Genomic DNA, 111,817 nt, shown 5'->3' with positions numbered 1-111,817 from the left:
ACACGGGTTGTTTCGCTGAGGTCCAGGCGTTTGAAGCGGTTGTTGGAGATGCCGTGGGCGATCAGGTGTTTCACACCTTCGGTTTCTACCGAGCGTTGCAGCAATTGCACGGCATCCCGCGGACTGAGCCAGGCGCTGAGGTCGCGGGCGTTGTTCAGGTCGGGGGCTTCCGGGAATTCGAATGCACCAATACGCAGGGCGATGGTGGAGAGCGGGGTTTTGGCAGCGTAAAAACCGCACAGGGCTTCGCCGTAGCATTTGCTCACGCCGTACAGGTTGGCGGGCATGACCTGCATGCCGGGGGTGATTTGCCGGTCGACCGGGTAGCCTTCGATGGTCTGGGCGCTGCTGGCGAACACCAGGCGCTTCACGCCCGCAGCCACGGCGGCTTCGAACAGGTAGGTGGTGGCCAGGATGTTGTTGGGCAGCAACTCGTCGAAGGTGGCGCTAGCGTGAGGGATGCCGGACAGGTGCACGATCACGTCAATGCCGTCGAGCAGGGCGGCGAGGGCGGTTTTGTCGCCCAGGTCTGCGCGGATGAAACGGTGTTCGCCGAGGGCGAAATCCGGCTCGATGCGATCGGTGAGGGTGAAGCGGTAGCGGTCTTTCGACGCTTCGAAAAACGTCTTGCCAATGCGGCCGCAGGCGCCGGTGAGTAGTACGTTGAGTCCGTTCATTGTGTAGTCCTTGTTTTTAGTTATGGCCATCGAGGGCGAAGGTTTTGAAGCCGGGGCGCTGGCTGAGGGTTTCGTAGTAAGCGCTGACGGCCGGGTAGGACGGATGCTCCATGGGCGTCATCCACCAGCGGTGCACCGACAGGCCGATGAGGATGTCGGCGAGTGTGAAGTCATTACCGGCGACGTAGGCGCCGGTTTTGATCAGTTGCTGTTCCAGTAGGCCCATCTTGTCGTTCCAGCTTTTTACCCCGGCTTTGATGCGTTGCGGATCCTGGTAGTCCGGGTTCTTGCGCACCAGGGCGTGGAAGGCGTAGCCCCACGACGGGTTGAGTTCGGTGGCTTGCCAGTCCATCCATTGCTCGACCCTGGCACGGGCGGCCGGCTCGGTGGGCAACAGGTCGTGGCGTTGGTGCAGGCTCACGAGGTAGCGGCAGATGGTGTTGGATTCCCACAGCACGCCGTTGTCGTCGATGATCACCGGGACTTGGGCGTTTGGGTTCAGGGCCAGGAATTCGGCGGACTGGGTGGAGGCGAAGCCGATGCCCCAGTCTTCGCGGTCGTAGGGGATATCCAGTTCCTGGCAGGTCCACAGGACTTTTCGCACGTTGATGGAAGAAGTGCGACCGAGGATTTTCAGCGAATGGCCCATGGTGCTTTCCTGACGAGGGTGAGAAGGCAGGGGGCAATTTAGCAGGGGCCAGAAGGCACGGCGAGGTGTTAAGTGGGCAGGATCAAAAATGTGGGAGCGGGCTTGCTCGCGAATGCGGTGTATCAGTGATGGAACGGTCCGCTGACACACCGCATTCGCGAGCAAGCCCGCTCACAGTTTGACCGCGTGCGGTCTGTTAGATAAGTGGTGATTCCTGGTCCATCAGCTTGCCCATCAGCAATACGCCCAACTCACTCAACTGGTGAATCGCCAATGCGGTGTCGCGGTCTTTGCCGGTGAGTTCATCAGACAGGTCGAGCAATAATGTGCTGACCGAGGAAAACGTCTCGTAGCTGTTGGCGATCAGGCTTTCGCTGCTGGCGTTGGTGCTGACGGTGAATAAGGCGGGAGGATTGGGAGTAACTTTGAACATAAGCGTGACCTCTATCTGGGCCATCACCTGATCGCTACTAAACGAAAGGGTGGCGGCTGCACGCAGGTTAGTAGACCGGCAAAGTCACACAAAAATCCGGCGCGCCACAAGGGCGCCCTGCGCACAGCCACCATCAAGCACAGACACGTAAGTCTGATAGATGAAGCTCATGCTCATTCTGTATGACTGCCCAGGCTACTAAACCCGATCACTGAGAAATTCAGCGACCGGGCAACCTTAGAGAGCCCTACCCAGGCGCACAAGCCGGCGGATTCTGACGTACCTGTAGGTAACGGAGCAAGGCGCTGCCATCAACACCAGCAACTTCCTACAGCTACCGCCTGTATGCGTTCGCGCAGTCTACTCAAGCTGTTTTGGCTTTTACGCTTAAGGGGCCAGTCTGAATATCGAAAGTACCCTTAAATTCCTGTTTCTCCGAGCCTGGCCAAGAACCCTGAAAGTGGAACTCTCCGTCCAGATCTCCAGCTCCTTTAATAAAGGTGGCTTTGTAATGGCCGGACACTGAATGCCAATATTGTGGCCTGTCATTGGTTTCGCGGTTGTAATAGCCGGCGGCGTCGGGGTTGAAACCGCCGGAAAATGCACCTGCCTTGTCAGGCAGGACCAGTGTAATAAGCCGAGTTTTTCCTAATCCATCAACGTACTCACCCTGAAACCAGAGGTCGTGCCGGCTATAATCAAACCTGATGCTGGTAGCTTCGAAAGGCCCATCTACGGATTGTTCAACCTTAAGTGTGCCTGTTACGGGTATTGCGTTAATTCTGTAATGGTCCATGGTCGAGATGCTCCATCTAACTTGCAGTTGCTATCTCTTATTGCTGGTTGCTGGATAGTTGCTTGATTAAATGAGCCTTTCACAGATTCGTATACTGTCAGAAGTCACAGTGGATTTTCATACTCGCAAGGGCTAGCGTAGAGCGTTTTACCGATGGCCCGTATGAGTCTCTTCTTATAGGACCGGGCTAGGTACTCTCGCGCACCTTCAACTCAAACCCCATGTCCACCACCGGCCGAGCGATCTTGTTGCCGGCCATCACCGTCAGCAGATGTTCAGCGGCGCGTCGGCCAATGGCTTCCCGTGGCGTACTGATGCTGCTCAAGCGCGGCACCATGAACGAGGACGAGGGCAAGTCGTTAAAGCCCAGCACCGAGATCTGCTCCGGCACCTTGATGCCATGGCGCAACGCTTCCAGCAACGCGCCCTGGGCCAGGTCGTCGTTACCAAAGAAGATCGCGTCCACATCCGGATGGCTGGCCAGCAGTTGCAGGAACAACTCACCACCCAGGCCCACCGACGACGGGCGTGGCGTCAGCACTTCCAGCGCCGGGTCATACAAGCCCGCCTGTTGCAACGCTCGCCGAAAACCCTCGCCGCGCAACAACGTGCGCTGGTCCAGTTGCGCACCGATATAGGCCAAGCGCTTGCGCCCCCGTGAGATCAAATGCGCCGCCGCCGTTTCCCCGGCGTTCATCTGCGAGAAGCCTACACAGTTAAGGCCTGCGCCCGGGTCCAGGTCCATCATGTACACACACGGCACATTGCTCGATTCCACCATGCGCCGGGCACTCTCCGTACGGTCAAACCCGGTCAGCAGCAAACCCCGTGGCTGGTAGGCCATGTAGTTGCGCAGCAGGTCTTCTTCTTCGTCGCGGGAATAGTGGGTGTTGCCGATCAACACTTCAAAGCCCTTGGGCCGCAGCACTTGGTGGATGGCTTCGAGGGTTTCGATAAACAGTAGGTTGGACAGCGACGGCACCAACACCACCACCGACTGGCTCTGGGCGGAAGCCAGGGCACGGGCGGCCGGGTTGACCACGTAGCTCAGTTCAGCCGCAGCTTTTTGCACTTTTTCCACCAGTTCGGTGGCCACGGTGCTGATGCCGCGCAAGGCCCGGGAGGCGGTAATCGGGCTGACGCCAGCCAGGCGGGCAACTTCATTCAGGGTAGGGCGGCCCGTGGTGCGGGTATTTTTATCGTTCTTGGGAGTCATCAGGCGGCTTGCCAAACAAAAATCGAGGCACTAAGGTAGCGCTGTCTCCAAGACCCTGCAAATTCTTGAACGTCGGGATGCCTGTTCCCGTTCAAACCTTTGGAGCAGATGCACGCGTCACTCCATAAAAATGACAAGACGGCGCGGGAAAAGCCTGTTTTTGCACTAGCCTTACAGCGTGCAAAGGTAGCGCTATCTGCGTCTTGAGGTGTTTCATGAGTCAACCTGTTACTGCCCTCGTGATCATGGGTGTTTCCGGCTGTGGCAAGTCCAGCGTCAGCGAGGCCCTGTGCCTGCTGAACGGCGCCACCGCCATCGAAGGCGACAGCTTTCACCCCGCCGCGAACATCGAGAAGATGAGCGCCGGCCATCCCCTTAACGACGAAGACCGCGCCGGCTGGCTCGACATCCTGTGCGATGAATTGCGCCGCTCACTCAAAGCCGGCGAGCATCCCGTGCTCACCTGTTCGGCGTTGAAAAAGAAATACCGCGACCACCTGCGCGAAGCCGCGCCGGGCTTGGGGTTTGTGTTTCTGGAACTGACCCGCGAAGTCGCCGCCGATCGTGTGTCTCACCGCCCCGGCCATTTCATGCCGGCAAGCCTGATCGACAGTCAGTTCGCTACCCTGGAATCGCCGGTGGGCGAGCCGTTGACCCTGGCGCTGAACGCCAGTGAAGACAGCGTTGAAGAACTGGCCGAGCAAACCAATGCCTGGTGGCTGAAACACGGCTTTGAACCAAACAAATAATTTTTTGCCGGACAAGATAGCGCTGTCCGCCTGCACTGAATTTTTTACCGGCTTTAATAACAACAACAAACAGGAGAGACCCCCATGTTTGGCTTGTCCCACGATACCTATCTGCTGCTCGATGCAGTGGTGACCATCATCGGCCTGATCGTGTTGATCACCCGGTTCAAAGTCCACCCGTTCATTGCGCTGATCATCGCCGCAGGCTTTCTCGGCCTGACCTCGGGCATGCCCGTGGACAAGATCATCAAGGCGTTCCAGGACGGCTTCGGTGGGGTGCTCGGCTTTGTCGGGATTATCCTCGCGCTGGGTACGATGCTCGGCAAGATGATGGCCGATTCCGGCGGTGCCGATCAGATCGCGCAAACCCTGGTGCGGGCCTTCGGCAAGGAGAAGGTGCAGTGGGCAATGATGTTCGCCGCGTTTTTGGTGGGCATTCCGCTGTTCTTCGAGATCGGTTTTGTATTGCTGATCCCGCTGGTGTTTATCGTTGCGCGCCGCACGGGCGTGTCGCTGATCAAGATCGGCATCCCGCTGCTGGCCGGCCTGTCGGCAGTGCACGGCCTGGTGCCTCCGCACCCGGGCCCGTTGCTGGCAATTGGCGTGTTTGGGGCTGACATCGGCAAGACTATTCTCTACGGCCTGATAGTCGCGCTGCCTACAGCCATCATCGCCGGCCCGCTCTATGGTTCGTTTATCGCCAAGTACATCCCGGGCAACCCGTCCCAGGAACTGGTGGACCAATTGGCCAGTGAGCAACCGGAATCCAAGACCCTGCCGAGCTTCAGCATCACCCTGATCACCGTGCTGCTGCCGGTGTTCCTGATGTTGCTGAAAACCTTCGCCGACGTCGCCCTGCCGGACGGCCACGTGATCCGCAACTGGATGGACATGATCGGTCACCCGATCACCGCGTTGCTGCTGGCCTTGCTGCTGTCGCTGTACACCTTCGGCCATCGCCAGGGCATCGGTTCCAAGCAAATCCTCAAGCTGCTCGACGCGAGCCTTGCGCCGACTGCCGCGATCATCCTGATCATCGGTGCCGGCGGTGGCTTCAAGCAGATGCTGGTGACCAGCGGCGTGGGTGATGTAATCGGCCAGATGGCGGTGACCGCGCAGATCAACCCGATCCTGCTGGCCTGGCTGGTGGCGGCGGTGATTCGTGTGGCTACCGGTTCTGCGACGGTGGCGACCATTACCGGTGCGGGCATTGTGGTGCCGGTGGTGGGGATGATTCCAGGGGTGAACCGCGAGTTGCTGGTGTTGGCGACGGGGGCGGGCTCGCTGGTGTTGTCTCACGTCAACGATGCGGGGTTCTGGCTGGTGAAGCAGTACTTCAATATGACTGTGGCCGAGACGTTCAAGACCTGGACAGCGATGGAGACCATTCTGTCGGTGGTGGCGTTGGGCTTTATCATGTTGCTGTCGCTGGTGGTGTAACAGGCACACCACAAAAAAAATGTGGGAGCTGGCTTGCCTGCGATAGCGATGGTGAATTCAACACCGCTATCGCAGGCAAGCCCGCTCCCACATTGATTGGGTTCCTGCCGTTGGATCGGGTCAGGCCTCAGCTTTCTTGACCAACCCATCCGCCCGGAACATCGCCCGGATGCCCCGCACCGCCTGGCGAATCCGGTCCTGGTTTTCGATCAGCGCAAAGCGCACGTGATCGTCGCCATACTCACCAAAACCAATCCCCGGCGACACACACACCTTCGCCTCAAGCAGCAGCTTCTTGGCAAACTCCAGCGACCCCATCGCGGCGTACGCCTCGGGAATCTTCGCCCAGACGTACATCGACGCCTTCGGGTTCTCGACCATCCAGCCCAGCTCATGCAGGCCTTTAACCAGCACGTTGCGACGCTGGCGGTACTGCTCGGCAATGTCTTTCACACACTGTTGATCGCCTTCCAGCGCCGCAATCGCCGCCACTTGCAGCGGGGTGAAGGTGCCGTAGTCGTGGTAGCTCTTGATCCGCGCCAGGGCGTTGACCAGTTCCGGGTTGCCCACCATGAAACCAATGCGCCAGCCGGCCATGTTGTAGCTTTTGGACAGGGTGAAAAACTCCACCGCGATGTCCTTGGCGCCCGGCACTTGCATGATCGACGGAGCTTTCCAGCCGTCGTAGACGATGTCGGCGTAGGCCAGGTCATGCACCACCAGCACGTCGTACTGTTTGGCCAGGGCGATCACCCGTTCGAAGAAGTCCAGCTCCACGCACTGCGCGGTGGGGTTGGACGGGAAGCCGAGGATCATCATCTTCGGCTTGGGAATCGAGCCGCGAATGGCGCGTTCCAGTTCTGCGAAGAAATCCACGCCTGGAATCAGCGGCACCGAACGCACCTGGGCGCCGGCAATCACGGCACCGTAGATGTGAATCGGGTAGCTGGGGTTCGGCACCAGCACCGTGTCGCCTTGGTCCAGGGTGGCCAGCATCAAATGCGCCAGGCCTTCCTTGGAACCGATGGTCACGATGGCTTCGGTTTCCGGGTCGATGTCCACTTCATAGCGGTCTTTGTACCAGCGCGAAATCGCCCGGCGCAGCCGCGGAATGCCTTTGGAAGTGGAGTAGCCGTGGGTGTCTTCGCGTTGGGCGACGGTGACCATTTTTTCCACGATGTGCGGTGGAGTGGCGCCGTCCGGGTTACCCATGCTCAAGTCGATGATGTCTTCGCCGCGCCGACGCGCAGCCATCTTCAGCTCGGCAGTGATATTGAACACGTAAGGGGGGAGTCGATCTATGCGCGCAAAGCGGCGCGGCGAACGGGGTTCGGCCATTGTTGCCTCGAAATACGTAAGCGCCCGGAACCGTCCGAGCGACGTCGGCCACTGCGGTGGCCTGCGGGGCAGACAATACGGTCGATGATGGCCAATTGTCCAGATACTGTGGGAAAAATTTCTGCTTGGAGTGCGACGGGGATATGCCCCTATACTCGACGCGGGTTTGTTCCCTCATAAGAAGGAGACTGTTCAGATGGATCAACAGACAAAACTGCCGTTACAGCCGCGCATGGAAGAGGGCAACGCCCTGGTGATCGCGGGTGTGCAGGGGCGTTATTCGAAGGCCACGATTGGCGATATTCCCAAGTTGTGGGAGTTGTTCGACAGCTGCTTCAAAGAGATCAAAAAGCGCGTCGGCGGCGTGACCTACGGCGTGTGCTACAACGCCAAACACGATGAATTCGACTACCTGGCCGGCATTGAAGTGCCGGCCAAGGGCGATGTACCGAGCAACTTCCAGTCGATTGAAATCCAGGCCCATCGCTATGCCGTGTTCCCGCATTTCGGCCCGGTGCAGGCACTGGCGCAGACCTATGAACGCATCATGTTCGAATGGCTGCCGGCCTCCGGGTACAAGGTGGTCGGGGCCGATTTTGAGCGCTACAGCGCCGACTTCGACGTGGGTAAAGGCACGGGCTCCGTGGAAATCTGGATCCCGATCAACGCCGAATCCGCCTGACCGCACCATTGGCAGGAGCGAGCATGTTCGCTCCTGCCACCGCCTCTCAATACAACGTGGCCTTGACCCGCTCCGGCATCTCTCGGTCATAGGCTTCGGCGTCGAACGCCCCATCATTCAAGCGCTTGTGAAATGCCCCGGCGCTGGGCAATGCCGAGCGATCCAGGTGCTTTTCCGGGTTCCAGCAATCGGAACGCACAAAGGCTTTGGAGCAATGGAAATACGCCGCCTCCACCTGCACCAGAATCACCGAGCGGGCCGCTTTGCCATTCACCGCAAAGCTCTCCAGCAACTCGGGCTCGATGGAAATCTGTGCACTGCCATTGACCCGCAACGTCTCGCCAATGCCCGGGATGATGAACAGCAACGCTATACGCGGGTCCACCACCAGATTGCGCAGGGTGTCGAGGCGGTTGTTCCCTGGCCGATCCGGAATCGCCAACGTGCGCTCGTCGATGATTCGCACAAACCCCGGCACATCGCCACGGGGTGAGCCGTCGATGCCGTCCGGGCCGGATGAACTCACCACCACCAAGGGCGACGCGCGGACCATCGCCTGGTAGTCCTCGTTGAGAAACGGGATTTCCTTGCGCACGGCCCGTTCGTGGGGGAGGCCGTAGAGGGTTTCGAGTTGTTCCAGGGTTGTTAGCATCTTCACCAGCTCCTTATTGTTTAAAACACCCACGCCAACCGGCGCTCATACCCAATCCGCCCCTTATACGCCTCCCCGCTGTCCACCCAGCCCTGCTGCAAATACAGCCCCATCGCCGCCACATTATCCGTGTCCACCGACAGCTCCAGCGCTTTGATCTGCGGCCAGACCAGGCGCGCGGCGGCGGGGAGGGCTTGCAGGCAGGCTTTGCCAAACCCCAGGCCTTGCTGATGGCGATCGACTTGCAACGCATGCAGGGTGGCGCTGTGTTCATCCGCCCAATGGGGCAGGCACGGCGGGCGTTTGAGCAGCAGGAAGGCGACGGGAATCTCGTCGGCGAGTAGCGCAAAGCCTGCGATACCGGGATTCGGATTGACCAGCAGGGTGTTCAGCGCACAGTAGATATCGCCGGAAAACCCCAGCTGTTCGGGATGCACTTCCAGGGCGTTGAGTTGCTGTTGTTGCAGGGCAGTCAACGTCTGATAGGCGACGAGGCGGGTTTCCATCGGCGTAGCATCCGAAATCCTACAAAGAAGCGCGGATTCTAGCGGGTTTGCGGTCGTCGCAATTATTTTTCGCGGGATTGTCGATTGGCCGATATCTCAGTCGACTAAGGGTGGCTTCAGTGATTTTTCCCGCGAGGAGTATCGCCATGAGCACCGCCATCAGCAGCTTGATCGAACAATGGAAACAGGCCGTCACCGCCAAGGATGTCGAGAAGATTGTCAGCTTTTACGCCGACGATATCGTCGCGTTCGACGCCGTTAGCGCCCTGCAGTTCAAGGGCAAGGCCGCCTATGAGGCGCACTGGAAGGCATGCATGGAGTTCTGCCCGGGGCCCGGGGTTTTTGACTTCCATGAGATGCATATCGTCGCCGGCGATAACAGCGCCTTTGCCCACTGGCTCGCACACTGTGGCGGCACCGGGCCCGACGGCGTGCTCAAGACCTGCTGGATGCGCGTCAGCGCCGGCTACCAGCGCGTTGGCGGCGAGTGGAAAGTGGTACATGAGCATTGGTCGGCACCCTTCGACATGGAAACCGGCGCCGGTCTGTTCGACCTGAAACCTTGACCGCCGCGAACTATAGTCAGTTGTCCGAAAACGGAGAATCCCATGAAATACCTCTGCCTGATCTATAGCAACGAGCAGGTGCTGCACGAGTCGCCCGACAGCCCCAAGGACCCGGAATGTTTTGCCTATGGCCAGTCCGTGCAGGCCAGCGGGCGGATGCTCGCTGCCGAACCGCTGGAGTCGGTAACCACCGCCACCACGGTACGCATGCGCAACGGCAAGCTGTCGATCACCGACGGACCGTTTGCCGAAACCAAGGAGCAGCTCGCCGGGTTTTACCTGATCGAGGCCAAGGACCTGAATGAAGCGATCCAGGTGGCCGGTGGCATTCCGGCCGCCCGGGTCGGCAGTGTGGAAGTGCGCCCCGTGCGTGAATTGAATCTCTGATCACAACAATAAAACTCAGGAGGTTTCCCATGAGCAATCAACCCAAGCCCGCCGAATTTGAACTGTCCATCAGTCGCTTGATCGACGCACCTCGCAGTCGCGTATTCCGTGCCTGGACCGAGCCTGCCTTGTTGCAGCAGTGGTGGGGCCCACACGGCATGACCACCCCGGAGTGCGAAATGGACCTGTGGGTTGGTGGGCAATTTCGCACCCTGATGCGCGCGCCCGACGGCAGCGAATACCCGACCCAGGGCGTATTCCTCGAAATCACCGCGCCCAGTCGGCTGGTGTTTACCGATGCGTTCACCCCCGGCTGGATCCCCTCGGGCCAGCCGTTCATGACCGCCGAAGTCACCTTTGAAGATGTCGACGGCAAGACCCTGTACACCGCCCGCGCCATGCACTGGAGCGCCGAAACCAAGCAGGCCCACGAAGCCATGGGCTTTCACGTGGGCTGGGGCCAGAGCCTTGACCGGCTGGTGACGCTGGTGACCGAAGGCCTGCGCGATTGACGGTGCAGGCCCGGGTCGAAGCGGTTTATCGCAGCGAATCGCGGCGCATCCTCGCGACCCTGATTCGCCTGCTCGGTGATTTCGACCTCGCTGAAGAAGCCTTGCACGAGGCATTCTTCGTCGCGGTCGAGCGTTGGGAGCAAGACGGTGTGCCCGACAATCCCCGGGCCTGGCTGGTCTCCACCGGGCGCTTCAAGGCCATCGACCGTTTGCGCCGCCAGGCCCGGTTTGCCGCGCACCAGAACCAGTTGCTGGCTCAGGCTGATGAATTGGAAGAAGCCGACTGGAGCGCTGAAGACGTGGAAGACGACCGCCTGCGCCTGATCTTCACCTGTTGCCACCCGGCGCTGGCGGCGGATGCCCAGGCGGCGCTGACCTTGCGTGAGATCTGCGACCTCACCACCGAGGAAATCGCCAGGGCGTTTCTCGCCACACCGGCCACCATCGCCCAGCGTATCGTGCGGGCCAAGGGCAAGATCCGCGAAGCGAAGATTCCCTATCAAGTGCCGTCCCTGGCGGAGTTGCCCGAGCGCCTGGACAGTGTGCTGCGAGTGATTTACCTGGTGTTCAACGAAGGCTATTCGGCGTCCATGGGCGCTGATCTGACCCGAGAGGACCTGACCCGCGAATCGATTCGCCTGGGTCGATTGCTGATGGAATTGTTGCCGGAGCCGGAAGTGATGGGCTTGCTGGCGCTGATGTTGCTCCACGAATCCCGGCGCCCGGCACGCACCTCGGCGGGCGGTGAATTGGTGTTGCTGGATGAGCAGGACCGTTCGCTGTGGGATGCGTCGTTGATTGCTGAAGGATGCGCCCTGGTGGAGAAATCCCTGACCACACGCCGCTTCGGGCCCTACAGCCTGCAGGCGGCGATTGCGGCGGTACATGCCGAGGCGACGAGCGCTGACGAGACCGACTGGCCGCAGATTGTTGGGCTGTACGAGGTGTTGCTCGGGCTGGTGCCGTCGCCGGTGATCGAACTGAATCGCGCAGTGGCCGTTGCGATGCGCGATGGGGCGTTGGCGGGGTTGGAATTGGTGGACGGGATTCTGGCGCGGGGGGAGTTAGTCGACTATCACCTGGCGCACTCGGCGCGGGGCGAATTTTGTCGGCGATTGGGGCGAGCGGAAGACGCGCGGCGAGCGTTTGAGCGGGCGCTGGTATTGACCCAGCAAGAACCGGAAAAGCGCTTTATCGAACGGCGTCTGGCCGAACTCAAATAGTCCGTGAGACTGGAATGCGTTCCACTGTGGGAGCTGGCTTGCCTGCGATAGCGGTGTATCAGCAACAGATGCATGGCTGACCCAGCGCCATCGCAGGCAAGCCAGCTCCCACAGTGGATTTGTGTTGTCTGCCTTGGATTCTTACGGCTGCTGACGCGTCGCCGCCAACACAATCTCGCGAATGCACACATGCTGCGGCTGCTGGTAGGCATAGGCAATCGCCGAAGCCACGTCATCCGCACTCAATACAGTGCCGCCCATGTCCTGTTTCCACGCCTGGTAGCCGCTCTTGATGGCCTCATCGGTGGTGTGGCCCAGCAGTTCGGTTTCCACCGCACCCGGCGCAATGGTGATCACCCGCACATTGTGCGGCGACATTTCTTCCCGCAGGTTTTCCGAAATCCCATGCACGGCAAACTTGGTGCCTACATAGGCGACATGGTTAGGGAAGGTCTTGCGCCCGGCTACGGAGCTGACGTTGATGATGGTGCCGCCCTTGCGCTTGACCATGCTGGCGGCCACCGCGTGAATGCCGTTCAGCAGGCCTTTCACGTTGACGTCGAGCATCTGCTCCCACTGTGCCGGGTCCTGTTCGCTGACGCTGCCCAGCAGCATCACGCCGGCATTGTTGATCAGTGCATCGGCCGGGCCGAATTGCGCTTCGGCTTCTTTCACCGCCGCCACCAATGCGGCGCGGTCGGTGATGTCGACACCGCGACTCAAGGTGTTCGGCAGCGCCAGGGCGTTGAGCCGGTCGAGGCGGCGGGCCAACAGCAACAGCGGGTGGCCGGCGGCCGACAGCAAGCGCGCAGTCGCTTCGCCAATGCCCGAACTGGCGCCGGTGATGATGATCAATGGCTTGCTCATGGTTAAACTCCTGAAATAAGAAAAACAAATAACTAAACGTGGGTCGCAGTATATTTAGCCCTTGAGTGGCTGAAAAATGCCTTATTCCTCTGTCTGTCATCGGTATTAACTATGGATGTGCGTCATCTCAAGGCGTTTCTCGCGGCGTTCGAGGAGCGCAATATCACCGCGGCTGCGCAGCGCCTGTTCATCAGCCAGCCGACGCTGTCGGTGACCATCAAGCAACTGGAAGAAGAGTTGGGCGTGGCGCTGTTTCTGCGCCAGCCTCGCGGGGTTGAAGTCAGCGATGAAGCGCGGGTGCTGTACCCGCAAGCTCGGCGCATGGTGGCCGAGGCCGACGCGTTGAGCCGGTTGTTTCGCGGGCGCGAAAACCGCATCGCCCTGGAACTGGGTGTGGAAGGCGATATTGCCGACAGCCAGATCGAAACCTTCCTGCGCATGGCGCACCAGGGCCTGCCCGGTTTGCTGCTGACCTTGCAGGAAGGCTGCGAAGGAGAAGGGCGCTTGGCGGTGGAGGAAATGTGCTGCGAGGACGAATTATTCCTGCCGCTTTGGGAAGAGTCCTACGTCATGGCACTGCCGGCTGCGCACCCGATGGCGGCCGGGGGGAAAGAACAGGCGTGGGCGCCGATCGAAGACTGGATCACCTGCCCGCAACATGATTCCCATCAGCGGCTGATGGCCCTGTACGGCCGCTCGCCCCAGGCGGTGGCCGGGCATGCCGGTTCGTTGACCCAGGCCTTGCATATGGTGGCGGCCGGTGTGGGCGTGGCGATGTTGCCGCAGTCGCTGGCGGCGGAGCGGGCCGGGGTGGTGATTCGCCCCTGGCACTTGCCGGCACCGACGCGCCGGGTGGGGTTGTGCTTTGCCGCCCAGGCCCTGGAGTTGCCGGCGTTGCGGGCGCTGCATGAGTATTTCCAGAACAACCGCCCGCCGCAGATTGAAGCGGCCTGACTGCGTCTTTGAATGCACCGCAAATTCAATGTGGGAGCTGGCTTGCCTGCGATAGCGGTGTTTCAGTCACTACCGCTATTGCAGGCAAGCCAGCTCCCACATTTGATCTTCATTGTTCCGAATTTATGTTCCGGCATTACTCCAGCATCTTGCCCAGCAACCAACTGCCTGCCGGGCCGGGCGGATGCTGGCGTGACCACAGCGCATCCACCGCCACCGAGCGCGGCCAGCTGCGGGCCTTGATTTCACACAGGTGGCCGCCGCCAAAGCGCTCCACCAACCAGCGTGGTAACGGTGCCCAGCCGAAACCCAACTGCGCCATTTCCATCAGCATCAGGTAACTGGGCGCCGACCACACACGCCCCAGGCCCCGGGTTTCGTTCGGGTTGATGATGCTCGCCAGGCGCAGTTCGCGGTGTTGTTCCAGGGTTTGCTGATCGATGTCCTTAAGGTTCGCCAGCGGATGTTTGGGGGCGACAAACAGTGCGATTTCCGTGCGTTCTTCCACGGCGGTGCTGGTGAGGTCCGGCGGATAAACCTCCTGCTTCTCGATAAACGCAATCTGCGCCCGGCCGCTTTGCACCAGGGCGATCAAGTCCTCGCATTCGGCGATCAGGCATTCCAGCTCCAGGTCCGGGTAGCGCTGTTCGAAGGCGCTGAGGGCGGTTTCGAAACGGTCCGACTGGTACGTATCGGACATGGCGATACTCAGCTTCGGCTCCAACCCTTGGGACAACTGGCTGGCCGCCAACTCCAGGCGGCTGCTGGCTTCCAGCACCTGCTCGGCGCGTTGCAGCAGCACATGCCCGGCCGGGGTCAGCGTGGGCTTGCGGCTGCTGCGATCAAACAGCACCACGTCCAGGTCAATCTCCAGGCTGGCCACCGCCGCGCTGACGGTGGACTGGCTCTTGCCCAGTTTGCGCGCCGCCGCTGAAAACGAACCCTGGGTTGCCGCCTGCACAAACGCTTGAAGCACTTCATGGGAGGCCATGACTATCGCCTTGATCGATGGTTATTGGTTATGAAGTATCGAGTCAAAGGGTAATGATGGCAACCATCGTCACTCACGGAGAACGGGTCATGACACCCACCAAGTCGATTACTGAACGCGTTTGGCAGGCCATTGGTTTTGAAGGCCTGGCCTTGTTGATCTGTACGCCGCTGCTGGCGTGGATCATGGATAAACCGGCGCTGGAGATGGGCATGGTGACCTTGGCCATCAGCCTTATGGCACTGGCCTGGAACGTGATTTTCAATGGCCTGTTCGATCACCTCAAGGCGCGCCTGCAACTGTCTGGCGGGGTGTGGACCCGCGTGCTGCATGCGTTGATGTTTGAAGGCGGGCTGGTGGCGATCTGCGTACCGTTGATTGCCTGGTGGCTGAACATCAGCCTGATGCAGGCGTTTATCCTCGACATCGGCGTGCTGCTGTTTTTCCTGCCGTACACCTATGTGTATCACTGGGGTTATGACGCAGTGCGCGAAAAAATCATGCAAAAACGCGTGCTCAGCCAAGTTTGAGGGACGCCACAAACTCAAGGAACGCCCGCACCTTGGCCGCCGGCAAATGCCGCGACGGGTAGAAGGCATACAACGGAAAGCGCTCATCGGGCCAGTCGGGAAACAGCTCGACCAACGCGCCCGATTCGAGCGCTGGGGCAAGCCCGAGGTCGAGCATCTGCGCCACTGCATGGCCGTGTTCGCAGACGCTGTACAAGGTCCCGGCATCGTTGACCACCAGCCGTCCGCTGGTGGCGACGTTGACGTGCTCGCCGGGCCGGTGGAATTCCCAGCCAAACGGCCGGCCGGTCTGGGAGTCGCGAAAGTCGATGCACACGTGCTGGCCGTCTTCCAGATCCTTCGGGTGGGTCGGGCGGCCATGGCGCTCAAGATAGTCTGGCGACGCCAACGTCAGCACCCGCACTTCCATCAACTTGCGGGCAATCAGTGAGGACGATTGCGGAATCCCAAAACGGATGGCCAGGTCAAAGCCATCCGCCACCAGGTCCCCGAGTTGGTCCCGGGTGTGCAGGTCCAACTGCAACTGCGGGTATTGGCTCATGAATTCACCGAGCACCGGCCCCAGCACCAGCCGCGAGAAGTACGGGTCGATGTTCACCCGCAACCGCCCGCGTACGGTCAGGGCGCTGTCTGCGGCCGAGCTGGCGGCTTCTTCCAGGCCCGCCAGCAGCGGGGCGATTTCCTGGTAGAAACGCCGGCCCTCGTCGGTTAATTGCACCGAGCGAGTGGTGCGGTCGAACAGGCGAATCCCCAAGCGTTTTTCCAGCCGTGAAATGGCCCGGCTGACCCCCGAAGGCGTCATCTCCAAGCTGTCGGCGGCGCGGGCAAAACTGCCGCTGTCGACCACGGCAGCCAGTACGCCCATGCCGCCGGCCAGTCCTGGGTCAAAACTCATGGGTGATTGCCTGTCAGTTATCCGAAAGCATTGATGCTAGCGGAGAATCTGAGCGCGTTACAGAAACATCCCGCCCGAGGCCTCGACGCGCTGCCCGGTGATCCAGTTGCTGCCATCCGCCAGCAGGGTAGAAATCGCCCCGCCAATGTCATCCGGCAAGCCCGCGCGACCGAGTGCGGTGTTGTTGGCGACCATCGCGTTCACGTCCGGGTTGTCCCGCACCGCGCCGCCGCTGAAGTCGGTGGCGATTGCGCCGGGGGCCAGGGTGTTGACGGTAATCCCGCGCGCGCCCAATTCCTTGGCCTGGTAGCGTGTCAGCACCTCCACCGCGCCTTTCATTGAAGCGTACGCTGAGTAACCCGGCAGGCTGAAGCGCGCCAGGCCGCTGGAGATATTGATGATGCGGCCACCGTCGCTGATCAGCGGCAGCAGTTTCTGGGTCAGGAAAAACGGACCCTTGAAGTGGATTGCCACCAGTTGGTCAAACTGCGCTTCGGTGGTTTCGGCGAAGCTGGCGTGGGCGCCAATCCCGGCGTTGTTGATCAGGAAGTTGAAGTGCGCCTGGCCGAACACGTCCTTCAATACCGAGCCGACCTGGGCGGTGAATGCATCGAAGGTGGAGCTTTGGCTGACGTCCAGTTGCAGCATCGCCGCTTTGCCGCCCAGCGCTTCGACTTGGGCGACCACGGCTTGGGCTTCGTCGGCTGCGCTGTGGTAGGTGCCGATGATGTCGACGCCTTGTGCCGCCAGGTGTAGCGCAGCGCTTTTGCCCAGGCCGCGGCTGGCGCCGGTGATCAGTGCGATTTTACGGGTCATGGTGGAGTCCTCGGAGCGTGTGAGTGTTCGTGGGACCGAGTGTATTTGTCCGGCCATAACGTGATAAACAGAGCAATACCGGAATCACTGGCCGGATAAGGCGAACAATCCCATGAACAAACTGGAGTTGCTGCGCACCTTCGTGCGCGTCACCGAACTGTCGAGTTTCACCCAGGCGGGCGAGAGCCTGGGCTTGCCGCGCTCGACCGTGTCCGAGCATGTGCAGGCCCTGGAAGAGTTGCTCGGTGCGCGCCTGTTGCAGCGCACCACGCGCAAGGTTCAGGCGACCCAGGATGGCCGCGTGCTGTACGAACGCAGCAAGGATTTGCTGTCGCATATGGAAGAGCTGGAAGGCTTGTTTCGCCAGGATGAGGCGCAACTGGCGGGGCGGATTCGCGTGGACATGCCCAACGTCATGGCCCGGGAACTGATCCTGCCACGCCTGCCGGAATTCATGGACCTGCACCCGCTGATCGAACTGGAGATCAGCAGCACCGACCGTCAGGTCGACCTGCTGGCCGAAGGTTTCGACTGCGTATTGCGGATTGGCGCGCAGCCGGACCAGTCGGTAGTGGCGCGGTTGCTGGGTAGCATGACGATGATCAATTGCGCCAGCGCGACTTACCTGCAACGTTACGGCGTTCCCAAGACGCTCGCCGATTTGGCCCACCATCAACTGGTGCATTACGTACGCCCATTGGGCTCACGTTCGCCCGGGTTTGAATACGTACAGGGCAACAAGGTACACCGGATTCCCATGGCCGGGCGGGTGACCGTCAACAGCACGGATGCGTATCGGGCAGCGTGCATCGGCGGGTTCGGCCTGACTCAGGTGCCGGTCCTGGGCATTGTCGATCTATTGGCCAGTGGCGAGTTGGTGGCGGTGCTGCCGGACTATCCGGCACCTGCGCTGAACGTGTCCCTGCTGTACGCCGGCCAACGGCATTTGCCGCAGCGGGTGCGGGTGTTCATGGATTGGCTGGCGGCGATCCTGCAATCCCGGCTTTAACGCCGGGCCGACAACTGCTGCGGCGCCAGGAATGCATCGTGGAAGTAATCCCTAAACGCCTGCATCGCCGGGGTGAAGTCGCGCTCGCGGTGCCAGGCCAGGCCGACACTCATGGGCGTGACCTTGTCGGTGACGCTCACGGTTTCGATGCGCTTGCCTTCCAGCGACCACGGGCGATGCACCAGGTCCGACAAAATCGCCACGCCGCTGCCGTTGGCAACCATGCTGCGTACCGCCTCCACCGAACTGGTGCGCAGCCGCACCTTGGGCGTTTGCCCGGCCTGTTCCCAGTAGCGCATGGCGCTTTGTTCGGCCTCGTCGACGGTGAGGAAAATGTACGGCTCCCTGGCCACATCCGCGAGGCTCACGGCCGGGCGTTCGCACAACGGGTGATGGCTGGGCAGCCACAGGCGGCGTTCGGAGTTGAAGAGGATTTCCGAGACGATGTCCGGGTGGGTGAGATTGGCGGTGAGCACCACGGCCATGTCGAACTGGCCGTCGAGCAGGCCGTGTTCGATGGACTGGCGTTCCTGTTCGAAGACCTCGATGGTCACGTCCGGGTGCCAGTGTTCCATGCGTTGCAAATGGTGCGGCAGGAAGTAACCGAGCACGGTGTAGCTGGCGGCCACCCGCAGTACGCCGCTGGCGCGGTAGTCCGGCAACGGGCTGTTCAGGGCGTCATCGACGCTGCGCACAATCACGTAGGCCCGGTTGAGAAAATGCCGCCCGGCATCGGTCAGGCTCATGCCCTGGGCCGAGCGCACGAATAGCTGCGCACCGAGCATCGCTTCCAGCTCCTTGATCGCGGTGGTTACCGCAGACTGGGAGATGTTCAGGTGAATCGCCGCCTGGGAGATCTGGCCGATTTCGGCGGTGGCGACGAAGTAGCGGATTTGGCGCAGGGTCAGGGACATTGGTTTCTCCGCTCGTTCCCACGCTTTGCGTGGGAACGCATCCTGTGACGCTCTGCGTCACGATTTTAAAAGGCGGACGCAGAGCGTCCAGGACGGCGTTCCCACGCGGAGCGTGGGAACGATCAGTATTAGGTATCTGATTTTCAGAAGATGGGCCATCTGATAATAGATCTTCCCAAGGGGTCAAGGGGCAGCCTAATTTCCATGGCATGAACTTCAACGGAGCGACCCCGATGCAGGCAGTGGATTTCAATTCGGACATGGGCGAAGGCTTCGGCCCCTGGACCATCGGCGACGGCGTCGACAGCGAACTGATGGCCTATATCAGCTCGGCCAACATCGCCACCGGCTTTCATGCCGGCGACCCGGGCACCATGCGCCGCACCGTCGAGCGCGCCAAGCAACTGGGTGTGGCGATTGGCGCGCACCCGGGCTTTCGTGACCTGGTGGGGTTCGGCCGGCGCCATATCAACGCCCCGGCCCAGGAGCTGGTGGACGACATGCTCTATCAACTCGGCGCCCTGCGGGAGATCGCCCGGGCCCAGGGCCTGACGCTGCAACACATCAAGCCCCACGGTGCGCTGTACATGCATCTGGCGCGGGACGAAGAAGCGGCGCGGCTGTTGGTGGAAAACCTGCAACGCCTGGAGCCCACGCTGTTGCTGTACTGCATGCCCAACTCGGTGATCTGGCGCATTGCCAAGGAACTGGGCCAGCCGGTGGTGCGGGAGTTTTATGCCGACCGTGAGTACGATCTCACTGGCTCCATCGTGTTTACCCGCAATGTGCGGGCGCTGGATCCGGCAACGGTTGCGGCGCGAGTCCTGCGTGCCTGCCAGACCGGCCTGGTGCGCACGGTTGAAGGCGAAGACTTGTTTATCGAGTTCGATTCCATCTGCTTGCACAGCGACACTCCCGGCGCCCTTGAGTTGGTGGAAGCCACCCGTGAAGCGCTGGATCAGGCGGGGATTGAAGTGCGCACACCTCGCTGACCGACACCGGTGCCAAGACACCGGGTCCTGCTGATTTTTTGCCTGCCTTTCTACAATGATTCCAAGAGGAACAGACATGGCCGAATCTTCCCCGATCCGCTACAGCTTTGGCGGTGATGAACACCTGTTTGCCGAGGTCAGCGAGAGCATGTCCCTGGAGGCTTTCTTCAAGGGCATGGCCGTCACCCGCGCGGTGGAGCGCCTGGCCCTGGACGGTGTGCTGGACGTCTGCCTGGCAAATGCCTCGTTCCAGATTCGCTTCGACCCGGACCGCATCGCGCCCCACGTGCTGCTGGACGCGGTGCAAAGCGCCGAAGCCCAAGCCGTGGCCGAACGCACCTTGCACACTCGCATCATCGAAATCCCGGTGCTGTACAACGACCCCTGGACCCATGAAACCCTGATGCGCTTTCGCGACCGTCATCAGGACCCGACCGGCACCGACCTGGAATATGCCGCGCGGATCAATGGCCTGGCAGACGTGGAGGCATTTATCGCGGCCCACAGTGGCGCGCCGTGGTTTGTCTCGATGGTGGGGTTTGTGGCGGGCTTGCCGTTCATGTTCCAGATGGTGGAGCGGGAGCGGCAGTTGCAGGTGCCCAAGTATTTGCGTCCACGCACCGACACGCCGAAATTGACCCTCGGCCACGGCGGCTGCTTCGGCTGTATTTATTCGGTGCGCGGCGCCGGCGGCTACCAGATGTTCGGAGTCACCCCGGCGCCGATCTATGACCCGCTACAGCAGTTGGCGTACCTCAAGGAACACATGGTGTTCTTCCGTCCCGGCGACATCGTCCAGTTCAAACCCATGGACCGCGATGCCTATGACCTGGCGGTGGCTGAAGTGGACGCAGGGCGGTTCGACCTGCGCATCCGCCCGGTGGAATTTTCCCTCGACGCCTTTCTCGCCGACCCCATTGGCTACCCAAAAACCCTGCAGGAGGCGCTGGCATGATCAAGGTACTCAAACCCGGCCTTGCCACCTCCGTGCAGGACCTGGGCCGCGAAGGTTATTACCACCTCGGCATCCCGCCGTCCGGCGCGCTGGACCAATACGCGTTGAGCGCGGCCAACCATCTGGTGGGCAACCCCATCGGTGCTGCCGGGCTGGAATGCACGCTGATCGGGCCGGAACTGGAGTTTCAGCAGGACGCCTTGGTGGCGTTGTGCGGTGCGCTGATGTCGCCGCGCCTGGACGGCGTGGTGGTGCATCAGGACACCGCGTTTGAAGTACGTGCCGGGCAGGTGCTGCGCTTTGAATTTCCCAAGGCCGGCGCACGGACTTACCTGGCGGTGGCCGGTGGTATCGACGTGCCGCTGGTATTGGGCAGCCGGTCCACTTACACCCTGGGTGCGTTGGGCGGGTTTCACGGGCGGCGGCTGGTGGAGGGTGATGAATTGCCTGTGGGCGAGCCCAGCGGCAAAGGCCGGGCGGGGAATAGTTTGCCCATGGCGTTGCGCCAATCGGTGGGCGGGGACGTGACGTTGCGGGTAGTGCCGGGGCTGTATTACGAGCGACTGGCGCCCGGCGCCAAAATCAGCTTTTTTGCCGAGCCCTGGACGGTCGGTTCGGAGGCTGATCGCATCGGCTATCGCTTCAAAGGCGGCAGCGTGTTGAGCTTTCAGCCACGAGAGCAGCCGTTTGGTGCCGGGTCTGATCCGTCGAACATCGTCGACAGTTGCTACCCCATCGGCTCGATCCAGGTGCCGGCCGGGTTGGAGCCGATCGTGTTGCACCGGGACGCGGTGTCGGGCGGTGGCTACGCGATGATTGGCACGGTGATCAGTGCCGACCTGGATTTGATCGGGCAGATGCAACCGAACCAGCGGGCGGGGTTTGTGGCGGTGACGCTGGAGGAGGCACTGGAGGCGCGGCGGGTGTACAAGAAGCGGTTGAAGGTGATGGGTGGGTTGTTTGATACCTGAGAACGCCGCCGAACCCCTGTGGGAGCGGGCTTGCCTGCGATAGCGGTGTATCAGTCACCACCGCTATCGCAGGCAAGCCCGCTCCCACATTTTGATCCGGGTTGTGTCAGAACAACTTGGTGAATAGCCAGTACAGGCTACCCGACAACAGAATCGCCGCCGGCAATGTCAGCACCCAGGCCATCAGCAAGTTGCGGATGGTCTTCATCTGCAACCCACCCCCGTTCGCGACCATGGTCCCGGCCACACCGGACGACAGCACATGGGTGGTGGACACCGGCAAACCATACATGTCCGCCGCGCCAATGGTCAGCATCGCCACCATCTCGGCCGATGCACCCTGGGCGTAGGTCAGGTGGGTCTTGCCGATCTTCTCGCCCACGGTCACCACGATGCGCTTCCAGCCGACCATGGTTCCCAGGCCGAGGGCGATGGCCACGGCGATCTTGACCCACAGCGGGATAAACCGTGTGGCGTTGTCGATCTGCTGCTTGAACAGTTGCAGTTTGTTCTGGGTGTCGGCGTCGAAGTTGCCGACCTTGCCTTTGTCCATCAGGCGGATGGTTTCGCTGGTCAGGTACATGTCGTTACGCACGTTGCCCACGGCCTCGGCCGGTACGGCGGCGAGGGAGCCGTAGCTCTTCACTTCTTCACCGATATGCCCGGTGATGGAGGCGAGGGCGGGCACCAGTTCCGGCGTGGCTTCCTTGGTGCGTACGTAGGTCGACAAGGTGGCGCGCGAGTCGGCAGGCGCCAGTTGCGGCGCCGCTTTTACCAGGGCTGCCTGGGTCACTTCGGCCACGGCGGCAAACTGCAACGACTCACCGGCCGGCATGGTGCGGTTCAGCGCGTAGGCCATCGGCAGGGTGCCTACCAGGATCAACATGATCAGGCCCATGCCCTTTTGGCCGTCGTTGGACCCGTGGGCAAACGACACACCGGTGCAGGTGGCGATCAGCATGCCGCGAATCCACCAAGGCGGCGGGGTGTCGCCTTTTGGTGCCTTGTAGAGCGAGCGGTTTTTCACGAAGGCCCGCAGCGCCAGCAACAGTAGGGCGGCGAAGGCGAAGCCGATCAGCGGCGACAACAACAGTGCGTAACCGATCTTGATCGCCTGGCCCCAGTCCACACCGCTGGTGCCGTCACGGCCATGCATCAGAGCGTTGGCCACGCCCACGCCGATGATCGAGCCGATCAAGGTGTGGGACGACGACGCCGGCAAACCCAGCCACCAGGTGCCGAGGTTCCACAGGATCGCGGCGATCAACAGCGCGAAGATCATTGCAAAGCCGGCCGAGGAGCCGACCTGCAGAATCAGCTCCACCGGCAGCAGGGCGATGATGCCGAACGCCACCGCGCCGCTGGACAGCAGCACGCCGAGGAAGTTGAAAAAGCCCGACCACACCACCGCGAAATGCGGGGGCAATGAGTTGGTGTAGATCACCGTGGCCACCGCGTTGGCGGTGTCGTGGAAACCGTTGACGAACTCGAAGCCCAGGGCGATCAACAGCGCCACACCCAGCAGCAGGAACGGCGTCCAGGTGGTGACCACCGTGCCGAGCTCGTGCATGTCGTGCATCAGGCTGTAGGCGGTGAACAACAGGCCCATGGCGAGTACGGCGAAGAAAACGATCACCGTCACCAGGCCGGGTTTCTTGTCCAGGCGCGGTTTGGGGTCGTTGGTGACGGAGGCGGTGGAGGCGGTCAGCGAAGGGGTTGCCATGCCGGAACATCCAGTGTTGAGGGAGGATATCCGTCATGATCGTTGCAGAATGTTACAGAGATGCTGCGGTAAATCAGTGTTTCGAGATTTGGGATGGCCGCTGGTCTACAAAACACTGCCGATCAAATGTGGGAGCTGGCTTGCCTGCGATAGCGGTGTATCAGTCACCACCGCTATCGCAGGCAAGCCAGCTCCCACATTGATCGCATTTCAAATTCAATAATCCTTGCGCTTGCGAAACGCCCAACGCCCGGCAATCAGGGTAAACGTCGCCACCAGTGCCACCAGAATCCAGAAGCCTTCAGGGTCAGTGGAAAGCGGCACGCCACCGACGTTCATGCCAAAAAAACCGGCAATGATGTTGATCGGCAACGCCAGCACCGTGACCACGGTCAGGGTGAACAACGTGCGGTTGCTCTGCTCGTTGAGGTTGGCAGCGATCTCTTCCTGCAACAGCTTGATGCGCTCGCCCAACGCCATCAGGTCGTTGATGATCAGCGCAAACTCCTCGGTGGATTTGCGCAACTCCTTTACGTCTTCCTTCTGCAGCCATTGCGGCGGGCGGTTGAGCAGCCGCAGCAACGAGCCCGGCTCCAGCGCCAGCAGCCGTTGCAGGCGCACCAGCACCCGGCGTGCGGCGCCCAGTTCAGCGCGGTTGGTGGACAGGCGCGACGACAGCAACTGGTCCTCGATCTGGTCGACGCTGAGGCTGGTCTTGCGCACGATCTGCGTCAGCACCTCGCCCTGGTCCCGCAGCAAATGCACCAGCAGTTCCAGCGGCGAGCGAAAGTGTTCACCGGCCTTCACCGACGAGCGCAGCTTGTCCACCGAGTGCAGCGGTTGCAGGCGAGCGCTGATCAGCAGCCGGCTGCGGGCGCACACCCACAAGGTGGAAATGTCTGAAGAGACCATGCTGCTGAAGTTGAAGACCACGTCGTTGACCACCGCCAGCAAGGCCGAGTCCACGTGTTCGATGCGGGTGGAACGCGAGCCTTCGTGCAAGGCTTCGAAGAATTCTTCCGGCAGGTTCAGGTGCGCCTGCATCCAGCGCTCGCAGGCGGCGTGGGCCAGGTTCAGGTGCAGCCAGAGAAATTCGTCGGGATCACCGGGTTGCTGCAAGGCCGCCAGGGCGGTGGCTGAGTCAATCTGTTCGCCCTTTTCACCGGGGCGAAAACGAAAACCGTAAAGCAAGCCAAACAGGTCGGAGTCCTGGTGGCTGTGGTCGATGCTGTGGTTCATGGAGGCTCGCAGGGAAAGTGCCTGTAGGAGATTTCACAGGTTCACTTGAGCGCATCATGGCAACTGAATTTGACGCTTTTGTGACGGTTTGAGGTGGCCGTCAATCGCCTGCGGGCAAACTGAAGCTAAACACCGTGCCGTCCTGCTCGCTGGAAGACACTTCCAGCCGCCCGCCATGGGCGTCGGCAATCTGTTTGACGATGTACAAACCCAGGCCCAGTCCGGCCTGGGGCAGGGCGCCCGTCGGTCGGGAGTAGGGCTGGAACAGCAGCGGCATGGCCTCATCACTGATCAGCCCAAGGTTTTTCACTGTTAACTCAAACGTGCCGGCGTTGACCTGCGCATTGACTTCAACCGGCCCTTCGGGACTGCCGTGGCTGATGGCGTTGGCCACCAGGTTGGAGAGCAATTGCGCCAGCCGCTCGCGGTCGCCTTTCACGCCGTTGAGATTGCCGATGCGGGCGTGGATCAGCCGCTTGGGGTGCACGTGCTGCACCTCTTCCACCACATGCTGCAAAGTGTCTTCAAGCCCAGTGCATTCACTGATGTTCACCGGGATGCCGCTGCCCATTCGCCCGCGGGCAAAGTCCAGTACGTCTTCCACCAGTTGCGAGGCCCGGCGGCCGCTGGCCAGCATGTGCCGTACCAGGGTGTCGGTGGCTGGGTCCGGGTGTTTGCGCAGCAGACGTTCGGCGCCGACGTTGATGGCAAACAGCGGGTTGCGCAGGTCGTGGCCGAGTACGGCGATGAATTGTTCCCGCAGTTCGGCGGTTTCCCGCTCCTGCTGCAAGTCGGCCTCGGTCTGCTGGAGGCTTTCTTCGGCTTCGATCTGCAGCGACAGCACCCGGGCAAACGACTCCATGGTCGACTGGATGGTGCTGCTGCGCAGTTGCGCCGGATTCGGGTCCAGGGCACAGATGGTGCCGAAGAAACGCCCGTCGGTGCGAAACACCGGCACCGAGATATAGCTTTCAAAGTGGTAGATGCGTGGCGTGTGGTGGTCGCGGTACAGCGGGTCTTCGCTGGCTTTGTCGATCACGATCGAGACGTGGGAGCCGCGGATTTCGTGGCACAGGGTGGTGGTCAGGTCCAGCTCGCCACCCACGGGCAGGCCGAAGTCCAACTGGTCGCGCACGGCGCAGGCGGTCCATGAATCATCGGTGACCCGTGCCACGGCCGCAAAACGCAAGCCGGTCATTTCGCTGATCACCTGGAGAATCGCCGGGACGGCGCTGATTCGGCCAATGGTGGCAATGTCGACGGCTTTTTGCCCCATGGCGAACGGTTCCGGTCCTGATGCTGCTGGCGTTGTGCCTTGGCTGATGGTTGGGATTCTAGCGAGCTTGGCGGCGGAAGGTACAAATTCGTTCACGCTAATTAGACTAATTGCTCTTCTGGGCGACGAGCGCGCATAAAAAAGCCGCGCGGCCCGAAGGCGGCGCGGCGTTTTTGCGGTTCAACTCAAGTGTCTTGCTTGTTTTCCAGGACTTCGCCGGTCTTCGCATCCAGCTTCACGTCCCACTTCACGTTGCTGGTGTCACGCAGTTCGGTCTCGTAGACTAGGCGGCCGGCTTTGTCTTCCAGCTCGGTGTCAACGATGGTGGCGCCTTTGTGCTGGGCCACTGCCTTGGCGTTGAGTTTTTCGAAGTCCATGATGGCGCCGGACTTGAGCAGGCTCGGAATGTGGTCCGGGCGAACATCGGCCTGGGCCAAGCCAGCGGTAAGGGTCAAGGCGGCAGCGGCGAACAGAGCAGTCAGGTTTTTCATGGTGTGATCCTTTGGGGTGAGCTGTTTAAGTGGGATCAGGTTAACCAGCGCAACTTAACTCACCCTTAAAATTGCGCCGTTTGTTCAATCGGCGGCGAGTGCGGGGTTTCATGCTGGCGTCTCAATCATGGGAGGCACAGATGAAACAGTTATTGGCCTGGGTGTACGCGCCCTTGTTCTGGGTGGGATTTATCGGGTGGGCGCTCTGGCTGGTGCAGGTGGATGAGCCGCAGTGGCTGGGGCTGGTAGTTGTCTGTGCGGTGGTGGTGTCGTTTATTGCGGAGTGGTGGTTGCCCTATGAGCCGCAGTGGAATCGCAACCAGGGTGACCGTCGTCGCGACCTGATTCATGCGGTGGTCAACGAAGGTCTCAATGCAGCGGGCTTGTTGATCTTGCCGGTATTGACCGCGCTGCTGGCCGTTGATGGTGTATGGCCGCGGGCGTGGCCGCTCTGGGAGCAATTGCTGCTGGCGATCTTCATCGCCGATGCGGGCATCACCCTGATGCACTACGCCAGTCACCGATTCGCGGCCTTGTGGCGTCTGCATGCGGTGCATCACAGCGTGCAGCGGTTGTACGGTTTCAATGGCTTGATGAAGCATCCGTTGCACCAGATGCTCGAAGCCACGGCGGGCTTGTTGCCGCTGATCCTGCTGGGCATTCCCACGGACGTTGCGCTGCTGCTGGCCCTGGCGATTGCCGTTCAGTTGCTGTTGCAGCATTCCAATGTCGACATGCGCCTGGGGCCGCTGCGCTGGGTATTCGCCTGGGCGCCGGTGCATCGTTTTCATCACATGAAATATGGCCGGGCGGGGGATGTGAATTTCGGCTTGTTTTTCAATCTATGGGATCGGCTGCTGGGCACCGCATTTTATAGCCATGACTATCGAATGGGCCAGGGCGACTTGGGGATTGGCAGCCGGCCGGATTTTCCGCAGGAGTATGTGACGCAGTTGTGCGATCCGTTCAGGACGGTGCGCTTGAGCAGGGAGCCGCCGGTTCCCGTCGGTCTAATCCAGGATTCGTACGTGCAGGTTGCGCAACGACGCCCCGGCCGTGACGCCAAATAGTTGCTTCATGGTCCGTGAAAAATGCGCCGAATCAGCGAACCCGGCGCCATGGGCTGCCTCGGTCAAGGTGCTGCCGCCGAGCGCCAGTCCGAGCGCCACCCGCAAGCGCCGCCACAGCACCAGGCGGCGCACGGGCAAACCCAGTTGGTTGGCGAACAAACGTTCCAGTTGGCTTAACGAAACGTGCGCTGCCTGCGCCAGGGCGTGGGCTGAGACCTTGCCGCTCAGTTGCTGATCCAGCGCCAACAGCGCGCGCTCCACCCGGGCGTCGTCCAGTGCGCGTCTCGGCAACTGGCGCAGCGTGTGCTCGAGTGCTTCCAGGGACAGTTCACTGTCGGCCAGGGCGGCCTGCAAAGAGTCGAGGTCAAATGCGCCGGGTTCGGCATACACCATCAACACCTCACCATGGGCGTGGAGGAGGGCGTGGGGCATTCGTGAGGGGATGAACAGGCGATGGGCCGTGGTGACACGGCCATCGAGGCTGGCCGTGACCGGCCCGCCCGGGGAGAACATCAACTGGTGGGCATAGTGTGCATGAGGCGCGGTGCGCCCCGGGATGCCCAGGATCAGCCCGTAGTCAGGCCCCAGCCACAGGCGACCTGACCATTCGGAACTCACTCAGTAACCGTTGTCCTGCAGCAGGTCGGCCACACTCGAGGACGGCCAGCGTTTGTAGTACTTCAGTAGTTCGGCGGCGCGGTTGGTGAAGATGCCGTCGACGCCGGCTTTCATCACCTTATCGAAGTCCACCGGCTCATCCACGGTGTACACGTGCACCAGCATGCCTTTGTCGTGGGTCAACTGGTTCATCTCGGGTTTGACCAGGTCGGAATAGCTCTGGTCGCCCAGGTTGGTCAGTTGTGCCGAAGGGCCAGTACCGATGGCGCCCAGGCTCTTGGCCTCGTCGACCCATTTTTCGAACTCGGCGGCGTCCTTCGGTTCTTGCTTGGCGTAGTAGGCGGCTTTGCTCGGCTCGCCGGACTCGGCGAAGGTCACCTTGGATTTCGGCTCGATGCTGCCTTCACCGACCCACAACAGCAGGATTTTCGGGGTGTTGGGCATCTCTTTTTGCAGTTCTTTCAGGCTGTCCTTTTCAAAGGTTTGCAGCACTACGCGGCCCTTGCCCTGGCCGACGCCGATGTTTTTCTGGGCCTGGTTGGAGCCGGTGGAGCTCAACCAGCCTTTGTCCAACAGCTTGTTCTTCAGGTCGGCTTCGATACCCGGGAATTGCTTCGGCTCTTTGGTTTCGATGTACAGGCCGGGTTTGTGCTGCGGGTTGCCTTCGGCGATCTTGATGATTTCGTCCAGGCTGAGGATTTTCAAGCCGACGAAGCCTGGGCGGGCGCGATCCGGGTAGGCGGCGTTGAACCAACTGCCGGCATCCAGGGTTTTAAGCTCGGCCCAGGTGAATTCGTTGGCCGGGCTGTCCTTGCGCTCGGGGAACTTGGTGGCGACGTCGGTGGTGCGTTGCAGGTTGTTGTCATGCAGGGCAAACAGCACGCCGTCCTTGCTGCGTTGCAGGTCCATTTCCAGGTAGTCGGCACCCAGGTCGCGCGCGACTTTGTAGGCGGCGGCGGTGGATTCCGGTGCATCGAAGGACGCGCCACGGTGGGCAATGACGGCAGGGTTTGGAATGCCTTCGTTGGCCGCGAGTTCGGTAGGGCTGATCGGGCTTGCCGCCTGTGCGTGGCCAAGGCCCAGCATCAGGGCCAGCAGCAGGGCACTCTTGGTAAACGTGACAGGCATAAGCGAAGTCCTTTCGTGGAGGTAACTTTGAGAAGGGCTCCTTTTTAACAATTGCTTGCGAATGGCGCTATCACCAAACCGACATTAACGTGTTCACAGGCCATTTTTCTGCACTTTTGTGCGGTGCCATGCAGTACTCTTGCCCTCAGCTGCCCCATCAGAGGGCAGATTATCTGCCATGCGTGTAAACCATCTTTCCAGTCCAAACAGGACTTTTCAGTGAGGTTTACCATGCGCATCACCTCCGAGCTTATCTGCCAGGCCGCCGACCAACTCCACGGTTTTGTCGGCCTGAACCGCAAGACCCACCAGTACATCGTCCGTTTCAGCGAAGACGCCTTCGGCATGGACGTGGCCGACGATGGCATCATCCCGACCGCCGAGTTTGTCTGGCAGCCGGTTGACGAGCAGGCCATGACCCTGTCCCGCGAGCGGATCCAACTGCTGCTGGACCAGAACATCGACGATCGCATCAACATCACGGAACCGCTGCGGGTGTACATGCGCCGGGTGGAGATTCCGCAGATCAGTGCGGTGCGCAGTCTGGTGGGTTGAACGCCACATTGTCCCTGCGGCTGGAGCGCTTTTTGTGGCGAGGGAGCTCCCTTGTCCACATTGAGTGTTTTACATAGGCTGATGTTTCAGCGCTCGAACGCGTAAGACCGCTCCACCTTGCACACCCGCGTATGGCACGCCGAGTACCAGGTGGAGCGCCCCTGTTCGCGCACTTCGGTGTGTTCGGCGTGCTGCTTCCAGGCCAGGATCGCGGCTTCGCTGCTCCAGTAGGACACGGTGATGCCCAGGCCATCTTCCCCTCGCGCCGATTCCACGCCGAGAAAACCAGGTTGTTGCCGGGCCAGTTCCAGCATGCGGTCAGCGGCTTGTCCGTAGCCGTTGTCGCCTTCAGTACGCAGGGAACTGAACACCACCGCGTAGTACGGCGGCTTGGGCGTCTTGGCGATCATACGCAGGCCTTCAGCAGTGCAATTGCCAGCGGCGGTGTGATGCCTGTGAGGGCCGCACGTTCCGGCTGGAACAGGGTGGCGACAAAAAACGGATGGTCCAGCAGCTCCACCGCCCGCAGGTCGCCCGCCGAGTCATGGCCGCTGGCAATCAGGTCGGCTTCCAGCAGTGCGCTTTCGAAGTCGGGATTGATGCCATAGCGGCAACGGTAGCCTTCATGGATATCCAGAGTGGCGTAGGCCTCGGCGATGCGGGTAAAGGCCATCAAGCGGATGGTGTCAGTCGCTTCCACCAGCGCACAGGTCAGGGGCGTGAGTACTGCACGGGGCGAATCGGGAGCCAGTTCGCCGTGTTCTGCGTCGGCCCAGCCCAACACGTTGCGGGCATATTCCAGCACCGCGTGTTGAAAACCGCCGCAGGTGCCGAGGAAAGGGCGCCGCTGTTCTCGGGCATAACGGATGGCCCGCAGCGCGCCGTCGAGGTCACGGTAAGGGCTGGCGGGAACGCACCAGAAGCCATCGTAGTGCTGCAAGTGTTCGGTGGATTTGATCGTGTCAGTGGCCAGCCAGTCGAACCGCACCGTCAGGCCCAAAGTCGCGCCGGCCTGTTGCAACGCCAAGGGAATGGCCTGGTGGGCGGTGACTTGTGCATCGTAGTCGCCGATCAGGGCCAGGTGCAGGGTGGTTTTATTCATCAAGGGTATCCGTGGCTTGTTGAGTCCTGACGCTCACTATAGATTGGCGTTCACGCAATCAATATTGGCGTTAGTCCATATGTTCAATGCAGCGACGCACTATCAGATCGATTACTCCGACCTTTCCCTGATCCTCGCGCTGGTGCGAGGCGGCACGCTCGCCCGTGCAGCGGCGTTGCTGCGTGTGGACGTGTCGACGGTGTTTCGCGCGGTGCGGCGGCTGGAGGCGGCGCTGGGCCAGACACTGTTCGAAAAGAGCCGTGCCGGCTACCTGCCCACCACCCTGGCCACGACGCTGGCCGAGCAGGCCGAACGTGCCGAACAAGCACTGTAGGCGGCGCGCGTGGGGGTGGAGCAGGGCGGTGAAGTGATCAGCGGCACGGTACGCCTGACCTGTACGGATTCGGTGTTGCAGTCACTGTTGTTGCCGGCCCTGGCGCAGTTTATGCCCGGCTACCCCGCGCTGACCCTGGAGCTGAGCACCTCCAATGACTTTGCCAATCTCAGCCGCCGCGATGCGGATATCGCCCTGCGCCTGACTAAGACTCCGCCCGAGCATCTGGTAGGACGTTGCCTGGGCACGGTGTCGTATCGGGTGTGTGCCAGTGCCGACTATGCCCGCCAGCATGCAGGCAAGGAGCTGGCCGCCCTCAACTGGATCGCGCCGGATGACTTTCTGCCAGACCATCCCACCGTCACCTGGCGGCGCCAGCACTTGCCCGGGGTGATGCCGGCCTATCGCTGCAACAGCATGGTTTCGGTGACCGAACTGGTGCGCGCGGGGCTCGGTGTGGCGGCGTTACCGGATTACTTGCTGGGCGCAGGCCTGCAACCGTTGAGCCCACCGCTGACGGGGCACGACACGACCCTGTGGCTGCTGACACGCCCCGATTGCCGGGCGCTGCGCTCGGTGGTGACGTTATTTGATCAGTTGGGCCAGCATGTGCACTTGCCGGAGCACTGACTGTGCGAGCTGGCTTGCCTGCGATACAGGCGCTGCGGTGCATCAGGCATACCGCGGTGATGCAATCGCAGGCAAGCCAGCTCCCACATTGGATGTGTGGCAGGGTCAGGTTTTGCGCACGAAGTGCTCGTGCATCTCAGTGGTCAACCCTTCGATGCGCTCGGTCAGTTGCTTGGTCATCTCGGTGAGTTTTGTGTTCTGTTCCAGCAGCTCCAGCAATTGCTTGGTGGTCTGCGCTGCCTGGGCCTGGCGTTCCGTGTTGGCCACGGCCAGGGCTTCGCGGTGCTGGGCGTCGGCGTCGGACTGGGCCTTGTCCCGTGCGGCCTGGCGGGTCTGGGCCAGCAGGATCAGCGGTGCGGCATAGGCCGATTGCAGGCTGAACGCCAGGTTCAAGAGAATGAACGGATACACGTCAAAGTGCGTGATGCCGGTCACGTTGAGCACGACCCACAGAATCACGATTGCCGTTTGCGCCCCCAGGAAGGTCGGGGTGCCAAAGAAGCGCGCGAAGGCTTCGGCTTTCAGCGCAAAGGTGTCATTACCGAAGGTCGGTTCGAGATGGGCGTGTTTACGATGAAAGCGCAGGTGGTCAACTTTGGCGTCAGGTTTATCCGGGGTCATGGCGGGCTCGAATCCGTGGTGTAAGACAAGCCACCACTATAGACCGAGCCCTCCACCAGGCACATGAAGAAGCCTGTCGCTTACCTGTTGCCCCGCTCATTGGCAAACGCACTCACCGCCTGCACCGCTTCGCTGGCGCCTTCGCGAATCTGCAGGATCACGGTGCCGGCCTGGTTCGCCAGGTCCACGCCCTGGGCGGCGCGGTCGCGGGTGCCGTCCATGCTGTCGATGGCCTGGCGGGTTTCGCTCTGGATCATCTCGATCATCGACGAAATCTCCGCCGTTGAGCCGCTGGTGCGCGCCGCCAACTGGCGCACTTCATCGGCCACCACCGCAAACCCGCGGCCTTGCTCGCCGGCGCGGGCGGCTTCGATGGCGGCGTTCAAGGCCAGCAAGTTGGTCTGGTCGGCGATCCCGCGAATGGTGTTGACGATGGCGGTGATCTGCTGCGAACGCTCGCCCAGCTTGGCGATCAGCGCGGAAGAACCGTCGATGTTGGCGGCAATCTCGCGCATGCCCGTGGCGGTCTGCTGGATCACCTCGGCGCCTTTTTCGGCGAAGTCCCGGGTTTGCAGCGAGATGTGATAAGCCTGGGTGGCGCTTTGGGCGTCGGCGGCGTGTTTCTCCACCATGGCCGTGACGTCGGAAGCGTACTTCACCACCTTGCACAGGCGCCCGCTGGCGTCATACACCGGGTTGTAGTTGGCTTCCAGCCACACCACATGGCCGTTTTTGTCGATGCGTTCGAACTGGCCGTTGAACAGCTCGCCCTGATTCAGCCGTTGCCAGAAATCGCTGTAGGCGCTGCTGTTGGCCAGCTCCGGTGTGCAGAACATGCGGTGATGCTTGCCCTGGACCTGCGCCAGGCTGTAGCCCATGCGATGCAGGAAATTCTGATTGGCGCTGATGATGGTGCCGTCGAGGTTGAACTCGATCACCGCCATGGCGCGATCGATGGCCTGCAACTTGGCGTTGGCTTCGCTCTCCGCCTGCATTTTCGAGGTGACGTCCATGGCGTACTTCACCACTTTCACCACGTTGCCGGATTCGTCGCGCACCGGGTTGTAACTGGCTTCCAGCCAGATCGGCTGGCCGCTGCTGGTCACCCGTTCGAAGGTGCCGGACTGGAATTGGCCGTTGCGCAGTTGTGTCCACAATTGGCCGTACTCGGCGCTGCGGGCAAAGGCCGGGGTACAGAATAGCCGGTGGGACTGGCCCACCACTTGATCGGCGTTGTAACCCATGGCCTTGAGAAAGTTCTCATTGGCTCGCAGGACCATGCCTTGCAGGTCGAATTCGATCACTGCCATGGAGCAGTCGATGGCGTCGAGAAGGCTGGCTTGCTGGGCAAGGGTGGCTTGCAAGGTACTGATGGTTTTTTTATGGGCGTTGAATAGCATGGTCGTGTGCTCGGGGGAAGCAAGCGTCAGGGGTATCCATGGGGGCGCCTGCCACCGTATGGCTCAAGCCTACGGCGAACGTGCTCATTGCCAGCTTCCTTGTGCTGACAGAGGGTGGAACAGCGGGTTCTGAGTCGTATGGTCAGCAAGAAGTTCTACGGCGACCGACCAATGGCGGCATTATGCTATCGGTCGGTGGTAGCTGCGTTTAATTCAGACGAGGTGTAGTTCGCGGGATTCAAGCGCTATGAGCGACCACATAGTCGCTGATATTCACGCGGTTACGGCCAGTGTCCTTGGCCGCATACAGCGCGCGGTCCGCTGCGTTGAGCCACGTGGCCGCGTCGGTGAAGGTGCTTTGAAAAGACGCCAGGCCAATGCTCAGGCTGACCCGCAACTCCGGGATTTCCGGGTTACGGTAATTACTGAACACCTCGCGCATGCGTTCCATGACTTGCGCCGCCTGTTCCATGGGCATGTCCGGAAGAATCACGCAGAATTCGTCGCCGCCGTAACGCCCGGCCAGGTCGTTTTCCCGCAGGTTGCGGCGCAGCTCCAGGCTCAGTTGGCGCAGAACCTGGTCACCGATGATGTGCCCGTAGGTGTCGTTGATCTGCTTGAAATGATCGATGTCGATCAGTGCAATGGTGGCGTGGACCTGTTGTTGCTGGCACTTGTGAAACTTCAGGTGCAGCAGGTCTTTCCACGAGCCGTGATTGAGCAGGCCGGTAAGGCTGTCGGTGCGAGTCAGGGCGCTCAGGGCACGTTTGTGTTCCGACAGTTTGATCGCCAGGCGGTAGCAGACCATGCCCAGCGCCATGGGATACAGCGTCAGCATGGGCAGGCAGGCGTAGACCTGGACCAGGCTGACGTCGGGGTTGAACTTGATACCGAATAACAGCCATGACACGCCGATGCCCACCAGCTGCGCGACTATCCCGTGGAGGAACAGGCGTTTGCCTCCGGCGGCGACGTTGTTCATGGCCATCATGGACAGGATGGTCACGGTAGTGAGGGGCGTGAATTGGGTGGTGGCCGCCCAGAATCCGCCGAGCAGCGAGTCGTACAGCAGGTTTCGCCGTTCCGCCTTGTAGGGGAAATCGGAGCGAGTGGACAGTTGATACGCCAGGTGCGCCCAGCCAAAACCATTGAACAGCAGCAACGCCCAGACCCAGCCAGGCATGTGCAGTGGGTAAAGTGCAGCGATGACGCTGATGCAGCCGATGCCCAGGCCGATGATCCTTGGCCTGTAGATACGTCTGGCAAATGACAGCCCTTTGCCTCGTTGGTTTTCCATAAATTCCTGGGTCGATTCTTTTTTTGCAGGTACGACGGCACACGTGATCGGAAAAACCACTGGTCGGATAATACGTGTGAATATTGTCAGTTATTCGCGTGGGAATAATCAGTGTCCTTCCAAGCCATTTGCAAAGGACACAGGGCGAATCAGACAAAAAACGACCTTGGATGTCGTTCCTGTAACAGGTCAGTGCTGCGGCACGACCTCATAGCCCGCCAGGAACAGGTCGATGGCCGACTCGATGACGTTCGCTTGGGCGTCGGCGTCCAGGGTTGGCTGGCCGAGGGTGATCTGTGGCCAGAAGGCAAAAGCCTTGAGCAGGCTTTGCACTTGGTGGGCCGCGAAGCACGGGTCGGTGCAACTCAGCCGGCCGTCTTCCTGGGCGGCGCGCACCCATTGGGTGAACCCTTCTTCGCGCTTGCTCAGGCGGTTGACCATGTCCTGGGCGCGTTCCGGCGAGTGAATAGTGGCGGCAATCGCCACGCGGGCCAGGTCGAGGAAGTTGGCGTCCGACATCATCGCCATCTTGGCCTGCAGCAACCCGCGCAGTTGCTCACGCAGCGGGCGGTCGCTGGCGTAGCTGACGTCCAGTTGCGCCACGCTGCTGGCCCACAGTTGATGCAGGATCTCGGCGAACAGTTCTTCCTTGCTGGGGAAGTGGTTGTACACCGTGCGTTTGGAAACCCCTGCGGTGGCGGCAATCTTGTCCATGCTGGTGACCTCGAAACCGTTGTCGCGAAACTCGGCGATGGCGGCTGCCACGATGGCTTCGCGTTTACGGTCGGTGAGGCGCTGAGGTGCAGTCATGGGGGAATTTCGGCTCTGAAGGGAAAATTACACTCGGTAGTTTACTTGCTCCGGGTTTTGTTGCAATCTAGAAACTACACTGTGCAGTGTAATTTCAAGAGCAGTCTGCAGGAGTTCCTCGGTAATGGCCACGATCTCAACCCGTCTCGACAGTTCTTCTTCAGCGCCCAAGTCTTCCGAACAACAGCAAGGTCACTTCACCAATCAGAAGCCCATCCAGCATGGCGGCTTGGGCAAGACCTTGGGCATCATGTGGAAGATGCTTTTCCAGAAGCCCCGCAGCACGCGGCCGGTGGGTGAGATCCCGGTGCAGCCGCTGACCCGTGAGCAACTGTTCGCCGCTCCCGACCACAGCGTGTTCCGCCTTGGGCACTCCACTGTACTGCTGAAAATGCGCGGCAAGTTCTGGCTGACCGACCCGGTGTTCGCCGAGCGCGCATCGCCGTTCAGTTGGGCCGGCCCCAAGCGTTTCCACCAACCGCCGATCAGCCTTGAAGACCTGCCGCCGATCGAGGCGGTAATCCTTTCCCACAATCACTACGACCACCTGGACCACAAGGCCGTGGTGCAACTGGCGGACAAGACCCGCTATTTCCTCGCGCCCCTGGGCGTGGGCGATACGTTGATCAAGTGGGGTGTGGATGCCAGCAAGGTGCGGCAACTGGATTGGTGGCAGGGCACTGAAGTGGACGGGATTCGCTTTGTTTCCACGCCGGCCCAGCACTTTTCCGGGCGTGGCCTGTTCGATGGCAACCAGACGCTGTGGTGTTCGTGGGTGATGATTGACGGCCCGCGGCGGATTTTCTTCAGCGGCGATACCGGCTATTTCGAAGGCTTCAAGCGCATCGGCGAGCAGTACGGTCCGTTTGATCTGACCCTGATGGAAACCGGCGCTTACAACGTCGACTGGCCCCACGTTCACATGCAACCGGAAGAAACCCTGCAGGCGCACATCGACCTTAAGGGCCGCTGGTTGCTGCCGATCCACAACGGCACCTTCGACCTCGCGTTTCATGCGTGGCACGAACCGTTCGACCGGATCATGGCGCTGGCGTGGGAGCGTAATGTGTCGATCACCACGCCGGCGATGGGGCAGGCGTTCATGCTCAATCAGCCGGAGCGCGGGCAGGCCTGGTGGCTGGAAGTCGAGCACGCGGGTAACGAGCAACACGTCGGCGGGTGATAGCGATTTAGATGCAATCCCGCCGCTGAGTTGCAGGTTGTTTCCGACCTACAGCCGTCCCGATAAAAGGATGCAATCATCCCTCGAAAATCAGTTTCGAGGCGTGGGCGTATATGGACGACAACGGTAGGAAGGTCACAGCGTCGGGCGCGTTGTGTCTGTTCAAACAGACAGTCTCGGGGGACAGCTCTGTTCCCCCGGCTTGCGCTGCGACCGTCAGCAAGGGCGTCGTGTTTGGCGCTGATACTGGCGGTGTAATCGTCAGCTCCGGCGATCACCCGAGCGGCCTGGAGTTTGGCTCCGCGAGCGGCTACGGCCCCAGGTTCGATATCCCTGGCCCCATGATGCGCGCCGTGCGCGACCCTTCGTTATCACTGATCGCCCTCGGCGGCGTCGACCCTGAGGGGCCGGTGATGGTGGAGATCCCGCCGGTCGCCGATACGGGTCATCAGATCAACACACGCCCGTTGGCGGGCAGCCGCATTGGTTTTGCCAGTGAATATGTTGCAGGTGATGTTCGGGAAACGATCAAACACAGCGCGCACTTTGCTCAAGTACTGAACGTACTGCGTACAGCCGGTGCGGAGTTGGTGCCTGTGTTTGCGCGGGTGATGGATGACGCGCGCCATTTCACCCTGGACCCTGGCAACGAGATTAACGATCGGGTCACGGAAAATCGGCTCGATGGGTTGGTGTCCGATGCGCAAAGTGCCGCCTTTCATCATGCAGCCACTGCGGGTAACCCGAGGATACGTATACCCATTGGTACTGGCCCGGATGGGGTTTCAACGTTTGTGTGGTTCTATGGCGCTTATTGGGCCGGTGATGGTCTGGCAGCGCTGGCGCAACGCTGTCGGTTGGTATTGTCGGCGCAGACGCCCCAATGATGAACAGGCTTCCCAGGCAATCAGGAAGCCTGCGTTTACCTCCGGCCTGCGCCAGCCCGGCTTACTTCAACCCATAACGAGCGGCGGGTTCACGGTGTGACAGGTTCGGGCCCAGGGCCAACCGGGCGCTTTCGTAGGTGTCCCAATCTGCGCTGTCCGGCAGGGACGGAATCGTCACGGCTTCGCCTTGAGCCAGGCCGGCGAGGGCTGCGTCCACCAGGTTTTCCGTGGTCATTACCATGGTTTCCGGCAGGTTGTTTACCGGCAGGCCGGCGATGTCCCAGAACTCCGTGGCGGTGGCGCCCGGCAGTACCACTTGAACCACCACGCCCTTGTCGCTCAGCTCATGCTGCAACGATTCGCTGAAGGCCTGCACAAACGCCTTGGTGCCGCCATACACCCCGTTCAGCACTTTGGGCGCGAGGGCGACAATCGAGCCAATGTTGATAATCGTCCCACGGCCCTGGGCGACAAAGTTGGTTGCCGCCGCTTTGGCCAGGCGGGTCAGCGCCAGTACGTTAAGCAGAATCATCGCGTCCATTTTGTCGGCGTCAGACTCCAGCAGCGAAGCTGTGGCGCCCACACCGGCGTTGTTCACCAGCAGGCTGATACGGCTGTCGTCCTGCGCAAGCCGAGCAATACGCGCCAAGTCGGCCGGCAGATTGAGATCGGCCGCTATCACTTCAACGTCGCGTTGGGTGCTGGCTTTCAAGCGTATTGCCAATTGCTCCAGGCGTTGCTGGTTGCGGGCTACCAGAATCAGATCGTAGCCGGCACGGGCCAGGCGGTCGGCATACACCGCGCCAATTCCTGACGAAGCACCGGTAATCAGGGCATAACCTTTATGTTGCGACATGGCAGTTGCTCCAAAGGGGCCGGGGAGGGGATCGGCCTTGTTGGAACCAAGATTATGGGTGTAATGTGGTGGCCGCAATGTCATATATCCCTCCTTTAGAGACATGAGGTTTGGCCATGGTGTCCGTCGGTATCGTGCTGTTTCCCGGTTTCCAGGTGCTGAGCCTGTCCACCAGCAGCGTGTTCGAATTTGCCAACTTCGTGGTAGGACGACCGTTCTACCGCGTGGATTTGTTGTCGGAGCACGGCGGGCCGATCAGAAGCTCCATGGGCTTTGCCATTGATAGCTTGGCGTTCGGGCAGCAGGACTACGACACGATCGTGGTGCTGGGGGATAACGAATTACTCGAGCCCACCCCAGGCATGGTGGCGTATCTACAGGCGTCGTTGACGGCGTCGCGCCGGGTTACGTCGGCCTGCACCGGTTCGTTCCACCTGGCAGCGGCAGGGCTATTGGAAGGGCGCAAGGCAACTACCCACTGGTACCACGCCATGACGTTTCGCCAGCGCTACCCCAACGTAAAGCTGGAGGAAGACCGGATCTTCACCGTCGACGGTCCGCTCTGGACGTCGGCCGGGATGACCGCCTGCATCGACCTGGCCCTGGCCTTGGTCGAGCACGACCTGGGCGTGGAAGTGGCCCGCGACGTGGCGAAAAAACTGGTGGTCTACCATCGCCGTGCCGGTGGCCAGTCGCAGTTCTCGGCGCTGCTGGAACTGGACCCCAAGTCCGACCGCGTACAAACCGCCCTGGCCTGGGCCAAAGGGCATCTGCGTGAGGACCTCTCGGTAGAGCAACTAGCCGAAGCGGCACACCTCAGCCCGCGTCAATTCAGCCGACTGTTCCGCACCGAAACCGGCCAATCCCCGGCCAAGGCGGTGGAACACCTGCGCATTGAAGCCGCGCGCTTGATGCTCGAATCCGGCAGCCACTCCATCGACGTCGTCGCCCGAGAGACGGGCTTCGGTGACCCGGAGCGCATGCGTCGAGCCTTCCTGCGAGCGTTTGGCCAACCGCCACAAATGATCCGTCGGGCGTTGCAGTTGCAGGCGTAAGTTGATGGCCTTGCGCGCTACGCACCATTGGGCTGAGGTGTTGTTGGGTCAATGGATGCCGCTGTTGAATCCAGAAACCGGGAGATGATCCCTTTGGCGGCAGGTTGTGCCGGAGTGCTGGCGCGGCCCCGCACATTCATCCCCCAACCCGGAGCAAACCCCGGGAAAAACACCAACCCTTCAGCTTCCAGACGAAACGCCACACTCAGGCGGACTTCATCGTCCACATCGGCATGGCTTTCAAAACGTTGAAGGGCGTCCACTTCCACATCCGCTTCCCGGGCCAGGTCTTCCCGGCTCCAGCCCAGCATCAGGCGGGCCTGAACACTGTGCCGTGGGGTGAATTGATGAAGGACGATCTGCTGTTCTACGGTGTTGCTCATTGCCAGAGAGGACATGGGCTTTCTCCAGGTTCGACGGGGGAAGGCAAACTATACTGTGTTTTTGTACAGTTGTTTCTACCGCTCATCAACTGGATGGTTTCGATAGGGCTGCCGCCGGTCTATTTCGCCCCATCCAGGTAGGTGCTCGGCGACTGGCCAAGCACTCGCCGAAACATGCTGGAAAACGCCGCCGGGTTTTCGTAGCCCAGGTCCAGGGCGATCCGGGTGATGGTTTCGCCGCTGGCCAGGCGTGCCAGGGCCTGCACCACACAGGCTCGTTGGCGCCATTGCACGAAACTCAAGCCGGTGTGTTGGCGAAAATGCCGGCTGAAGGTGCGCAGGCTCAGGTGCGATTGTTCAGCCCATTGAGTCGGTGACTGGTGCACGTCCGGCCGCTGCAGAAACGCCAGGCACAGGGCAAGCAGGCGTGGGTCCTCCGGCAGCGGGATATGCAGGGGCAAGTGCGTGGCGCGAGCCAGTTCATGCAACAGCAGGCTGACCAGCGTACCGTCGCGGCCGGTCTCGTCGTATTCCAGCGGCATTTCCACCGACTCCATCAGCAACTGTCGCATCAGGGGTGAAACGTTGATGACGTGGCAGCTGGCGCCCAAGTCGGTGACGGCGTGCGGTTCGATATACAGGCTGCGCGTCGACACACCGATCATCAGCACCTCATGGGGCACCTGGGCGGGAATCCACACCGCACGCTGGGGCGGCACAACCCAGTTGCCTTGCTGGGTGCTGACTTGCATCACCCCGGTGGCGCCATACAACAGCTGGCCGCGCCGATGGCTGTGGCGCTTGAGCAGATAGCCGTGGGGATAGTCGGTGCCGATTGCCACGACCGTTCGGAGCGTCAGGTCCAGTTGAGCGATGGAGACGTTGCGCATGGAGCTGATTCCGGAAGTGGCAATATCTCGCACATTATTGGCCGACTTGCGCAAGCGGGCCAAGCCTTGAATCGCTATCGTCGACAGCTCTCCCTGATGCTGAAGGCGATTCTCGATGTTCTATCTATTACTGGCACTGTTCGGCTGCATGACCGGCGTGACGGCGGTGCTGTTCGGCTTCGGCGGCGGGTTCGTGGTGGTGCCGTTGCTGTACGGCATGCTCAAGCTCAGCCACGACGCGGGCGTGAGTGCATCGGCGATGCATATCGCGGTCGCCACCTCCACTTGCGTGATGATCGTCAACGCGCTGATCGCCACTGGAAAACACCGTCGCAAAGGTAATCTGATTCGCCATTACCTGTGGCCGTTGGGCGGGTACATCGGGATCGGCGCCGTGCTGGGCGCAGGGGCTGCGATGTTCGCCAGCGGCGATTTCATGCGGTACGCCTTTATCGCCTACCTGGCCGTCACCATCGTCGATTGCCTGTTGCGCAGGGGCTTTCTCAGCCAGGACGACAGGCTCCAGCCACGACGCCTGAGCGGCGCGGAAGTGACGGGTGGTGGCATCGCCATTGGCGTGATCGCCACCTTCCTGGGCGTGGGCGGCAGCGTGATGACCGTGCCACTGTTGCGCCGTTGCGGCTTGAGCATGTCCCAGTCCACGTCCATGGCTAACCCGTTGAGCGTGCCGGTGGCGCTGGCCGGTACGTTTACCTACATGCTCATGGCAGGATTCGCCAAGGTGGAATTGGGCGCGTGGTTTGTCGGCTATGTCGACTTGCTGGCGTTTGCCATCCTCACCCTGGGTTCGCTGCTGGGCATTCGCCTGGCCACACCGTGGATCGGCCGCATCCCGGATGCACTGCATGCGCGGGTGTATATCGGGTTGTTGGGCGTGGTGATGGTGAGCATGTTGCTCTAGGTTTCCAACCCCGGCGCCTCGCGAATAATCAGGTGATCCAGGTTCTCGATATTGGCACTGAACACCCCGAACGTCTGCTCGGGGTTCTTCTTGCTCGGTACCTGTTTCAACTCCGGCGTCACCCCGTAGAAGAAGCAATACAACGTTCGATCACTGTCCACCGCCGCCTTGATCTGCTCCAGGAACGCTTTACGCTTGCGGTAGTTCTCGATCAGTTTTTTGCTCAGGTAAACATTGATGGAGTAGGGCTTCTTGTCGAGCCAGGCTTTCTTTTCGAAGTCGATGCGAAAGCTGCTGGTGTAGTCCTTGATCTCCTTGATCTTGCCCCAGTAGATCAGGCCTTTGTTGTCTTGCAGGTATTCGATCTTCTTGAAAAACGTCCAGTAGGTCGCGATGTGATCACCGATCTTCAAGGGCATGCTTTTCAGCTTTTCCTTGTCGTCGATATTCGACACGTAGCATTCCACTGGGTGGGCAAAGACGCTGGTCTTGTCCGGGGTGGTGTCGCTTGAGCTGTGAGACAAGGCGTTGCGGGTTGCCGGCGTTTTCGGTGGTTCTTGTGGGGTGCCAGCCTCAGCACCGATGACCGGTGTTTTGCGTTCGTACTGGCGTCGCGTCAGGACAAATTCCGACGGGAAATTTTCCTCCGGCCCATCCTCAGCTTCGCCTTTTCCGGCAGGGCGACTGGCGTAACGGCAACCTTCGATATGCCGGGTACTGGGAATGTTCTTGAAGTGCGGCGTGCGCAGGTAATTGACGTTTTTTGCGTTGAAGGTGCCCAACACATTGCCCACTGCAAACGCCGCCCGGCACTCGTCGTTGGGGCACAGGAAACTGTCCTTGTCGGAATTGAAGGCGGCGGTTTCGTCGAAATTCAGGTCGCGCACGTCATAGATCGACAGCTTGTCGTCGAGACTCAGGCTGTAGGCCGTGTCGAATTTCATGGGGCTCGGGTCCGTGAGAGGTTTCGCTATTAATAGCGGGATATTGCGCAAATATCAGCAGAAATCACGTACGCACCGTCACCCGCCGGCCACTCAAGAAACACAGGGTACCGCCCACTGCCGTCAGCCCGCTCAATACATAGAACATCGAGGCGGGCGATGCATTGATCAGCAGGTAGCCGCAGATCACCGGGCTCAGTGCGCCGCCGAATGCCGCCAGGTTTTGTGCTCCGTAGTAACTGCCGCGCAGGGCGTCCGGGGCGATGGTGTCGATAAACAGGAACTCGGAGGGGTAGATGATCATCTCCCCGAGGGTGAACACAAACATCGCGACACACCACGACACCAGGCCGTCCGCCATACTGAAGCCGATCAACCCGGCAATAAACAACGACGTGCCGAGCACGATCCAGTAGCGCAGTTGTTCGCGCTTGAGGAAGCGGCCGATCTGGTACTGCATCAGGATCACCGTGATGGCGTTGCACGCCAGCACCGCAGAAAGAATTTTCAGCGCGCTCTCCGGCTTGTAGGCCACCAGCAGAAACTGCGACAGATACAAGGTGTAGCGCCCGTGGACAATGGTGCTCAACAGGCTGCCGCTGGTAAACAGGATCAAGGTGCGATCGCTGCGCAGGGTCCGCAGGGTGCTGAGAAAACTTAAGGGTTTGTTGCTGTCGTCGCGTTGGGTCGGCGGGATGCCGATCATCAGGAACAGGCTGCCAAAGGCAATCGCGCTGGCGATCAGGAACGGTGCCAGGGGCATCTGCCCGGCAATCACCACGCCGAGCATCGGGCCGGTGGCGTAGCCGACATTGGTCAGGGTGTAGCGCAGGGAAAACACCTTGGCCCGCTGGCCCACCGGCAGGTTCTCGCTGATGATCGCCTTGGAGCCGATCAGGAACAGCGCCGAAGCAGCTTCGGTGATCACCAGGGTCAGGGTGGTCAGGTAGAGGTTGCTGGCAAAGGTCAGCAACAGAAAACCGATGGAGCTGGAGAGCATCGCCAGGATCAGCAGCTTGCGTTTTTCCAGACGGTCGATGATGTAGCCACCGTAGAGGCCCAGCAGCGTGGCGATGAACACGGCGATGCCCATCAGCAAGCCGATATCTTGCTGGTTGAGGCCCAGGCGGGTGCTCAGCAACAGCGCGAGCAATGGGCTGGTCATGGCGCGGCTGACGACGATGGTCACCGAGCAGATCATCAGGCGGCGGATTACCAGGGAGTACGTGGCCACGGTGGGGCGGATGTCCTTATTCTTGGGGCTGACGATGATCTTTCATACACAGTTGATCCCTGTGGGAGCCGGGCTTGCCCGCGATTGCGGTGTGTCAGCCACGGGAAATATCGACTGACACGCCCTCATCGCGGGCAAGCCCGGCTCCCACAGGGTTATAGGGTGTTACTGGCCGGCGTTGATGCTGATTTTTTCCACCGCACCCTGCTCCAGATCCCACTTCTGCAGAATCTTGCCGTACGTCCCATCATCAATCATGCCCTGCAGCGCCTCACTGATGGCCGTGACCAACTCGGTATTGCTCTTCTCAATCCCAAGCCCCGTGAACTGCTTGGAAATCGCCAGGCCCACCGGCTTGTACTTACCCTTGTCCAGCGACATCAGGTAAGGAATGGTTTCACTGCCCTGCATCGCCGCATCCAGACGGTTCTGCTGCAACTGCGCCCGCGCATCCGCCGAGCCCTCGGTGCCAATCACCACGATGGCTGGCTTACCGGCCTTTTCGCAGTTTTCCTTGCTCCACGCGGCAATTTCCGACGGCCAGGTGGTACGTCGGCTGGTGCCGACTTTTTTACCGCACAGGTCAGTCAATTCCTTGAGGTCTTCACGCTTGGCCAGGGTGTACAACTGCGGGCCGCTGGTGAAGTAATCAATGAAGGTCACCGACTTCTGGCGCTCGGCGGTGTCGGTCATGCCCGACAGCACAATGTCCACACGCTTGGTGGTCAGGCCGCTGAGCATCTGTTCGAATCCGGTTTCCTGCCACTTGATCTTCACCCCCAGGCGCTCGGCCAGAGCGTTGCCCAGGTCAAAGTCCAGGCCGGTGAGTTTGTTGGTGGCGGTGTCCTTGAAATCCATCGGCGGGTAGTTCGGCACGATGGCCGCGCTGATCTCACCCTTGTCCTTGATCGCTGCCGGCAATGCCGCCAAAACCGAAGTGGAGGCCATCAGGCCTACGAGCAAACTTGGAAGAAACAGATTTTTCATGGGGGCGTTCTCGTTAGTTTTTTAGTTAAGTGCGAACGGCAGAAATAAAGCTTTGGGTACGCGGATTTTGTGGGCTTATTAGAATTTCTTCAGGGCTGCCGGCTTCCACAATCTGGCCGGCATCCATAAACACCATGCGGTTGGACACTTCGCGGGCGAAGCCCAATTCATGGGTGACCACAATCATGGTCATGCCGGTGGTGGCCAAATCACGCATCACCGACAGCACTTCTCCTACCAGCTCCGGGTCGAGGGCTGACGTGGGTTCATCGAACAACATCAGCTTGGGACGCATCGCCAACGCACGGGCAATCGCCACACGCTGTTGCTGGCCGCCGGACAATTCCACCGGGTAGGCATTGCGCTTGTCCGCCAGGCCAACCCGGGCCAGCAACTCCAGGGCGTCCTCGGTGGCTTCCTTGGGCGAGCGCTTGAGCACCTGGCACGGGCCTTCGATGATGTTCTGCAACACGGTCATGTGCGGGAACAGATTGAAGCGCTGAAACACCATGCCGGTGGCCAGGCGCTGACGAGCAATCTGTGATTCATTCAACTCATGCAGCTTGTTGCCGACGACCCGGTAACCCACCAGTTCGCCGTCGACCCACAGGCCGCCCTTGTCGATTTTTTCCAGCTGATTGACGCAGCGCAGCAGGGTACTTTTGCCGGAACCGGACGGGCCGATAATGCACAGCACTTCGCCTTGTTCGACTTCCAGGTTGATGTCCTGCAGCGCGTGATACTGGTCGTAATACTTGTTCAGGTTCACGGCCTTGACGATGCTTCTCATGGGCAAATCTCCTCAGTCAGGGCTTACGAACGCTTGCCGGCGCCGCGGGCAAAACGACGCTCAAGGCGGCTCTGACCGAATGAAAGAACAGTCACCACCGCCAGGTACCAGATGCCGGCAACAATCAGCAGCTCCATGACCCGGGCGTTGGCGTAGTAGATGTTTTGCGCGTTGTGCAGCAGCTCCGAGTACTGGATCACACTTGCCAGGCTGGTCATTTTCACCATGCTGATGAACTCGTTGCCTACAGGCGGAATGATCACCCGCATCGCCTGGGGCAGAATCACCCTACGCAGCGCCTGAAGGCTCGGCATGCCGATAGACTTGGCGGCTTCGTACTGGCCGGTGTCCACCGACAACAGGCCGGCGCGCACCACTTCAGCGGTGTAGGCACCCTGGTTGATGCTCAGGCCGAGGAGGGCGGCCACGAACGGCGTCATCAGGTCCACGGTGTCGATGCTGAACAGCCCGGGAATCGCGATCACCGGGAAAATCAGCGCCAGGTTGAACCACAACAGCAGTTGCAGAATCAGCGGCGTACCCCGGAACAGCCAGGTGTAGGTGATGGCCACGTAGCGCAGGATCGGGTTGGCCGACATGCGCATGATTGCTGTGATCACCCCGATCACCACACCCAGCGCCATGGCCAGGATCGACATGATGATGGTGTTCACCAGGCCCCAGATGATCGCCTCGGACGTGAGGAACTGACCGATGTAGGACCATTCGATCTGGCCGTTGGCGAATGCACGCAACAAGGCGGCCAGTGCGATCACGATCAAAGTGGCGAACACCATCCGACCGTAATAGCGACGGGGCACATGCTCGTACTTCGTGATATCGAACTGGTTCTCGGTCTGCTGGCGCTCGGCTTGCAAGCGCTCTGCCGGGGTTTGTTTCATGGTGACTCTCCAAAACAACTGAATACACTGATCGTTCCCACGCTCTGCGTGGGAATGCATCCCGTGACGCTCCGCGTCACCACCTGCATTGGCGGCAGGACGCGGAGCGTCCAAGGCTGCATTCCCACGCAGAGCGTGGGAACGATCTTTACGATCTTTAAATTCGAAAGCCGGTGTAGTTTTCTGCCCACTTCTGTTGCGCAGCCAACGCCACCTTCAACCGCCCAATCTGCTCCCTGACCCGCTCCGGCGCCGTACCACCCCAACCACTGCGCGCCGCAATCGCCGCTTCCAGGGTCAGGCACTCACGCACTTCCGGCGTCAGCCGCGTATCCACCTCCGCCAACAACGCCGGCGAGGCTTCCCACAATTCAATCTCATGCTTCTCACAGGCCTGCACCAACGCGCCGGTAATCTCGTGGGCCTCCTTGAACGGCACACCGCGAGTGGCCAACCAATCCGCCACCTCCGTCGCCAGGGTGAAACCCATCGGCGCCTGACGCCGCAGCTCTTCCACCTGCACCTTCATCGTCGCGACCATCCCGGCCATCGCTGGCAGCACCAGCAGCAAGGTATCCACGCTGTCCAACACGCTGTGCTTGTCTTCACTCAAATCGCGGTTGTACGACAGCGGCAAGGACTTGAGCGTCGACATCAACCCGGTCAGGTTGCCAATCAACCGCCCGGCTTTACCCCGCGCCAATTCGGCGATGTCCGGGTTCTTCTTCTGCGGCATGATCGAGCTACCGGTGGCGTAGGCATCGTCCAGCTGCACCCAGCGAAATTGCCGCGACGACCACAGGCAAAACTCCTCCGACAGCCGCGAAATATTCACCCCGAGCATGCCCGCCACAAACAGAAACTCCGCCACGTGGTCACGACTGGCTACAGCATCGATAGAGTTTTCGCACGGCCCGGTGTAACCCATCTCCTTGGCCGAATGCTCCGGCTGGCGAGCAATTGCCGAGCCCGCCATCGCCGCAGCACCCAACGGCGACAACGCCGTACGCGCGTCCCAATCCACCAGGCGCTGCACATCCCGCAGCATCGATTGCGCATGCGCCAGCAAGTGATGGGCGAACACAATCGGCTGCGCCTGCTGCAAGTGGGTGAAACCCGGGCAGATGCTCTCGATATGCTGCTCGGCCTGGTCCACCAGCGCCTGCTGCAACCCCAACACCTCGGTGGTGATGGTGCGCGCGTGATCCCGCAGGAACAGGCGCAAATCGTTGGCCGTCTGGTCATTACGCGAACGCCCGGCGCGCAACTTGCCGCCCAGGGCGCCCAAGCGCTCGGTCAACACCCGCTCGATGAAGGTGTGCACATCCTCGTCATCCAGCGTCGGGTGCAGGCGGTCGGCGGCAAAGTCCTCACCGATGCGGTCCAGCGCTTCCAGGGTGCGCAAGGTTTCCGACTCATCCAGCAACCCGGCGCGCTGCAACTCACGGGCATGGGCCCGGGAGCCGGCCAGGTCGTAGGGCGTCAGGCGAAAATAGCGCTCGGGGCAACGGGACAGCGCCGCCAAAGCAGCGGACGGGCCGGACTTGAAACGAGCACCCCAGAGGCGATCGGTGGGCTGAGACATGGTGTTCCTCACGCTTGTTTTTAGAAGTGACAAGCCCGGTGGACGTGGCTTGGCCTTATGGATTCGGAGGGCAGTAGCAAAACGAAAAATCCTGATCGAAGTGTCAGGTTTTTATGGGCGTTAAAGCAGCCGGTAAAAGCTGTTCAACCCGCTATATTCAAGGTTGCCAAGGGCGGTTAAGTATGTTCATTATTGCCGCCCGGCGATGTTCATGGAGTAGGTCAAAGCCTGTTGAAGATGGCACTTGAGGTCAACACGTATTATGGAAACCCCACTTTCCAATTCTGGAAACATACCGCCAAAACCCGGCACAAGACCTGCGCTGCAACTCAGCGGCCTGGACTTCAAATTGCTGCGGGTGTTCAAGGCTGTGGTCGAAGCGGGCGGCTTCAGCGCGGCGCAGAATGAGCTGAATGTGGGCCTGGCGGCAATCAGCAAGCAGATTTCTGACCTCGAAATTCGCATCGGTATGCGCTTGTGTACACGAGGGCGAGAAGGGTTTGGCCTGACCGAAGAAGGCAAATTAGTCTATCAAGCGTCCATTGAATTATTTGCCTCGGTAGACAGTTTCAGAGACAGGCTTAGTTCGGCACAGAACGAACTGATCGGCGACCTTAGTGTGGGTGTTATTGATAACACCGTATCGGACGTTAATTCGCCGCTTATTAAGGCGCTGGGGAAATTACATACAGAATCGCCAAAAATAAGATTACGCCTGCATGCCTCGCAACTGGACGAAGTTGAGAGGGGCGTGGTGGAAGGGCGGCTGATTGTCGGCATCGTCCCGGTGTACCAGCGGCGGGAAGAATTCGATTATTTCCCGCTGTACGAAGAAAAGTCCCACGCGTACTGCGCCCTCGGCCATCCGCTGTTTGAAGCGAGTGACATCAACGCAGATGTGTTGCGCCAGTATGAAGTGGTCAACCATCGTTACGCGATCCACAGCGACAAGGCCAACTTCGTCAGCTACGACAGCCAGTCCGCCTCGGCCTCTCAGGTAGAAGCCGTCGCCATCCTCATCCTCACGGGCCGCTTCCTGGGCTTCCTCCCCGAACACTACGCCGCGCCGCTGGTGAGGGAAGGGCGCCTGCGCGTGTTATGCCCGGAGCAGATCCACCTGAGCACACCGTTCAACCTCATCCTGCGCCACAACGCCCCACGAAGCCCGCTGGTCAAAGCCTTCGCAACGGCACTAGGCGTGGATCTCAAAGCGCCAATCTAACCCTAAGGATGTACAGAGATAACCTGTGGGAGCTGTCGAGCCCCAGCGAGGCTGCGATGGCATCAACTCGGTCTACCTTCCTGCCCCATCCACCCGCATCACCGCTGCAACCTGGCCCGCTTCTTCTTCCCATGAAAATGCCGAAAATGCGCATCCTGCGCCGCCGCCAACAATTCCCGATCCCCGCGCGTATCACCCCAGGCCCTGAGCCGATACTCCCCCAGATCCCCATAAACCGCCTCAAGCCGAAGCACCTTATTCTCACACCGGCAATTATTCCCCGTGAGCTTGCCCGTCAACACCCCGTCCACCACCTCAAGCTCAGTACCAATCAACCGGATCCCAAGCCGATCCGCAAACGGCTGCAACACCAACGCTGGCGACGCCGAACACAGCGTCACCACCGCCCCGGACTTCACCTCATCGGCCACCGATTGCAGCCCTGTTGGCCGCATCAACTTGTTCCAATACGCCTGGCAATACGCTTCAGCCTTCTGCTGAACCCACGCCTTGTCCACGCCGGTCATAAAGGTGCGGATCAACTGCGCCTTGAGCTCATCACGGCTAATGACCCGCAACAGGAACTGCGCGCCAGGCACCGCCAGCTTCACTATCCTGCGTATGAACTCGCCTTTACCAAAGGCGAACTTCAGGAACGGTACGAAGCTGTCGTGGTGGGTCAGGGTGCCGTCGAAGTCAAAGACGGAGAGTACTTTGGCATCCAGGGGGCCGGATTCGAGCATGTCTGGGTTCACGGGCGGGTCTCGGTCCTATCTAGTAATTTTGGTAACGCATGAGCTGTGACCGCAGAATTCTACTCCTCTCTCAATCTTTTGATTTTCGAGTAAAGCCCTTTGGTGAATTCACCACGGTCATTTGAGCGGTGACAACGCTGATGGCAATTGGGGCACAAGGCTACAGCATTGGTAACGCGATCCGAACCCTTCTGGGCGAGGTGCTTGACGTGATGTACTTCAAGAAATGGCTCGCCATCATCACCTGTGAACGGTGCCGGCTTATCGCAACCCTCGCAAATACCACTTGCTAGCCGTCGAACCTGCTTTCGTACATGGAGCGCGCGCGCAAAGGAAATGCTGACAGTAAATAGTTGCCGTGGATTAAGAATGCCCTGAGGCTCTATTTGAAGTAAGGGCTTCGAGACAGTGGGGGGGCTTCTAGGTAGCGGTTTATCTGCCGTAGCGATATCAATCTCTGGATAGAGGCATATTTTCGAAACCAATACTTTGCGAATACGCTCATTCACTCTGGCTCCGACATTTTTTGCAGGCCTGTATCCGGTGATACACCGCAGGCCCATTAGCTCGATTACGGCTGATATGTTTTGCATGCGGTACTCGACAGACGAAGCGCTACGCAGCCTCAGTGGCCCCTCGCGTAACAGTCGATTTTCGACCGATTTGTTGAAGGCTTTTCCGTTCTGTTCAAGCGCCCACATTCTCAAATAAGCGTCGACTGAGGCTTCAAGCTCGTCGTCACTCCAGCCAGTCTTAGCTTTTTTCGTATCCATACAGCCGCCGAAGGTAGAAAACCCTCGGACGATACTGAGTGGCCACTAGCACGTCCACGAAATTTCCTACGAGCCTGTAGGAATTGGCACTCTGCAAATACAAAAAAGCCCTGAACAAGTCAGGGCTTTTTAGTTGGCTCAGGAATCAATCCCAGCTCAACGCACCGCCGGTCTGGTACTCGATAACCCGAGTCTCAAAGAAATTTTTCTCTTTCTTCAAGTCCATGATCTCGCTCATCCACGGGAACGGGTTAGTCGTCCCTGGATACTCTTCCTTCAAACCAATCTGCGACAGACGACGGTTGGCGATGAACTTGAGGTAATCCTCCATCATCGCCGCATTCATCCCCAGCACCCCACGCGGCATAGTGTCACGCGCGTATTCGATCTCCAGCTGAGTCCCTTGCAGGATCATCTGGGTTGCTTCTTCCTTCATCTCGGCATCCCACAAGTGCGGGTTTTCGATTTTGATCTGGTTGATCACATCGATACCGAAGTTCAGGTGCATCGACTCATCCCGCAGGATGTATTGGAACTGCTCGGCCACGCCGGTCATTTTGTTGCGACGGCCCATGGACAGGATCTGGGTGAAGCCGCAGTAGAAGAAGATGCCTTCCAGGACGCAGTAGTACGCGACCAGGTTGCGCAGCAGCTCTTTGTCGGTCTCGACGGTGCCGGTTTCGAACTTCGGATCGGAGATCGAACGGGTGTACTTCAAGCCCCAGGCAGCCTTTTTGGCGACCGATGGAATCTCGTGGTACATGTTGAAGATCTCGCCTTCATCCATGGCCAACGATTCGATGCAGTACTGGTAGGCGTGGGTGTGGATCGCTTCTTCGAAGGCCTGGCGCAGGATGTACTGGCGGCACTCCGGGTTGGTGATCAGGCGGTAAACAGCCAGTACCAGGTTGTTGGCAACCAGGGAGTCGGCGGTGGAGAAGAAGCCGAGGTTGCGCATCACGATGCGACGCTCGTCGTCGGTCAGGCCTTCAGGGTTTTTCCACAGGGCGATGTCGGCGGTCATGTTGACCTCTTGCGGCATCCAGTGGTTGGCGCAGCCGTCAAGGTATTTCTGCCAGGCCCAGTCGTATTTGAAAGGTACAAGTTGGTTGAGGTCGGCGCGGCAGTTGATCATGCGTTTTTCGTCAACGGCGACGCGGGCGGCGGAGCCTTCGAGCTCGGCGAGGCCTTCGGCGACGTCGAGTTTGTCGAGGGCGGCCTTGGCGCGCACGATGGCGGCGGAGTCAGCGGCGGTGACGGCGCGGGCTTCGATGGCGGCAGCAGCGCCGGCACCGTCGAGGCGGTCCATGTTGGCTTCGGTGGCGTGGCCGGCGTTGGCGCCTTTGGCAACTACTTCGCCGTCTTCTTCTTTGTCGAATTCGTCCCAGCTCAGCATGACGTGTCGTCTCCTGCGTGAGGGCTCTAAGGTGCCCGTGTGAAACCGGATGGTTGGGTGTTCACACGGCCCAAAGGCCGCGGTGGATCTTAAGGAATCGTTTGTTGCAGCTAACGCACGCATTAAACGGAATCAGGGTTACGGGTGTTCTGCTTGAGGCTTGAGGGGCGGAGCAATGCTTGCTGGCTCCAGCGGGGGCCTCAGGTCTGGCTCTTCATCCCAGTGTAAAGGGATATTGCAGGCCCGATTTACCCGCGCATTATAGGGAAAAATTCGACTTTGTGTTGCGGCGGATGGTCTCGGTGAGCGGCCAAAATGGTGGTGTTTGCAGCCAAGGTCCGGGTTTACAAGGCTTTGCCTGGCTTGGATTTTTTTGACGGGCGGTAGGCGTTTGTTTCAGTGCGCCGAACTGGGGCGGATTCGGTCTGGAAGTTCTTGCGCCGTTTGGCGCAAGAACGGGTCGCGGGGGGTTACTGGGCTGCGGCTTTGATGCTGGCAAACATCTGCTTGCCAGCCTTGGCGGGGTCCGCGTCTTTATTGCTCATGAAGTTGCTGACCACATCAAACACCGCCCCTTGCACCGCCTGGGACGTGGACATGTTGAAGGCCATGCTCGGCTCCAGCGTGCCGGCGTTCTCGGCTTCGGCGAAGTCTTTGGCGGAAGCCTGGGCACAGCTGTCGAACTGGCTCATGTCCAGGCCCTTGATCACCGGGATGGAGCCTTTGTTCTGGTTGAACACCGTCTGGAACTGCGGCTCCAGGGCGATCTTGGCCAAGTCGTCGCGAGCCGCGTTGTTGCCCGGCGTATCATTTTTACTGGACGGTTTGAACATGGCCAGTGAGTCGATGGTGTAGCTATAAATGCCTTGTGAGCCGGGGAAGGGCACGCATTCATAATCGGCCCCGGCTTTTTTACCGGCCGCACTCCACTCACTTTTGGCCCAGTCCCCCATGATTTGCATGCCGGCCTGGCCATTGATGACTTTGGCGGTTTCCATATTCCAGTCCTGGCCTGCGCCATTGGGGTCCATGTAGGTCTTCAGCTTGCGCAGCGCGACAAAGACTTCGGTCATTTTGGGGCCGGTGAAGGTGGCTTCGTCGTTATCGATAAAGGCTTTCTGGAAGCCTTCTGCGCCCAGGATGCTGAGCACCAGACCTTCAAATACGGTGGTGTCCTGCCAGGGTTGGCCGCCGTGGGCGATGGCGATGAAGCCGGCGGCCTTGAGTTTGTCGCCGGCGGCGTAGAGTTCTTCCAGGGTTGCCGGGGCTTTGGACACGCCGGCTTTCTTGAGTACCTCGGGGTTGATCCATAACCAGTTGATGCGGTGGATGTTGAGCGGCACGGCGACGTAGTGACCGTCGAATTTCATCAGTTGCGCAATGCTTTCGGGCAGCAGGCTGTCCCAGTGGTTGGCCTTGGCGACGTTGTCGACGCTGGTCAGCAGGCCCAGCTTGCCCCACTCCTGAATGTCTGGTGCCTTGATCTGCGCAGCAGAGGGCGGGTTGCCAGAGACGGCGCGGCTCTTGAGGACGGTCATGGCAGCAGCGCCACCGCCGCCGGCGACGGCGCTGTTTTGCCAGGTGAAACCGTCTTTCTCGATCAGTTGTTGCAGCACCTGCACAGACTTGGCTTCCCCGCCTGAGGTCCAGTAGTGGACGACTTCAACAGTGCCTTTGCTGTCGGCTGCGTGGGCGGCGAACGTGCAAAGGCTGGCGAGGGAGATGGCAACGGCAAGGCGATGGGGGATTTTCATGGGGGATAACCCTTTTTGTTGTTTTGGGGGGGCGGTGCTTATTCCAGCCCCAGCCCTTTGCGGCCGAGGGTGTTCAGTTGCGGCGTCATGAAGCGGTCTTTCCACTCTTTCTCGTAGTCCTCCCGGGCGAAATCATCCGGTGAGGCACCTTGCTCGAAAGCCCTGAGCACATCCTTGGCGTACCGCAGGTTTTTCGGGCACATGGGCGCGGCGGGCACGTACATCACGTTGCCCCAGCCCTGTTGGTTTTCGACGGGGGCGACGCTGTGGATCACGTCGCAGTGCCACCACACCGAATCGCCGGCCTGCACGTCCGGAATCGGGGTCATGCCCTGGACCAGCAGCGGGTGCCATTTCTCTGAAACTGGCAGCACCTTGCCCGGCGCAACGCCGCACAACTCATCTTCGGGGACGTCGTCCAGCAGCGGGCGCAGCAGCATATAGGCCATGGCTTTGGGGATCGGCAAGGTATGCAGCACGCCCTGGTCGGCCTGCATGTCGCACAGTGCGGTCCAGCCCTGGAAGGTGCGGAAGGCGGAGCATTTCACCGTGTCCTTGTAGGCGTATTCATCGACTTCTGTGCGATATGCAGCGTCCCAGGGGTCGTAGGACTTGAAGTCGTTGCGGTAGATCTTGTCGAACACCTTGAGGTAGGCCGGGTGCAGCCAGCGTTCCAGGGCGCCCGAGTCGGTGTGCGGGCCAAGCCCTTTGGAGGTGGTGCCGGGTGGGCGGCGGCGGACGCGGTCGGGGTACAGCGCATTGATGTCCGGGTCGAACCATTGCCGGCCTTGGGAATCGATGGTCCACAGGCGGTTCAGGAACGACTGTGCAGCGCCCATGCGTTCGTGTTGGCGCAGTTGCATCTGGGCTTGCGACCAATAGATCGGGAATATCTCCGGGCGCGAGGCTTCGAGGTTACCGAAGAAATTGTCGGCCGGGCCGCGATACACCTCGTCAAAATGGTTGTGGTCGAGGTAGTCCAGCAGGCTCTTGTCCCACCCCAGCACCTGTTCCCTGGGGAAGTGGTTGCGGATCACCAGGCAGCCCCGGCGCTTGATGAGTGCCCGTTGTGCTTCGGTGACCTGGCCGTTGGCGATGGTTTCAAAGTCGAGCTCGGGCCAGGCGCACTGCTCGGCCTTGATCGAGGCGATTTCAGCCCTGATGAACTCGCTGACCTCGTCAAACAGCCCAGGCACATCGCCGATCTGCGCGCGCAGGGCCTTTTTCATCGCGACGATGCTGCGCTTGTAGTCGTCCGGCAGCTCGGCGCATTCGAAGGCGTGGTAGTTGCTCATGAGGTGACCTGTCTTGTTGTTGTGCGTACAGGTATGGAATCACCCCGGCCCGCCTGGGCGGCAGCCTGATTTGGAGCGTTTAGCAGTACGATTATGGCGTTTGTTGCGAAGCGAATAGAAGAATCGGCTTATTGGAAGTGATGCCCGTGCTGAAGCCGAAACTGTGACGGCGTCATGCCCTTGTGCGCCTTGAACTGCCGATTGAACAACGCCTGGGAGGCATAGCCGACCTGTTCGGAAATCGCGCTGACCGCCAGATTGCCCTGCATCAATAAAGCGCAGGCATGTCCGATGCGTAGCCGGACGATGTAGTCCAGCGCCGTGCAGCGTGTGTGTTTGCGGAACATGCGATGGAAGGCTGAAACGCTGACGCAGGCCATCTGCGCCAGCTCGGGAATGCCGACAGGTTGCGCATAGTGGCCGTGCAGGTAGTCCAGAACGCGGCGGATGCGAGCGTCTTCAACGATATGAGGGGCGGCGTTTTCCGTCGCGATGCGCTGCGCGGCGATATCCCGGGACAATGTGTTGAGTACGGTGAGCAACGAGATCAAGCGCTGGGAAGCGTCTTGCTCGACCATGGCTTCGATCACCGGGCGCAGCGCCTGGGACGTAGCGTCACTGAAACTCAGCGCCTGTCGCGCTGCAGCCAATAGCGCGCGCGTCGACCCCATCTCCGGAAACAGTTGCACTAGCGAGTCCGCCCAGGCCTCGGAAAACCAGATGACCAAGGCAATGTGCGGTTTGGCGGGGTCGATCAGCTCGGCGGAAGACCAGCTATGGGGCACGTTCGGGCCCACCAGCACCAGGTCGCCATCATCGTAGAGCGCCACATCGTTGCTGATATAGCGGTGCCCGCGGCTGTTGAGGGTGAGGGTCAGTTCGTATTCGGGATGGTGATGCCATTCAAACGGAATCGCCTCCGGTAGACGCCTGTTCAGCAGGGTCCAGGAGGTGTTCGCCTCGGTGGGGATTTTTTCGAAACTGGCTCGCATGAATGCATCCTGCCTTGCAGGTGAGGTGGCGGCGCCACAATCGTAGCATTCGATTCGAGGGGGAGGGCTCTTTGCCGCAAGAACGATTTCTTGCGGCGAATAAGATCAGGTTCAGTTCAAACTAACGAAGTTATTATCCGTTAGAGCAACCGTTACCCATGACCTGATATTGAAGAATATGACGCTGGCCTTGGGAGTCTTCATATTCCATTTTTACCGGTACAACTTTGCATACATCCGGGACTTCACTCATGGACACTACTTTGGCGACGTCCAGATGGGTGCTGTAAGTGTAATCTTCAACAATCGGGGTGCTCTGGCTGGCTACGTCAGTCGGGGCTTCGTCGGCCAGGGCGGCGGTGGCGCACAAGCTGCTAAGGGCCATAACTAATAACGCTTTCATTTGACTATTTACCTTTTGGCGGTCGAAAGGGGTCACGGGGCCCTTGTGAGGCCACGTGTGTAACTTGATTGGGAAGTTCGGATTAACGTTGCCTTCGTGGGGGCTGTTACGTTGTTAATCACAGTGCCTTGATGGCGAGGTTGATTTTAGGCGTGCGAGTTATATTCATATACCCGTGCTTTTGATAAACACTATTGGTGGTTTTTGTAACAATCCCGAGATGAAGGTTTTTTCAGAAACCTGCAAAGCGCCACAGGCCACGGGCCAGAGCGCTGCCAGGGGATAGGTGGGCAATTTGTAGGGGCTTGTTACTACCATCGTCGAATGGTTCTATAGGGCCGGCCCGGCTACAACAGGGCCATACAACAACAACTATGTCACCGAGGTAAGAAAGATGAGTGCGGCTTCTCTGTACCCCGTTCGCCCCGAAGTAGCAGCCAACACGCTGACTGACGAGGCGACCTACAAGGCCATGTACCAGCAGTCGGTGGTCAACCCCGACGGTTTCTGGCGCGAGCAAGCCAAGCGCCTTGACTGGATCAAGCCTTTCACCACGGTGAAGCAGACCTCCTTCGACGATCACCATGTCGACATCAAGTGGTTTGCCGACGGCACCCTCAACGTTTCCTACAACTGCCTGGACCGCCATCTCGCTGAGCGTGGCGACCAGCCGGCAATCATCTGGGAGGGCGACGACCCTACCGAAAGCCGCACCATCACCTACCGCGAGCTGCATGAAGAAGTCTGCAAGTTCGCCAACGCCCTGCGCGGCCAGGATGTGCATCGCGGCGACGTGGTGACTATCTATATGCCGATGATTCCCGAAGCTGCGGTCGCCATGCTGGCCTGTGCCCGGATCGGTGCGATTCACTCGGTGGTGTTTGGCGGGTTCTCGCCAGAGGCCCTGGCCGGTCGGATCATCGACTGCAAATCCAAGGTGGTGATCACTGCCGACGAAGGCATTCGTGCCGGCAAGAAAATTTCCCTGAAGGCCAACGTCGACGACGCCCTGACCAACCCGGAAACCAGCAGCATTCAGAAAGTCATCGTGTGCAAGCGCACCGGCGGCAACATCAAGTGGAACCAGCATCGCGACATCTGGTACGAAGACCTGATGAAAGTGGCGGGCACCGTGTGTGCGCCGAAAGAGATGGGCGCCGAAGAAGCGCTGTTCATCCTTTACACCTCCGGCTCCACCGGCAAGCCGAAGGGCGTGCAGCACACCACCGGCGGCTACCTGCTGTACGCAGCCCTGACCCACGAGCGCGTGTTCGACTACCGCCCGGGGGAAATCTACTGGTGCACCGCTGACGTTGGCTGGGTCACCGGCCACACCTATATCGTCTATGGCCCACTGGCCAACGGCGCGACCACGCTGATGTTCGAAGGCGTGCCGAACTACCCGGACATCACCCGGGTGGCGAAGATCGTCGACAAGCATAAAGTCAACATCCTCTACACCGCACCGACCGCGATCCGCGCCATGATGGCTTCCGGCACCGCTGCCTGCGAAGGCGCCGATGGCAGCAGCTTGCGCCTGCTGGGTTCGGTGGGTGAGCCGATTAACCCGGAAGCGTGGGACTGGTACTACAAGAACGTCGGCCAATCCCGTTGCCCGATCGTGGACACCTGGTGGCAGACCGAGACCGGCGGCAACATGATGAGCCCGCTGCCGGGCGCCCATGCACTGAAGCCGGGTTCGGCGGCGCGTCCGTTCTTTGGTGTGGTGCCGGCGCTGGTGGATAACCTCGGCAACCTGATTGAAGGTGTGGCCGAGGGTAACCTGGTGATTCTGGATTCGTGGCCGGGCCAGGCACGTACCCTGTATGGCGACCATGACCGGTTTGTGGACACCTACTTCAAGACCTTCCGTGGCATGTACTTCACCGGCGACGGTGCGCGTCGTGACGAGGATGGCTACTACTGGATCACCGGTCGGGTGGACGACGTGTTGAACGTGTCCGGCCACCGTATGGGCACCGCCGAGATTGAAAGCGCCATGGTTGCCCACCCGAAAGTCGCGGAAGCGGCAGTGGTGGGTGTGCCCCACGACATCAAGGGCCAGGGCATCTACGTGTATGTCACGCTGAAAAACGGCGAAGAGCCGAATGAAGCGCTGCGCCTGGAGCTGAAAAACTGGGTGCGTAAAGAGATCGGGCCGATTGCTTCACCGGATGTGATCCAGTGGGCGCCGGGCTTGCCGAAGACCCGTTCGGGGAAAATCATGCGCCGGATCCTGCGCAAGATTGCCACCGCTGAATACGACGGGTTGGGGGATATCTCCACCCTGGCGGACCCAAGTGTGGTGGCGCATTTGATCGAAACGCACAAGACCATGAACGTCGCGTAAGGCGGGTTTGTGGGACAAAGCCCCATTCGGCGTAGGCCGGGTGGGGCTTTTTTGTGCGATCGGACAGACGACCTATAACCCCTGTGGGAGCGGGCTTGCTCGCGAAGGCGGCGTGTCAGCCAGCACATCACTCACTGATACACCGCCTTCGCGAGCAAGTCGAATCGTCGCACCGCCGCTCCCACATTTTGATTGCATTCCAAGATTGGTCATTCAGTGGAGCGACTTACACAAGGCCAATAAATATCGGATTGTGTGGTGGGATATTTCTGAATGTTACCGAACCCGGTAAATGTGTAACCCCACGCCCAAACATGAGGCAAAGTGCTACGCCGTTGCCCCGAAAACCCGCGTTTTAGACGCCCCGAAAAATTAGATCCAACGCTACACTTGCCGTGCTAGAAGGGTTTGCGAATAATAGGCCCGCAACTTGCAGCGTTAACAGGTTTAATATCTTTTGCCTCTGCATAAAATCCAGAGGCTGTCAATGTGCTGGAACCGCTTTCTCGGTGCTTCTGTAAATTGTTGTCGCATTGAGGAAATATCGGCTTCCGGCCTGTCGTTAGAATGCCGATCACTCGCTCGTCGTCGCCGATGCTGAACTGGCGCAGGACGCAGCACCGCTATTCGGTTTCACTCATTCGCATCGTGGGCCCTGGCTCATACTGCTGTTTTGCCCTATACCGATGGAGTCCCAAGATGAAGAAACTCGTGCTGTTGGGCGCCCTGGCGCTGTCCGTGCTGTCCATGCAGGCTTTCGCTGATGAAAAGCCCCTGAAGATTGGTATCGAAGCGGCTTACCCTCCGTTTGCCTCGAAGGCGCCGGATGGCAGCATCGTGGGTTTTGACTACGACATCGGCAACGCCCTGTGCGCAGAGATGAAGGTCAAGTGTGTATGGGTCGAGCAAGAGTTCGACGGCCTGATCCCAGCGCTGAAAGTGCGCAAGATCGACGCGATCCTGTCGTCCATGTCCATCACTGAAGATCGCAAGAAGTCCGTGGACTTCACCACCCGCTACTACCTGACCCCAGCGCGCCTGGTGATGAAGGAAGGCACCACCGTCAGCGAAAGCCTGGACGAACTCAAAGGCAAGAAGATCGGTGTGCAGCGCGGTTCGATCCACGACCGTTTCGCCAAGGAAGTCCTGGCCCCTAAAGGCGCCACGGTTGTTCCTTACAGCTCGCAGAACGAAATCTACCTGGACGTGGAAGCCGGTCGCCTCGATGGCACCGTGGCTGACGCCACCCTGCTGCAAGACGGTTTCCTGAAGACTCCAGCCGGTAAAGGCTACGCGTTCGTGGGCCCACAGTTCACCGACGTCAAATACTTCGGCGACGGTGTAGGCATCGCAGTACGTAAAGGCGACAAGGCCGAGCTGGACAAGATCAACGCGGCCATCGCAGCGATCCGTGCCAACGGCGAATACAAGAAGATCCAGGACAAGTACTTCGACTTCGATATTTACGGCGCTGACCCTAAGTAACTCGTCGCAGCTGTCTGTCCAGAATGGCGCAAGCACCAGGATCTCTGAAGTTTGCGCCATTTTTTCATCCCCCTTTTCGAGGACCTGAATCATGTTGAAAGGCTACGGGGCTGTCATCCTCGATGGCGCATGGTTGACGCTTCAGCTCGCCTTGTCGTCCATGGCCTTGGCCATTGTTCTGGGTCTGATCGGGGTCGCGTTGCGCCTCTCGCCGGTGCGCTGGTTGGCCTGGCTGGGCGACCTGTACTCCACGGTGATCCGCGGGATCCCCGACCTGGTGCTGATCCTGCTGATTTTCTACGGCGGTCAGGACCTGCTTAACCGCGTTGCGCCGTTGCTCGGCTACAACGACTACATTGACTTGAACCCCTTGGCCGCCGGTATCGGCACCCTGGGTTTCATCTTTGGCGCCTACCTTTCGGAAACCTTCCGTGGCGCCTTCATGGCCATTCCCAAGGGCCAGGCCGAAGCCGGCCTGGCGTATGGCATGAGCCCGTTCCAGGTGTTTTTCCGGGTGATGGTGCCGCAGATGATTCGGCTGGCGATCCCCGGGTTTACCAACAACTGGCTGGTACTGACCAAGGCTACTGCGCTGATTTCGGTGGTGGGCCTGCAAGACATGATGTTCAAGGCCAAGCAGGCGGCAGACGCCACCCGCGAACCTTTTACCTTCTTCCTCGCAGTGGCGGCGATGTACCTGGTGATCACCAGCGTGTCGTTGCTGGCCCTGCGTCATCTTGAGAAGCGCTACTCGGTAGGCGTAAAGGCGGCTGATCTATGATCTTCGACTACAACGTCATCTGGGAGGCCATGCCGCTGTACCTCGGCGGCTTGCTGACCACCTTGAAACTGCTGGCCATTTCGCTGTTCTTCGGCTTGCTCGCGGCCTTGCCCCTGGGCCTGATGCGCGTGTCCAAGCAGCCGATTGTCAACGGCGTTGCCTGGCTGTACACCTACGTGATTCGCGGCACGCCGATGCTGGTGCAGTTGTTCTTGATCTACTACGGCCTGGCCCAGTTCGAAGCGGTGCGCGAAAGCTTCCTGTGGCCACTGCTGTCCAGCGCGACCTTCTGTGCGTGCCTTGCGTTTGCTGTGAACACCAGCGCCTACACCGCCGAAATCATCGCCGGCAGCCTCAAGGCCACGCCCCATGGCGAGATCGAAGCGGCCAAGGCCATGGGCATGTCGCGCTACAAGCTGTATCGCCGGATTCTGCTGCCATCGGCCCTGCGCCGCGCGCTGCCGCAGTACAGCAACGAAGTGATCATGATGCTCCAGACCACGAGCCTGGCCTCCATCGTCACCCTGATCGACATCACCGGTGCCGCGCGCACGGTGAACGCCCAGTACTATTTGCCGTTCGAAGCCTATATCACTGCGGGTGCGTTCTACCTGTGCCTGACCTTCATCCTGGTGCGCCTGTTCAAGTTGGCCGAAGGCCGCTGGCTGAGCTACCTGGCTCCACGGAAGCATTGATATGGAACGTGTCGATCACCTGTTGCCCTGGGGGCATTTGGGCTGCGAACGCCAACTGACGGTGTTCCGTTTCGGCAGCGGCGAGCGCAAGGCTTATATCCAGGCCAGCCTCCACGCCGATGAATTGCCCGGCATGCGCGCCGCCTGGGAGCTGAAAAAGCGCCTGACGGAACTGGAACAGCAAGGCGCCCTCAACGGCGTGATCGAGCTGGTCCCCGTCGCCAATCCGATGGGCCTGGGGCAGTTGCTGCAAGGCAGCCACCAGGGCCGTTTCGAGATCGGCAGCGGCAAGAATTTCAACCGCGATTTCGTTGAGTTGAGCGAGCCGGTTACAGAGTTGCTCAACGGTAAGCTGGGGGATGATCCTCACGCCAATGTGCGCTTGATCCGCCAGGCCATGAGCGACGCGCTGAACGCCTTGCCGGAGCCGAGCAGCCAACTGCAAGGCATGCAGCGGGTGTTGCTGAGCCATGCCTGCACCGCCGACGTGGTCCTCGACCTGCATTGCGACGCCGAAGCCGCGTTGCACATGTACGCGCTGCCGCAACACTGGCCGCAGTGGCGTTCGCTGTCGGCGCATCTGAATGTGAAGGTCGGCCTGCTGGCGGAAGATTCCGGCGGCAGTTCGTTTGACGAGGCCTGTTCGCTGCCGTGGTTGCGGCTGTCCCGGGCATTTCCCGAGGCGCAGATTCCATTGGCGTGCCTGGCGACGACCTTGGAGTTGGGCGGCCAGGCCGATACCGGCCGTGACGAAGCGATTTTCCACGCCGAAGGCATCCTGGCGTTCCTCGCCGAACAAGGCCTGATCCGTGGTGAATGGCCCGCGCCGCAATACGAAGCCTGCGAAGGCCTGCCCTTTGAAGGCACCGAGTTGTTGTTCGCGCCCCACGCCGGTGTGATCAGCTACCTGCGTAAAGCCGGGGATGTGGTGGAAGCCGGCGACCCGATATTTGAAGTGATCGATCCCTTGTCCGACCGCGTGAGCATTGTTTGCGCGGACACGCCTGGGGTGTTGTTTGCCGTTGAACGGCTACGTTATGCCCAAGCGGGTTTCTGGCTGGCCAAGGTGGCGGGGCGCGAAGCGCTGCGGCACGGGCGCTTGCTCAACGACTGACCAACTGTTTTTGTGAGAACCGACCGCATGTACAAACTTGAAGTCCAAGACCTGCATAAACGCTATGGCAGTCATGAAGTGCTCAAAGGTGTGTCCCTGGCCGCCGCGGCCGGTGATGTGATCAGCATCATCGGGTCCAGTGGCTCGGGCAAAAGTACCTTTTTGCGCTGCATCAACCTGCTGGAGCAACCCCACGCCGGCAAGATTCTGCTCAATAATGAAGAGCTGAAACTGGTGGCCAACAAAGACGGCGCCATGAAGGCTGCAGACCCGAAACAGCTGCAACGCATGCGTTCGCGACTGTCGATGGTGTTCCAGCACTTCAACCTGTGGTCCCACATGACTGCGCTGGAAAACGTCATGGAAGCACCGGTGCACGTCCTCGGCATGTCGAAAAAAGACGCCAGGGAAAAGGCCGAGCACTACCTGGCTAAAGTCGGTGTGGGCCATCGTAAGGATGCGTTCCCTGGCCACATGTCCGGCGGCGAGCAGCAGCGCGTAGCGATTGCCCGGGCCCTGGCGATGGAGCCTGAGGTGATGCTGTTCGACGAACCCACCTCGGCCCTCGACCCGGAGCTGGTGGGCGAAGTGCTCAAGGTGATGCAGGACCTGGCCCAGGAAGGCCGGACCATGGTGGTGGTGACCCACGAAATGGGCTTTGCCCGTGAAGTCTCCAACCAACTGGTGTTCCTGCACAAAGGCATCGTTGAAGAACGTGGCAACCCGCGCGAAGTGCTGGTAAACCCACAGTCCGAGCGTTTGCAGCAGTTTCTTTCCGGCAGCTTGAAGTAAACAGGACTGCTTTTATGCACTGAATTAGTGCAAGCTTCACAGCTTTAAGGCTGACCCCGATCCCCTGTGGGAGCTGGCTTGCCTGCGATAGCGGTGGGTCAGTTTGCCTCTCTGGCACAGACACGCCGCCATCGCAGGCAAGCCAGCTCCCACATTAGATCTCCATATGGTTTGAGATTTGTGTCGGTTTACGGGCTAGCATTGGCCTTTGTCTTCATTACTGTTACTCGCTTCGGATAGCACTCCATGACTGCCCATCGAATTGGTTTCCTGATTTGGCCCAGCACTAAAGCACTGACGCTTGCGCTGGCTGAGGAGGCCTTGCGCGTTGCTCAGCGGGTGCATCCGGACGTGGTGTACGAACTCTCGTTTTTGCAGGCCGAACCGCCAATCGACGGTGCCTGGCAGCTGCCGGGTGAACCTTGGGCCGGCAAGCTGGAAGGCTTTCAAAAGCTGTTCCTGCTGGCGGATGAACCACCGACCGTCATTGCTTCCCAGCTCAGCACCGCCCTCAAGCAACTGGTGCGCGCCGGCTGCGTGATTGGCGGTCTGTCGGCCGGTGTTTACCCGCTGGCCCAACTCGGTTTGCTCGACGGCTATCGCGCCGCCGTGCACTGGCGCTGGCAGGACGATTTCGCCGAGCGTTTCCCCAAGGTCATCGCCACCAGCCATCTGTTCGACTGGGACCGTGACCGCCTGACCGCCTGCGGTGGCATGTCGGTACTCGACCTGCTGCTGGCGGTGCTGGCCCGTGACCACGGCGCCGAACTGGCCGGTGCCGTCTCGGAAGAACTGGTGGTAGAGCGCATCCGCGAAGGCGGCGAGCGCCAGCGCATCCCGCTGCAAAACCGCCTGGGTTCCAGCCATCCAAAGCTGACCCAGGCGGTTTTGCTGATGGAAGCCAACATCGAAGAACCGCTGACCACCGACGAAATCGCCCAGCACGTGTGCGTATCCCGACGACAGCTCGAGCGGATCTTCAAGCAATACCTCAATCGCGTCCCCAGCCAGTACTACCTGGAACTGCGCCTGAACAAGGCCCGCCAGATGCTCATGCAAACCAGCAAGTCGATCATCCAGATCGGCCTGTCCTGCGGCTTCTCCTCGGGGCCGCACTTCTCCAGCGCCTACCGCAACTTCTTCGGCGCCACCCCTCGTGAAGACCGCAACCAGCGCCGCAGTAGCAGCCCGTTCGAGTTGTCGTCGGTGCCGTCCGAGCGCGGCTAGGCATCAATGCTCGGCTGGCATCTCCAGGCATGGCGCTGTTCCTGTGCACGGATGAGATCAACAGCAGACCAAAACGGCCATCGGCGACGGCATTAGATAGTTGTGCCTCACCGACCGCCCAAAACAGGCCCGGGCGGTTTAAACTGCGCCATTGCGATGCTATTTGTCGCATTGGCGTAAACCCGCGAAAATCGCGGGTTGGCGCTATAAGAAGTTGTCGCTTGGCGGCAAGGCCGCGCTGAAAACTGTCCTTACAATCCCTGCATCGCCCGCCAGTTTCAGGCAGGCGTTCCTCTTCAGGAGACTCCGATGTCCGTTGAGCAAGCCCCGGTGCAACGTGCCGATTTCGACCAGGTCATGGTTCCCAACTACGCACCTGCCGCTTTCATCCCCGTGCGTGGCGCAGGTTCCCGCGTATGGGACCAGGCGGGCCGAGAGCTGATCGACTTTGCCGGCGGCATCGCGGTCAACGTATTGGGCCATGCCCACCCGGCGCTGGTCGGTGCACTGACCGAACAGGCCAACAAGCTGTGGCACGTGTCCAACGTCTTCACCAATGAGCCGGCCCTGCGCCTGGCCCATAAGCTGATCGACGCCACGTTTGCCGAGCGTGTGTTCTTCTGCAACTCCGGCGCCGAAGCCAACGAGGCCGCTTTCAAGCTGGCCCGTCGCGTAGCGTTCGACCGCTTCGGCACCGAAAAATACGAAATCATCGCCGCGCTGAACAGCTTCCACGGCCGCACCCTGTTCACCGTGAACGTGGGTGGCCAGTCGAAGTATTCCGACGGCTTCGGTCCGAAGATCGTCGGCATCACCCACGTGCCGTATAACGACCTGGAGGCGCTGAAAGCCGCCGTCTCGGACAAAACCTGCGCCGTGGTGCTGGAGCCGATCCAGGGCGAAGGCGGCGTATTGCCGGCAGAACTGTCGTACCTGCAAGGTGCCCGTGACCTGTGCGACGCGAACAACGCGCTGCTGGTGTTCGACGAAGTGCAAACCGGCATGGGCCGCAGCGGCGAGCTGTTCGCCTATCAGCATTACGGCGTCGTACCGGACATTCTCACCAGCGCCAAGAGCCTGGGCGGCGGTTTCCCGATTGCCGCCATGCTGACCCGCGAAGACCTGGCCAAGCACCTGGTGGTCGGCACCCACGGCACCACCTACGGCGGCAACCCGCTGGCGTGCGCGGTGGCGGAAGCGGTGATCGACGTGATCAACACCCCGGAAGTGCTGGCTGGCGTTAATGCCAAGCACGACTTGTTCGTTTCCCGTCTGGAGAAGATTGGCCAGCAATACGGCATCTTCACCGAAGTGCGTGGCCTGGGCCTGCTGCTCGGTTGCGTGCTGAGCGATGCCTGGAAAGGCAAGGCCAAGGACATCTTCAACGCCGCCGAGCGCGAAGGCTTGATGATCCTGCAAGCCGGCCCGGATGTGGTGCGTTTCGCCCCGAGCCTGGTGGTGGAAGATGCCGATATCCAGGAAGGCCTGGACCGCTTCGAGCGTGCTGTTAAAAAGCTGACGCAAGCCTGATAGACCGTTTGGCGCCTGGCGATCCTGGCGTCGAACAAAAATTTTAAGGCCGGACCGGATCAAGTGTGGGAGCTGGCTTGCCTGCGATGGCGGTGCCACAGGCAACCTCTGTGCTGACTGACACACCGTCATCGCGGGCAAGCCCGGCTCCCACATGGATCTGCTTACACAATAAGTCCTGTGTAGGCAGTTCCCCTGTCCGGCATTTTTCCCTCTGTGAGTTTTTCGAGTTAAGGAGTGACACCATGCTGGTGATGCGCCCCGCGCAAATGGCTGATCTGGGCGAGGTACAGCGTCTGGCTGCGGACAGCCCGATTGGTGTCACCTCCTTGCCGGATGATGTCGAACGCCTGAGCGACAAGATCGCCGCGAGCGAAGCGTCCTTCGCCGCCGAGGTCAGCTTCAACGGCGAAGAAAGCTATTTCTTCGTGCTTGAAGACACCGACGCCGGCAAGCTGGTGGGCTGCTCGGCCATCGTCGCTTCGGCGGGCTACTCGGAACCGTTCTACAGCTTCCGCAACGAAACCTTCGTGCATGCTTCCCGCGAGCTGAAGATCCACAACAAGATCCACGTGCTCTCGCAGTGCCATGACCTCACCGGCAACAGCCTGCTGACCAGTTTCTACGTGGTGCCGGAGCTGGTGGGTTCGCCGTGGTCGGAACTCAACTCCCGTGGCCGCCTGCTGTTCGTGGCCGGTCACCCGGAGCGCTTCGCGGATTCCGTGGTCACCGAGATTGTGGGCTACAGCGACGAGAACGGTGATTCGCCGTTCTGGGACGCCATCGGCCGCAACTTCTTCGACCTCAACTACGCCGCTGCCGAGCGCCTGTGCGGGTTGAAGAGCCGGACCTTCCTGGCCGAACTGATGCCGCATTACCCGATCTACGTGCCGCTGTTGCCGGACGCCGCCCAGGAAGCCATGGGCCAGGTGCACCCACGGGCGCAGATCACCTTCGACATCCTGATGCGAGAAGGCTTCGAGACTGACCATTACATCGACATCTTCGACGGCGGCCCAACCCTGCACGCGCGGGTCTCGGGCATTCGCTCGATCGCCCAGAGCCGTGTGGTGCCGGTGAAGATCGGTGAGATGGTCAAGGGTGTCGGTCGCCAGTACCTGGTCAGCAACGGCCAGTTGCAGGATTACCGCGCGGTGATGCTGGAACTGGACTACGCACCGGGCAAGCCAGTGACCCTGGACCTGGAAACCGCCGAAGCCCTGGGCGTCGGCGAGGGTGCCAGCGTTCGACTGGTAGCGGTTTAAGAATGAGTTTCGCGGGTGGCTTGCAAGGCGGCCCGTTTGAGGAGATAGCATGATCGTTCGTCCCGTACGCAGCAGCGATTTACCGGCCCTGATTGATCTGGCGCGCAGCACCGGCACCGGCCTCACCACCTTGCCGGCCAACGAAGAGCGCCTGACCCACCGGGTCGGCTGGGCTGAAAAGACCTTTCGCGGCGAAGCCGGGCGTGGTGATGCGGACTACCTGTTCGTGCTGGAAAACGACGAAGGCCGCGTGGTGGGGATTTCCGCCATCGCCGGTGCCGTCGGCCTGCGTGAGCCTTGGTACAACTTCCGGGTCGGCCTGACGGTCAGCGCCTCTCAGGAGCTGAACATCTACCGTGAAATCCCGACGCTGTTTCTGGCCAACGACCTGACCGGCAACTCCGAGTTGTGCTCGTTGTTCCTGCACGCCGATTACCGCAACGGCCTTAACGGTCGCATGCTGGCCAAGGCGCGCATGCTGTTTATCGCGGAATTCCCGCAGCTGTTCGGCAACAAGATCATCGCCGAAATGCGTGGCATGTCTGACGAAGCCGGGCGTTCGCCGTTCTGGGAAAGCCTGGGCCGACACTTCTTCAAGATGGAATTCAGCCAGGCCGACTACCTCACCGGCGTGGGCAACAAGGCGTTTATCGCCGAGCTGATGCCGAAGTTTCCGCTGTACACCTGCTTCCTGTCTGAAGACGCACGCAACGTGATCGGCAAGGTCCACACCGACACCGAGCCGGCCCTGAGCATGCTCAAGAGCGAAGGCTTCAGCTACCAGGGCTACGTCGACATCTTCGACGCGGGCCCGGCGGTGGAATGTGAAACCACCAAGATCCGCGCCGTGCGCGACAGCGAAGCGCTGGTGCTGGCGATTGGTACGCCGGGCGACGACGCCACGCCGTTCCTGATCCATAACCGTAAACGCGAAGATTGCCGCATTACCGCCGCACCGGCGCGGTTGGCTGCGGGCACCCTGGTGGTCGATCAACAGACCGCCAAGCGCCTGCAACTGATCGCTGGTGATCAAGTGCGTGCCGTACCGTTGTCCGCTGCCCGGGAGTCGAAATAAATGAATTCGCTATACATCGCAGGTGAGTGGCTGGCTGGCCAGGGTGAAGTGTTTGAGTCGCTGAACCCGGTGACCCAGCAGGTCGTGTGGTCGGGTAATGGCGCTACCACCGAGCAGGTCGAGTCTGCCGTTCAGGCTGCACGCCAGGCGTTTCCGGCCTGGGCCAAGCGCTCCCTGGAAGAACGCCTGAGCGTGCTGGAAGCCTTCGCCGCCAACCTGAAAAGCCGTGCCGACGAACTCGCCCGCTGCATCGGTGAGGAAACCGGCAAGCCATTGTGGGAATCGGCGACCGAAGTCACGAGCATGGTCAACAAGGTGGCGATCTCGGTGCAAAGCTACCGCGAACGTACCGGCGAGAAGAGCGGCCCACTGGGCGACGCCACTGCCGTATTGCGTCACAAGCCCCACGGTGTGGTGGCGGTATTTGGCCCTTACAACTTTCCGGGTCACCTGCCTAACGGCCACATCGTGCCGGCCTTGCTGGCGGGTAATACCGTACTGTTCAAACCGAGCGAACTGACCCCGAAAGTCGCCGAGCTGACCGTGCAATGCTGGATCGACGCCGGCCTGCCGGCGGGCGTGTTGAACCTGCTGCAAGGCGCGCGGGAAACCGGGATCGCCCTGGCGGCCAATCCGGGTATCGACGGTTTGTTCTTCACCGGCTCCAGCCGCACCGGCAACCATCTGCACCAGCAATTCGCCGGGCGCCCGGACAAGATCCTTGCGCTGGAAATGGGCGGCAACAATCCGCTGGTGGTGGACGAAGTGGCCGACGTGGACGCGGCGGTGTACACCATTATCCAGTCGGCATTTATCTCGGCCGGCCAGCGCTGCACCTGTGCCCGTCGCCTGCTGGTGCCGCAAGGCGCCTGGGGTGATGCGTTGCTCGCACGCCTGGTGGCGGTGAGTTCGACCATTGAAGTCGGCGCGTTTGACCAACAACCGGCGCCGTTCATGGGCTCGGTGATTTCCCTCGGTGCCGCCAAGGCATTGATGGATGCCCAGGAATTGCTGCTGGCCAATGGCGCCGTGGCGCTGTTGGAAATGACCCAACCCCAGGCCCAGGCTGCGTTGCTGACGCCGGGGATTATCGATGTGAGCGAGGTGACGGATCGCGCTGACGAAGAGCTGTTCGGCCCGCTGCTGCAAGTGATCCGCTACACCGATTTCGAGGCGGCGATTGCCGAGGCCAACAACACCCAATACGGCTTGGCGGCCGGGTTGCTGTCGGATTCCGAGGCGCGTTACCAGCAGTTCTGGCTGGAAAGCCGTGCCGGGATCGTCAACTGGAACAAACAGCTGACGGGGGCTGCGAGCAGCGCGCCATTTGGCGGGGTAGGGGCTTCGGGCAACCATCGCGCCAGCGCCTATTACGCGGCGGATTATTGCGCGTACCCGGTGGCCTCCCTTGAGACCCCGAGCCTGGTGTTGCCAGCAACACTGACCCCGGGCGTAACGCTTAAGTGAAAGTGACACTGATCTAATGTGGGAGCTGGCTTGCCTGCGATGGCATCACCTCGGTGTATCTGAATGACCGAGTTGCCCGCATCGCAGGCAAGCCAGCTCCCACACTTGATCGGGTTAACAGATACAGATCTGCACTTGATGCCTATAAAAAATACAGATGTTCGTGGAGCCTCGCCGATGAAATCCTGTGAAGTCAATTTTGACGGTCTCGTGGGGCCGACCCATAACTACGGCGGTTTGTCCTACGGCAACGTCGCGTCCCAGAGCAACAGCCAGCAGTCCTCCAACCCGAAGGAAGCGGCGCTGCAAGGCCTGGCGAAGATGAAAGCGCTGATGGAAATGGGCTTTGTGCAAGGTGTGCTGGCGCCCCAGGAACGTCCGGATGTGGCCGCCTTGCGCAGTCTCGGTTTTGCCGGTACCGACGCACAAGTCATCCAGCAGGCCGCCAAGCAAGCCATGCCGCTGCTGGTTGCCAGCTGCTCGGCGTCGAGCATGTGGGTGGCCAACGCCGCCACCGTCAGCCCGAGCGCCGACACCGCCGATGGCCGCGTACATTTCACTGCCGCCAACCTCAACTGCAAATACCACCGCAGCATCGAGCACCCGACCACCAGCCGCGTGCTGGGGGCGATGTTCGCTGATCAGAAGCACTTCGCCCACCACGCCGCATTACCGGCAGTGGCGCAGTTCGGCGACGAAGGCGCGGCCAACCACACGCGTTTCTGCCGTGACTATGGCGAGGCGGGCGTAGAGTTTTTCGTATTCGGCCGCAGTGCGTTCGACACCCGCTACCCGGCGCCGCAAAAGTACCCGGCGCGCCAGACCCTCGAAGCCTCCCAGGCAGTCGCGCGCCTGCACGGCCTGCGGGATGACGGCGTGGTCTACGCCCAGCAGAACCCGGCGGTGATCGATGCCGGTGTGTTTCACAACGACGTGATCGCAGTGGGCAACGGCGAGGTGCTGTTCTATCACGAGGACGCGTTCCTCAATACCGATCAGATGCTCGGCGAATTGCAGGGCAAACTCGGCAAGCTCGGTGGCAATTTCCAGTCGATCTGCGTGCCCCGTGCCCAGGTCGGCGTTGAAGATGCGGTGCGTTCCTACCTGTTCAACAGCCAGTTGCTGAGCCGCGCCGACGGTTCGATGCTGCTGATCGTGCCGGAAGAATGCCGCGCCAACGAACGCGTCTGGCAGTACCTGCAAGGCCTGACGTCTTCCGGCGGGTTGATCCGCGAAGTCAAAGTCTTCGACCTCAAGCAAAGCATGCAGAACGGCGGTGGCCCGGCGTGCCTGCGCTTGCGCGTCGCGTTGAATGAAACCGAACTGGCGGCGGTCAACCCAGGGGTTATCATGACGGTGCCGTTGTACGACACGCTGACCCAATGGGTCGACAAGCACTACCGCGACAGCCTGCGGGAAACCGACCTGGCTGACCCGCAATTGCTGCTTGAGTGCCGGACGGCACTGGATGAACTGACGCAAATCCTTAAACTGGGCTCGGTTTATCCTTTCCAGATCAATTAACGCCGCACGGCTGAGAACTATTTATGACCACCGACACCCTGAAACTGATCCTTGAAGACACCGACGGCACCCAGCTGGAAACGTCCTGCACCCGCGTCGCCGTGGTGTGGCAGGGCAAGGAGATCTGGATCCAGCACGACGGCCGTGGCCAACTGTTGATCGGCGTTGACGTGGAAGAGGGCGACGCGGAATACGCCAACCTGCTGATGCGCCCATTGGCCACCAACCTGATGAGCCTGCAACTGGAAATGGAACCGGCCGACGTTGAAGGTGATGATGACGATCACGTCCACGGTCCTGGCTGCAACCACTAAGGAAGCTGCTTATGCTCGCCCTCGGCAAACTGCTTGAACTGACCCTCGCCGGTCGCGAACCGGCGCAAAAAATTCAACTGACTGTCGACGGCGTGCAACTGCGCTGGCTCAGTGAGGGCGCGCTGGAAGTGCGGCCTCCTGAGGCGCGGGACAACGGCAGCGACGTGCTGCTGTCGTCCGGCATCCATGGCAACGAAACCGCGCCGATCGAATTGGCCGACCGCTTGCTGCAAGGCATTGCCCGTGGGGAGATCAAGCCCCGCACCCGTATTCTGTTCCTGTTCGGTAACCCCGAGGCCATGCGCCGCGGCGAGCGTTACCTTGAACTGGACGTCAACCGGCTGTTCAACGGCCGTCATGAACAAAGCATTGGCCCCGAAGCCATGCGCGCCGCCGAGCTCGAACAGTTGGCCCGTACCTTCTTCAGCGTGCCGGGGCGTAGCCGTTTGCACTACGACCTGCACACCGCCATCCGTGGCTCGAAGATCGAGCAGTTCGCGCTGTATCCGTGGAAAGATGGTCGTCAGCATTCGCGTGCCGAGCTGGCGCGCCTGCGAGCCGCCGGCATGGAGGCGGTGCTGCTGCAGAACAAGACCTCGATCACTTTCACCGCGTTTACCTACGAGCAGCTTGAGGCTGAGTCCTTCACCCTGGAGTTGGGCAAGGCCCGGCCGTTCGGGCAGAACCAGGGCGTGGACGTATCGCGCCTGGAAACCCGCCTCAAGCAGATCATCGAAGGCAGCGAGCCGGCCACCGAGAGCCTGGACGGCTTGAAGCTGTTCAGCGTCTCCCGGGAAGTGATCAAGCACAGCGATACCTTCGTCCTGCACTTGCCGGCGGACGTGGAAAACTTTTCGGAGTTGGAGAAGGGTTACCTGCTGGCCGAGGACATTGCCAAGACCCGTTGGGTAATCGAGGAGGAGGGCGCACGCATCATCTTCCCGAACCCGAAGGTCAAGAATGGCTTGCGCGCAGGGATATTGATTGTGCCGACCACGGATGCTGGCCTGGCCTGACTCCCGAGACTGACTCGGTCAAATGTGGGAGCTGGTGGCTTGCCTGCGATAAGATCAACTCGGTCTGCCAGATACACCGAGGCGATCCTATCGCAGGCAAGCCAGCTCCCACACAAGCCCGGCTCTGAGACTGGGCTTGGTGGTGTTGCTTAAACCGCTACCGCCCGTGGCTCATTGCGACGCAGTGCGCGAACCTTGTGCAGGGTGTCGGCGCAGGTGCGTGCCGCTTCCTGGCCTTTGTGGACGAAGTGCTCATAAAAGAACGTGTGGTGCTCGCTGCCCGCGTGGAAGTGGTGCGGGGTCAGAGATACCGAGAACACCGGCACTTCGGTTTCCAGCTGGACCTGCATCAGGCCGCTGACTACGGACTGGGCCACGAACTCGTGACGGTAGATCCCGCCGTCCACCACCAGGGCGGCCGCGACGATACCGGCATAACGGCCGGACTTGGCCAGCAGCTTGGCGTGCAGGGGCAATTCAAAGGCGCCGCCGACTTCGAAGAAATCGATGTCCGATTCCTGGTAGCCCTGGGCGATCATTTCGGCGAGGAAACCTTTACGGCTCTGATCGACAATATCCTTGTGCCAGCAGGCCTGGATAAACGCGACGCGCTCGCCGTGATGGTTTTTGCTTTTGCTGTCGATTGCGGTGGGTTGCATGTTCTGACTCCTGTTTAAGAAAAAAACAGGGCGTTATGAATCGAATGGGATTTAAGGGTACGCACAGCTGGCTCATGTGAACATGACGTCAGCGCGGCCCTTAGGTGCCAATCCCGTTCTCTCTTCATCCGGACTATGACCGTCGGCCCCGGGATCACACCGGGTCTGCTGACCTTGTCGCCGTCCTGCCGAGGCAGTTCGAGGCGCCAAGCGCTCGCGGGCTATGCACATTGCGTGCAATTACCGCCGGTGGGGAATTACACCCCGCCCTGAGAACGTTGCCGCCAGAACCCTGGCGGCGGAGAGTTTTTATCATGGTTTTTCAGAAACTGCACGGTTGGTTTATCGATAACCTATATCGGTTTGTTTGGTTGGTATTCGATTGTGCAAGCACGGGGCTTGATATTCCGCGGGTTTGCCCGCAGTAATCGTTAACACAAGAAACGCTCCAATCCGCTAGAGGCTAGTTTGATGAACGTGATTGACCTGCGCAGCGACACAGTGACCCAACCGACCCCTGGCATGCTCGAGGCGATGGCCACTGCCGCCAGCGGCGACGACGTCTACGGCGAGGACCCGAGCGTCAATCGCCTGGAAGCCGAACTGGCCAAGCGCCTGGGTTTTGCCGCGGCCTTGTTCGTGCCCACCGGCACCATGAGCAACCTGCTGGCATTGATGGCGCACTGTGAGCGTGGCGAGGAATACATCGTCGGTCAGCAGGCTCACACCTACAAATACGAAGGCGGCGGTGCGGCGGTTCTCGGCTCGATCCAGCCACAACCCCTGGAAGTGCAGGCCGACGGTTCCCTGAACCTGGAGCACGTGCTGGCGGCGATCAAGCCGGACGACTTCCACTTCGCCCGCACCCGCCTGCTGGCGCTGGAAAACACCATGCAGGGCAAAGTCCTGCCCCTTGAATACCTCGCGGCTGCGCGGGCGTTTACCCGGGAGTACGGCCTGGCCTTGCACCTGGACGGCGCGCGGCTCTACAACGCGGCGGTCAAGCTGGGGGTGGATGCGCGGGAGATCGCCCAGCACTTCGATTCGGTGTCGGTGTGCCTGTCCAAAGGCCTGGGCGCGCCGATCGGCTCAGTGTTGTGCGGCTCCACGGCATTGATCGCCAAGGCTCGCCGGTTGCGCAAAATGGTCGGTGGCGGCATGCGTCAGGCCGGTTCGCTGGCGGCGGCGGGGCTGTACGCCCTGGATCACCAGGTGCAGCGCCTGGCCGACGACCACGCCAACGCCCAATGGCTGGGGGATGAACTGCGCAAGGCGGGTTATACGGTGGAGCCGGTGCAGACCAATATGGTCTACGTTGATATCGGTGATCGGGCCCAGGCCTTGAAGGCGTTTGCTGCCGAGCGCGGGATCAAGTTGAGTGCCGCGCCGCGTTTGCGCATGGTCACTCACCTGGACGTCAGCCGGGCACAGATCGAGCAAGTGCTCGCGACATTTGTCGAGTTTTCCCGGAAATGACAGTGCAGACCGTCTAATTGACTGTTTCTATCACATAAACACGCTGTACCACGGGCAAAGGGCCGATATAATGCGGCCCTTTGCCGTCGCTCCGTCTGATGACGTTTAGCACTGGCCTTTGGCCGCAGCCTCCGTGGAAGAACCTAATGAAAAGCGCAGAAATCCGTGAAGCCTTCCTTCGCTTCTTCGAAGAGCAAGGTCACACCCGTGTCGCCTCCAGCTCCTTGATCCCAGGCAATGACCCAACCCTGCTGTTCACTAACGCGGGGATGAACCAGTTCAAGGACTGCTTCCTGGGCCAGGAAAAGCGCGCCTACACCCGCGCCACCAGCAGCCAGAAGTGCGTACGCGCCGGCGGCAAGAACAGCGACCTGGAAAACGTGGGCTACACCGCCCGCCACCACACATTCTTCGAGATGCTGGGTAACTTCAGCTTCGGCGACTATTTCAAGAAAGATGCGATCACCTTCGCCTGGACCTTCCTGACCGGCGTGCTGAAGCTGCCGAAGGAAAAACTCTGGGTGACCGTCTACGCCACCGATGACGAAGCCTACGACATCTGGACCCAGCAAATCGGGGTGCCGGTCGAGCGCATGATTCGCATCGGTGACAACAAGGGCGCGCCTTACGCTTCCGACAACTTCTGGACCATGGGCGATACTGGCCCGTGCGGCCCTTGCACCGAGATTTTCTACGATCACGGCGCCGACATCTGGGGCGGCCCACCGGGCTCGCCGGAAGAAGACGGCGACCGCTACATCGAAATCTGGAACAACGTGTTCATGCAGTTCAACCGCACCGCCGATGGCGTGTTGCATCCGTTGCCAGCGCCGTCGGTGGACACCGGCATGGGCCTGGAGCGGATCAGTGCGGTGATGCAGCACGTTCACTCCAACTACGAGATCGACCTGTTCACCAACCTGCTGAGCGCTTCAGCCGCGGCCATTGGCTGTGCCAACGACAACCAGTCGTCCCTCAAGGTTGTATCGGACCACATCCGTTCCTGTGGTTTCCTGATCGCCGACGGCGTGCTGCCGTCGAACGAAGGCCGTGGCTATGTGCTGCGCCGCATCATCCGTCGCGCGTGCCGTCACGGTAACAAGCTGGGCGCCACCGGCAGCTTCTTCTACAAGATCGTTGCCGCGCTGGTGGCCGAGATGGGCGATGCCTTCCCGGAACTCAAGCAGCAGCAAGCCAACATCGAGCGCGTGCTCAAGGCTGAAGAAGAGCAGTTTTCCAAGACCCTGGAGCACGGCCTGAAGATCCTCGAGCAGGACCTGGCTGAACTCAAAGGCACCGTGGTGCCGGGCGACGTGGTGTTCAAGCTGTACGACACCTACGGTTTCCCGATGGACCTGACCGCCGACATCGCCCGCGAACGCGAGCTGACTATCGACGAAGCCGGGTTTGAGCGTGAGATGGAAGCCCAGCGTGTACGTGCCCGTTCCGCCAGCTCCTTTGGCCTGGACTACAACACCCTGGTAAAGGTTGATGTGGCGACTTCGTTCATTGGTTATGAAGCTACCGTTGGCTCGGCCAAGATCGTGGCTATCTATAAGGACGGCAAGTCGGTCGACGTGCTGAACGAAGGTGACGAGGGCGTTGTAGTCCTGGATCAGACCCCGTTCTACGCTGAGTCCGGCGGCCAGGTCGGTGACTGCGGTTTCCTGAGCTCCACCTCCGGTCGCTTTGAAGTGCGCGACACCACCAAGACCGGCGGTGCGTTCCTGCATCACGGCGTGCTGGTGCTGGGTAACCTGACCGTCGGCGCGCCGGTGGACACTCAGGTAGATGCCGACGTACGGCATGCAACTGCTTTGAACCACTCGGCCACTCACTTGCTGCACGCCGCGTTGCGTCAGGTACTGGGTGAGCATGTGCAGCAGAAGGGTTCGTTGGTGGATAGCCAGCGCCTGCGTTTTGACTTCAGTCATTTCGAGGCGATCAAGCCTGAGCAGTTGAAGGCCCTGGAAGACATCGTCAACGCCGAGATTCGCAAGAACACCCCGGTGGAAACCGAAGAAACCGACATCGAGACCGCCAAGCAAAAAGGCGCCATGGCGCTGTTTGGCGAGAAGTACGGCGACGAAGTGCGCGTACTGAGCATGGGCGGCAGCTTCTCGGTGGAGCTGTGTGGCGGTATCCACGCCAGCCGTACCGGCGACATCGGCCTGCTGAAAATCATCAGCGAAGGCGGTGTGGCTTCCGGCGTGCGTCGTATTGAAGCGATCACCGGTGCTGCGGCCCTGGCCTACCTCAATGCGGCAGAAGAACAACTCAAGGAAGCGGCCGGCCTGGTCAAGGGCAGCCGCGACAACCTGATCGACAAGCTCTCCGGCGTACTGGAGCGCAACCGTCAGCTGGAGAAACAGCTGGAGCAGTTGCAGGCCAAGGCGGCCAGCGCGGCGGGCGACGATCTGTCGGCTTCCGCCCTGGACGTCAAGGGTGTGAAAGTGCTGGCCGTGCGCCTGGACGGTCAGGACGGCAAGGCGCTGTTGGCCTTGGTCGATCAGTTGAAGAACAAGCTCGGCCGCGCAGTGATCCTGCTCGGCAGTGTCCATGAGGAGAAGGTCGTTCTGGTTGCCGGTGTAACCAAAGACCTGACTGGCCAACTCAAGGCCGGTGATTTGATGAAGCAAGCCGCCGCGGCAGTGGGCGGGAAGGGCGGTGGTCGTCCGGACATGGCGCAAGGCGGTGGTGTTGACGCTGGCGCCCTGGACGCGGCCCTGGCCCTGACCGTGCCGTTTGTCGAGGCAGGTATTTAAGACGCTGTTAATGGGCCCGTGGTCTAGTCGCGGGCTCAGTCAGTGCGGGTTGATTGAATAACAGGCGCCCCTTTACGGGCTGAGGCGGCTTAGAAATGGCTTTGATCGTACAGAAATTTGGAGGCACCTCGGTCGGCTCTGTCGAAAGAATCGAGCAGGTCGCCGACAAGGTTAAGAAATTCCGCGATGCCGGCGATGACCTGGTGGTGGTGCTGTCGGCCATGAGCGGCGAGACCAATCGCCTGATCGATCTGGCCAAGCAAATCAGTGGTGATCAGCAACCGGTTCCCCGTGAGCTGGACGTGATCATTTCCACCGGTGAGCAGGTGACCATCGCGTTGCTGGCCATGGCGCTGAACAAGCGTGGTGTGCCGGCGGTGTCCTACACTGGCAACCAGGTCCGCATTCTTACGGATAGCGCGCACACTAAAGCCCGCATCCTGCAGATTGATGACCAGAAGATTCGCGCTGACCTGAAGGCCGGTCGTGTGGTAGTTGTCGCCGGTTTCCAGGGCGTCGACGAGCACGGCAACATCACCACCTTGGGTCGTGGCGGTTCCGACACCACCGGCGTGGCCCTGGCGGCAGCCCTGAAGGCTGATGAGTGCCAGATCTACACCGATGTGGATGGCGTCTACACCACCGACCCGCGGGTTGTGTCCGTGGCCCAGCGCCTGGACAAGATCACCTTCGAAGAGATGCTGGAAATGGCCAGCCTCGGTTCCAAGGTCTTGCAGATCCGTGCCGTTGAGTTTGCCGGCAAGTACAACGTTCCGCTGCGCGTACTGCACAGCTTCAAGGAGGGTCCGGGCACCCTCATTACTATTGATGAAGAGGAATCCATGGAACAGCCGATCATTTCCGGTATCGCTTTCAACCGTGATGAAGCCAAGCTGACTATCCGTGGCGTGCCAGACACCCCGGGCGTGGCTTTCAAGATTCTGGGCCCTATCAGTGGCGCGAACATCGAAGTCGACATGATCGTGCAGAACGTTTCGCACGATAACACCACCGATTTCACCTTCACCGTGCACCGCAACGAGTACGATGCGGCGGAGCGGATCCTGCAGAACACCGCGAAGGAAATCGGCGCCCGTGAAGTGGTCGGCGATACCAAGATTGCCAAGGTGTCGATCGTGGGTGTGGGCATGCGTTCCCATGCCGGCGTTGCCAGCCGCATGTTCGAAGCCCTGGCCAAGGAAAGCATCAACATCCAGATGATCTCCACCTCGGAAATCAAGGTGTCGGTGGTGATCGAAGAGAAGTACCTGGAGCTGGCTGTACGCGCATTGCATACCGCGTTTGAGCTCGACGCTCCGGCCCGACAGGGCGAGTGATGCGTTGCCAGGAAGGCGCGGTGATCCGCGCCTTTCATTTTTTTGCCGGGCGCGTGGTGAAGGCCTGTCCTTTTGCCTGCGTTCGACAATACTTAGGCGGTAGGGCTACGGCCGTTTGGTTGTAGGTCGAATGCCTTTTTTTTGCAGACTGTTGTTCCCGAAATGAAATGCGTGAGGAGAAAGGTATGTTGATTCTGACTCGTCGATGCGCAGAAAGCCTGATTATTGGTGATGGCGAAATCACCGTGACCGTGCTCGGCGTCAAAGGCAATCAAGTGCGTATCGGGGTTAACGCTCCGAAAGAGGTGGCTGTCCACCGCGAGGAAATCTACCTGCGGATCAAGAAAGAGAAGGACGAAGAACCAAGCCATTAATTTTTATCGTTTTTTATGTTTGCAAACGGGGATGAAGCTGGTTAATATACGCCCCGTGTTGCGGAGAGCTGGCCGAGTGGCCGAAGGCGCTCCCCTGCTAAGGGAGTACACCTCAAAAGGGTGTCGGGGGTTCGAATCCCCCGTTCTCCGCCATTATTTGCTTAGTACGTTGCAATCTGGTTTTTTCGCTAAGTTGTTGAAATTAAACGAAAAAATAGCTTTACATAGAGATTGAACGGCCTATAATGCGCGGCAACAAATGCACTCGTAGCTCAGCTGGATAGAGTACTCGGCTACGAACCGAGCGGTCACAGGTTCGAATCCTGTCGAGTGCACCATTTAAGAGTTAGTTGCAGCAATGCAGGTAACTTGGCTTCAACCAGTTGTGATCTGGTCTAAAAACACAATCTGCACTCGTAGCTCAGCTGGATAGAGTACTCGGCTACGAACCGAGCGGTCACAGGTTCGAATCCTGTCGAGTGCACCAAACAACAAAAAGCCCGCCTAGTGCGGGCTTTTTGCCGTCTGGGGTTTTTATTTCCCGTGGCGCCTTTTTCTCCCGCCCATGTGTTTTCCTTTCAAGCGGCGTCGTCGCAGTTCATATGTGTGGCCAATGCTCAGCTTTGTGTCGCAAGCGCTTGTTCTTTCCAGTTTTTTGACGTTAAAAGCGGCCGCCCGGTGTATCATTGCGCCCGTCAGCCCCGCCGGGGCTTGTGGAACACCTCCATGGACTTACCCAGTAGTTACTCAGTACCCCGTTTTACCAATCATGAATTGACTGATTGATCCTTCCGGCGTGCCCCGCTGCTGGGAGTGGAGTTCGCCTATGACCGAAGTTGAAGTAAAGAAAACACAAGAAAGCCTGCAGGATCGCCTGGCTCAAGTCGTCGAGCTGCTGCAGCGCCAGCGTGTGGTCGAAGACCTGACGCATCGCCAGGAAGGCGCGAATCATGACCGGGTCGAGAACCTGGTCCACCGGCAAAACCTTGTCGAGCTGCAACGCAAGCTCGATGATCTGCACTCTGCCGACGTTGCCTACATCCTCGAAGCCTTGCCGCTTAATGACCGTCTGACGCTTTGGCAGTTGGTCAAGGCTGATCGCGACGGCGACATCCTCCTTGAAGTATCCGACTCGGTCCGTGAAACCCTGATCGCCGACATGGACGATCACGAGCTCCTGGCTGCCGCCAAGGACATGGATGCCGACGAACTCGCTGACCTGGCTTCCGAGCTGCCGCGTGACGTCGTCCATGAGCTGATGGAAACCCTCGACGCCCAACAGCGTGAGCGTGTGCGCTCGGCGTTGTCCTACGACGAGGAGCAGGTCGGTGCGTTGATGGACTTCGAGATGGTCACCATCCGCGAAGACGTCAGCCTGGAAGTGGTACTGCGTTACCTGCGCCGCCTCAAGGAGCTGCCAGGCCACACCGACAAACTGTTCGTGGTCGATTACGAAGGCATTCTCAAGGGCGTGCTGCCGATCAAGCGCCTGCTGGTCAATGACCCGGACAAGAAAGTCGCGGACGTCATGGCCAGCGACCCGGTGAGTTTCCATCCGGACGAAGACGCTTACGACGCTGCCCAGGCGTTCGAGCGTTATGACTTGATCTCGGCCCCGGTGGTCGACAAGAACGGCAAGCTGATCGGCCGTCTGACCATCGATGAAATGGTCGACCTGATTCGTGAGGAGAGCGAAAGCGAAGTCCTCAACATGGCCGGTCTGCGAGAAGAAGAAGATATTTTTGCGTCGGTGTGGAAGTCCCTGCGTAACCGCTGGGCCTGGCTGGCAGTCAATTTGATTACCGCGTTTATTGCATCAAGGGTGATTGGGCTGTTTGAAGGCTCCATCGAGAAGCTGGTGGCCTTGGCTGCGCTGATGCCGATCGTGGCCGGGATTGGCGGTAACTCGGGTAACCAGACCATTACCATGATCGTGCGTGCCATGGCGCTGGATCAGGTGGGTACCGGGCACGGTAAGCGTTTGATGCGCAAGGAGCTTGCGGTCGCGCTGATCAACGGCCTGGTGTGGGGTGGCGTCATCGGTATCGTGGCTTACCTGCTGTATGGCAGTTGGTCGCTCGGTGTGGTCATGACGGCGGCGATGACGCTCAACCTGCTGCTGGCGGCTTTGATGGGGGTTCTGATTCCAATGACCCTGGTACGCCTTGGGCGAGATCCGGCCATGGGTGCCAGTGTGATGATCACCGCCATGACCGACAGTGGCGGCTTCTTCATCTTCCTGGGCCTGGCAACCATCTTCCTGCTTTGATCCCTTCTATAGGTCAGGGGGCTTATGCCCCTTGACCCTTTCTTTTCTTTACCAAATCCCAGGCAAAAAAAAGCCAGCCCATGGCTGGCTTTCAGCTTTCGGTTGCCAATCAGTTGGCTTCTGCAGCTGCCTCAACGTCGTGAGCGATAAGCGAGACGAGAGCATTTTGCTGGCGGTGGGAGAGCTGACGAAAACGCTGCAGCAGTTCGCGTTCGTGCAGTGACAGCTCGGGGCTGTCCAGGCGCATGCTCAGCTCTTCGCCCAGCGCACCTTCCTGAATCAGGCTTTGTTCCAGGCGTGCGATGATTTCGGAGTTCATGCTGCGGTGATGATTGCGAGCCACCTCGGCAATGCGTTCCCGCATTCCGTCTGGCAGACGTACGACGAACTTGTCAGCCGTACGGCTGGAATAAATTGCCTGTTTCAATGGGCGCATATATTTAACCGGTTAGTTCAGGGGAGCGGTTTTTGGAATTGGCCGCAAGATGCATGTTAGGACAAGGCTTGCTGCCAAATGTTCAACCTGAATTGCAAAGAGGCCGCATCATGCCTCAGTTTTGCCAGTTCCTTGGCGTCAATTCTGTGACAAATATTGAACCGGCTACCGGCTTTATGCCAGTACTCATTTCAAAATTTGCGGACTGGTTGGAAAACTTTTCCACGGTTGCACCCAAATAGGTGTCGAGGCCGCAGGCCCTAGACGCAAAAGGCTTTTCGGGCGCACATCCTATAGCAATATGGCCTTTTGCCCTTAACTTTAAGATTAGTGGCAAATTGCCAATTTACGAGGGCGGAGCGACATATGGTCAGTCGTTCTGACGGGGAGCCTGAGGTTGACTGCCTTGTGCAGAGAGGGCGACGAGCGGGGAGGATTCAGCGCAGTACAGGATCGAATTTGATGCGGCGGCCAATGATGATTGCCAGCAACCACAAGCTGCCGAATACAGCTGCGGCGACGAAAGCGACGGTCTGTACGTCTTGCGACAATACGTTCAAGCCGAGGCCGACGGCGGCCAGGGCCAGGGTCAGAAACAGCCAGGCAGACTTGGTCATGGAAAACTCCGGTAAGCGGTTCAGAAAACCCAGTGTTCAGTGGCGGGAGCGGCCTGAGTGCCCTGGGTCAGTTGCAGCGGTGATTGCATGTTCGGTTTCATGACCGCCAACTGCGGACGTTGCTGCAGGTGATGGGGAATCGCCTGGCTGACCTGTGCGGCATCATCAGCGGTGGTGGATTGAAAATGGAACATCACCAGCGCAGCCAATGCAACGGTATTAAGGGCTAGTAGAAGTGCGCTGTTCATGGGTATGTTCTCCGCAGGTGGCTGGGCCGGACTGTATTTGTAGGATAAAGGATTGCAGGTGCCGTGCCAGTCTTTATTTGACAATAAATCCTTTTAAATCAGATAGTTATATCTGGTCCATGTTGTCGTGATGTTGCAATTTGCAATGATGGCATTTTGGCGGAGTGCATTTTGCACGATGACGGCGAACTGCCCGTAATCGTTGAGTGGAACACGCGTTAAAGTCACGGGCATAGGCCTACACTCAAAAAGCCCACGGACGACATGACAAAATTGACCTGCGCCGTTAACATGCACGCCGTCCGTCGCCGTGCTCCTTGCCGGTTGGCTGTCATTAGTCCCAGTAGCTCAATTGGATAGAGCATCCCCCTCCTAAGGGGAAGGTTGGCCGTTCGAACCGGCCCTGGGACACCACATAATCGTTCCTGCCCCCGCGGCCGGAACGTCAGCAAGCCCCGATCAGATTTATCTGGCGGGGCTTTTTTGTGGCCGGGCGTTTGAGTGCGGCAGTCTTTTCAAACACCAACCGAACCTTGCCCGCGTTTGAGGTTCACACGGGAGGCATGGGTGGGGCGGAGCAAGTATTCGTCTGCATCGTGTACCTCGCAGGTCACTGTCGAGCGTCTGACACGTAGCCAATTGGCATGAGCAAAATATTCCCCGGCAACCGCGTGTTTTGGCTGTCCGGACCCGACGACCCGGGACTATCATTCCGGTAGTCCTGACACCCACTGCAAGGAGCCGCTCGGAACGCCGATGCGCCAGATCTGGAAACCTTTTCGAGCCCTTTATTTTGCTTCCCTGATGATGCTGATCGGCTCTGGCCTGCTCAGTACTTACCTGGCCTTGCGCTTGGCGGCAGATCACGTCGACAGCCTGTGGGTGGGTGCGTTGATGGCCGCCAACTATTTTGGCCTGGTATTGGGGGGCAAGATCGGTCATCGCCTGATTGGTCGCGTCGGGCATATCCGGGCCTACGCCACCTGTGCAGGGATCGTCGGCGCGGCGGTGTTGGGCCACGGGCTGATCAACTGGCTGCCAGCCTGGATTGTGCTGCGGATGATTGTCGGCCTGGGCATGATGTGCCAGTACATGGTCATCGAGAGCTGGCTTAACGAGCAGGCTGAAGCCAAGCAACGCGGTGCGGTGTTCAGCGGCTATATGATTGCGTCGTACCTGGGCCTGGTGCTGGGCCAACTGATCCTTGTGATGCACCCTGAGTTGGGCCTTGAGTTGCTGATGCTGGTCGCGCTGTGTTTTGCGCTGTGCCTGGTGCCGGTGGCCATGACTCGCCGTATTCACCCGGCACCCCTGCATCCGGCGCCGATGGAGCCGCGCTTCTTTATCAAGCGGGTGCCGCAGTCCCTCAGTACGGTGTTGGGGGCCGGGCTGATTGTGGGTTCCTTCTATGGTTTGGCGCCGCTTTACGCGTCCCAGCAGGGGCTGACTACGGAGCAGGTCGGTCTGTTCATGGGTAGCTGTATTTTCGCCGGGCTGCTGGTGCAGTGGCCGTTGGGCTGGCTGTCTGATCGGTATGACCGCGCGCTGTTGATTCGCTGCTTTGCCTTGTGCCTGGCGGTGGCTGCGTTGCCGTTGGCGATCATGACCCAGGTGCCGTTGGAAGTGCTGTTTGTCGCAGGCTTTCTCTGTTCTCTGGTGCAGTTCTGCCTTTACCCGCTGGCCGTGGCGTTTTCCAACGACCACGTCGAGGGTGATCGCCGGGTGTCGCTTACGGCGATGTTGCTGGTGACCTACGGTATCGGCGCCAGTGTCGGCCCGCTGTTGGCCGGTGTGGTGATGAAGCTGTTCGGCAGCCACATGCTGTATGCGTTTTTCAGCCTGTGTGCGTTGATCCTGGTGTGGCGCATCCGGCCCAAGGCCGTCACCAACCTGCATCAGGTGGACGATGCACCGCTGCATCACGTGGCGATGCCTGACAGCATGTCCAGTTCGCCGCTGGTGGCGTGTCTCGACCCGCGAGTGGACGAGCAGGTGGTGCAGGAGCAGATGCAGACCGCGGTTCCGGACCCTGAGCCTGAAGTCGATCCCGAGGTGGAGGAGCCATCACCCGTCACCGAGCCCCCGGAGCATCCGGACCCGGATGATCACCCTCACGACTTGAGCAGGGCGCGCCCCTGAAAGCAAAAACGGGCAGTTCCCTTGAGGAACTGCCCGTTTTTCTATCGCGATCTTTAGTGTTTAAAAATCATCGTCCTTGTCGAAGCGGCGAGCTTCACGCTGCAGTTGATACACAAACCGCTCGACCTGACGCTGCACCAGCCCGCTCATGTTATGAAAGCGTACGCCGGCGAAGGTGGTGTTGATCCTTTCTTCGAAGTGCAGGTAACGCAGTTCCACCGAGGTGGTCATGCTGCCAAAGGGCAGGGCGGCGATAAACCGGTCGTAGACCTGGCCCAGTTGCAGGCGCTCGGAGATGTCCCCTTCGAAACGCAATTTGCAGCCGGTGGCGGAAATGTCCAGCAACTTGCCACTGATGGGGGCCTTGAGTTTCTCGCCACCCAGTTCGACGCTGACCAGTTGCGCCAGCTTCAGGGCGGCGCGGAAGGCATTGCGACGCTGATGGTAGATCACTTCGTCGGGCATGCTGCCGCGGTAGATGCGGTGGCCGCCAGCTTCGTCGATGGTCAGGGTGCCGTTGCTTTCCCAGGCCACTCGCACGCCATCGTGGAAACCTTCGATACGGAAAGCTTCGCCATTCTCAAGGTAGCGTTCGCCGTCCCGCGGGATCATTTCGTCCAGGGCTAGCGTCTTGCTGTCGCGGTCGATTTCCACCAGGTAGCTTTGAAAGCGCTGGTTGCGTTCGTGGAAGGTGATGATCAGCGGATCATGGCTCTCTTGTAGCATCCGCAAGGTGCCCGCGATTTCCAGCGGCGTGGTAAGTACCTTGGGTGGCTGCGGAGCATCTTCCGCGTTAGGGGCGTTGAACACGGTTCTTCCATCTCCAGACAAAATACGACTACACGCAAGTGCTTTCATTTTGCCAGCATGTGACGCGCCTTGGATAGGGCGCGCGTGAGCTGGTTTCAGGCTTGGCTGCGGGTGCTTGGCTTGGCCAGGCGTGAGGTGGAGCCTTGAGCGTTGTAGAGGGCCGGAGGCTCGCCGCCGTGGAGGATACGCAACTGGTTGGCGGTGGTGGCTTGTTGCAGCTGGATCGCCTGGCCGTTGAGGAGGTTGGTTTCCTGGCACAGGGTCAGCAATTGGTTGAGTTCTTTGCTTTGGGCCAGCAACTGGTCGCCCACCGTAGAGTGGCTGGCGAGTTGCTCCAGGCCTTTGTGGTCGGCCGAAAGGCCCAGGCTGACGAGAATCTGGCTGCGCTTCTTGCCGTGCTGTTCCAGCAGGACGATCAGCGATTGCTTGCGCGCCAGAATTTCTTCCAGCATGCGCATGTCCCGCCCGAACAGGGCCAGGGACTCTTCCCGAAGTAGCTCCAGCAACTGCTGTGCGGGAGGCAGGTCTTCAATGATCAGTTGTAGCAAGTTTTCGTCGTGCATGGCTGGCCTTGGGTTTTAAGCGTCCAAAAGCCTGGCGCAGGCCTTTGCCTAGCGCTCGGCTTCGAAGTTAAGCAGCTTGCTGGCTACACGGTTGCTGTCGACCTTATAGCTGCCATCCGCAATCGCCTGCTTCAATTCAGCCACGCGGGCTTTATTGACAACTGGCTGATCGCTCAGCGAGTCAGTGACCTTCTGCAACTGTTGAGCCTCATTGCTCAGGTGTACCGATTCCCCGCTTTGGCTCGCGCCGGCCTGTTCTGTCTTGGCAGGCAGAGGCTGGGACTTGGCTTCAACGCTGTCTTTGGCACCGTTGGTGCGCGAAGAACCGGGCGTTGGCAGGGCGTTATTCAAACGACTGAAATCGATGACCATGTTAAAAAAACCTCTGGGTATTTGGACGCTTGCCATGTTTTCGGCCATACCCGGACAAACTTTAGGCTCGATTGACAATAAACCTATACGCGATGCCGCGTTGCGCACAGTGTAGGAAAAGCCGGCGTCCGATGCCAGTGATCTATAAAGCCACCTCAACTTGCCCCGGCGCCGTCACCCGGGCCTTGATCACGCGGTTGGAGTTGAGGTTCTTCACGCGAATCTGTTCACTCATGCCGCCATTGGAGAGGGCTTCCCCGGGCATTTTTACATTCAGGCCGCCGCTGCTGGCGGAGATCACCACCTGGTCACCTTTGCGCACCACTTCGGCCTGTTCAAGATGGACCAGGGTAATCACCTGGTCGGTGACCATTGGTCGGGTAAGTTTCTGCCCGAGCGCCTGATCCAGGGACGTGAGATAGCCCTGATTGATCAGGCTGATGTCCCGCTCGCGCATCGCAATGTCCTCATCACCAATGATTCCGGTGCGTTTCAGCGGGCGTGTCACCACCACGACATCGCGGAACAATTTGACCTGGGCCGGCACAAACACCGTCCAGGGCGAGGCGCCTTCACAGCGCACCTTCACGGTCACGCGCCCGATGGGTTGGGCGGGACTTTCCAGCGAAGCTGTCAATTCTCTGTCACACATGGGCATGCGCAAGCGCGGATCCAACTGGTTGACCTGGATTTCATAGCGGCCCGGTGTCTGCGTCGTCGCCAGATAATCTTCTACAGTGAACTCAAGAAAGCCTTGAGTGACGCCGATAAGTAGATCAGGCAAGGTGACGTTATCGGCGCGGGCCGGCTGGCCCGTAGCCAAGGCAAGCAACGCCATCGAGACGCAGAGCAATCTGCGGTACTGTGGGGATCGGAGGCGTCGGGAAACTGTCGTTTTGATGTCCATGGCCAATAAAAAAGCAAAGCTCGTGCCGTTTAGTGTTGGGTACGCGTCGTACCCCTAAGTTTTAGCGTAGGAGTCTGTGCATGGCCGGTGTAATGGATTCAGTGAACCAGCGCACACAGCTGGTGGGGCAGAATCGCCTGGAGTTGCTGCTGTTTCGTCTGGACGGCAAGCAGCTTTACGGGATTAACGTCTTTAAGGTTCGGGAAGTACTGCAGTGCCCCAAGCTGACAATCATGCCCAAGTCCAGCCCGGTGGTTTGCGGTGTGGCCAATATCCGTGGCGCGACCATCCCGATTCTTGACCTGGCCATGGCCACCGGCTCGTCGGGTTTGCAGGATCGCGAGAGTCCGTTCGTGATCATCACCGAGTACAACACCAAGACCCAGGGTTTCCTGGTGCGCTCGGTGGAACGCATCGTCAACATGAACTGGGAAGAGATCCATCCGCCGCCCAAGGGCACCGGCCGCGATCACTACCTCACGGCAGTGACGCGGGTCGACAACCAGTTGGTGGAAATCATCGACGTGGAGAAAATCCTCGCCGAAGTGGCTCCGACCTCGGAGGCAATATCGGTGGGCGTGGTAGACGCCGAAACTGCGCACAAGGCGATCTCGCTGCGGGTGCTGACGGTGGACGACTCCTCGGTGGCGCGCAAACAGGTGTCCCGTTGCCTGCAGACGGTTGGCGTTGAAGTGGTGGCGCTCAATGACGGTCGACAGGCCCTGGATTACCTGCGCAAGCTGGTGGATGAGGGCAAGAAGCCGGAAGAAGAATTCCTGATGATGATTTCCGACATCGAGATGCCGGAAATGGACGGCTACACCCTCACGGCCGAGATACGCAACGACCCACGCATGCAAAAACTACATATCATCCTGCATACTTCGTTGTCGGGTGTATTCAATCAGGCGATGGTCAAGAAGGTCGGTGCCGATGACTTCCTGGCCAAATTCCGCCCTGATGACCTGGCATCCCGGGTAGTCGACCGGATCAAGGCAGCAGATCACGGCTAGGGGCCTTTTCCCTGGCGGTCACACGATTTAAGAGGCGGTATCATTGTCTACGGGTAATTTGGATTTCGAACAGTTCCGGGTCTTCCTGGAAAAAGCCTGTGGCATATTGCTCGGTGAAAACAAGCAGTACCTGGTATCCAGCCGTCTCAACAAACTGATGGAGCAGCAAGGCATCAAGTCCCTCGGGGAGTTGGTGCAACGGATCCAGGGTCAGCCGCGCAGCGGGCTCAAGGAGATGGTGGTCGATGCCATGACCACCAACGAAACCTTGTGGTTTCGCGATACCTATCCGTTTGAAGTGCTCAAGAACAAGGTGCTGCCTGAGGCGATCAAGGCCGCACCGGGACAGCGCCTGCGCATCTGGTCGGCGGCCTGTTCGTCGGGGCAGGAACCGTATTCGATTTCGATGTCCATCGATGAGTTCGAGCGAACCAACATGGGCCAGTTGAAGGCCGGGGCGCAAATTGTGGCCACGGATTTGTCCGGCACCATGCTCACCAACTGCAAGACCGGTGAGTACGACAGCCTGGCACTGGGGCGGGGGTTGTCTCCGGAGCGCTTGCAGCGTTTCTTCGATCCTAAAGGCGCGGGGCGCTGGGCGGTCAAGGCGCCGATCAAGAGCCGGGTGGAGTTTCGCTCGTTCAACCTGCTGGACAGTTATGCCAGCCTGGGCAAGTTCGACATGGTGTTTTGCCGCAACGTGCTGATCTACTTCTCGGCCGAGGTGAAGAAGGACATTCTGTTGCGCATCCACGGTACCCTCAAGCGCGGTGGTTATCTGTTTCTGGGCGCTTCCGAGGCGCTGAACGGTTTGCCGGATCATTACCAGATGGTGCAGTGCAGTCCTGGGATCATTTACCAGGCCAAGTGATGAATGCTTGAGCAAAAAAGGGAGGCCTGCACAGGCCTCCCTTTTTTTATGGCCGCAAAGCGGCAAACCTTCATTGCCGCTTTACTGGCGTTTCGCGGAAACCCTTTGCCGCTTTTCTGGCATTGCCGCCGGCAATTGCCCCGCAAACCCTTGTAATACGGCCCTCAAAAGAATTGGCATGCCGATTGCTATAACCCTGTTACGAAAAGCAGGTCAGTCCCTATAGGTCTCCGCCATGAGCATCAGCTTCGATAAAGCGCTCGGTATCCACGAACAAGCCCTGGGCTTCCGCGCCCAGCGTGCCGAAGTCCTGGCCAACAACATCGCCAACGCCGACACCCCGAACTACAAGGCTCGGGACCTGGACTTCTCTGCCGTGCTCGCCGCACAGCAAGACAAGACCAAGAACGGCACCTTCGCCCTGAACATGACCAACAGCCGTCATATCGAAGCGCAAGGCCTGGGCAATGGTGACGAGTCGCTGCTGTATCGCACGCCGATGCAACCGTCGATCGACCAGAACACCGTGGACGCGCAACTGGAGCAATCGGCCTACGCCGAGAACTCGGTGAACTTCCAGGCCAGCTTCACCCTGCTCAACAGCAAATTCAAAGGGCTGATGTCAGCCCTGCGTGGAGAATAAGCCATGTCCCTCGCCAGTGTTTTCAATATTGCCGGTAGTGGCATGAGCGCCCAGACCACGCGCCTCAACACCGTCGCCAGTAACATCGCCAACGCCGAGACCGTGTCCTCGAGCATTGATCAGACCTACCGTGCCCGCCACCCGGTGTTCGCCACCATGTTCCAGGGCGGCCAAGGCGGCCAGAGCGGTAGCGGCGATTCGCTGTTCCAGAACCAGGATGCCGCGGGCCAGGGCGTGCAGGTGCTCGGTGTGGTCGAAGACCAGAGCAACCTGGATGCCCGCTACGAGCCGAATCATCCCGCCGCTGATGCCAAAGGGTACGTGTACTACCCCAACGTCAACGTGGTCGAGGAAATGGCAGACATGATTTCCGCCAGCCGCTCGTTCCAGACCAACGCGGAAATGATGAACACCGCCAAAACCATGATGCAGAAGGTCCTGACCCTGGGTCAGTGATAAGGGGCGCCAAATAATGGCCATTGTTGATACCAGCTCGACGAACACCGCGGTCCAGGACCTTTTCAATTCCAAGGTCAAGACGGCGACAGATAACAGCAGCGTCGGCGACGCAGCCAAGTCGGCGACGGGCAACCAGTCGTTGGGCAAGGACGCGTTCCTGCAACTGCTGGTCACCCAGCTGAAAAACCAGAACCCGCTGTCGCCTCAGGACAACGGCGCGTTCGTGGCACAACTGGCTCAGTTCAGCAGCCTGGAAGGCATCAACACCCTGAACGACTCGGTGAATGCGATCTCCAGCAACTTCAGCTCTTCCCAGGCGCTGCAGGCGTCGTCGCTGGTGGGCCGCTCGGTGATCACCCAGACCGACAAGGCCATGGTCGACACCAGCAAAAGCATGACCGGTTCCGTGGCGGTGACGGCGGCAACGGGCAACGTCTCGGTCAAGATCACCGACAAGGACGGCAACGTCGTTCGCACCATCGACATGGGCGCCCAGAGCGCCGGCAATTCCAGCTTTGTCTGGGACGGCAAGAACGATGCAGGCGAGACGGCGGGTCCCGGCACCTACACCTTCAATGCCACCACCAAGAATGACAAGGGCGACTCGGTTGCCCTGCTCACCTCGCTGCCGGCAACGGTGACCAGCGTGACCCTGAGCCAGACCGGCGGCGAAATGCTGCTCAACCTGGCGGGCGGCATGGGCAGTATCAAGCTGTCGCAAATTCAGACTATCGGTACATAGAGCCGGCTAAATACGGCAAAAGGAGAGAACAATGTCTTTTAACATCGGCCTTAGCGGCCTCTATGCGGCCAACAAACAACTGGACGTGACCGGCAACAACATCGCCAACGTCGCGACCACCGGCTTCAAATCGTCCCGTGCCGAATTCTCGGATATCTACGCGGCGTCCAAGCTGGGCACCGGCCAGAACAGCATCGGCAACGGCGTGAACCTGGCGGCAGTGTCCCAGCAGTTCACCCAGGGTGACGTCAACAACAGCGGCGGCACGCTGGACATGGCGATCCAGGGCGGCGGCTTCTTCGTGCAGAAGGGCAGCGACGGTTCGCTGGAGTACACCCGTAACGGTGCCTTCCGTGCCGACAAAGACGGCTACATCACCAACAACACCGGCACCTCGCGCCTGCAAGGCTACGCGGCGGACGCCGACGGCAACATCCAGAAGGGCGCCTTGACCGACCTTCAGCTCAACCTGTCGTACCTGCCGCCGAAGGCTTCGAGCAAGGTGGACTCCACCAGTAACCTGAACTCGTCCTCGCCGGTGATCGACCAGACCAAGACCCCGTTTGATCCGACCAAGTCGGAGACCTTCACCACTCAATACTCCACCACGCTCTACGATACTCAGGGCAACGCGCATCCGATGGTGCAGTACCTGGTGAAGACGGACTCCAACACCTGGAAGTCCTACACCCTGATCGATGGGCGCAATCCTGACGGCTCGCCGATCAGTGGCACCGGTACTGACGTCAAGGCACCTGTTGCCTCGACGCTGTCGTTTGACACCGCCGGCAAGCTCTCGGGCATCATCACCCCGCCAGCCACTGCTTCGAACACCACCCTGACCATTTCCGACTGGAAGCCGGGCGCCCTGGTCAATGGTGTCTGGACGTCTAACGGCGCGGCCGCCAACACAGACGGCGTGGCCGTCAACATGGCGAACATCACCCAGTTCAACTCGGCTACCTACCGCAACCCGCCCACCACCGACGGTTACGCCACCGGTCAAATCACCGGGCTGAAAATCGACGGCAGCGGTGTGTTGTTCGCCACTTTCAGCAACCAGCAGAGCAAGGCCATCGGCCAGCTCTCCCTGGCCAGCTTCAACAACGAGCAGGGCCTGCAGCCAGCGGGCGGCACCACCTGGAAAGAAACCTTCGCGTCGGGCCAGCCGGGTTTTGATACCCCGCAAGTCGGGACCCTGGGTTCGATCGTGGCCAACTCCCTGGAGAACTCCAACGTCAACCTGACCAACGAGCTGGTGGACCTGATCAAGGCCCAGAGCAACTATCAGGCGAACGCCAAGACCATCTCCACCCAAAGCACCATCATGCAGACCATCATTCAGATGACCTGATGTTGTCGCCTTAAGCCGCATCACTGGAAAAGCCCCTCGGTCGAGGGGCTTTTTTTTTGCCTGTCGATTGTCCAGGACAGTCACTGGATGACATGGTTTTGGCGGAACGCCCTACGCCTGTTTTTCCACCTACGAAGCCAAGAAGGCTGAGGTCAACGGGTGGAGAGCAGGCTATGGCGAGTGTGGCGGTTTCAGGTGGTGTCATCGGGGGCGCGGTTTTTTCAGGTCGGGGTGTTGCGACGTCGGATCCGCTGGGCGATGAAAAAAACAAGGGTGTTTCTAACGAGGAAACGCTCAAAAAACTGCTCACGGCGTTGGATGATGCCGAGAAAACCTCCAAGAGCCAGCTCGCGCAGGATCTGCGAGACAAGCTCAACGAAGTGCGAGGGGAGATCGGTGACGAGAAATTCAAGGAAATCCTCAGCAAGCTGATTGAAGAGGCTTCCGGGCAATGGCTTGAGTTCCTCAAACAATTGCTGAAGATATTGTTTCCGGACTCGGACGACACGCCGCCCTCTCCTGCGCCATCCCCGGCACCACCACCATCGCCAGGTGGTGGTGGTGGTGGTGGTGGTGGTGGTGGTGGTGGTGGTGGGGCCAATAGAAATGATTTTGGCCCCAGCGAGCCCATGAACAACAAGCCGCTGACCGAAGGTTCAAGGCATTTCAACTACAAGCCCGACAACAGCAATCCTGGAAAGAAGCCGGACAATATCTGGAGTGGCTTCAGCCAGGGCCCTGATGGTAACTGCGTCACCGTTTCCGCGATAAAGGGGGCGATGATGCGTTACGGTCAGAAACCCACGGACGTTTTCAAGGAAGTGAAAGAGACGGGGGGCGGCTATCACGTGAAAATGCGTGACGGCTTCGAGCTTGATCTGTCTAAGAAGGACCTCGAGGATGCGGCCAAATATGCACAATTTAAAGGCGATGATCCGGCGATGCTGACGGATGCCAATTTCATGTTCGCAGCGAGTGCCAAGCGTGCACAGATCGAAGGAAATGGTCTGGACGACAGGCCAGGTGAGGCGCAAAGAAGTTTTGCCCATGCGATGCAGAGCCTGAACAACGGCGAAATGCCCCACGAGGCGCTGGATCGCCTTGGGCTGAAGGGGCTCTATAGGAACTCTTCAAGCAGTGAGCTGGCGAGCGGCAAGCTGGGTGTCGTCGCCTATGATCGTCATTCAATGGCGGTGATTGGTGGGCAAGTCGAGTTGTGGGGGCGGCGAGGCGGCTCGCCAAAGCAGGGTATTGCGTACGCTTTTATTTAAGGGCGATAAACGAAAAAAGCCCGATAAACCCTATGCAGTCGGGGTTTATCGGGCTTTTCAATCCCGGGCATTCAAGCCCGGGACCGGCTCAGCTTATTGGCAAGCTTCGCAATCCGGCTCGTCGATCGCGCAGGCTTTTGGCACTGGCGCTGGACCGGCAGGTGCGGCGAGAACCGAATCATCACCGTGGTTGCCGCCGCTGGAAACAGCGTTCAGCTTGCCGGTGTTGATGGTCGACTTCTCGGTGCTGGTGGCGGCCAGGGCACGGAGGTAGTAAGTGGTTTTCAGGCCACGGTACCAAGCCATGCGGTAGGTCACGTCCAGCTTCTTGCCCGATGCGCCGGCGATGTACAGGTTCAGCGATTGAGCCTGGTCGATCCACTTCTGGCGACGGCTGGCGGCGTCGACGATCCACTTGGTGTCCACTTCGAAGGCAGTCGCGTAGAGCTCTTTGAGTTCTTGCGGGATGCGCTCGATCTGCTGCACCGAACCATCGTAGTACTTCAGGTCGTTGATCATCACCGAGTCCCACAGGCCGCGGGCTTTCAGGTCGCGAACCAGGTATGGGTTGATCACGGTGAATTCGCCCGACAGGTTCGATTTCACATACAGGTTCTGGTAGGTCGGTTCGATCGACTGCGACACGCCAGTGATGTTGGCGATGGTGGCGGTCGGTGCGATGGCCATGATGTTGGAGTTACGAATGCCTTTCTGCACACGGGCACGTACCGGTGCCCAGTCCAGGGATTCGTTCAGGTCAACGTCGATGTACTTCTGGCCACGCTGCTCGATCAGGATCTGTTGCGAATCCAGCGGCAGGATGCCTTTGGACCACAGCGAACCCTGGAACGTCTCGTAGGCGCCGCGCTCGTCGGCCAGGTCGCAGGAAGCCTGGATCGCGTAATAGCTGACCGCTTCCATGGACTTGTCGGCGAACTCGACTGCAGCGTCCGAACCGTAAGGAATGTGCTGCAGGTACAGCGCGTCCTGGAAGCCCATGATGCCCAGGCCGACCGGACGGTGCTTGAAGTTGGAGTTCTGCGCCTGTGGTACCGAGTAGTAGTTGATGTCGATAACGTTATCGAGCATGCGAACGGCGGTGTTCACGGTGCGTTCCAGCTTGGCGGTGTCCAGCTTGCCGTTGACGATGTGGTTCGGCAGGTTGATCGAGCCCAGGTTGCAAACGGCGATCTCGTCCTTGTTGGTGTTCAAGGTGATCTCGGTGCACAGGTTCGAGCTGTGGACCACGCCCACGTGCTGCTGCGGGCTGCGCAGGTTGCACGGGTCTTTGAAGGTCAGCCATGGGTGGCCGGTTTCAAACAGCATGGACAGCATTTTGCGCCACAGGTCTTTGGCCTGGATGGTCTTGAACAGCTTGATCTTGCCTGGGTACTGGGACAGGGCTTCGTAGTACTCGTAACGCTCTTCGAAGGCCTTGCCGGTCAGGTCGTGCAGGTCGGGCACTTCGGATGGCGAGAACAGGGTCCAAGGGCCGTCATCGAAGACACGCTTCATGAACAGGTCTGGGATCCAGTTGGCGGTGTTCATGTCGTGGGTGCGACGACGATCATCACCGGTGTTCTTGCGCAGTTCGATGAACTCTTCGATGTCCATGTGCCAGGTTTCCAGGTAGGCACACACAGCGCCTTTGCGCTTGCCACCCTGGTTCACGGCTACAGCGGTGTCGTTCACTACTTTGAGGAACGGTACAACGCCTTGGGACTTGCCGTTGGTGCCCTTGATGTACGAACCCAGTGCACGCACCGGCGTCCAGTCGTTACCCAGGCCGCCCGCGAATTTGGACAGCATGGCGTTGTCGTGGATCGCGTGGTAGATGCCCGACAGGTCATCCGGTACGGTGGTCAGGTAGCAGCTGGACAGCTGTGGACGCAGGGTGCCGGCGTTGAACAGGGTCGGGGTCGACGACATGTAGTCGAAGGACGACAACAGGTTGTAGAACTCGATGGCACGGTCTTCTTTCTGCTTCTCTTCGATCGCCAGGCCCATGGCCACGCGCATGAAGAACACTTGCGGCAGTTCGAAGCGGATACCGTCCTTGTGGATGAAGTAACGGTCGTACAGGGTTTGCAGGCCCAGGTAGGTGAACTGCTGGTCGCGCTCGTGGTTGATCGCCTTGCCGAGTTTTTCAAGGTCGAAGGTGGCCAGGATCGGGTTCAGCAATTCGAATTCGATACCCTTGGCGATGTACGCCGGCAGGGCCTTGGCATACAGGTCGGCCATCTCGTGGTGCGTGGCGCTGTCGGCGACGCCGAGGAAGCCCAGGCCTTCGGCACGCAGGGTGTCCATCAGCAGGCGCGCGGTCACGAAGGAGTAGTTCGGCTCACGCTCAACCAGGGTACGGGCGGTCATCACCAGGGCGGTGTTGACGTCGGTCAGGGCCACGCCGTCGTACAGGTTCTTCAGGGTTTCGCGCTGGATCAGGTCGCCATCGACTTCTTCCAGGCCTTCGCAGGCCTCGGTGATGATGGTGTTCAGGCGGCCCAGGTCCAGCGGTGCAAACGTACCGTCGGCCAGGGTGATGCGGATCGACGGGTGAGCTTGTACGGCAGCTTCTTCAGCCGGGGAACGTACGGCACGTTCCTTGGCGCGGGAGTCACGGTAGATCACGTAGTCGCGGGCAACTTTCTGCTCGCCGGCACGCATCAGGGCCAGTTCGACCTGGTCCTGGATTTCTTCGATGTGGATGGTGCCGCCCGATGGCATGCGACGCTTGAACGTTGCGGTGACCTGTTCGGTCAGGCGCGCAACGGTGTCGTGGATGCGCGACGAGGCAGCAGCGGTGCCGCCTTCAACTGCAAGAAACGCTTTGGTGATCGCGACGGTGATTTTGTCATCGGTGTAAGGAACGACAGTGCCGTTACGCTTGATCACACGCAGTTGGCCGGGCGCGGTGGCGGACAGATCCAGGTTCGAATCGGCGGCCTGCGGCACGGAGCCTTGCGGGTTCTCGCGAGTTGTGTCGGTTTGCATGGGGGGTTGTCTCCACATTCTATATTTATTTGGGCACCATCACGGTGCCCACCGTTCCGTCCTGAAGCACTTACAACAGGCCAAGGGCCTGGCATAACAACTTCGGGACAGGAGGAAGGGAGCTGTTCGCGCCGCTTCCATGCCGAAGTCTTCGGTACAAGCTTGGGGCTCTTTACCGTATTCCTGGTGGGTGACTGCTTCGTACTGCAACACCCGTACCGTTTTTGCCTGATCGGGGCTAAAAACGGCTGCCATCCGCGTGCGCGGTTTGGTCTTCTGAAAAAGGCTTAAGTTCAACCAAACAGGAGCAAGAAAGAACTTGAGTTTCTTGTCTGATTTGTGTTTGGTCTTTTCGCTCAAAAACCCTACATGTAGGGTTTTTTTGGCGACGACCTACAAGATAATGCGTTTTCGGGGGTATGGCAACGCACTACCTGTGGATAACGCTGTGGGTAAAATGTGTATGAAACGTGGAACAGGCGTGTAGGCCGCAGTACTGCTGCATCGCGCCGTTTGTCACCGAATATTCCGAGGTAAAAACATCCGGTTGGATTTTTGCGGGCGCGAACCCTATCACAAAAAAACACGATGTCCGAACGCATTTGCGCGCTTGTGCCAGAGGGCTGGCCCGTTGCTACAATCGGCCCGGATACACGCTGTGTTATGCACCCCCAACATGACAAAAATACGGGGGGCATCTTCCTTTCTATATGGACATCGAGGTCACCCGTGGAGCATGAAGCCTGGCAGGTATTGATTGTCGAGGACGACGAGCGATTGGCCGAGTTGACCCGTGACTATCTGGAGAGCAACGGCCTGCGGGTGTCGGTGGAGGGTAACGGGGCCCTGGCGGCCGCGCGGATCATTGCCGAACAGCCGGACCTGGTAATCCTCGACCTGATGTTGCCCGGCGAAGACGGCCTGAGCATTTGCCGCAAGGTGCGCGAGGACTACGACGGGGTGATCCTGATGCTGACTGCGCGCACCGACGACATGGACCAGGTGCTGGGCCTGGACATGGGCGCCGACGACTACGTGTGCAAACCCGTACGCCCACGCCTGTTGCTGGCACGCATCCAGGCCCTGCTGCGGCGCAGCGAAAGCGTTGAACCGGCCATCCCCGAAAAACAGCGGCGCCTGCAATTCGGCCCGCTGGTGGTGGACAACGCCCTACGTGAAGCCTGGCTGCACGACGGTGGCATTGAACTGACCAGCGCCGAATTCGACCTGCTGTGGCTGCTGGTGGCGAATGCCGGCCGGATCCTGTCCCGGGAAGAAATCTTCACCGCCTTGCGCGGTATTGGCTACGACGGCCAGGACCGCTCCATCGACGTGCGCATCTCGCGGATCCGCCCGAAAATCGGCGACGATCCGATCCATCCACGCCTGATCAAGACCATTCGCAGCAAAGGCTACCTGTTCGTCCCCGAAGCCGCTGCTGAACTTACGCCGTGAACTCGATCTTCCTGCGTATCTACGGCGGCATGTGCGCGGCGCTGATTCTGGTGGCGTTGCTCGGCGTACTGGCCCTGCACCTGCTCAATGAAGTGCGCAGCGGCCAGTACCGCGAGCGCCTGGCCCATGGCACCTTCGCGCTGATGGGCGACAACCTGCAACCCATGAGCGCCATCGAACGCCGCCGCGCCCTGGCAGTGTGGGAGCGCTTGCTGGGCATCCCGCTGGAATTGCAGACCGTGGCCGAGGCGCATCTGGACCTGAGCCAGCGCACCCGCCTGCAACGCGGCCAGGTGTTGGTGGAGCAAACCGGCCCCCACGCGGCCAGGGTGCTGCGGTTGGTCAGTGATCAGGAGCAACTGTTACTCACCGGCGAAGTCCAGCAAATCAGCGAACAACTGGCCCGCGCGACCATTTACCTGCTGGCCGATGAGCTGGTGCGTTTTCCGGTGGCCGAGCAACCGCAAAAACTTGCGGACCTGAAAGAGGCCAAGGGCTTTGGTTTCGAGATGCACTTGGTGATGCTCGATCAGGCGGACATGGACCAGGACCAGCGCCGCCGCGTGTCCGAGGGCGATACGGTGATGGCCCTGGGCAAGGGCGGTGATTCGATCCGGGTGTTTGCCGGGATGGTCGGCACGCCGTGGGTCTTGGAAATCGGCCCGCTGTACCAGATGAACCCGTACCCACCGCAGTGGCTGATCCTGATCGCGTTGATCAGCCTGACCCTGATCGGCTTGATCGTCTATTTACTGGTGCGCCAACTGGAGCGGCGCTTGAGTGGCCTGGAAGCCGCCGCCACGCGCATCGCCAAAGGCAGCCTGGAAGTGCGAGTGCCGGCCCGGGGTGCCGATTCGGTAGGGCGCCTGGCGGCGGCGTTTAATGGCATGGCCGAACACCTGCAACGTCTGTTGGCGATCCAGCGCGAACTGGTGCGCGCGGTGTCCCATGAATTGCGCACACCGGTGGCGCGCCTGCGGTTCGGTCTGGAGATGATTGGCGACGCGGCCACGCCTGAAGCGCGGCGCAAGTACATGGAAGGCATGGACAGCGACATCCAGGACCTTGATGGCCTGGTGGATGAAATGTTGACTTATGCGCGACTGGAGCAGGGTTCGCCGGCACTGAATTTCCAGCGGGTCGACCTCAGCGCGTTGCTCGATCAGGTGATTGATGAACTGTCGCCGCTGCGCCCGGAAATCAACGTGGCGCGGGGCATCTGCCTGTCTTCTGCCCATTGGGATGATGCGTGGGTGGAGGCCGAACCGCGTTACCTGCATCGAGCGCTGCAAAACCTGGTGAGCAACGCCATGCGCCATGCCCAGGGGAGGGTGCTGATCAGTTACCAGGTGGGTCAGGTGCGTTGCCGCATCGACGTGGAAGACGACGGCCCGGGCGTACCGGAAAGCGCCTGGGAGCGGATCTTCACCCCGTTCCTGCGCCTGGATGACAGCCGTACTCGCGCGTCGGGCGGGCACGGGTTGGGATTGTCGATTGTGCGGCGGATCATCTATTGGCACGGCGGCCGGGCGTTGATCAGCAAGAGCAACAACCTGGGCGGCGCGTGTTTCAGTCTGAGTTGGCCACGGGACCAAGAGAAACCCCGCCCGTAGCAGCTGTCGAGCCCTGGCGAGGCTGCGTTGGCCCCAACTCGGTTTCGCGCCTGGCTCGACATCGGTGGCGCTCCCGATGCAGCCTCGCTAAGGCTCGACAGCTGCTACGGCCACCAGGGTCAATAATTGCCCATCATCCACCGCAAACTGCGCCTCTAGCTCCTTGCCATGGCACCACTCTGCCGACAGGTCTGTCAGCAACCGCAGCCGCGCATGGCCGGTATCCGACCATTCCAGCAACTCGGCATGCTCAAAATAGAAGCGCTTCTGCACGATCGGGTAGAGCGCCTTGAACAGGCTCTCTTTGGCCGAAAACGTCAGCGTCACCAGTTGCGCGATCTGCTCTCGCGGGCCGGCGCCCATGCGCTGCAATTCATCCGGTGTCAGGATTTCCCCGGCCAGGCGTTCCGCGCGCTCCAGGGTCAGCAGGTTCTCCAGGTCCATCCCCAGCCCGCGCCATTGTGTCTTGTGGGCGACGATGGCTGCCGCGTGGCCGGTGCTGTGGGTGATCGAGCCGCTGATATGGGCAGGCCAGATCGGCGCGCGGTCCTCGCCGATCGCCGGCACGCAATCCAGCCCGTCCAACTGTTGCAAGGCCGCGCGGGCACACAGGCGACCGGCCAGAAACTCCGCCTGGCGCTTGGCCACCGACCGCTGGATGCTCGCGGGCGGCGACACGGCGCTGCGCTGGAAGTCGCCGATGGCCAGCAGCGCCGGGTCAAAACGGGTGCTCAGCAAGACCGTGCCGGGCAAGGCAACGGGCAGCGGCCAATGGGCATCAAGTGGGGTGCAGCAGGCGGGTAGGGAATTCATGCCAGGTATTTTGCCGAGTTGGAGGGCCGCTGGATAGCCTGCGGGCGGGGATACGTAAATAACTCTTTACACAGTAGCCGGCCTCGGTTCAGCCCAGGTTCAGAGAGTGTTCAGGGGGAGTTCAGCGGGGGCTGCGTAGTCTGGCCCCGTACCCAAAGCCAAAGCGTATGAGGTAGACCATGACTGCGATCAAGAAGCTGATGTTGGCGTTAACCATGCTCAGCGCCACTGCTGGCGTCCAGGCCTCTGATGCCAGCTTCGCGGGGTTCTCCAAAGAGAAGAGCAAAAAGCCCTACAGCCTTCTCCAGCGGGTGAGCTTCGAGGATGCCGGCGAGCAGGCGGCTCCATGGGGCCAGTCCCTGGGCCAGCACAGCCCGCAGTCGGACTATCGCGTGGGCAATGAAAACCTGTCAGGTCACTTCAACGGCAGTAAACTGCGCCAGCAAGACCTGCAAGGCCGCTATGATATACCCCAGTTGGAAAGTTGATTTGCCTTGGAGAGCTTTATGAAATTGCTGGTTGTCGAAGATGAGGCGTTGCTGCGTCATCACCTGTTGACCCGCCTCACCGACAGCGGTCACGTGGTCGAGGCCGTCGCCAACGCCGAAGAGGCGCTGTACCAGACCGGGCAATTCAACCACGACCTGGCGATCATTGACCTGGGCCTGCCCGGCATGGGCGGCCTGGACCTGATCCGCCAACTGCGCGCCCAGGCCAAGACGTTCCCGATCCTGATCCTGACCGCTCGCGGCAACTGGCAGGACAAGGTCGAAGGCCTGGCTGCGGGTGCCGACGACTATGTGGTCAAGCCGTTCCAGTTCGAAGAGCTGGAAGCGCGGATGAACGCACTGCTGCGCCGCTCCAGCGGTTTCACCCAGTCGACCATCGTCGCCGGGCCCTTGCTGCTGGACCTCAATCGCAAGCAGGCGTCCCTCGACGAACAGCCGCTGGCGCTGACCGCCTACGAATACCGCATCCTCGAATATCTCATGCGTCACCATCAACAGGTGGTTGCCAAGGACCGCCTGATGGAACAGCTCTACCCCGATGACGACGAGCGCGATCCGAACGTCATCGAAGTGCTGGTAGGCCGCCTGCGCCGCAAGCTGGAAGGCCCGGCGGGGTTCAAGCCGATCGACACCGTGCGCGGTCTGGGCTACCTGTTTAATGAGCGCTGCCGTTGATTCGCTCGTTACGTGTGCGTTTGATGCTCGCGGCCACCACTCTGGCCGTGCTGTTTATGCTGGCCTTGTTGCCCGCCATGCAGGGCGCCTTCAGCCTGGCTCTGCAGGACTCCATCGAGCAGCGCCTGGCGTCGGATGTCACCACGCTGATTTCGGCGGCCCGGGTTGAAAACAATCGCCTGTTGATGCCTGCGCAGTTGCCGGATGAGCGCTTCAACCTCACCGACAGCCGTTTGCTGGGCTACATCTATGACCGCGAAGGCCATCTGGTCTGGCGTTCGCGCGCGACCCAGGAAGAGAACATCAACTACAAGCCGCGCTATGACGGGCGCGGCAACGAGTTTGCACGGATCCGCGAGGCCAACGGCCAGGAATTTTTTGTCTACGACGTCGAGGTCAAGCTGCTGGGCGGCAAGAGCGCGGCGTTCAGTATTGTCGCCCTGCAACCGGTGCGCGAATACCAACTGACCCTCGAAGGCCTGCGGGAAAACCTCTACCTGGGCTTCGGCGCCGCCTTGCTGGTGCTGCTGACCCTGTTGTGGCTGGGCCTGACCTGGGGCCTGCAAGCGTTGCGGCGGCTGAGCCAGGAACTGGATGAAATCGAAGGCGGCACGCGGGAAAGTCTCAGTGAACAACATCCTCGCGAACTTTTGCGTCTGACCGGCTCCCTCAACCGTCTGCTCCACAGCGAGCGCGAGCAACGCACCCGTTACCGCGATTCCCTGGATGACCTGGCCCACAGCCTGAAAACTCCGTTGGCGGTGCTGCAAGGCGTGAGCGAAGACATGGCCCAGCGCCCCGAAGATCGGGACCAGGCCTGGGTGCTGCAATCGCAGATCGAGCGCATGAGCCAGCAGATCAGCTACCAATTGCAGCGCGCCAGCCTGCGTAAAAGCGGCCTGGTGCGTCACCAGGTGCGGCTGGAACCGGTGCTGCAAAGCCTGTGCGACACGCTGGACAAGGTTTACCGCGATAAGGGTGTGAAGGTCGCCTTTGAACTGCCGGAAGAATGCGACGTGCCCATTGAGAAGGGGGCCTTGCTGGAGCTGCTCGGCAACCTGCTGGAAAACGCCTATCGCCTGTGCCTGAGCGAAGTGCGCATCACCTTGCAGGAAAGCCTGGAAGGCACCGAACTGTGCATTGAAGACGACGGCCCCGGCGTGCCACCGGACCAGCGTGCGCGCATCCTGCAACGGGGCGAACGCCTGGACCGCCAGCATCCGGGGCAGGGCATTGGCCTGGCGGTGGTCAAGGACATCATTGAAAGCTACGGCGCACGGTTGACCCTTGGGGATTCACCGCTGGGTGGCGCGGCGTTCAAGATCCACTTTCCGGCCGTGTGATCTTTATGGCTGCACCGGCCTCATCGCAGGCAAGCCAGCTCCCACATTGTGACTGTGTTCACAAATCAAACTGTGGGAGCCGGGCTTGCCCGCGATGAGGCTGGTACTGGCAACGCTTATCTAACTCTCTTGTGCTCTGTAGGCCCCCGGCGTCAGCCCGGTCCACTTCTTGAACGCCCGATGAAACGCCGACGGCTCGGAAAACCCCAGCTGCTCGGCGATCTCCTGCAACGACAAATCCGCCCGCCCCAAATGGTAAATCGCAATGTCCCGGCGTAATTCATCCTTGAGCGCCTGAAAGCTGGTGCCTTCCTCCCGCAAATGCCGACGCAGGGTCTGCGGGCTGATATGCAGGTGCTGGGCGACGGCTTCCAGGTCGGGCCACGGCGTGCGGTCGCGGCTCAATAAGCGGCGCAATTGGCTGCTCAGGCTGTCGCCTTCATCCGGCCGTGACAGCAGGTCGGCCGGTGAGCGTTCGAGGAAGTGCTTGAGGGTGCGTTCGTCCTGCAGCAGCGGCAGGCTCAGGTAGCGACTGGGAAATACCAGGCTGCTGGTGGGCGCGGCGAACACCTGTGGGCAGGGGAACAGCAAGTCGTACTCACCGGCGTGGGGCGGCATCGGGTAGCTGAAGGTGGCCTGGTCCAGGCGGATGCGCTGGCCAATCAGCCAACTGCCGAGGCGATGCCAGATCACCAGCAGGCATTCGCTGAGGAAGTGATCCGGGTCCCACAGCTGCGAATCGTCCAGGCTCAAGCGGGCCATTTCCCCTTCACGGGTCAGGCGCCAGCGCGGACCCTGCGGGAATAGGCTATAAAATAATAAGCCGCGTTCCAGAGCCTTCTCGAGGGTGCGGCAGTGAATCAGCGCGTGGCACATCATGGCGAAGGTGCCGCGCTTGCTCGGGCCTTCGGCGAAACCCAGGTATTCGTCATCCAGCGCCAGCCACAGCATTTGCAACAGCCGGGTGAATTGCTCCGGGGCGATGCGGGCGCGGGGTTCGCTCAGCAGTTCCGGGGTAATGCCCACTTGCTGCAGCAGGCCCGAATAGTCGTAGCCGGCTCGACGAGCACCGCCTAGAGCGGCCCGGGCGTAATGACTGGCGATGGTACGTTCACGCATGAGGGGCCTCGTCCATTGAGTGGCGGATGTTAGCCATCCTGTGGGGGTGCAACAAGGCGGATATCCGCCAAATTGTAGGACGAGATCAGATGAGTAGGCGGAAATCCGCCACTGTCTGTAGGCGTTGTCTCAAAATGAAAATCGCCCAAGGGCTGATGTCTAAAGGCCTTCAGCGGTTTTCAGTAAAAGTGGCACGACGCTTGCGATAGAGAGCGCAGGGAGACCGGCCTTGAGCGGGCTCTCAAACAACAAATCCCTCCAGTGCAGGAGGGTTCGCAATTCAAGTGTCGTGGGCAATGGCGGATATTTGCCACACGGGACGATTGAGGAACTTTGCAATGACGACTCGTCAGCCACTGTACAAATCCCTGTATTTCCAGGTGATCGTTGCAATCGTTATCGGTATTTTGCTCGGTCACTTCTACCCGCAGACCGGCGTGGCCCTCAAGCCACTGGGTGACGGCTTCATCAAGCTGATCAAAATGGTCATCGCCCCGATCATCTTCTGCACCGTTGTCAGCGGCATCGCTGGCATGCAAAGCATGAAATCGGTCGGCAAAACCGGCGGCTACGCGCTGCTGTACTTCGAAGTCGTCTCCACCATCGCCCTGCTGATCGGCCTGATCGTGGTCAACGTTGTGCAACCGGGCGCCGGCATGCACATCGACGTGGCTACCCTGGACGCCTCTAAAGTCGCTGCCTATGTGACTGCCGGTGCAGACCAGAGCATCGTTGGCTTCCTGCTGAACGTGATCCCGAACACCATCGTCGGTGCGTTCGCGACCGGTGACATCCTGCAAGTGCTGATGTTCTCGGTGATCTTCGGTTTCGCCCTGCATCGCCTGGGTGCCTACGGCAAGCCGGTGCTGGACTTCATCGATCGCTTTGCCCACGTGATGTTCAACATCATCAACATGATCATGAAGCTCGCGCCAATCGGTGCCCTGGGCGCCATGGCGTTCACCATCGGTGCCTACGGCGTAGGGTCGCTGGTGCAGCTCGGTCAGTTGATGATCTGCTTCTACATCACCTGCATCCTGTTCGTGGTCGTGGTGCTGGGCGCCATCTGCCGCGCACACGGCTTCAGCGTCCTGAAACTGATCCGCTACATCCGTGAAGAACTGCTGATCGTACTGGGTACTTCCTCGTCCGAATCCGCACTGCCACGCATGCTGATCAAAATGGAACGCCTGGGCGCCAAGAAGTCGGTCGTCGGGCTGGTTATCCCGACTGGCTACTCCTTCAACCTGGACGGTACTTCGATCTACCTGACCATGGCCGCCGTGTTCATCGCCCAGGCGACTGACACCCACATGGACATCACCCACCAGATCACCCTGTTGCTGGTACTGCTGCTGTCCTCCAAAGGCGCTGCTGGCGTGACCGGTAGTGGCTTCATCGTACTGGCCGCTACTCTGTCGGCCGTTGGCCACCTGCCGGTTGCCGGTTTGGCGCTGATCCTGGGTATCGACCGCTTCATGTCGGAAGCCCGCGCACTGACCAACCTGGTAGGCAATGCGGTTGCCACCCTGGTTGTGGCCAAGTGGGTCAAGGAACTGGACGAAGACAAGCTGCAAGTCGAACTGGCTTCCGGTGGTCGTGGTATCTCCGACACCCGCGAAGAAGACGACCTGGGCGTGGCCGAAGGCCCGGCTCCAACCGTCGTCAAGTAAGGCTGCACCCTGTGTGAAAACCCATCTTCGGATGGGTTTTTTTATGCCTGCGCAAAACATCAGTCACTCCGGATGATGGTTTATGTGATTGCTGCTGAGCGCCAGGTTTGCCTACTCTGTGGCCAATCGAATCGGAATCGGAGTCCCCATGTCAGGTCCCTTGGCGTCCCTCAAAGTACTGGATTTCTCCACCTTGCTGCCGGGGCCGTTCGCCTCGTTGCTGCTGGCCGACATGGGCGCCGAGGTGTTGCGCATCGAATCCCCCACGCGCATGGACCTGCTGCGGGTATTGCCGCCCCATGACCAGGGCGTGTCGGCCAGCCATGCCTACCTCAACCGCAACAAGCGTAGCCTGGCCCTGGACCTCAAGCAGGCCGAGGCGGTGGAGATCGTGCGGCAATTGGTGGCGGACCATGACATCGTCCTCGAGCAGTTCCGCCCCGGAGTGATGGAGCGCCTGGGCCTGGGTTACGAGGCGTTGAAGGCGATCAACCCGAAGCTGATCTACGTCTCCATCACCGGCTACGGCCAGACCGGCCCCTACAAGGACCGCGCCGGTCATGACATCAACTACCTGGCCCTGGCGGGTGTCGCCAGTTACACCGGGCGCCAGGACAGTGGGCCATTGCCCCTGGGCGTGCAGTTGGCGGATGTGGGCGGAGGTTCGTTGCATGCGGTGATCGGCTTGCTGGCGGCGGTGATTGCCCGGCAGCAGAGCGGGGTGGGGCAATACCTGGACGTGAGCATGACCGACTGCGCCTTCAGCCTGAATGCCATGGCCGGCGCGGGTTACCTGGCGTGCGGCGTGGAGCCGGCGTGGGAGAACCAGGTGCTCAATGGCGGCAGCTTCTATGACTATTACCGCTCGCGGGAAGGGCGGTGGTTGTCGGTGGGCAGCCTGGAGCCGGGCTTTATGCAGCAGCTGTGTACGGCCCTTGGGTGCCCCGAGTTGGCGGCACAGGGCTTGTCGCCCAAACCCGAGCAGCAGAAAGCCCTCAAGCTGGCGCTGCAGGTCGAGTTCGAGAAACGCAGCTTTGATGAGCTGTGTGAGCTGTTTGCCGGGCTTGATGCGTGTGTCGAGCCGGTCCTGAATCTGAGCGAGGCCGTTGAGCACCCGCAGTTGAAAGCCCGGGAGCTGGTCAGCCAGGTGCCGCGGGGCGATGGTTCCAGCCAGGCGCAAATCGCCTGCCCGCTGAAGTTTTCCGAGGGCTTGCCGGCGGCCAGGCATATAGGCGCGGCGGTGGGCGCTCACACGGATGAGGTGTTGGTGGAGTTGGGCTTCAGTGCTCAGCAGATAGATGATTTGCGGCGTGCCAAGGTGATTCAGTAGCGCCTGGGCCGGCCCCTTCGCGAGCAAGCCCGCTCCCACATTCAACCGCATTCCAAAGGTGGAACTCGGTCAAATGTGGGAGCGGGCTTGCTCGCGAAGAGGGCCTTACAAGCACCACAAACCTCACTCGACGCGAGTTTCCCCGGTAAATACCAACGTCTGCCGACACCTGCGACACAAATACCGCCGCCCCTGGCTCACCAGCCCATGACGCTGCGGCGAAAACGGAAAGTCACTGTCCGCACACGGGCAGCGGTAGATATACCGCGTCACGCGCCGTCGCTGGATTTCATAGGTGTGGCAACGATCCGGCGGCAGTTCGTAAACCCCACGCATGATCAACTGCCATTCCTCGCCATGGGGCTGGATGCGCTCGCCGAACAATTGGTGGGCAATCAGGTGCGCCACTTCATGGGCGACCGTCTGTTTAAGGAAGTGCTGGCTGTTTTCACGGTACAGCTGCGGGTTGAAGCGCAGCAGGTTCTCGTGCAAATGCGCGACACCTGCCTTCTGGCCCCGCAGCTTGAGGCTGACCTGGGGGCGTTTGAAGCTTCGTTTGAAAAAGGATTCGGCTTGCAGGAAACAATCTTCGACGCGGGTATTGAGTTGCTCGGGCATGCTGTACATATCTCCAGAGACGTCCAGTATGCCGCAAACAAGGGTGTATCCGAATCTGTCAGGCGCCGAATGGTCATGCATAACGCACAAAGCCACCTTGCGGTGGCTTTTCCTGCGGGTAAACCGCGTCAGTTGGTGTAGATCGGGCCTACGCCCAACCCCCAGACAATCACGGTGAAGGCCATGATCGCCACCAGTACCACCAGGCCTACCGCCAGTACCGAGCTCGAAAACAGGAAGCCCTCGTCCGGGTGGATGTTCATGAAGGTCGGCAGCCCTACATACAGCAGGTACACCGTGTAGCAAATGGTGGCCGTGCCGACGACCATGCCCAACCACATGTGTGGGTACAGCGCCGCCAGCCCTCCGACAAACAGTGGCGTCGCGGTATAGGTGGCAAACGCCACGCATCGCGCCATGCTGGGGTTGGCGTCATAGGTGCGCGCCATCCAGTGGATGAAAGCGCCCATCACTGCCACGCCTCCGAGCATCGCCGCGTAGGACATGACGGTCATCCACAACGCGCTTTCCACCGTCAGCATCACCGGCGCGCGGCTGCCGATGACCCAACCTACCTGAGTGGTACCGATAAAGGCTGATACAGCGGGGATCGCCGCGAGAATCAGCGTGTGGGTGAGGTACATGTGGCCGATGCTTTCTTCTTTATCGCCACGAATTTCCCGCCATTCCTGATCGGGGTGGGTGAAAAGTCCCACGACGTGATGGATCATGCCAGTCACTCCTGTCGTTATTACCATCGCCCCCCAGTGGAGCGCCCACGGGCCAATTGGCCTGAAAGGTCTGGATATATGTGCGACCTTATGTCGCAGTATAGGAAGTCATGACCGGAAAAAGTGTGGGGCTTTAGAGCAAATTGCGCTGTAAACATTGGGCTTAATCGCGGCGGGGTCTGTTGATTGGATTGCGGTCAAATGTGGGAGCGGGCTTGCTCGTGAATGCGGTGGGTCAGCGAAATACCTGGCGAATGACACTTCGCATTCGCGAGCAAGCCCGCTCCCACATTGGAACTCGGTCGTCCATCCCGGTAAAATACCCGGCTTTTCGTCACACACCTTTCGCGGATCCAAGCGCCATGGGCACTCTTACGGTCAACCAGAACAAACTGCAAAAACGCCTGCGTCGCCAGGCCGGTGAGGCAGTCGCCGATTTCAACATGATCGAAGAGGGCGACAAGGTCATGGTCTGCCTGTCTGGCGGTAAAGACAGCTACACCATGCTCGACGTGCTGATGCACCTGCAAAAGGTCGCGCCGATCAAGTTCGACATTGTCGCCGTGAACATGGACCAGAAGCAGCCGGGCTTTCCCGAGCATGTGCTGCCGGCCTACCTCAAGGCATTGGGGATCGAGTACCACATCGTCGAGAAAGACACTTACTCGGTGGTCAAGGAACTGGTCCCGGAAGGCAAGACCACCTGCTCGCTGTGTTCGCGCCTGCGCCGTGGCACGCTCTACACCTTTGCCGACGAGATCGGCGCGACCAAGATGGCCCTGGGTCACCACCGCGACGACATCGTCGAAACCTTCTTCCTCAACATGTTCTTCAACGGCAGCCTCAAGGCCATGCCGCCCAAGCTGCGGGCCGATGACGGGCGCAACGTGGTGATCCGCCCACTTGCCTACTGCCATGAGAAGGACATCCAGGCGTACTCCGACCTCAAGCAATTCCCGATCATCCCGTGCAACCTCTGCGGCTCCCAGGAAAACCTGCAGCGCCAGGTGGTCAAGGACATGCTCCAGGACTGGGACCGCAAGACCCCGGGCCGCGTCGACAGCATCTTCCGCAGTCTGCAGAACGTGCAGCCGTCGCAGTTGGCTGACCGTAACCTGTTCGACTTCACCAGCCTGCGTATCGACGAAAGTGCGGCGTCGCGCTTCGTCAATGTAGTGAACCTCTGAGCCATTTCACTGCTCTGACAGACGGCGCTCCTGGGCGCCGTTTTCATTTCAATCCTTAGGAGAGGGCATGCGCGATTACAAGTGGCTGCACGAATATTGTCTGAACCGGTTTGGTTCGGCGGCCGAGCTGGAAGCCCACCTGCCTGTGCCCCTGACCCCGGCGAAACTGCGCAAGATCAGCGATGACCGCTACCTGTCGACCCTGTCGCTGCGAGTGTTTCGCGCCGGGCTCAAACACAGCGTGGTGGACGCCAAGTGGCCGGCGTTCGAGCAAGTGTTCTTTGGCTTTGACCCGGAAAAAGTCGTGCTGATGGGCGCCGAGCACCTGGAGCGGCTGATGCAGGACACACGCATCATCCGCCACCTGGGCAAGCTCAAAAGCGTGCCGCGCAATGCGCAGATGATTCTGGATGTCGAGAAGGAAAAAGGCAGCTTCGGTGCGCTGATTGCCGACTGGCCGGTGACCGATATCGTCGGCCTGTGGAAATACCTGAGCAAGCACGGCCACCAGTTGGGCGGCCTGTCGGCGCCGCGCTTTTTGCGGATGGTGGGCAAGGACACGTTCGTGCCGAGCTATG

At 60.1% G+C, this 111,817-nt stretch carries 110 protein-coding genes, 4 tRNA genes, 1 pseudogene and 1 riboswitch (1 of these 116 cut by a window edge); of the genes and pseudogenes, 61 read left to right on the top strand and 54 right to left on the bottom strand.

Annotation, left to right across the window (positions count from 1 at the left end; all coding sequences use genetic code 11):
* From K0H47_RS12580 to K0H47_RS12560, 5 genes are all read right to left on the bottom strand, one after another.
* Nucleotides 1–677, bottom strand: the 5' portion of a protein-coding gene (locus K0H47_RS12580) for an NAD(P)-dependent oxidoreductase (RefSeq protein WP_063027744.1). 61 nt of this gene lie to the left of the window's left edge; only the first 677 of its 738 coding nucleotides appear in the window; it begins with the start codon at nucleotides 675–677; its stop codon lies off the left edge, out of view.
* A 16-nt stretch (nucleotides 678–693) separates the two neighbouring features.
* On the bottom strand, nucleotides 694–1,326 hold the full coding sequence (locus tag K0H47_RS12575) for a glutathione S-transferase family protein (RefSeq protein WP_177072044.1): 633 nt from the start codon (nucleotides 1,324–1,326) through the stop codon (nucleotides 694–696).
* Nucleotides 1,327–1,522: 196 nt separating this feature from the next.
* The gene (locus K0H47_RS12570; RefSeq protein WP_063027748.1) at nucleotides 1,523–1,759 is read right to left on the bottom strand and encodes a DUF6124 family protein; all 237 of its coding nucleotides are present in this window, start codon (nucleotides 1,757–1,759) and stop codon (nucleotides 1,523–1,525) included.
* 364 nt (nucleotides 1,760–2,123) lie between these two features.
* On the bottom strand, nucleotides 2,124–2,555 hold the full coding sequence (locus K0H47_RS12565; protein ID WP_063027750.1) for a hypothetical protein: 432 nt from the start codon (nucleotides 2,553–2,555) through the stop codon (nucleotides 2,124–2,126).
* Nucleotides 2,556–2,742: 187 nt separating this feature from the next.
* On the bottom strand, nucleotides 2,743–3,774 hold the full coding sequence (locus K0H47_RS12560) for a LacI family DNA-binding transcriptional regulator (RefSeq protein WP_201140243.1): 1,032 nt from the start codon (nucleotides 3,772–3,774) through the stop codon (nucleotides 2,743–2,745).
* A gap of 212 nt (nucleotides 3,775–3,986) precedes the next feature.
* Between K0H47_RS12560 and K0H47_RS12555 the strand changes: the two genes are divergently transcribed.
* Together K0H47_RS12555 and K0H47_RS12550 are read left to right on the top strand one after the other, a co-directional pair.
* Entirely contained in the window at nucleotides 3,987–4,520 is a 534-nt protein-coding gene (locus K0H47_RS12555) for a gluconokinase (protein ID WP_017475953.1), read from the top strand.
* 84 nt (nucleotides 4,521–4,604) lie between these two features.
* Complete coding sequence (locus tag K0H47_RS12550) at nucleotides 4,605–5,960, top strand: GntP family permease (RefSeq protein WP_017475952.1); 1,356 nt, start codon at nucleotides 4,605–4,607, stop codon at nucleotides 5,958–5,960.
* Between the two features lie 120 nt (nucleotides 5,961–6,080).
* Here K0H47_RS12550 and alaC read toward each other — a convergent pair whose 3' ends face one another.
* The gene (gene alaC / locus K0H47_RS12545) at nucleotides 6,081–7,298 is read right to left on the bottom strand and encodes an alanine transaminase (protein WP_093206930.1); all 1,218 of its coding nucleotides are present in this window, start codon (nucleotides 7,296–7,298) and stop codon (nucleotides 6,081–6,083) included.
* A gap of 196 nt (nucleotides 7,299–7,494) precedes the next feature.
* Between alaC and K0H47_RS12540 the strand changes: the two genes are divergently transcribed.
* On the top strand, nucleotides 7,495–7,980 hold the full coding sequence (locus K0H47_RS12540) for a GyrI-like domain-containing protein (RefSeq protein ID WP_201140199.1): 486 nt from the start codon (nucleotides 7,495–7,497) through the stop codon (nucleotides 7,978–7,980).
* A gap of 46 nt (nucleotides 7,981–8,026) precedes the next feature.
* Here K0H47_RS12540 and K0H47_RS12535 read toward each other — a convergent pair whose 3' ends face one another.
* Together K0H47_RS12535 and K0H47_RS12530 are read right to left on the bottom strand one after the other, a co-directional pair.
* The gene (locus tag K0H47_RS12535) at nucleotides 8,027–8,632 is read right to left on the bottom strand and encodes a pyridoxamine 5'-phosphate oxidase family protein (protein WP_177072042.1); all 606 of its coding nucleotides are present in this window, start codon (nucleotides 8,630–8,632) and stop codon (nucleotides 8,027–8,029) included.
* Between the two features lie 20 nt (nucleotides 8,633–8,652).
* A complete protein-coding gene (locus K0H47_RS12530) occupies nucleotides 8,653–9,138 on the bottom strand; it encodes an N-acetyltransferase (RefSeq protein WP_219272805.1) in 486 nt (161 codons plus the stop codon).
* A gap of 146 nt (nucleotides 9,139–9,284) precedes the next feature.
* Between K0H47_RS12530 and K0H47_RS12525 the strand changes: the two genes are divergently transcribed.
* From K0H47_RS12525 to K0H47_RS12510, 4 genes are read left to right on the top strand one after another with little or no spacing between them, the layout of a single operon-like run.
* Nucleotides 9,285–9,704: a nuclear transport factor 2 family protein gene (locus tag K0H47_RS12525; protein ID WP_219272804.1), complete on the top strand. Its 420-nt coding sequence runs from the start codon at nucleotides 9,285–9,287 to the stop codon at nucleotides 9,702–9,704.
* A 42-nt stretch (nucleotides 9,705–9,746) separates the two neighbouring features.
* Nucleotides 9,747–10,091: a YciI family protein gene (locus tag K0H47_RS12520; protein ID WP_017475946.1), complete on the top strand. Its 345-nt coding sequence runs from the start codon at nucleotides 9,747–9,749 to the stop codon at nucleotides 10,089–10,091.
* A gap of 29 nt (nucleotides 10,092–10,120) precedes the next feature.
* The gene (locus K0H47_RS12515; protein WP_219272802.1) at nucleotides 10,121–10,603 is read left to right on the top strand and encodes an SRPBCC family protein; all 483 of its coding nucleotides are present in this window, start codon (nucleotides 10,121–10,123) and stop codon (nucleotides 10,601–10,603) included.
* Nucleotides 10,600–11,826, top strand: coding sequence for an RNA polymerase sigma factor (locus K0H47_RS12510; protein ID WP_219272800.1), 1,227 nt, complete (start codon nucleotides 10,600–10,602; stop codon nucleotides 11,824–11,826). The genes K0H47_RS12515 and K0H47_RS12510 overlap by 4 nt, the downstream gene beginning before the upstream one ends.
* Before the next feature lie 141 nt (nucleotides 11,827–11,967).
* On the opposite strand, the gene K0H47_RS12505 is transcribed toward K0H47_RS12510, so the two are convergent.
* Complete coding sequence (locus K0H47_RS12505; RefSeq protein WP_063027762.1) at nucleotides 11,968–12,693, bottom strand: SDR family oxidoreductase; 726 nt, start codon at nucleotides 12,691–12,693, stop codon at nucleotides 11,968–11,970.
* Between the two features lie 111 nt (nucleotides 12,694–12,804).
* On the opposite strand from K0H47_RS12505, the gene K0H47_RS12500 reads away from it, so the two are divergent.
* Nucleotides 12,805–13,647: a LysR family transcriptional regulator gene (locus tag K0H47_RS12500; RefSeq protein ID WP_063027764.1), complete on the top strand. Its 843-nt coding sequence runs from the start codon at nucleotides 12,805–12,807 to the stop codon at nucleotides 13,645–13,647.
* Between the two features lie 136 nt (nucleotides 13,648–13,783).
* On the opposite strand, the gene K0H47_RS12495 is transcribed toward K0H47_RS12500, so the two are convergent.
* A complete protein-coding gene (locus K0H47_RS12495; protein ID WP_093206955.1) occupies nucleotides 13,784–14,638 on the bottom strand; it encodes a LysR family transcriptional regulator in 855 nt (284 codons plus the stop codon).
* Between the two features lie 89 nt (nucleotides 14,639–14,727).
* On the opposite strand from K0H47_RS12495, the gene K0H47_RS12490 reads away from it, so the two are divergent.
* The gene (locus tag K0H47_RS12490; protein ID WP_219272798.1) at nucleotides 14,728–15,168 is read left to right on the top strand and encodes a multidrug/biocide efflux PACE transporter; all 441 of its coding nucleotides are present in this window, start codon (nucleotides 14,728–14,730) and stop codon (nucleotides 15,166–15,168) included.
* Here the strand turns inward: K0H47_RS12490 and K0H47_RS12485 are convergent.
* The gene (locus K0H47_RS12485) at nucleotides 15,155–16,063 is read right to left on the bottom strand and encodes a LysR family transcriptional regulator (protein WP_093206965.1); all 909 of its coding nucleotides are present in this window, start codon (nucleotides 16,061–16,063) and stop codon (nucleotides 15,155–15,157) included. The genes K0H47_RS12490 and K0H47_RS12485 overlap by 14 nt on opposite strands.
* Before the next feature lie 57 nt (nucleotides 16,064–16,120).
* Nucleotides 16,121–16,879 carry an SDR family NAD(P)-dependent oxidoreductase gene (locus tag K0H47_RS12480; protein WP_063027772.1) on the bottom strand — a complete coding sequence of 253 codons (759 nt, stop codon included), beginning with the start codon at nucleotides 16,877–16,879 and terminating at the stop codon, nucleotides 16,121–16,123.
* Nucleotides 16,880–16,991: 112 nt separating this feature from the next.
* Here K0H47_RS12480 and K0H47_RS12475 point away from each other — a divergent pair, with 112 nt between their 5' ends.
* On the top strand, nucleotides 16,992–17,888 hold the full coding sequence (locus K0H47_RS12475) for a LysR family transcriptional regulator (RefSeq protein WP_219272796.1): 897 nt from the start codon (nucleotides 16,992–16,994) through the stop codon (nucleotides 17,886–17,888).
* On the opposite strand, the gene K0H47_RS12470 is transcribed toward K0H47_RS12475, so the two are convergent.
* Complete coding sequence (locus tag K0H47_RS12470; RefSeq protein ID WP_219272794.1) at nucleotides 17,885–18,802, bottom strand: LysR family transcriptional regulator; 918 nt, start codon at nucleotides 18,800–18,802, stop codon at nucleotides 17,885–17,887. The genes K0H47_RS12475 and K0H47_RS12470 overlap by 4 nt on opposite strands.
* Nucleotides 18,803–19,035: 233 nt before the next feature.
* Between K0H47_RS12470 and K0H47_RS12465 the strand changes: the two genes are divergently transcribed.
* The 3 genes from K0H47_RS12465 to K0H47_RS12455 all read left to right on the top strand — a co-directional run bounded on the left by K0H47_RS12465 (nucleotide 19,036) and on the right by K0H47_RS12455 (nucleotide 21,720).
* Complete coding sequence (locus K0H47_RS12465; RefSeq protein WP_063027778.1) at nucleotides 19,036–19,794, top strand: 5-oxoprolinase subunit PxpA; 759 nt, start codon at nucleotides 19,036–19,038, stop codon at nucleotides 19,792–19,794.
* A 76-nt stretch (nucleotides 19,795–19,870) separates the two neighbouring features.
* The gene (locus tag K0H47_RS12460; protein ID WP_219272793.1) at nucleotides 19,871–20,749 is read left to right on the top strand and encodes an allophanate hydrolase subunit 1; all 879 of its coding nucleotides are present in this window, start codon (nucleotides 19,871–19,873) and stop codon (nucleotides 20,747–20,749) included.
* Nucleotides 20,746–21,720, top strand: coding sequence for a biotin-dependent carboxyltransferase family protein (locus K0H47_RS12455; protein WP_219272791.1), 975 nt, complete (start codon nucleotides 20,746–20,748; stop codon nucleotides 21,718–21,720). The genes K0H47_RS12460 and K0H47_RS12455 overlap by 4 nt, the downstream gene beginning before the upstream one ends.
* A 106-nt stretch (nucleotides 21,721–21,826) precedes the next feature.
* On the opposite strand, the gene K0H47_RS12450 is transcribed toward K0H47_RS12455, so the two are convergent.
* The 4 genes from K0H47_RS12450 to K0H47_RS12435 form a co-directional block, all read right to left on the bottom strand.
* Complete coding sequence (locus K0H47_RS12450; protein ID WP_063027784.1) at nucleotides 21,827–23,443, bottom strand: inorganic phosphate transporter; 1,617 nt, start codon at nucleotides 23,441–23,443, stop codon at nucleotides 21,827–21,829.
* Nucleotides 23,444–23,659: 216 nt separating this feature from the next.
* Entirely contained in the window at nucleotides 23,660–24,682 is a 1,023-nt protein-coding gene (locus tag K0H47_RS12445; protein ID WP_003211449.1) for a transporter, read from the bottom strand.
* A 100-nt stretch (nucleotides 24,683–24,782) separates the two neighbouring features.
* Entirely contained in the window at nucleotides 24,783–25,958 is a 1,176-nt protein-coding gene (locus tag K0H47_RS12440; protein WP_177025704.1) for a GAF domain-containing sensor histidine kinase, read from the bottom strand.
* A 185-nt stretch (nucleotides 25,959–26,143) separates the two neighbouring features.
* Nucleotides 26,144–26,449 carry a PepSY domain-containing protein gene (locus tag K0H47_RS12435; RefSeq protein WP_017475930.1) on the bottom strand — a complete coding sequence of 102 codons (306 nt, stop codon included), beginning with the start codon at nucleotides 26,447–26,449 and terminating at the stop codon, nucleotides 26,144–26,146.
* A gap of 140 nt (nucleotides 26,450–26,589) precedes the next feature.
* On the opposite strand from K0H47_RS12435, the gene K0H47_RS12430 reads away from it, so the two are divergent.
* Nucleotides 26,590–27,519 (top strand): sterol desaturase family protein, encoded by a 930-nt coding sequence (locus tag K0H47_RS12430; RefSeq protein ID WP_219272789.1) that lies wholly within the window; start codon nucleotides 26,590–26,592, stop codon nucleotides 27,517–27,519.
* On the opposite strand, the gene K0H47_RS12425 is transcribed toward K0H47_RS12430, so the two are convergent.
* Both K0H47_RS12425 and K0H47_RS12420 read right to left on the bottom strand, forming a co-directional pair.
* Complete coding sequence (locus tag K0H47_RS12425) at nucleotides 27,460–28,137, bottom strand: AraC family transcriptional regulator (RefSeq protein ID WP_201140214.1); 678 nt, start codon at nucleotides 28,135–28,137, stop codon at nucleotides 27,460–27,462. The genes K0H47_RS12430 and K0H47_RS12425 overlap by 60 nt on opposite strands.
* Entirely contained in the window at nucleotides 28,138–29,265 is a 1,128-nt protein-coding gene (locus K0H47_RS12420) for a glycerophosphodiester phosphodiesterase (RefSeq protein ID WP_093206997.1), read from the bottom strand.
* A 231-nt stretch (nucleotides 29,266–29,496) separates the two neighbouring features.
* Between K0H47_RS12420 and K0H47_RS12415 the strand changes: the two genes are divergently transcribed.
* Nucleotides 29,497–29,820 carry a DUF2025 family protein gene (locus tag K0H47_RS12415; protein WP_063027796.1) on the top strand — a complete coding sequence of 108 codons (324 nt, stop codon included), beginning with the start codon at nucleotides 29,497–29,499 and terminating at the stop codon, nucleotides 29,818–29,820.
* A gap of 86 nt (nucleotides 29,821–29,906) precedes the next feature.
* On the opposite strand, the gene K0H47_RS12410 is transcribed toward K0H47_RS12415, so the two are convergent.
* Nucleotides 29,907–30,230, bottom strand: a complete 324-nt coding sequence (locus tag K0H47_RS12410; RefSeq protein WP_093207001.1) for an antibiotic biosynthesis monooxygenase — start codon at nucleotides 30,228–30,230, stop codon at nucleotides 29,907–29,909.
* Nucleotides 30,227–30,922 (bottom strand): CTP synthase, encoded by a 696-nt coding sequence (locus K0H47_RS12405; protein WP_219272787.1) that lies wholly within the window; start codon nucleotides 30,920–30,922, stop codon nucleotides 30,227–30,229. The genes K0H47_RS12410 and K0H47_RS12405 overlap by 4 nt, the downstream gene beginning before the upstream one ends.
* Nucleotides 30,923–31,001: 79 nt before the next feature.
* Between K0H47_RS12405 and K0H47_RS12400 the strand changes: the two are divergent.
* Nucleotides 31,002–31,886, top strand: a pseudogene (locus K0H47_RS12400) (LysR family transcriptional regulator).
* A gap of 105 nt (nucleotides 31,887–31,991) precedes the next feature.
* On the opposite strand, the gene K0H47_RS12395 reads toward K0H47_RS12400, so the two are convergent.
* From K0H47_RS12395 to K0H47_RS12380, 4 genes are all read right to left on the bottom strand, one after another.
* On the bottom strand, nucleotides 31,992–32,507 hold the full coding sequence (locus K0H47_RS12395) for a DUF1003 domain-containing protein (protein ID WP_017475922.1): 516 nt from the start codon (nucleotides 32,505–32,507) through the stop codon (nucleotides 31,992–31,994).
* Between the two features lie 80 nt (nucleotides 32,508–32,587).
* Nucleotides 32,588–33,907: a PAS domain-containing methyl-accepting chemotaxis protein gene (locus tag K0H47_RS12390; RefSeq protein ID WP_219272785.1), complete on the bottom strand. Its 1,320-nt coding sequence runs from the start codon at nucleotides 33,905–33,907 to the stop codon at nucleotides 32,588–32,590.
* Nucleotides 33,908–34,145: 238 nt separating this feature from the next.
* Nucleotides 34,146–35,204: a diguanylate cyclase gene (locus K0H47_RS12385; RefSeq protein ID WP_219272782.1), complete on the bottom strand. Its 1,059-nt coding sequence runs from the start codon at nucleotides 35,202–35,204 to the stop codon at nucleotides 34,146–34,148.
* A gap of 189 nt (nucleotides 35,205–35,393) precedes the next feature.
* Nucleotides 35,394–36,014 (bottom strand): TetR/AcrR family transcriptional regulator, encoded by a 621-nt coding sequence (locus K0H47_RS12380; protein WP_063027808.1) that lies wholly within the window; start codon nucleotides 36,012–36,014, stop codon nucleotides 35,394–35,396.
* A 124-nt stretch (nucleotides 36,015–36,138) separates the two neighbouring features.
* On the opposite strand from K0H47_RS12380, the gene K0H47_RS12375 reads away from it, so the two are divergent.
* The gene (locus K0H47_RS12375; RefSeq protein WP_219272780.1) at nucleotides 36,139–37,197 is read left to right on the top strand and encodes an MBL fold metallo-hydrolase; all 1,059 of its coding nucleotides are present in this window, start codon (nucleotides 36,139–36,141) and stop codon (nucleotides 37,195–37,197) included.
* Between the two features lie 113 nt (nucleotides 37,198–37,310).
* Nucleotides 37,311–38,084, top strand: a complete 774-nt coding sequence (locus tag K0H47_RS12370) for a hypothetical protein (RefSeq protein ID WP_219272778.1) — start codon at nucleotides 37,311–37,313, stop codon at nucleotides 38,082–38,084.
* Nucleotides 38,085–38,145: 61 nt separating this feature from the next.
* Here K0H47_RS12370 and K0H47_RS12365 read toward each other — a convergent pair whose 3' ends face one another.
* A complete protein-coding gene (locus K0H47_RS12365) occupies nucleotides 38,146–38,940 on the bottom strand; it encodes an SDR family oxidoreductase (RefSeq protein ID WP_063027814.1) in 795 nt (264 codons plus the stop codon).
* A 116-nt stretch (nucleotides 38,941–39,056) separates the two neighbouring features.
* On the opposite strand from K0H47_RS12365, the gene K0H47_RS12360 reads away from it, so the two are divergent.
* Entirely contained in the window at nucleotides 39,057–39,995 is a 939-nt protein-coding gene (locus K0H47_RS12360) for a GlxA family transcriptional regulator (protein ID WP_219272775.1), read from the top strand.
* Nucleotides 39,996–40,012: 17 nt separating this feature from the next.
* Here K0H47_RS12360 and K0H47_RS12355 read toward each other — a convergent pair whose 3' ends face one another.
* A complete protein-coding gene (locus K0H47_RS12355) occupies nucleotides 40,013–40,393 on the bottom strand; it encodes a helix-turn-helix transcriptional regulator (RefSeq protein WP_063027818.1) in 381 nt (126 codons plus the stop codon).
* Between the two features lie 104 nt (nucleotides 40,394–40,497).
* A complete protein-coding gene (locus K0H47_RS12350) occupies nucleotides 40,498–41,268 on the bottom strand; it encodes a helix-turn-helix transcriptional regulator (RefSeq protein ID WP_219272772.1) in 771 nt (256 codons plus the stop codon).
* Between the two features lie 115 nt (nucleotides 41,269–41,383).
* Between K0H47_RS12350 and K0H47_RS12345 the strand changes: the two genes are divergently transcribed.
* The gene (locus K0H47_RS12345; protein ID WP_093207044.1) at nucleotides 41,384–42,190 is read left to right on the top strand and encodes a sulfite exporter TauE/SafE family protein; all 807 of its coding nucleotides are present in this window, start codon (nucleotides 41,384–41,386) and stop codon (nucleotides 42,188–42,190) included.
* Here K0H47_RS12345 and K0H47_RS12340 read toward each other — a convergent pair.
* From K0H47_RS12340 to argH, 6 genes are all read right to left on the bottom strand, one after another.
* The gene (locus K0H47_RS12340) at nucleotides 42,187–43,134 is read right to left on the bottom strand and encodes a hypothetical protein (RefSeq protein WP_219272770.1); all 948 of its coding nucleotides are present in this window, start codon (nucleotides 43,132–43,134) and stop codon (nucleotides 42,187–42,189) included. The two genes, K0H47_RS12345 and K0H47_RS12340, sit on opposite strands and share 4 nt — an antisense overlap.
* Nucleotides 43,135–43,198: 64 nt before the next feature.
* Entirely contained in the window at nucleotides 43,199–44,368 is a 1,170-nt protein-coding gene (locus tag K0H47_RS12335; protein WP_169386048.1) for an MFS transporter, read from the bottom strand.
* A gap of 165 nt (nucleotides 44,369–44,533) precedes the next feature.
* Entirely contained in the window at nucleotides 44,534–45,355 is an 822-nt protein-coding gene (locus K0H47_RS12330) for an ABC transporter substrate-binding protein (protein WP_201140233.1), read from the bottom strand.
* A gap of 25 nt (nucleotides 45,356–45,380) precedes the next feature.
* Nucleotides 45,381–46,145 carry an amino acid ABC transporter ATP-binding protein gene (locus K0H47_RS12325; protein WP_003211502.1) on the bottom strand — a complete coding sequence of 255 codons (765 nt, stop codon included), beginning with the start codon at nucleotides 46,143–46,145 and terminating at the stop codon, nucleotides 45,381–45,383.
* Nucleotides 46,146–46,168: 23 nt separating this feature from the next.
* On the bottom strand, nucleotides 46,169–47,047 hold the full coding sequence (locus tag K0H47_RS12320) for an amino acid ABC transporter permease (RefSeq protein ID WP_219272768.1): 879 nt from the start codon (nucleotides 47,045–47,047) through the stop codon (nucleotides 46,169–46,171).
* A 157-nt stretch (nucleotides 47,048–47,204) separates the two neighbouring features.
* Nucleotides 47,205–48,632, bottom strand: coding sequence for an argininosuccinate lyase (argH, locus tag K0H47_RS12315; protein WP_093207068.1), 1,428 nt, complete (start codon nucleotides 48,630–48,632; stop codon nucleotides 47,205–47,207).
* 262 nt (nucleotides 48,633–48,894) lie between these two features.
* Here argH and K0H47_RS12310 point away from each other — a divergent pair, with 262 nt between their 5' ends.
* On the top strand, nucleotides 48,895–49,854 hold the full coding sequence (locus K0H47_RS12310) for a LysR family transcriptional regulator (protein ID WP_218263267.1): 960 nt from the start codon (nucleotides 48,895–48,897) through the stop codon (nucleotides 49,852–49,854).
* A gap of 98 nt (nucleotides 49,855–49,952) precedes the next feature.
* On the opposite strand, the gene K0H47_RS12305 is transcribed toward K0H47_RS12310, so the two are convergent.
* The 7 genes from K0H47_RS12305 to K0H47_RS12275 form a co-directional block, all read right to left on the bottom strand.
* The gene (locus tag K0H47_RS12305) at nucleotides 49,953–50,597 is read right to left on the bottom strand and encodes an HAD-IB family hydrolase (protein ID WP_219272765.1); all 645 of its coding nucleotides are present in this window, start codon (nucleotides 50,595–50,597) and stop codon (nucleotides 49,953–49,955) included.
* 71 nt (nucleotides 50,598–50,668) lie between these two features.
* Nucleotides 50,669–51,382 carry an HNH endonuclease signature motif containing protein gene (locus K0H47_RS12300; RefSeq protein ID WP_219272763.1) on the bottom strand — a complete coding sequence of 238 codons (714 nt, stop codon included), beginning with the start codon at nucleotides 51,380–51,382 and terminating at the stop codon, nucleotides 50,669–50,671.
* Nucleotides 51,383–51,527: 145 nt separating this feature from the next.
* On the bottom strand, nucleotides 51,528–52,778 hold the full coding sequence (locus tag K0H47_RS12295; RefSeq protein ID WP_023659243.1) for a ribonucleotide-diphosphate reductase subunit beta: 1,251 nt from the start codon (nucleotides 52,776–52,778) through the stop codon (nucleotides 51,528–51,530).
* A gap of 470 nt (nucleotides 52,779–53,248) precedes the next feature.
* Nucleotides 53,249–54,532 (bottom strand): ABC transporter substrate-binding protein, encoded by a 1,284-nt coding sequence (locus K0H47_RS12290; RefSeq protein WP_219272761.1) that lies wholly within the window; start codon nucleotides 54,530–54,532, stop codon nucleotides 53,249–53,251.
* A 38-nt stretch (nucleotides 54,533–54,570) separates the two neighbouring features.
* Complete coding sequence (locus K0H47_RS12285; protein ID WP_219272758.1) at nucleotides 54,571–55,827, bottom strand: DUF1479 domain-containing protein; 1,257 nt, start codon at nucleotides 55,825–55,827, stop codon at nucleotides 54,571–54,573.
* Between the two features lie 128 nt (nucleotides 55,828–55,955).
* Entirely contained in the window at nucleotides 55,956–56,819 is an 864-nt protein-coding gene (locus tag K0H47_RS12280) for an AraC family transcriptional regulator (protein ID WP_177071166.1), read from the bottom strand.
* 133 nt (nucleotides 56,820–56,952) lie between these two features.
* Nucleotides 56,953–57,222 (bottom strand): DUF2790 domain-containing protein, encoded by a 270-nt coding sequence (locus tag K0H47_RS12275; protein ID WP_008435250.1) that lies wholly within the window; start codon nucleotides 57,220–57,222, stop codon nucleotides 56,953–56,955.
* Nucleotides 57,223–57,616: 394 nt separating this feature from the next.
* Between K0H47_RS12275 and acs the strand changes: the two genes are divergently transcribed.
* The 14 genes from acs (at nucleotide 57,617) to astE (ending at nucleotide 73,857) form a co-directional block, all read left to right on the top strand.
* Nucleotides 57,617–59,572: an acetate--CoA ligase gene (acs, locus tag K0H47_RS12270; RefSeq protein WP_177025723.1), complete on the top strand. Its 1,956-nt coding sequence runs from the start codon at nucleotides 57,617–57,619 to the stop codon at nucleotides 59,570–59,572.
* Nucleotides 59,573–60,271: 699 nt separating this feature from the next.
* Entirely contained in the window at nucleotides 60,272–61,057 is a 786-nt protein-coding gene (locus tag K0H47_RS12265) for an ABC transporter substrate-binding protein (protein WP_063027848.1), read from the top strand.
* Nucleotides 61,058–61,148: 91 nt separating this feature from the next.
* A complete protein-coding gene (locus tag K0H47_RS12260; protein WP_003214341.1) occupies nucleotides 61,149–61,838 on the top strand; it encodes an ABC transporter permease in 690 nt (229 codons plus the stop codon).
* Complete coding sequence (locus K0H47_RS12255) at nucleotides 61,835–62,533, top strand: ABC transporter permease (RefSeq protein WP_010165618.1); 699 nt, start codon at nucleotides 61,835–61,837, stop codon at nucleotides 62,531–62,533. The genes K0H47_RS12260 and K0H47_RS12255 overlap by 4 nt, the downstream gene beginning before the upstream one ends.
* Nucleotide 62,534: 1 nt before the next feature.
* Nucleotides 62,535–63,647, top strand: a complete 1,113-nt coding sequence (locus K0H47_RS12250) for a succinylglutamate desuccinylase/aspartoacylase family protein (RefSeq protein ID WP_219272756.1) — start codon at nucleotides 62,535–62,537, stop codon at nucleotides 63,645–63,647.
* A gap of 27 nt (nucleotides 63,648–63,674) precedes the next feature.
* Entirely contained in the window at nucleotides 63,675–64,439 is a 765-nt protein-coding gene (locus K0H47_RS12245) for an ABC transporter ATP-binding protein (protein ID WP_003214336.1), read from the top strand.
* Between the two features lie 246 nt (nucleotides 64,440–64,685).
* A complete protein-coding gene (locus tag K0H47_RS12240) occupies nucleotides 64,686–65,666 on the top strand; it encodes a GlxA family transcriptional regulator (RefSeq protein ID WP_003214334.1) in 981 nt (326 codons plus the stop codon).
* 309 nt (nucleotides 65,667–65,975) lie between these two features.
* Nucleotides 65,976–67,196, top strand: coding sequence for an aspartate aminotransferase family protein (locus tag K0H47_RS12235; RefSeq protein WP_003214332.1), 1,221 nt, complete (start codon nucleotides 65,976–65,978; stop codon nucleotides 67,194–67,196).
* A gap of 245 nt (nucleotides 67,197–67,441) precedes the next feature.
* A complete protein-coding gene (aruF, locus tag K0H47_RS12230; protein WP_063027854.1) occupies nucleotides 67,442–68,461 on the top strand; it encodes an arginine/ornithine succinyltransferase subunit alpha in 1,020 nt (339 codons plus the stop codon).
* 49 nt (nucleotides 68,462–68,510) lie between these two features.
* The gene (astA, locus tag K0H47_RS12225) at nucleotides 68,511–69,536 is read left to right on the top strand and encodes an arginine N-succinyltransferase (protein ID WP_003214325.1); all 1,026 of its coding nucleotides are present in this window, start codon (nucleotides 68,511–68,513) and stop codon (nucleotides 69,534–69,536) included.
* Nucleotides 69,537–71,003: a succinylglutamate-semialdehyde dehydrogenase gene (gene astD, locus K0H47_RS12220; protein WP_177025725.1), complete on the top strand. Its 1,467-nt coding sequence runs from the start codon at nucleotides 69,537–69,539 to the stop codon at nucleotides 71,001–71,003.
* Between the two features lie 177 nt (nucleotides 71,004–71,180).
* On the top strand, nucleotides 71,181–72,527 hold the full coding sequence (astB, locus tag K0H47_RS12215; protein ID WP_219272753.1) for an N-succinylarginine dihydrolase: 1,347 nt from the start codon (nucleotides 71,181–71,183) through the stop codon (nucleotides 72,525–72,527).
* A gap of 23 nt (nucleotides 72,528–72,550) precedes the next feature.
* Nucleotides 72,551–72,841, top strand: a complete 291-nt coding sequence (locus K0H47_RS12210) for a hypothetical protein (protein ID WP_003214319.1) — start codon at nucleotides 72,551–72,553, stop codon at nucleotides 72,839–72,841.
* Between the two features lie 11 nt (nucleotides 72,842–72,852).
* On the top strand, nucleotides 72,853–73,857 hold the full coding sequence (astE, locus tag K0H47_RS12205) for a succinylglutamate desuccinylase (RefSeq protein WP_177025727.1): 1,005 nt from the start codon (nucleotides 72,853–72,855) through the stop codon (nucleotides 73,855–73,857).
* 149 nt (nucleotides 73,858–74,006) lie between these two features.
* Here the strand turns inward: astE and K0H47_RS12200 are convergent, their stop codons facing one another.
* Nucleotides 74,007–74,516 carry a 6,7-dimethyl-8-ribityllumazine synthase gene (locus tag K0H47_RS12200; protein WP_017475890.1) on the bottom strand — a complete coding sequence of 170 codons (510 nt, stop codon included), beginning with the start codon at nucleotides 74,514–74,516 and terminating at the stop codon, nucleotides 74,007–74,009.
* A 111-nt stretch (nucleotides 74,517–74,627) separates the two neighbouring features.
* Nucleotides 74,628–74,797, bottom strand: a riboswitch (FMN riboswitch).
* A 190-nt stretch (nucleotides 74,798–74,987) separates the two neighbouring features.
* On the opposite strand from K0H47_RS12200, the gene ltaE reads away from it, so the two are divergent.
* The 8 genes from ltaE to mgtE all read left to right on the top strand — a co-directional run bounded on the left by ltaE (nucleotide 74,988) and on the right by mgtE (nucleotide 82,737).
* A complete protein-coding gene (gene ltaE, locus K0H47_RS12195) occupies nucleotides 74,988–75,992 on the top strand; it encodes a low-specificity L-threonine aldolase (protein ID WP_219272751.1) in 1,005 nt (334 codons plus the stop codon).
* A gap of 146 nt (nucleotides 75,993–76,138) precedes the next feature.
* A complete protein-coding gene (gene alaS / locus K0H47_RS12190) occupies nucleotides 76,139–78,757 on the top strand; it encodes an alanine--tRNA ligase (protein ID WP_063027864.1) in 2,619 nt (872 codons plus the stop codon).
* 95 nt (nucleotides 78,758–78,852) lie between these two features.
* The gene (locus K0H47_RS12185; protein WP_003214308.1) at nucleotides 78,853–80,094 is read left to right on the top strand and encodes an aspartate kinase; all 1,242 of its coding nucleotides are present in this window, start codon (nucleotides 78,853–78,855) and stop codon (nucleotides 80,092–80,094) included.
* A gap of 185 nt (nucleotides 80,095–80,279) precedes the next feature.
* Nucleotides 80,280–80,468, top strand: coding sequence for a carbon storage regulator CsrA (gene csrA / locus K0H47_RS12180; protein ID WP_002554426.1), 189 nt, complete (start codon nucleotides 80,280–80,282; stop codon nucleotides 80,466–80,468).
* Between the two features lie 62 nt (nucleotides 80,469–80,530).
* Nucleotides 80,531–80,621, top strand: a tRNA-Ser gene (locus tag K0H47_RS12175).
* A 108-nt stretch (nucleotides 80,622–80,729) separates the two neighbouring features.
* A tRNA-Arg gene (locus tag K0H47_RS12170) sits at nucleotides 80,730–80,806 on the top strand.
* 72 nt (nucleotides 80,807–80,878) lie between these two features.
* Nucleotides 80,879–80,955: transfer RNA gene (locus K0H47_RS12165), tRNA-Arg, on the top strand.
* A 339-nt stretch (nucleotides 80,956–81,294) separates the two neighbouring features.
* Nucleotides 81,295–82,737, top strand: a complete 1,443-nt coding sequence (mgtE, locus tag K0H47_RS12160) for a magnesium transporter (protein WP_063027866.1) — start codon at nucleotides 81,295–81,297, stop codon at nucleotides 82,735–82,737.
* A 109-nt stretch (nucleotides 82,738–82,846) separates the two neighbouring features.
* Here the strand turns inward: mgtE and K0H47_RS12155 are convergent, their stop codons facing one another.
* The 3 genes from K0H47_RS12155 to K0H47_RS12145 form a co-directional block, all read right to left on the bottom strand.
* Nucleotides 82,847–83,173, bottom strand: a complete 327-nt coding sequence (locus tag K0H47_RS12155; protein ID WP_003193592.1) for an Arc family DNA-binding protein — start codon at nucleotides 83,171–83,173, stop codon at nucleotides 82,847–82,849.
* A 437-nt stretch (nucleotides 83,174–83,610) separates the two neighbouring features.
* Nucleotides 83,611–83,790: a PA3371 family protein gene (locus K0H47_RS12150; RefSeq protein ID WP_017475886.1), complete on the bottom strand. Its 180-nt coding sequence runs from the start codon at nucleotides 83,788–83,790 to the stop codon at nucleotides 83,611–83,613.
* Nucleotides 83,791–83,810: 20 nt separating this feature from the next.
* Nucleotides 83,811–84,038 (bottom strand): hypothetical protein, encoded by a 228-nt coding sequence (locus K0H47_RS12145; RefSeq protein WP_063027868.1) that lies wholly within the window; start codon nucleotides 84,036–84,038, stop codon nucleotides 83,811–83,813.
* Nucleotides 84,039–84,375: 337 nt separating this feature from the next.
* Between K0H47_RS12145 and K0H47_RS12140 the strand changes: the two genes are divergently transcribed.
* Nucleotides 84,376–84,452: transfer RNA gene (locus K0H47_RS12140), tRNA-Arg, on the top strand.
* Between the two features lie 342 nt (nucleotides 84,453–84,794).
* Complete coding sequence (locus K0H47_RS12135) at nucleotides 84,795–86,177, top strand: MFS transporter (protein ID WP_177071172.1); 1,383 nt, start codon at nucleotides 84,795–84,797, stop codon at nucleotides 86,175–86,177.
* Nucleotides 86,178–86,237: 60 nt separating this feature from the next.
* On the opposite strand, the gene K0H47_RS12130 is transcribed toward K0H47_RS12135, so the two are convergent.
* The 4 genes from K0H47_RS12130 to flgA form a co-directional block, all read right to left on the bottom strand.
* Complete coding sequence (locus K0H47_RS12130) at nucleotides 86,238–86,987, bottom strand: flagellar brake protein (protein WP_017475861.1); 750 nt, start codon at nucleotides 86,985–86,987, stop codon at nucleotides 86,238–86,240.
* Nucleotides 86,988–87,082: 95 nt separating this feature from the next.
* On the bottom strand, nucleotides 87,083–87,550 hold the full coding sequence (gene flgN / locus K0H47_RS12125; RefSeq protein ID WP_063027872.1) for a flagellar protein FlgN: 468 nt from the start codon (nucleotides 87,548–87,550) through the stop codon (nucleotides 87,083–87,085).
* A 48-nt stretch (nucleotides 87,551–87,598) separates the two neighbouring features.
* Nucleotides 87,599–87,922, bottom strand: coding sequence for a flagellar biosynthesis anti-sigma factor FlgM (flgM, locus tag K0H47_RS12120; RefSeq protein ID WP_003214254.1), 324 nt, complete (start codon nucleotides 87,920–87,922; stop codon nucleotides 87,599–87,601).
* Between the two features lie 142 nt (nucleotides 87,923–88,064).
* On the bottom strand, nucleotides 88,065–88,829 hold the full coding sequence (gene flgA / locus K0H47_RS12115) for a flagellar basal body P-ring formation chaperone FlgA (protein ID WP_063027874.1): 765 nt from the start codon (nucleotides 88,827–88,829) through the stop codon (nucleotides 88,065–88,067).
* An 80-nt stretch (nucleotides 88,830–88,909) separates the two neighbouring features.
* Between flgA and K0H47_RS12110 the strand changes: the two genes are divergently transcribed.
* From K0H47_RS12110 to K0H47_RS12080, 7 genes are all read left to right on the top strand, one after another.
* Nucleotides 88,910–89,842, top strand: coding sequence for a chemotaxis protein CheV (locus tag K0H47_RS12110; RefSeq protein ID WP_063027876.1), 933 nt, complete (start codon nucleotides 88,910–88,912; stop codon nucleotides 89,840–89,842).
* A gap of 43 nt (nucleotides 89,843–89,885) precedes the next feature.
* On the top strand, nucleotides 89,886–90,713 hold the full coding sequence (cheR, locus tag K0H47_RS12105; protein ID WP_010165768.1) for a protein-glutamate O-methyltransferase CheR: 828 nt from the start codon (nucleotides 89,886–89,888) through the stop codon (nucleotides 90,711–90,713).
* 235 nt (nucleotides 90,714–90,948) lie between these two features.
* Nucleotides 90,949–91,356 (top strand): flagellar basal body rod protein FlgB, encoded by a 408-nt coding sequence (gene flgB / locus K0H47_RS12100; RefSeq protein WP_003214246.1) that lies wholly within the window; start codon nucleotides 90,949–90,951, stop codon nucleotides 91,354–91,356.
* Between the two features lie 3 nt (nucleotides 91,357–91,359).
* Entirely contained in the window at nucleotides 91,360–91,812 is a 453-nt protein-coding gene (gene flgC, locus K0H47_RS12095; protein WP_017475856.1) for a flagellar basal body rod protein FlgC, read from the top strand.
* A gap of 16 nt (nucleotides 91,813–91,828) precedes the next feature.
* Nucleotides 91,829–92,557 carry a flagellar hook assembly protein FlgD gene (flgD, locus tag K0H47_RS12090; RefSeq protein WP_219272749.1) on the top strand — a complete coding sequence of 243 codons (729 nt, stop codon included), beginning with the start codon at nucleotides 91,829–91,831 and terminating at the stop codon, nucleotides 92,555–92,557.
* 31 nt (nucleotides 92,558–92,588) lie between these two features.
* Entirely contained in the window at nucleotides 92,589–93,911 is a 1,323-nt protein-coding gene (gene flgE, locus K0H47_RS12085) for a flagellar hook protein FlgE (RefSeq protein WP_063027880.1), read from the top strand.
* A gap of 173 nt (nucleotides 93,912–94,084) precedes the next feature.
* On the top strand, nucleotides 94,085–95,182 hold the full coding sequence (locus K0H47_RS12080; RefSeq protein WP_219272747.1) for a hypothetical protein: 1,098 nt from the start codon (nucleotides 94,085–94,087) through the stop codon (nucleotides 95,180–95,182).
* 93 nt (nucleotides 95,183–95,275) lie between these two features.
* On the opposite strand, the gene K0H47_RS12075 is transcribed toward K0H47_RS12080, so the two are convergent.
* Complete coding sequence (locus tag K0H47_RS12075; RefSeq protein WP_063027882.1) at nucleotides 95,276–98,173, bottom strand: ribonucleoside-diphosphate reductase subunit alpha; 2,898 nt, start codon at nucleotides 98,171–98,173, stop codon at nucleotides 95,276–95,278.
* A gap of 729 nt (nucleotides 98,174–98,902) precedes the next feature.
* Between K0H47_RS12075 and K0H47_RS12070 the strand changes: the two genes are divergently transcribed.
* Nucleotides 98,903–99,628, top strand: coding sequence for a response regulator (locus tag K0H47_RS12070; protein ID WP_177071175.1), 726 nt, complete (start codon nucleotides 98,903–98,905; stop codon nucleotides 99,626–99,628).
* On the top strand, nucleotides 99,625–101,241 hold the full coding sequence (locus tag K0H47_RS12065; RefSeq protein ID WP_063027886.1) for an ATP-binding protein: 1,617 nt from the start codon (nucleotides 99,625–99,627) through the stop codon (nucleotides 101,239–101,241). Before K0H47_RS12070 ends, K0H47_RS12065 begins: the two co-directional genes overlap by 4 nt.
* Nucleotides 101,242–101,328: 87 nt before the next feature.
* Here the strand turns inward: K0H47_RS12065 and K0H47_RS12060 are convergent, their stop codons facing one another.
* Entirely contained in the window at nucleotides 101,329–102,054 is a 726-nt protein-coding gene (locus K0H47_RS12060) for a 4'-phosphopantetheinyl transferase (RefSeq protein ID WP_093207210.1), read from the bottom strand.
* A 179-nt stretch (nucleotides 102,055–102,233) separates the two neighbouring features.
* Here K0H47_RS12060 and K0H47_RS12055 point away from each other — a divergent pair, with 179 nt between their 5' ends.
* The 3 genes from K0H47_RS12055 to K0H47_RS12045 are packed head-to-tail and all read left to right on the top strand — an operon-like array spanning nucleotide 102,234 to nucleotide 104,581.
* Nucleotides 102,234–102,542: a hypothetical protein gene (locus tag K0H47_RS12055; RefSeq protein WP_177025732.1), complete on the top strand. Its 309-nt coding sequence runs from the start codon at nucleotides 102,234–102,236 to the stop codon at nucleotides 102,540–102,542.
* A gap of 18 nt (nucleotides 102,543–102,560) precedes the next feature.
* Complete coding sequence (locus K0H47_RS12050; protein ID WP_003214228.1) at nucleotides 102,561–103,238, top strand: response regulator transcription factor; 678 nt, start codon at nucleotides 102,561–102,563, stop codon at nucleotides 103,236–103,238.
* Nucleotides 103,235–104,581 carry an ATP-binding protein gene (locus tag K0H47_RS12045; RefSeq protein WP_093207214.1) on the top strand — a complete coding sequence of 449 codons (1,347 nt, stop codon included), beginning with the start codon at nucleotides 103,235–103,237 and terminating at the stop codon, nucleotides 104,579–104,581. Before K0H47_RS12050 ends, K0H47_RS12045 begins: the two co-directional genes overlap by 4 nt.
* A 120-nt stretch (nucleotides 104,582–104,701) precedes the next feature.
* Here the strand turns inward: K0H47_RS12045 and K0H47_RS12040 are convergent, their stop codons facing one another.
* Nucleotides 104,702–105,700: an AraC family transcriptional regulator gene (locus K0H47_RS12040; protein WP_063027892.1), complete on the bottom strand. Its 999-nt coding sequence runs from the start codon at nucleotides 105,698–105,700 to the stop codon at nucleotides 104,702–104,704.
* A 338-nt stretch (nucleotides 105,701–106,038) separates the two neighbouring features.
* Here K0H47_RS12040 and K0H47_RS12035 point away from each other — a divergent pair, with 338 nt between their 5' ends.
* Together K0H47_RS12035 and K0H47_RS12030 are read left to right on the top strand one after the other, a co-directional pair.
* Nucleotides 106,039–107,373, top strand: coding sequence for a dicarboxylate/amino acid:cation symporter (locus K0H47_RS12035; protein WP_093207219.1), 1,335 nt, complete (start codon nucleotides 106,039–106,041; stop codon nucleotides 107,371–107,373).
* Between the two features lie 148 nt (nucleotides 107,374–107,521).
* Nucleotides 107,522–108,703: a CaiB/BaiF CoA-transferase family protein gene (locus tag K0H47_RS12030; protein ID WP_177071178.1), complete on the top strand. Its 1,182-nt coding sequence runs from the start codon at nucleotides 107,522–107,524 to the stop codon at nucleotides 108,701–108,703.
* A gap of 123 nt (nucleotides 108,704–108,826) precedes the next feature.
* Here K0H47_RS12030 and K0H47_RS12025 read toward each other — a convergent pair whose 3' ends face one another.
* On the bottom strand, nucleotides 108,827–109,321 hold the full coding sequence (locus tag K0H47_RS12025; protein ID WP_026077778.1) for a SprT family zinc-dependent metalloprotease: 495 nt from the start codon (nucleotides 109,319–109,321) through the stop codon (nucleotides 108,827–108,829).
* Nucleotides 109,322–109,449: 128 nt separating this feature from the next.
* Nucleotides 109,450–110,052 (bottom strand): Yip1 family protein, encoded by a 603-nt coding sequence (locus K0H47_RS12020; RefSeq protein ID WP_219272744.1) that lies wholly within the window; start codon nucleotides 110,050–110,052, stop codon nucleotides 109,450–109,452.
* A gap of 362 nt (nucleotides 110,053–110,414) precedes the next feature.
* On the opposite strand from K0H47_RS12020, the gene ttcA reads away from it, so the two are divergent.
* The gene (gene ttcA, locus K0H47_RS12015) at nucleotides 110,415–111,239 is read left to right on the top strand and encodes a tRNA 2-thiocytidine(32) synthetase TtcA (protein WP_177025734.1); all 825 of its coding nucleotides are present in this window, start codon (nucleotides 110,415–110,417) and stop codon (nucleotides 111,237–111,239) included.
* Between the two features lie 67 nt (nucleotides 111,240–111,306).
* Nucleotides 111,307–111,817, top strand: a 511-nt coding sequence (locus K0H47_RS12010) for a DNA-3-methyladenine glycosylase I (RefSeq protein ID WP_219272742.1), incomplete at its 3' end; no start/stop codon positions are given.

It is taken from the genome of Pseudomonas sp. Xaverov 83 (assembly GCF_019352905.1).
In the GTDB taxonomy this organism is placed as follows: Bacteria; Pseudomonadota; Gammaproteobacteria; order Pseudomonadales; family Pseudomonadaceae; genus Aquipseudomonas; species Aquipseudomonas yamanorum.
This window is presented reverse-complemented; position numbering and strand designations above follow the sequence as displayed.

Coding starts and splice junctions, on each gene's coding strand:
- K0H47_RS12575 (WP_177072044.1), bottom strand. CDS start 1,326: ATGGGCCATTCGCTGAAAATCCTCGGTCGCACTTCTTCCATCAACGTG.
- K0H47_RS12570 (WP_063027748.1), bottom strand. CDS start 1,759: ATGTTCAAAGTTACTCCCAATCCTCCCGCCTTATTCACCGTCAGCACC.
- K0H47_RS12565 (WP_063027750.1), bottom strand. CDS start 2,555: ATGGACCATTACAGAATTAACGCAATACCCGTAACAGGCACACTTAAG.
- K0H47_RS12555 (WP_017475953.1), top strand. CDS start 3,987: ATGAGTCAACCTGTTACTGCCCTCGTGATCATGGGTGTTTCCGGCTGT.
- K0H47_RS12550 (WP_017475952.1), top strand. CDS start 4,605: ATGTTTGGCTTGTCCCACGATACCTATCTGCTGCTCGATGCAGTGGTG.
- alaC (WP_093206930.1), bottom strand. CDS start 7,298: ATGGCCGAACCCCGTTCGCCGCGCCGCTTTGCGCGCATAGATCGACTC.
- K0H47_RS12540 (WP_201140199.1), top strand. CDS start 7,495: ATGGATCAACAGACAAAACTGCCGTTACAGCCGCGCATGGAAGAGGGC.
- K0H47_RS12535 (WP_177072042.1), bottom strand. CDS start 8,632: ATGCTAACAACCCTGGAACAACTCGAAACCCTCTACGGCCTCCCCCAC.
- K0H47_RS12530 (WP_219272805.1), bottom strand. CDS start 9,138: ATGGAAACCCGCCTCGTCGCCTATCAGACGTTGACTGCCCTGCAACAA.
- K0H47_RS12525 (WP_219272804.1), top strand. CDS start 9,285: ATGAGCACCGCCATCAGCAGCTTGATCGAACAATGGAAACAGGCCGTC.
- K0H47_RS12520 (WP_017475946.1), top strand. CDS start 9,747: ATGAAATACCTCTGCCTGATCTATAGCAACGAGCAGGTGCTGCACGAG.
- K0H47_RS12515 (WP_219272802.1), top strand. CDS start 10,121: ATGAGCAATCAACCCAAGCCCGCCGAATTTGAACTGTCCATCAGTCGC.
- K0H47_RS12505 (WP_063027762.1), bottom strand. CDS start 12,693: ATGAGCAAGCCATTGATCATCATCACCGGCGCCAGTTCGGGCATTGGC.
- K0H47_RS12500 (WP_063027764.1), top strand. CDS start 12,805: ATGGATGTGCGTCATCTCAAGGCGTTTCTCGCGGCGTTCGAGGAGCGC.
- K0H47_RS12495 (WP_093206955.1), bottom strand. CDS start 14,638: ATGGCCTCCCATGAAGTGCTTCAAGCGTTTGTGCAGGCGGCAACCCAG.
- K0H47_RS12490 (WP_219272798.1), top strand. CDS start 14,728: ATGACACCCACCAAGTCGATTACTGAACGCGTTTGGCAGGCCATTGGT.
- K0H47_RS12485 (WP_093206965.1), bottom strand. CDS start 16,063: ATGAGTTTTGACCCAGGACTGGCCGGCGGCATGGGCGTACTGGCTGCC.
- K0H47_RS12480 (WP_063027772.1), bottom strand. CDS start 16,879: ATGACCCGTAAAATCGCACTGATCACCGGCGCCAGCCGCGGCCTGGGC.
- K0H47_RS12475 (WP_219272796.1), top strand. CDS start 16,992: ATGAACAAACTGGAGTTGCTGCGCACCTTCGTGCGCGTCACCGAACTG.
- K0H47_RS12470 (WP_219272794.1), bottom strand. CDS start 18,802: ATGTCCCTGACCCTGCGCCAAATCCGCTACTTCGTCGCCACCGCCGAA.
- K0H47_RS12465 (WP_063027778.1), top strand. CDS start 19,036: ATGCAGGCAGTGGATTTCAATTCGGACATGGGCGAAGGCTTCGGCCCC.
- K0H47_RS12460 (WP_219272793.1), top strand. CDS start 19,871: ATGGCCGAATCTTCCCCGATCCGCTACAGCTTTGGCGGTGATGAACAC.
- K0H47_RS12455 (WP_219272791.1), top strand. CDS start 20,746: ATGATCAAGGTACTCAAACCCGGCCTTGCCACCTCCGTGCAGGACCTG.
- K0H47_RS12450 (WP_063027784.1), bottom strand. CDS start 23,443: ATGGCAACCCCTTCGCTGACCGCCTCCACCGCCTCCGTCACCAACGAC.
- K0H47_RS12445 (WP_003211449.1), bottom strand. CDS start 24,682: ATGAACCACAGCATCGACCACAGCCACCAGGACTCCGACCTGTTTGGC.
- K0H47_RS12440 (WP_177025704.1), bottom strand. CDS start 25,958: ATGGGGCAAAAAGCCGTCGACATTGCCACCATTGGCCGAATCAGCGCC.
- K0H47_RS12435 (WP_017475930.1), bottom strand. CDS start 26,449: ATGAAAAACCTGACTGCTCTGTTCGCCGCTGCCGCCTTGACCCTTACC.
- K0H47_RS12430 (WP_219272789.1), top strand. CDS start 26,590: ATGAAACAGTTATTGGCCTGGGTGTACGCGCCCTTGTTCTGGGTGGGA.
- K0H47_RS12420 (WP_093206997.1), bottom strand. CDS start 29,265: ATGCCTGTCACGTTTACCAAGAGTGCCCTGCTGCTGGCCCTGATGCTG.
- K0H47_RS12415 (WP_063027796.1), top strand. CDS start 29,497: ATGCGCATCACCTCCGAGCTTATCTGCCAGGCCGCCGACCAACTCCAC.
- K0H47_RS12410 (WP_093207001.1), bottom strand. CDS start 30,230: ATGATCGCCAAGACGCCCAAGCCGCCGTACTACGCGGTGGTGTTCAGT.
- K0H47_RS12405 (WP_219272787.1), bottom strand. CDS start 30,922: ATGAATAAAACCACCCTGCACCTGGCCCTGATCGGCGACTACGATGCA.
- K0H47_RS12395 (WP_017475922.1), bottom strand. CDS start 32,507: ATGACCCCGGATAAACCTGACGCCAAAGTTGACCACCTGCGCTTTCAT.
- K0H47_RS12390 (WP_219272785.1), bottom strand. CDS start 33,907: ATGCTATTCAACGCCCATAAAAAAACCATCAGTACCTTGCAAGCCACC.
- K0H47_RS12385 (WP_219272782.1), bottom strand. CDS start 35,204: ATGGAAAACCAACGAGGCAAAGGGCTGTCATTTGCCAGACGTATCTAC.
- K0H47_RS12380 (WP_063027808.1), bottom strand. CDS start 36,014: ATGACTGCACCTCAGCGCCTCACCGACCGTAAACGCGAAGCCATCGTG.
- K0H47_RS12375 (WP_219272780.1), top strand. CDS start 36,139: ATGGCCACGATCTCAACCCGTCTCGACAGTTCTTCTTCAGCGCCCAAG.
- K0H47_RS12370 (WP_219272778.1), top strand. CDS start 37,311: ATGGACGACAACGGTAGGAAGGTCACAGCGTCGGGCGCGTTGTGTCTG.
- K0H47_RS12365 (WP_063027814.1), bottom strand. CDS start 38,940: ATGTCGCAACATAAAGGTTATGCCCTGATTACCGGTGCTTCGTCAGGA.
- K0H47_RS12360 (WP_219272775.1), top strand. CDS start 39,057: ATGGTGTCCGTCGGTATCGTGCTGTTTCCCGGTTTCCAGGTGCTGAGC.
- K0H47_RS12355 (WP_063027818.1), bottom strand. CDS start 40,393: ATGTCCTCTCTGGCAATGAGCAACACCGTAGAACAGCAGATCGTCCTT.
- K0H47_RS12350 (WP_219272772.1), bottom strand. CDS start 41,268: ATGCGCAACGTCTCCATCGCTCAACTGGACCTGACGCTCCGAACGGTC.
- K0H47_RS12345 (WP_093207044.1), top strand. CDS start 41,384: ATGTTCTATCTATTACTGGCACTGTTCGGCTGCATGACCGGCGTGACG.
- K0H47_RS12340 (WP_219272770.1), bottom strand. CDS start 43,134: ATGAAATTCGACACGGCCTACAGCCTGAGTCTCGACGACAAGCTGTCG.
- K0H47_RS12330 (WP_201140233.1), bottom strand. CDS start 45,355: ATGAAAAATCTGTTTCTTCCAAGTTTGCTCGTAGGCCTGATGGCCTCC.
- K0H47_RS12325 (WP_003211502.1), bottom strand. CDS start 46,145: ATGAGAAGCATCGTCAAGGCCGTGAACCTGAACAAGTATTACGACCAG.
- K0H47_RS12320 (WP_219272768.1), bottom strand. CDS start 47,047: ATGAAACAAACCCCGGCAGAGCGCTTGCAAGCCGAGCGCCAGCAGACC.
- argH (WP_093207068.1), bottom strand. CDS start 48,632: ATGTCTCAGCCCACCGATCGCCTCTGGGGTGCTCGTTTCAAGTCCGGC.
- K0H47_RS12310 (WP_218263267.1), top strand. CDS start 48,895: ATGGAAACCCCACTTTCCAATTCTGGAAACATACCGCCAAAACCCGGC.
- K0H47_RS12305 (WP_219272765.1), bottom strand. CDS start 50,597: ATGCTCGAATCCGGCCCCCTGGATGCCAAAGTACTCTCCGTCTTTGAC.
- K0H47_RS12300 (WP_219272763.1), bottom strand. CDS start 51,382: ATGGATACGAAAAAAGCTAAGACTGGCTGGAGTGACGACGAGCTTGAA.
- K0H47_RS12295 (WP_023659243.1), bottom strand. CDS start 52,778: ATGCTGAGCTGGGACGAATTCGACAAAGAAGAAGACGGCGAAGTAGTT.
- K0H47_RS12290 (WP_219272761.1), bottom strand. CDS start 54,532: ATGAAAATCCCCCATCGCCTTGCCGTTGCCATCTCCCTCGCCAGCCTT.
- K0H47_RS12285 (WP_219272758.1), bottom strand. CDS start 55,827: ATGAGCAACTACCACGCCTTCGAATGCGCCGAGCTGCCGGACGACTAC.
- K0H47_RS12280 (WP_177071166.1), bottom strand. CDS start 56,819: ATGCGAGCCAGTTTCGAAAAAATCCCCACCGAGGCGAACACCTCCTGG.
- K0H47_RS12275 (WP_008435250.1), bottom strand. CDS start 57,222: ATGAAAGCGTTATTAGTTATGGCCCTTAGCAGCTTGTGCGCCACCGCC.
- acs (WP_177025723.1), top strand. CDS start 57,617: ATGAGTGCGGCTTCTCTGTACCCCGTTCGCCCCGAAGTAGCAGCCAAC.
- K0H47_RS12265 (WP_063027848.1), top strand. CDS start 60,272: ATGAAGAAACTCGTGCTGTTGGGCGCCCTGGCGCTGTCCGTGCTGTCC.
- K0H47_RS12260 (WP_003214341.1), top strand. CDS start 61,149: ATGTTGAAAGGCTACGGGGCTGTCATCCTCGATGGCGCATGGTTGACG.
- K0H47_RS12255 (WP_010165618.1), top strand. CDS start 61,835: ATGATCTTCGACTACAACGTCATCTGGGAGGCCATGCCGCTGTACCTC.
- K0H47_RS12250 (WP_219272756.1), top strand. CDS start 62,535: ATGGAACGTGTCGATCACCTGTTGCCCTGGGGGCATTTGGGCTGCGAA.
- K0H47_RS12245 (WP_003214336.1), top strand. CDS start 63,675: ATGTACAAACTTGAAGTCCAAGACCTGCATAAACGCTATGGCAGTCAT.
- K0H47_RS12240 (WP_003214334.1), top strand. CDS start 64,686: ATGACTGCCCATCGAATTGGTTTCCTGATTTGGCCCAGCACTAAAGCA.
- K0H47_RS12235 (WP_003214332.1), top strand. CDS start 65,976: ATGTCCGTTGAGCAAGCCCCGGTGCAACGTGCCGATTTCGACCAGGTC.
- aruF (WP_063027854.1), top strand. CDS start 67,442: ATGCTGGTGATGCGCCCCGCGCAAATGGCTGATCTGGGCGAGGTACAG.
- astA (WP_003214325.1), top strand. CDS start 68,511: ATGATCGTTCGTCCCGTACGCAGCAGCGATTTACCGGCCCTGATTGAT.
- astD (WP_177025725.1), top strand. CDS start 69,537: ATGAATTCGCTATACATCGCAGGTGAGTGGCTGGCTGGCCAGGGTGAA.
- astB (WP_219272753.1), top strand. CDS start 71,181: ATGAAATCCTGTGAAGTCAATTTTGACGGTCTCGTGGGGCCGACCCAT.
- K0H47_RS12210 (WP_003214319.1), top strand. CDS start 72,551: ATGACCACCGACACCCTGAAACTGATCCTTGAAGACACCGACGGCACC.
- astE (WP_177025727.1), top strand. CDS start 72,853: ATGCTCGCCCTCGGCAAACTGCTTGAACTGACCCTCGCCGGTCGCGAA.
- K0H47_RS12200 (WP_017475890.1), bottom strand. CDS start 74,516: ATGCAACCCACCGCAATCGACAGCAAAAGCAAAAACCATCACGGCGAG.
- ltaE (WP_219272751.1), top strand. CDS start 74,988: ATGAACGTGATTGACCTGCGCAGCGACACAGTGACCCAACCGACCCCT.
- alaS (WP_063027864.1), top strand. CDS start 76,139: ATGAAAAGCGCAGAAATCCGTGAAGCCTTCCTTCGCTTCTTCGAAGAG.
- K0H47_RS12185 (WP_003214308.1), top strand. CDS start 78,853: ATGGCTTTGATCGTACAGAAATTTGGAGGCACCTCGGTCGGCTCTGTC.
- csrA (WP_002554426.1), top strand. CDS start 80,280: ATGTTGATTCTGACTCGTCGATGCGCAGAAAGCCTGATTATTGGTGAT.
- mgtE (WP_063027866.1), top strand. CDS start 81,295: ATGACCGAAGTTGAAGTAAAGAAAACACAAGAAAGCCTGCAGGATCGC.
- K0H47_RS12155 (WP_003193592.1), bottom strand. CDS start 83,173: ATGCGCCCATTGAAACAGGCAATTTATTCCAGCCGTACGGCTGACAAG.
- K0H47_RS12150 (WP_017475886.1), bottom strand. CDS start 83,790: ATGACCAAGTCTGCCTGGCTGTTTCTGACCCTGGCCCTGGCCGCCGTC.
- K0H47_RS12145 (WP_063027868.1), bottom strand. CDS start 84,038: ATGAACAGCGCACTTCTACTAGCCCTTAATACCGTTGCATTGGCTGCG.
- K0H47_RS12135 (WP_177071172.1), top strand. CDS start 84,795: ATGCGCCAGATCTGGAAACCTTTTCGAGCCCTTTATTTTGCTTCCCTG.
- flgN (WP_063027872.1), bottom strand. CDS start 87,550: ATGCACGACGAAAACTTGCTACAACTGATCATTGAAGACCTGCCTCCC.
- flgM (WP_003214254.1), bottom strand. CDS start 87,922: ATGGTCATCGATTTCAGTCGTTTGAATAACGCCCTGCCAACGCCCGGT.
- flgA (WP_063027874.1), bottom strand. CDS start 88,829: ATGGACATCAAAACGACAGTTTCCCGACGCCTCCGATCCCCACAGTAC.
- K0H47_RS12110 (WP_063027876.1), top strand. CDS start 88,910: ATGGCCGGTGTAATGGATTCAGTGAACCAGCGCACACAGCTGGTGGGG.
- flgB (WP_003214246.1), top strand. CDS start 90,949: ATGAGCATCAGCTTCGATAAAGCGCTCGGTATCCACGAACAAGCCCTG.
- flgC (WP_017475856.1), top strand. CDS start 91,360: ATGTCCCTCGCCAGTGTTTTCAATATTGCCGGTAGTGGCATGAGCGCC.
- flgD (WP_219272749.1), top strand. CDS start 91,829: ATGGCCATTGTTGATACCAGCTCGACGAACACCGCGGTCCAGGACCTT.
- flgE (WP_063027880.1), top strand. CDS start 92,589: ATGTCTTTTAACATCGGCCTTAGCGGCCTCTATGCGGCCAACAAACAA.
- K0H47_RS12080 (WP_219272747.1), top strand. CDS start 94,085: ATGGCGAGTGTGGCGGTTTCAGGTGGTGTCATCGGGGGCGCGGTTTTT.
- K0H47_RS12075 (WP_063027882.1), bottom strand. CDS start 98,173: ATGCAAACCGACACAACTCGCGAGAACCCGCAAGGCTCCGTGCCGCAG.
- K0H47_RS12060 (WP_093207210.1), bottom strand. CDS start 102,054: ATGAATTCCCTACCCGCCTGCTGCACCCCACTTGATGCCCATTGGCCG.
- K0H47_RS12055 (WP_177025732.1), top strand. CDS start 102,234: ATGACTGCGATCAAGAAGCTGATGTTGGCGTTAACCATGCTCAGCGCC.
- K0H47_RS12050 (WP_003214228.1), top strand. CDS start 102,561: ATGAAATTGCTGGTTGTCGAAGATGAGGCGTTGCTGCGTCATCACCTG.
- K0H47_RS12040 (WP_063027892.1), bottom strand. CDS start 105,700: ATGCGTGAACGTACCATCGCCAGTCATTACGCCCGGGCCGCTCTAGGC.
- K0H47_RS12035 (WP_093207219.1), top strand. CDS start 106,039: ATGACGACTCGTCAGCCACTGTACAAATCCCTGTATTTCCAGGTGATC.
- K0H47_RS12030 (WP_177071178.1), top strand. CDS start 107,522: ATGTCAGGTCCCTTGGCGTCCCTCAAAGTACTGGATTTCTCCACCTTG.
- K0H47_RS12025 (WP_026077778.1), bottom strand. CDS start 109,321: ATGCCCGAGCAACTCAATACCCGCGTCGAAGATTGTTTCCTGCAAGCC.
- K0H47_RS12020 (WP_219272744.1), bottom strand. CDS start 110,052: ATGATCCATCACGTCGTGGGACTTTTCACCCACCCCGATCAGGAATGG.
- ttcA (WP_177025734.1), top strand. CDS start 110,415: ATGGGCACTCTTACGGTCAACCAGAACAAACTGCAAAAACGCCTGCGT.